This is a genomic window from Streptomyces sp. NPDC024017 (assembly GCF_040638895.1).
Lineage (GTDB): Bacteria > Actinomycetota > Actinomycetes > Streptomycetales > Streptomycetaceae > Streptomyces.
The window spans coordinates 254,513-336,520 of sequence record NZ_JBEZYZ010000010.1; the positions used below are offsets into that span (position 1 = coordinate 254,513).

68 protein-coding genes and 3 pseudogenes are annotated in these 82,008 nt (G+C 71.0%); 23 read left to right on the forward strand and 48 right to left on the reverse strand.

Annotated features, from left to right (window positions below; translation table 11 throughout):
- A pseudogene (locus tag AB0G20_RS27270) lies at positions 1-348 on the reverse strand (hypothetical protein); the annotation flags it as partial.
- Positions 349-613: 265 nt separating this feature from the next.
- Between AB0G20_RS27270 and AB0G20_RS27275 the strand changes: the two are divergent.
- The gene (locus AB0G20_RS27275; protein WP_361306768.1) at positions 614-1,816 is read left to right on the forward strand and encodes an amino acid deaminase/aldolase; all 1,203 of its coding nucleotides are present in this window, start codon (positions 614-616) and stop codon (positions 1,814-1,816) included.
- 4 nt (positions 1,817-1,820) lie between these two features.
- Here AB0G20_RS27275 and AB0G20_RS27280 read toward each other — a convergent pair whose 3' ends face one another.
- From AB0G20_RS27280 to AB0G20_RS27295, 4 genes are read right to left on the reverse strand one after another with little or no spacing between them, the layout of a single operon-like run.
- Entirely contained in the window at positions 1,821-2,720 is a 900-nt protein-coding gene (locus tag AB0G20_RS27280) for a DUF2510 domain-containing protein (RefSeq protein WP_361306882.1), read from the reverse strand.
- Between the two features lie 48 nt (positions 2,721-2,768).
- Positions 2,769-3,554 (reverse strand): 3-oxoacyl-ACP reductase, encoded by a 786-nt coding sequence (locus AB0G20_RS27285; protein ID WP_361306769.1) that lies wholly within the window; start codon positions 3,552-3,554, stop codon positions 2,769-2,771.
- Positions 3,551-4,924, reverse strand: a complete 1,374-nt coding sequence (locus AB0G20_RS27290) for an aldehyde dehydrogenase family protein (RefSeq protein ID WP_361306770.1) — start codon at positions 4,922-4,924, stop codon at positions 3,551-3,553. The genes AB0G20_RS27285 and AB0G20_RS27290 overlap by 4 nt, the downstream gene beginning before the upstream one ends.
- 8 nt (positions 4,925-4,932) lie before the next feature.
- Entirely contained in the window at positions 4,933-6,297 is a 1,365-nt protein-coding gene (locus AB0G20_RS27295) for a glutamine synthetase family protein (protein ID WP_361306771.1), read from the reverse strand.
- A gap of 98 nt (positions 6,298-6,395) precedes the next feature.
- Between AB0G20_RS27295 and AB0G20_RS27300 the strand changes: the two genes are divergently transcribed.
- The 3 genes from AB0G20_RS27300 (at position 6,396) to AB0G20_RS27310 (ending at position 9,447) form a co-directional block, all read left to right on the forward strand.
- Positions 6,396-7,136 carry an FCD domain-containing protein gene (locus tag AB0G20_RS27300; protein WP_361306772.1) on the forward strand — a complete coding sequence of 247 codons (741 nt, stop codon included), beginning with the start codon at positions 6,396-6,398 and terminating at the stop codon, positions 7,134-7,136.
- 153 nt (positions 7,137-7,289) lie between these two features.
- Positions 7,290-8,735, forward strand: a complete 1,446-nt coding sequence (eat, locus tag AB0G20_RS27305; RefSeq protein ID WP_361306773.1) for an ethanolamine permease — start codon at positions 7,290-7,292, stop codon at positions 8,733-8,735.
- Positions 8,736-8,772: 37 nt separating this feature from the next.
- A complete protein-coding gene (locus tag AB0G20_RS27310; RefSeq protein WP_361306884.1) occupies positions 8,773-9,447 on the forward strand; it encodes a gamma-glutamyl-gamma-aminobutyrate hydrolase family protein in 675 nt (224 codons plus the stop codon).
- A 64-nt stretch (positions 9,448-9,511) separates the two neighbouring features.
- On the opposite strand, the gene AB0G20_RS27315 is transcribed toward AB0G20_RS27310, so the two are convergent.
- Positions 9,512-10,441: a LysR family transcriptional regulator gene (locus AB0G20_RS27315; protein ID WP_361306774.1), complete on the reverse strand. Its 930-nt coding sequence runs from the start codon at positions 10,439-10,441 to the stop codon at positions 9,512-9,514.
- Positions 10,442-10,511: 70 nt separating this feature from the next.
- Here AB0G20_RS27315 and AB0G20_RS27320 point away from each other — a divergent pair, with 70 nt between their 5' ends.
- Entirely contained in the window at positions 10,512-11,663 is a 1,152-nt protein-coding gene (locus AB0G20_RS27320; protein ID WP_361306775.1) for a TDT family transporter, read from the forward strand.
- Here the strand turns inward: AB0G20_RS27320 and AB0G20_RS27325 are convergent.
- The 4 genes from AB0G20_RS27325 to AB0G20_RS27340 all read right to left on the reverse strand — a co-directional run bounded on the left by AB0G20_RS27325 (position 11,575) and on the right by AB0G20_RS27340 (position 16,888).
- The gene (locus tag AB0G20_RS27325; protein WP_361306776.1) at positions 11,575-12,294 is read right to left on the reverse strand and encodes a helical backbone metal receptor; all 720 of its coding nucleotides are present in this window, start codon (positions 12,292-12,294) and stop codon (positions 11,575-11,577) included. The two genes, AB0G20_RS27320 and AB0G20_RS27325, sit on opposite strands and share 89 nt — an antisense overlap.
- Positions 12,291-12,860: an XRE family transcriptional regulator gene (locus tag AB0G20_RS27330; protein ID WP_361306777.1), complete on the reverse strand. Its 570-nt coding sequence runs from the start codon at positions 12,858-12,860 to the stop codon at positions 12,291-12,293. The genes AB0G20_RS27325 and AB0G20_RS27330 overlap by 4 nt, the downstream gene beginning before the upstream one ends.
- Before the next feature lie 328 nt (positions 12,861-13,188).
- Complete coding sequence (locus AB0G20_RS27335; RefSeq protein ID WP_361306778.1) at positions 13,189-15,804, reverse strand: ABC transporter permease/substrate binding protein; 2,616 nt, start codon at positions 15,802-15,804, stop codon at positions 13,189-13,191.
- A complete protein-coding gene (locus AB0G20_RS27340) occupies positions 15,797-16,888 on the reverse strand; it encodes a glycine betaine/L-proline ABC transporter ATP-binding protein (RefSeq protein ID WP_361306779.1) in 1,092 nt (363 codons plus the stop codon). Before AB0G20_RS27340 ends, AB0G20_RS27335 begins: the two co-directional genes overlap by 8 nt.
- A gap of 197 nt (positions 16,889-17,085) precedes the next feature.
- Between AB0G20_RS27340 and AB0G20_RS27345 the strand changes: the two genes are divergently transcribed.
- Complete coding sequence (locus tag AB0G20_RS27345; RefSeq protein ID WP_361306886.1) at positions 17,086-18,015, forward strand: 5'-3' exonuclease; 930 nt, start codon at positions 17,086-17,088, stop codon at positions 18,013-18,015.
- A gap of 79 nt (positions 18,016-18,094) precedes the next feature.
- Positions 18,095-18,937, forward strand: a complete 843-nt coding sequence (locus AB0G20_RS27350) for a siderophore-interacting protein (RefSeq protein WP_361306780.1) — start codon at positions 18,095-18,097, stop codon at positions 18,935-18,937.
- Positions 18,938-18,979: 42 nt separating this feature from the next.
- On the opposite strand, the gene AB0G20_RS27355 is transcribed toward AB0G20_RS27350, so the two are convergent.
- Complete coding sequence (locus AB0G20_RS27355; RefSeq protein ID WP_361306781.1) at positions 18,980-19,561, reverse strand: GNAT family N-acetyltransferase; 582 nt, start codon at positions 19,559-19,561, stop codon at positions 18,980-18,982.
- A gap of 80 nt (positions 19,562-19,641) precedes the next feature.
- Here AB0G20_RS27355 and AB0G20_RS27360 point away from each other — a divergent pair, with 80 nt between their 5' ends.
- Positions 19,642-20,625: an RluA family pseudouridine synthase gene (locus tag AB0G20_RS27360; protein WP_361306782.1), complete on the forward strand. Its 984-nt coding sequence runs from the start codon at positions 19,642-19,644 to the stop codon at positions 20,623-20,625.
- Here AB0G20_RS27360 and AB0G20_RS27365 read toward each other — a convergent pair.
- The 17 genes from AB0G20_RS27365 to AB0G20_RS27445 all read right to left on the reverse strand — a co-directional run bounded on the left by AB0G20_RS27365 (position 20,619) and on the right by AB0G20_RS27445 (position 38,005).
- Positions 20,619-22,133, reverse strand: a complete 1,515-nt coding sequence (locus AB0G20_RS27365) for a cytochrome P450 (RefSeq protein ID WP_361306783.1) — start codon at positions 22,131-22,133, stop codon at positions 20,619-20,621. The genes AB0G20_RS27360 and AB0G20_RS27365 overlap by 7 nt on opposite strands.
- A gap of 66 nt (positions 22,134-22,199) precedes the next feature.
- Positions 22,200-22,820 (reverse strand): ATP/GTP-binding protein, encoded by a 621-nt coding sequence (locus tag AB0G20_RS27370; protein WP_361306784.1) that lies wholly within the window; start codon positions 22,818-22,820, stop codon positions 22,200-22,202.
- The gene (locus AB0G20_RS27375) at positions 22,801-23,199 is read right to left on the reverse strand and encodes a DUF742 domain-containing protein (protein ID WP_361306785.1); all 399 of its coding nucleotides are present in this window, start codon (positions 23,197-23,199) and stop codon (positions 22,801-22,803) included. The genes AB0G20_RS27370 and AB0G20_RS27375 overlap by 20 nt, the downstream gene beginning before the upstream one ends.
- Positions 23,196-23,603, reverse strand: a complete 408-nt coding sequence (locus AB0G20_RS27380; protein WP_248507409.1) for a roadblock/LC7 domain-containing protein — start codon at positions 23,601-23,603, stop codon at positions 23,196-23,198. The genes AB0G20_RS27375 and AB0G20_RS27380 overlap by 4 nt, the downstream gene beginning before the upstream one ends.
- Positions 23,600-25,240 carry an ATP-binding protein gene (locus AB0G20_RS27385; RefSeq protein ID WP_361306786.1) on the reverse strand — a complete coding sequence of 547 codons (1,641 nt, stop codon included), beginning with the start codon at positions 25,238-25,240 and terminating at the stop codon, positions 23,600-23,602. The genes AB0G20_RS27380 and AB0G20_RS27385 overlap by 4 nt, the downstream gene beginning before the upstream one ends.
- A 326-nt stretch (positions 25,241-25,566) precedes the next feature.
- Positions 25,567-28,413 (reverse strand): DEAD/DEAH box helicase, encoded by a 2,847-nt coding sequence (locus AB0G20_RS27390; RefSeq protein WP_361306787.1) that lies wholly within the window; start codon positions 28,411-28,413, stop codon positions 25,567-25,569.
- Between the two features lie 40 nt (positions 28,414-28,453).
- Positions 28,454-29,344, reverse strand: a complete 891-nt coding sequence (locus AB0G20_RS27395) for a diacylglycerol kinase (RefSeq protein WP_361306789.1) — start codon at positions 29,342-29,344, stop codon at positions 28,454-28,456.
- A gap of 31 nt (positions 29,345-29,375) precedes the next feature.
- Complete coding sequence (tatC, locus tag AB0G20_RS27400; RefSeq protein WP_361306791.1) at positions 29,376-30,335, reverse strand: twin-arginine translocase subunit TatC; 960 nt, start codon at positions 30,333-30,335, stop codon at positions 29,376-29,378.
- Positions 30,336-30,382: 47 nt separating this feature from the next.
- Positions 30,383-30,664 (reverse strand): Sec-independent protein translocase subunit TatA, encoded by a 282-nt coding sequence (gene tatA, locus AB0G20_RS27405; RefSeq protein ID WP_033311911.1) that lies wholly within the window; start codon positions 30,662-30,664, stop codon positions 30,383-30,385.
- 259 nt (positions 30,665-30,923) lie between these two features.
- Complete coding sequence (locus tag AB0G20_RS27410) at positions 30,924-31,118, reverse strand: hypothetical protein (protein ID WP_248507418.1); 195 nt, start codon at positions 31,116-31,118, stop codon at positions 30,924-30,926.
- Between the two features lie 59 nt (positions 31,119-31,177).
- The gene (locus AB0G20_RS27415) at positions 31,178-31,474 is read right to left on the reverse strand and encodes a hypothetical protein (protein ID WP_361306793.1); all 297 of its coding nucleotides are present in this window, start codon (positions 31,472-31,474) and stop codon (positions 31,178-31,180) included.
- Between the two features lie 101 nt (positions 31,475-31,575).
- Positions 31,576-32,652: a WYL domain-containing protein gene (locus AB0G20_RS27420; protein WP_361306795.1), complete on the reverse strand. Its 1,077-nt coding sequence runs from the start codon at positions 32,650-32,652 to the stop codon at positions 31,576-31,578.
- 17 nt (positions 32,653-32,669) lie between these two features.
- Positions 32,670-33,647: a WYL domain-containing protein gene (locus tag AB0G20_RS27425; protein ID WP_361306797.1), complete on the reverse strand. Its 978-nt coding sequence runs from the start codon at positions 33,645-33,647 to the stop codon at positions 32,670-32,672.
- 128 nt (positions 33,648-33,775) lie between these two features.
- Positions 33,776-34,147: an FKBP-type peptidyl-prolyl cis-trans isomerase gene (locus AB0G20_RS27430; RefSeq protein ID WP_030243994.1), complete on the reverse strand. Its 372-nt coding sequence runs from the start codon at positions 34,145-34,147 to the stop codon at positions 33,776-33,778.
- A 56-nt stretch (positions 34,148-34,203) separates the two neighbouring features.
- Positions 34,204-35,184: an FKBP-type peptidyl-prolyl cis-trans isomerase gene (locus AB0G20_RS27435; RefSeq protein ID WP_361306799.1), complete on the reverse strand. Its 981-nt coding sequence runs from the start codon at positions 35,182-35,184 to the stop codon at positions 34,204-34,206.
- A 190-nt stretch (positions 35,185-35,374) separates the two neighbouring features.
- Positions 35,375-36,736 (reverse strand): Pup--protein ligase, encoded by a 1,362-nt coding sequence (gene pafA, locus AB0G20_RS27440; protein ID WP_361306804.1) that lies wholly within the window; start codon positions 36,734-36,736, stop codon positions 35,375-35,377.
- 9 nt (positions 36,737-36,745) lie between these two features.
- Positions 36,746-38,005 carry an MFS transporter gene (locus AB0G20_RS27445; protein ID WP_361306806.1) on the reverse strand — a complete coding sequence of 420 codons (1,260 nt, stop codon included), beginning with the start codon at positions 38,003-38,005 and terminating at the stop codon, positions 36,746-36,748.
- Positions 38,006-38,051: 46 nt separating this feature from the next.
- Here AB0G20_RS27445 and AB0G20_RS27450 point away from each other — a divergent pair, with 46 nt between their 5' ends.
- On the forward strand, positions 38,052-39,104 hold the full coding sequence (locus AB0G20_RS27450; protein WP_361306808.1) for a LacI family DNA-binding transcriptional regulator: 1,053 nt from the start codon (positions 38,052-38,054) through the stop codon (positions 39,102-39,104).
- 60 nt (positions 39,105-39,164) lie between these two features.
- Here the strand turns inward: AB0G20_RS27450 and prcA are convergent, their stop codons facing one another.
- The 5 genes from prcA to arc all read right to left on the reverse strand — a co-directional run bounded on the left by prcA (position 39,165) and on the right by arc (position 45,074).
- Complete coding sequence (prcA, locus tag AB0G20_RS27455; RefSeq protein WP_361306810.1) at positions 39,165-39,917, reverse strand: proteasome subunit alpha; 753 nt, start codon at positions 39,915-39,917, stop codon at positions 39,165-39,167.
- A 67-nt stretch (positions 39,918-39,984) separates the two neighbouring features.
- Positions 39,985-40,830, reverse strand: coding sequence for a proteasome subunit beta (gene prcB, locus AB0G20_RS27460; protein ID WP_361306812.1), 846 nt, complete (start codon positions 40,828-40,830; stop codon positions 39,985-39,987).
- Positions 40,831-41,164: 334 nt separating this feature from the next.
- Positions 41,165-41,383, reverse strand: a complete 219-nt coding sequence (locus tag AB0G20_RS27465; RefSeq protein WP_248507437.1) for a ubiquitin-like protein Pup — start codon at positions 41,381-41,383, stop codon at positions 41,165-41,167.
- A gap of 178 nt (positions 41,384-41,561) precedes the next feature.
- Complete coding sequence (gene dop, locus AB0G20_RS27470) at positions 41,562-43,073, reverse strand: depupylase/deamidase Dop (protein WP_361306814.1); 1,512 nt, start codon at positions 43,071-43,073, stop codon at positions 41,562-41,564.
- A 234-nt stretch (positions 43,074-43,307) separates the two neighbouring features.
- Complete coding sequence (gene arc, locus AB0G20_RS27475) at positions 43,308-45,074, reverse strand: proteasome ATPase (RefSeq protein WP_361306816.1); 1,767 nt, start codon at positions 45,072-45,074, stop codon at positions 43,308-43,310.
- A gap of 245 nt (positions 45,075-45,319) precedes the next feature.
- Here arc and AB0G20_RS27480 point away from each other — a divergent pair, with 245 nt between their 5' ends.
- Complete coding sequence (locus tag AB0G20_RS27480; protein WP_248507439.1) at positions 45,320-45,625, forward strand: ferredoxin; 306 nt, start codon at positions 45,320-45,322, stop codon at positions 45,623-45,625.
- 59 nt (positions 45,626-45,684) lie between these two features.
- Here the strand turns inward: AB0G20_RS27480 and AB0G20_RS27485 are convergent, their stop codons facing one another.
- The 3 genes from AB0G20_RS27485 to AB0G20_RS27495 all read right to left on the reverse strand — a co-directional run bounded on the left by AB0G20_RS27485 (position 45,685) and on the right by AB0G20_RS27495 (position 49,310).
- Positions 45,685-46,263 (reverse strand): hypothetical protein, encoded by a 579-nt coding sequence (locus tag AB0G20_RS27485; RefSeq protein WP_361306818.1) that lies wholly within the window; start codon positions 46,261-46,263, stop codon positions 45,685-45,687.
- A gap of 318 nt (positions 46,264-46,581) precedes the next feature.
- The gene (locus tag AB0G20_RS27490) at positions 46,582-47,484 is read right to left on the reverse strand and encodes a tRNA (adenine-N1)-methyltransferase (RefSeq protein ID WP_142164913.1); all 903 of its coding nucleotides are present in this window, start codon (positions 47,482-47,484) and stop codon (positions 46,582-46,584) included.
- 53 nt (positions 47,485-47,537) lie between these two features.
- Complete coding sequence (locus AB0G20_RS27495; protein WP_361306820.1) at positions 47,538-49,310, reverse strand: site-2 protease family protein; 1,773 nt, start codon at positions 49,308-49,310, stop codon at positions 47,538-47,540.
- Between the two features lie 198 nt (positions 49,311-49,508).
- Between AB0G20_RS27495 and AB0G20_RS27500 the strand changes: the two are divergent.
- Together AB0G20_RS27500 and AB0G20_RS27505 are read left to right on the forward strand one after the other, a co-directional pair.
- Positions 49,509-50,532 (forward strand): annotated as a pseudogene (locus tag AB0G20_RS27500) (RecB family exonuclease).
- Between the two features lie 14 nt (positions 50,533-50,546).
- The gene (locus tag AB0G20_RS27505; RefSeq protein ID WP_016434400.1) at positions 50,547-51,218 is read left to right on the forward strand and encodes a response regulator transcription factor; all 672 of its coding nucleotides are present in this window, start codon (positions 50,547-50,549) and stop codon (positions 51,216-51,218) included.
- A 70-nt stretch (positions 51,219-51,288) separates the two neighbouring features.
- Here AB0G20_RS27505 and AB0G20_RS27510 read toward each other — a convergent pair whose 3' ends face one another.
- The 4 genes from AB0G20_RS27510 to metH form a co-directional block, all read right to left on the reverse strand.
- Complete coding sequence (locus AB0G20_RS27510) at positions 51,289-52,872, reverse strand: ABC transporter substrate-binding protein (protein ID WP_361306822.1); 1,584 nt, start codon at positions 52,870-52,872, stop codon at positions 51,289-51,291.
- A gap of 108 nt (positions 52,873-52,980) precedes the next feature.
- Positions 52,981-54,585 (reverse strand): ABC transporter substrate-binding protein, encoded by a 1,605-nt coding sequence (locus tag AB0G20_RS27515; protein WP_361306824.1) that lies wholly within the window; start codon positions 54,583-54,585, stop codon positions 52,981-52,983.
- A 409-nt stretch (positions 54,586-54,994) separates the two neighbouring features.
- Positions 54,995-55,696, reverse strand: a complete 702-nt coding sequence (locus tag AB0G20_RS27520; RefSeq protein WP_361306826.1) for an HAD family phosphatase — start codon at positions 55,694-55,696, stop codon at positions 54,995-54,997.
- 125 nt (positions 55,697-55,821) lie between these two features.
- Positions 55,822-59,337 carry a methionine synthase gene (gene metH / locus AB0G20_RS27525; RefSeq protein WP_361306828.1) on the reverse strand — a complete coding sequence of 1,172 codons (3,516 nt, stop codon included), beginning with the start codon at positions 59,335-59,337 and terminating at the stop codon, positions 55,822-55,824.
- A 305-nt stretch (positions 59,338-59,642) separates the two neighbouring features.
- Between metH and AB0G20_RS27530 the strand changes: the two genes are divergently transcribed.
- The 6 genes from AB0G20_RS27530 (at position 59,643) to AB0G20_RS27555 (ending at position 66,665) form a co-directional block, all read left to right on the forward strand.
- Positions 59,643-60,416 (forward strand): IclR family transcriptional regulator, encoded by a 774-nt coding sequence (locus AB0G20_RS27530; RefSeq protein WP_361306830.1) that lies wholly within the window; start codon positions 59,643-59,645, stop codon positions 60,414-60,416.
- Between the two features lie 262 nt (positions 60,417-60,678).
- Complete coding sequence (locus tag AB0G20_RS27535; RefSeq protein WP_361306832.1) at positions 60,679-61,473, forward strand: MIP/aquaporin family protein; 795 nt, start codon at positions 60,679-60,681, stop codon at positions 61,471-61,473.
- 83 nt (positions 61,474-61,556) lie between these two features.
- Positions 61,557-63,095, forward strand: coding sequence for a glycerol kinase GlpK (gene glpK / locus AB0G20_RS27540; RefSeq protein ID WP_361306834.1), 1,539 nt, complete (start codon positions 61,557-61,559; stop codon positions 63,093-63,095).
- A gap of 8 nt (positions 63,096-63,103) precedes the next feature.
- On the forward strand, positions 63,104-64,720 hold the full coding sequence (locus AB0G20_RS27545; RefSeq protein WP_361306836.1) for a glycerol-3-phosphate dehydrogenase/oxidase: 1,617 nt from the start codon (positions 63,104-63,106) through the stop codon (positions 64,718-64,720).
- A 131-nt stretch (positions 64,721-64,851) separates the two neighbouring features.
- On the forward strand, positions 64,852-65,523 hold the full coding sequence (locus AB0G20_RS27550; RefSeq protein ID WP_361306838.1) for a FadR/GntR family transcriptional regulator: 672 nt from the start codon (positions 64,852-64,854) through the stop codon (positions 65,521-65,523).
- Positions 65,524-65,681: 158 nt separating this feature from the next.
- Positions 65,682-66,665: a PAC2 family protein gene (locus AB0G20_RS27555; RefSeq protein WP_361306840.1), complete on the forward strand. Its 984-nt coding sequence runs from the start codon at positions 65,682-65,684 to the stop codon at positions 66,663-66,665.
- 64 nt (positions 66,666-66,729) lie between these two features.
- Here the strand turns inward: AB0G20_RS27555 and mshC are convergent, their stop codons facing one another.
- From mshC to AB0G20_RS27570, 3 genes are all read right to left on the reverse strand, one after another.
- Positions 66,730-67,959, reverse strand: a complete 1,230-nt coding sequence (mshC, locus tag AB0G20_RS27560; protein ID WP_361306842.1) for a cysteine--1-D-myo-inosityl 2-amino-2-deoxy-alpha-D-glucopyranoside ligase — start codon at positions 67,957-67,959, stop codon at positions 66,730-66,732.
- Positions 67,960-68,169: 210 nt separating this feature from the next.
- Positions 68,170-69,423, reverse strand: coding sequence for an SLC13 family permease (locus AB0G20_RS27565; protein ID WP_361306844.1), 1,254 nt, complete (start codon positions 69,421-69,423; stop codon positions 68,170-68,172).
- Positions 69,424-69,530: 107 nt separating this feature from the next.
- The gene (locus AB0G20_RS27570; protein ID WP_361306846.1) at positions 69,531-70,652 is read right to left on the reverse strand and encodes a PrpF domain-containing protein; all 1,122 of its coding nucleotides are present in this window, start codon (positions 70,650-70,652) and stop codon (positions 69,531-69,533) included.
- Between the two features lie 173 nt (positions 70,653-70,825).
- On the opposite strand from AB0G20_RS27570, the gene AB0G20_RS27575 reads away from it, so the two are divergent.
- Positions 70,826-71,779 carry a LysR family transcriptional regulator gene (locus AB0G20_RS27575; protein WP_361306848.1) on the forward strand — a complete coding sequence of 318 codons (954 nt, stop codon included), beginning with the start codon at positions 70,826-70,828 and terminating at the stop codon, positions 71,777-71,779.
- 28 nt (positions 71,780-71,807) lie between these two features.
- On the opposite strand, the gene AB0G20_RS27580 is transcribed toward AB0G20_RS27575, so the two are convergent.
- From AB0G20_RS27580 to AB0G20_RS27590, 3 genes are all read right to left on the reverse strand, one after another.
- The gene (locus tag AB0G20_RS27580; protein ID WP_361306850.1) at positions 71,808-72,638 is read right to left on the reverse strand and encodes an SCO1664 family protein; all 831 of its coding nucleotides are present in this window, start codon (positions 72,636-72,638) and stop codon (positions 71,808-71,810) included.
- A complete protein-coding gene (locus AB0G20_RS27585) occupies positions 72,602-73,189 on the reverse strand; it encodes a DUF3090 domain-containing protein (RefSeq protein WP_033311881.1) in 588 nt (195 codons plus the stop codon). Before AB0G20_RS27585 ends, AB0G20_RS27580 begins: the two co-directional genes overlap by 37 nt.
- Before the next feature lie 78 nt (positions 73,190-73,267).
- Positions 73,268-73,954, reverse strand: coding sequence for a histidine phosphatase family protein (locus AB0G20_RS27590; RefSeq protein ID WP_361306852.1), 687 nt, complete (start codon positions 73,952-73,954; stop codon positions 73,268-73,270).
- Between the two features lie 61 nt (positions 73,955-74,015).
- On the opposite strand from AB0G20_RS27590, the gene corA reads away from it, so the two are divergent.
- A complete protein-coding gene (gene corA, locus AB0G20_RS27595) occupies positions 74,016-75,011 on the forward strand; it encodes a magnesium/cobalt transporter CorA (RefSeq protein WP_361306854.1) in 996 nt (331 codons plus the stop codon).
- A gap of 10 nt (positions 75,012-75,021) precedes the next feature.
- On the opposite strand, the gene AB0G20_RS27600 is transcribed toward corA, so the two are convergent.
- Both AB0G20_RS27600 and AB0G20_RS27605 read right to left on the reverse strand, forming a co-directional pair.
- On the reverse strand, positions 75,022-75,810 hold the full coding sequence (locus AB0G20_RS27600; RefSeq protein ID WP_361306856.1) for a ferritin-like domain-containing protein: 789 nt from the start codon (positions 75,808-75,810) through the stop codon (positions 75,022-75,024).
- Between the two features lie 261 nt (positions 75,811-76,071).
- Positions 76,072-77,127, reverse strand: coding sequence for an LLM class F420-dependent oxidoreductase (locus AB0G20_RS27605; protein ID WP_361306858.1), 1,056 nt, complete (start codon positions 77,125-77,127; stop codon positions 76,072-76,074).
- Positions 77,128-77,336: 209 nt separating this feature from the next.
- Between AB0G20_RS27605 and AB0G20_RS27610 the strand changes: the two are divergent.
- From AB0G20_RS27610 to AB0G20_RS27620, 3 genes and pseudogenes are all read left to right on the forward strand, one after another.
- A pseudogene (locus AB0G20_RS27610) lies at positions 77,337-78,437 on the forward strand (pectate lyase); the annotation flags it as partial.
- A 112-nt stretch (positions 78,438-78,549) separates the two neighbouring features.
- The gene (locus tag AB0G20_RS27615; protein ID WP_361306860.1) at positions 78,550-79,536 is read left to right on the forward strand and encodes an aldo/keto reductase; all 987 of its coding nucleotides are present in this window, start codon (positions 78,550-78,552) and stop codon (positions 79,534-79,536) included.
- Positions 79,533-81,917, forward strand: a complete 2,385-nt coding sequence (locus AB0G20_RS27620; RefSeq protein ID WP_361306862.1) for a helix-hairpin-helix domain-containing protein — start codon at positions 79,533-79,535, stop codon at positions 81,915-81,917. The genes AB0G20_RS27615 and AB0G20_RS27620 overlap by 4 nt, the downstream gene beginning before the upstream one ends.
- Positions 81,918-82,008: the final 91 nt, after the last annotated feature.

The window sequence follows — 82,008 nt, forward strand, 5'->3', positions numbered from 1 at the left end:
GGAGCCGGTCTCGCGCCCGGCGCTGGGCGGCATGTCGGGGAAGCGGGTGGAGGCGCGGGGCGGGGGCGGTGCGGCGGACTCGGTGCGCCGGGGCGCGGCGGCACCGACGTTCGCGGCCCCGAGGCTCGGGAAGCGGGGGTGGCTGTGCGCGTTCGGCCTGTGGGAGGACTTCGCGCCGTCCGTACCCGCGGCGGTCCCGGCAGTGGTCGCAGGGCCGGAGGCGGTGGTGCCCGGGGTGTCACGCTCGTCCGTCGCCGCCGGGTCCTCCGGCGCTGCCGGGGGGTGTGACGGACGCGGTGGGGTGGTGGGGCGTGGGGGGAAGGAGGCGCGCTGCGCTTCCGTGCTCATGCACCCCCCGTTTCCTCATGCCCGGGCCGCTCGTCTCGCGCGGGCCGGTGTGCTGCCCGAGGCCCGGCACGGATTCGTCCCGGGCACACATACCCGTACGGACGGAGCGTCATCCCGGCACGGATCTCCGGCCGGCGTCGCCCGCCGTACGTGCGCGTCACTCTACGGCTTGTTCCTGGGCGAACGGGAACCAGTCCACGAGCCCGGGGCATCTGCCCGGAACGTCCCCCTACCCTGCGGTAATCCAGTCTGGCAGGCTGCGTTCATGACTGCGCGCGCCGCCGACCGGGCCCGTTACGACCGGGCCACCGCCCATCTCGACGCCCCTCTCGCGATCGTGGACCTGGAGGCTTTCGACGCCAATGCCGCCGACCTGGTGCGCCGCGCCGGGGGCAAGCCCGTCCGGGTCGCCAGCAAGTCCGTGCGCTGCCGGGCGCTGCTGGAGCGAGTCCTGGCCCGGGACGGTTTCGCGGGGATCATGTCGTTCACCCTCGCCGAGTCGCTGTGGCTGGCCCGGTCGGGGTTCGACGACGTGCTGCTCGCCTACCCGTCCGCCGACCGTGCGGCCTACGCCGAACTCGCCGGTGATCCCAAGCTCGCGGCCGCCGTCACCGTCATGGTCGACGACGTCGCCCAGCTGGATCTGATCGACGCGTCGAGGGGTGGCGGACGCGAAGTCGTGCGCGTGTGCCTGGAGTTGGACACGTCCCTGAAGCTGCTCGGCGGACGCGTGCGGATCGGGGCCCTGCGTTCACCGCTGCACTCCCCCGCCCAAGTCGCCGACGTGGCACGGGCGGTGGCGCGGCGGCCCGGCTTCGAGGTCGTGGGGATCATGGCGTACGAGGGGCATGTCGCCGGTGTCGGGGACGCGCTGGCGGGGCGGCCGCTGCGGTCCCGTGCCATCCGGCTGATGCAGTCCGCCGCCAAGCGTGAACTCGCCGAGCGGCGTGCGGAGGTGGTGCGCGCGGTGCGGGCCGTGGTGCCGGGTCTGGAGTTCGTCAACGGCGGCGGCACCGGTTCGGTGCAGCACACGGCGGCCGAGGACGCGGTGACGGAGATCGCCGCCGGGTCGGGGCTGTACGTGCCGCGCCTGTTCGACAACTACACGTCGTTCAGCGGCCGTCCGGCGGCCCTCTTCGCCCAGCCCGTGGTGCGGCGGCCGGGGGTCGGGGTCGTGACGGTCCTCGGTGGCGGATATCCCGCCTCGGGTGCGGCCGGGGCCGACCGTTCGCCCGTGCCGTATCTGCCCGAGGGGCTGCGCTACGACCCGCAGGAGGGTGCCGGTGAGGTGCAGACGCCGCTGCTCGGCTCGCCCGCCGACGATCTGCTGATCGGGGACAAGGTGTGGTTCCGGCACGCGAAGGCCGGTGAGCTGTGCGAGCGGTTCGACGTGCTGCACCTGGTCGAGGGCGACGCGGTGACGGGGACCGTGCCCACCTACCGCGGCGAGGGGCACACGTTCCTGTAGGCGGTCAGTCCGTCGGGCCGATGCTGCTGCCGACGCCGCCGCCCGTGTCCGCGTCGCCGAACGGGCGGATGCCCTTGGTGATGCGGTCCATGTCGGCGAGCGGCGGGCCGTCCTCGCCGGCGTCGAAGACGTACCGGACGAGGACGGGCGACTCGGTGCCGACGCTGGAGGGGAAGACGAGCGACTGGACGTAGCCGCCCGGCCCCTTGGCGGTCTTGACGCGCCAGCGCACGAGGTACCCGGCGCGGCCCGCCACCGCGACCGGCCCGGACTTGACGACCTGGTGCGACTCCGTGCCCCCGTAGGGCTTGCGGCCGAGCTGGTCGCGGTCGTAGGCCTCGTCGGCCGCCTCGGAGATGTCCGCCTTGGCGAGGGCCTCGGGGGACTTCTCGTCGTTCTCGGTCACCGTGCGGGAGAAGATCATGCCGTGGCGGCACAGGCCCACGCCGCCGGGGCAGTCGTAGGTGCCGTCGGTCGTCATGACGACGTCGTCCTGGGCGACGTACTGGGGGCGGACCCAGCCGTCGAGCAACGGGAACGTGATGCCGTTGAGCTGGTCCTCGACGACCGCGGGGTCGTCGGCGGACGGCTCGGACGTGGACGCCTCGGGAGTCGGCTCCGGCGAGTCCGAGGTGGGCTCGACGGTGGAGGTGGGGGCCGTCCTGGTCTCCGTGCCGCCGCCGTCGCCGCCGCCGAGGGCGACGGCTCCGGTGACGATCGCCGCGACCAGGACGACGCCCGTGGCGGTCAGGGCGACCACCTTCGTGCGGCCGGTGCCGCCACCCGGCGGCGGGGTGGCGGGGGCCTCGTGCGCTCGGCGGTGCTCGGTCCAGGCCGTGCCGTCCCACCAGCGCTGAAGGTGCGGGGCGTGCGGGTCGGGATACCAGCCGGGCGGCGGCGTCATGCTCATCCCGGCACTGTAGGGCGCGAACCCGACCCGCCGGACACCGGCTTACAGGGGTGTGACGTACGCCCCGGCGATCCCGCCGTCGACCAGGAAGTCGGTGGCGTTGATGAAGGAGGAGTCGTCGCTGGCGAGGAAGGCCACGGCGGCGGCGATCTCCTCGGCCTCGGCGAACCGGCCCAGCGGGATGTGCACCAGGCGGCGCGCGGCCCGCTCCGGGTCCTTGGCGAACAGCTCCTGGAGCAGCGGGGTGTTGACCGGACCGGGGCACAGGGCGTTCACGCGGATGCCCTCGCGGGCGAACTGCACTCCCAGTTCGCGGGACATGGCGAGGACTCCGCCCTTGGAGGCCGTGTACGAGATCTGCGAGGTGGCCGCGCCCATCCTGGCGACGAACGAGGCCGTGTTGATGATGGAGCCCCGGCCCTGGCGCCGCATGTAGGGGATGGCGGCCTTGCAGCACAGGTAGACGGAGGTGAGGTTGACCTCCTGGACGCGCTTCCAGGCCTCCAGGCCGGTCTCCAGGATGGAGTCGTCGTCGGGCGGGGAGATGCCGGCGTTGTTGAAGGCGATGTCGACGCTGCCGTAGGTGTCGTAGGCGGTCTGGAAGAGGGCCTCGACCTGCTCGGGGTCGGTGACGTCGACGTTCACGAAGGTGCCGCCGACCTCCTCGGCGGCCGCCTTGCCGCGGGCCTCGTCGACGTCGCCGCAGACGACGTGCGCGCCCTCGGAGGCGAGGCGGCGGACGGCGGCGAGGCCGATGCCGCTGCCGGCTCCGGTGACGACGGCGGTGCGGCCGACCAGGCGGCGGCAGATGTTTTCCTGGGCAGTCACTGTGCGGGGCCCTCCGTGCTGATGAAGACGTTCTTGGTTTCGGTGAAGGCGGCCAGGGCGTCGGGGCCGAGTTCGCGGCCGACGCCGGACTGCTTGTAGCCGCCGAACGGGGTCCAGTAGCGGACGCTGGCATGGGAGTTGACGGACAGGTTGCCGGCGCGGACGGCCTGGGAGACGCGCAGGGCACGGCCGACGTCCCGGGTCCAGATGGAGCCGGAGAGGCCGTAGGGGGTGTCGTTGGCCAGGCGGATCGCGTCCTGCTCGTCGGTGAACGGCAGCAGGACGGCGACGGGCCCGAAGATCTCCTCGCGGGCCGCGGCCGAGTCGGGGCTCTCCCCGGTGAGGACGGTCGGCGGGAACCAGAAGCCGGGGCCCTCGGGCGCGCTGCCGCGCAGGGCCGGGGCGTCGTCGGGCACGAAGCCGCGGACGCGGTCGAGCTGCTGCCGCGAGATCAGCGGGCCCATCTGGGTCTTCTCGTCGGCCGGGTCGCCCACCACCACGGCGGCCAGCGTCTCGGCGAGCAGCTCGCGGACCTCGTCGTAGACGGACTCCTGGACCAGGACGCGGGTGCGGGCGCAGCAGTCCTGGCCGGAGTTGTCGAGGAAGGAGAAGGGGTCGACGGCGCTCTTGAGGTCGGCGTCGGCGAAGACGATGTTGGGGCTCTTGCCGCCGAGTTCGAGGGTGACGGGCTTGACCTGTTCGGCGCCGAGGGCCGCGACGCGCGTGCCGGTCCGGGTGGAGCCGGTGAAGACGATCTTGGCGACTCCGGGGTGCCGGACCAGGGCGTCGCCCGTGATGTCACCGCGTCCCGGCAGGACCTGGAAGAGGTGCTCGGGGAGCCCGGCCTCCAGGGCCAGTTCCGCGAGGCGCAGGGCGGTGAGGGGGGTCGTCTCGGCGGGCTTGAGGATGACGGCGTTGCCGGCCGCGAGGGCAGGGGCGGTGCCCCAGGCGGCGATCGGCATGGGGAAGTTCCAGGGGGCGATCACGCCGACGACGCCGAGCGGTTCGAGGATCGTGACGTTCAGGCCGCCGGGCACCGGGATCTGCCGGCCGGTGAGCCGCTCCACTCCCCCGGCCGCGTAGTCCAGCAGGTCGCGGACGTTGCCGGCCTCCCAGCGGGCGTTGCCGATGAGGTGCCCGGCCTCGCGGACCTCCAGGCGGGCCAGTTCCTCCAGGTGCTCGTCGACGGTGGCCGCGAAGCGGCGCAGCAGCCGGGCGCGGTCGCCGGGGGCGAGGGCGGCCCAGATCCGCTGTGCCCTGGCGGCGTGGGTGACGGCCGCGTCGACGTCGGCCGGGCTCGCCCCGGCGACGGCGGCGACGACCTCCTCGGTCGCGGGGTTCAGTACTTCAAGAAGGTGCTCGGAGGACAAGAGGGGCCTCACAGACGTTCGAAGGAGCGGCGCAGCTCCCAGTCGGTCACCGCGGCGTCGAAGGCGTCCAGTTCGACGCGCGCCATGTTGCGGTAGTGCGCGACGACCTCGTCGCCGAAGGCGGCCCGGGCGATGGGGCTGTTCTCCCAGAGCTCGGCGGCCTCGCGCAGGGTGGTGGGGACGTGGTCCAGGTCGGCGGCGTAGGCGTTGCCGGGGCAGGGCTCGGGGAGCTCCAGCTTCTGCTCGATGCCGTGCAGTCCGGCCGCGACCAGTCCGGCGACGGCGAGGTAGGGGTTGACGTCGCCGCCGGGCAGGCGGTTCTCGAAGCGCAGGGAGCGGCCGTGGCCGACCACGCGCAGCGCGCAGGTGCGGTTGTCCTGGCCCCAGGCGACGGCGGTCGGGGCGAAGGAGCCGGGCTGGAACCGCTTGTAGGAGTTGATGTTGGGGGCATAGAGGAGGGAGAAGTCGCGCAGGGCGGCGAGCTGTCCGGCGAGGAAGTGCCGCATGACCTCGGACATGCCGCCTTCGAGGTCGCCGGCCATGGCGTTGGTGCCGTCGGCGTCGGCGAGCGAGAGGTGGATGTGGCAGGAGTTGCCCTCGCGCTCGTTGTACTTGGCCATGAAGGTGATCGACATGCCCTCCTGGGCGGCGATCTCCTTGGCTCCGGTCTTGTAGACGGAGTGCTGGTCGCAGGTGACCAGGGCGTCGTCGTAGCGGAAGGCGATCTCGTGCTGGCCGGGGTTGCACTCGCCCTTGGCGGACTCGACGGTCAGGCCCGCGCCGGCCATCTCGTTGCGGATGCGGCGCAGCAGGGGCTCGATGCGGCCGGTGCCGAGGACGGAGTAGTCGATGTTGTACTGGTTGGCCGGGGTGAGGCCCTTGTAGCCCGCGTCCCAGGCCTGTTCGTAGGTGTCCTTGAAGACGATGAACTCCAGCTCGGTGCCGACCTGGGCGGTGTAGCCGAGTTCGGCGAGGCGCTCCAGCTGGCGGCGCAGGATCTGGCGGGGGGCGGCGAGGACCGGGGTGCCGTCGTTCCAGGCGAGGTCGGCGTGGAGCATGGCCGTGCCCTCGTTCCAGGGGACGCGGCGCAGGGTGGTGAGGTCGGGGTGCATGGCGAAGTCGCCGTAGCCGGTGTCCCAGGAGGACATCGCGTAGCCGTCGACGGTGTTCATCTCGGTGTCGACGGCGAGGAGGTAGTTGCAGCCCTCGGTGCCGTGCCGCAGGACCTCGTCGAGGAAGAAGCGTGCGGCGAACCGCTTGCCCTGGAGTCGCCCTTGCATGTCGGGGAAGGCCAGGACGACAGTGTCGATCTCACCGCCCGCGACGAGGGTGTGCAGTTCCTCGACGCTCAGCGGGGGTGTGCGGTCTGCCACGGGATGGCCTCCTAGGCTCCTTGGATCCGCTGCCTTGGATCCACCGGGAGCCATAAGGTATTGCCGAGAACCATTGCTTGGGAAGGGGGTACGGCCACATGCCGGAGGAAGCTGACGGCGGCGAGGTGGAGCGCGACGGGCTGACGCCGGTGCTGCGTCCGGTGCGCGCGGGCAACGGCTTCGAGGAGGCGTTGGAGCAGATCCTGCAGGTCGTGCGGCTGGGGCTGGTGCCGGGGGGCGAGCGGCTGCCGGCCGAGCGGGAGCTGGCCGAGCGGCTGGGGATCAGCCGGGTGACGCTGCGCGAGGTGCTGAAGGTGCTCCAGGACCAGGGCCTCGTCGAGTCGCGGCGCGGCCGGTACGGCGGCACGTTCGTGCTGCCGCGCGCCGACACCGTCGGCGAGGACGAGCTGCGGCGCAGGGTCGCCGAGGTCGACATAGAGGACGTGCTGCGCTTCCGGGAGGTGCTGGAGGTGGGTGCGGCCGGGCTGTGCGCGGCGCACGGGCTGGACGAGAAGCAGGCGGACCGGCTCCGCGAGGCCCTGGCGCGCACGCACGACGCGCCGCTCGCCGAGTACCGCCGCCTGGACACGCTGCTGCACCTCACGCTCGCCGAACTGTCCGGCTCCCCCACGCTCACCGCCCAGTACGCGGCAGTCCGCGCGACGGTCAACGACCTGCTCGACGGCATTCCGCTGCTGGTGCGCAACCTGGAGCACTCCCAGCGGCAGCACACCGCCCTGGTGGAGGCCGTGATCGAGGGCGACGCCGACCAGGCACGGGAGATCATGCGCGAGCACTGCGGGGGCACGGCGGCGCTGCTGCGGGGGTTCCTCGGCTGAGCCGGGCGCCGTCGTGGCGCGGTGAGGATTTACGGGCGATTAACGCACGGGTCTTGCCTTCCCCCGTTCGGCACCGCAAAGGTATGGCTCCATTCCATTGGATCGAAGCCCGCTCGTCCCCGTGACCGCCGCCGCCCCGTCGGGAGTCTGCCCATGTCCCAGGAACCCACCGTCACACCCGCCGCCCCGGAGGGCGACGACTATCTGGAACGCAGAACGCTGCGCCGCGGCAGCGCCGGCTGGGTGCTGCTGACCGGCCTCGGCGTCGCCTACGTCGTCTCCGGCGACTACTCGGGCTGGAACTTCGGCCTGGCCGAAGGCGGCTTCGGGGGCCTGGCGATCGCCATGGTGCTCATGGGCGCGATGTACGCGTGCATGGTCTTCGCCCTCGCCGAGCTGTCCTCGATCCTGCCCACGGCGGGCGGCGGCTACGGTTTCGCCCGGCGGGCGCTCGGCCCGTGGGGCGGCTTCCTGACCGGCACGGCGATCCTGATCGAGTACGTCCTCGCCCCGGCCGCCATCGTCATCTTCATCGGCGACTACGTCGAGTCCCTGGGCCTGTTCGGCCTGGAGTCCGGCTGGCCGATGTACCTGGTCTGCTTCGCGATCTTCCTCGGCATCCACCTGTGGGGCGTGGGCGAGGCCCTGCGCTTCAGCTTCGTCGTCACCGGCATCGCCGTGGTCGCCCTGGTCGTGTTCGCGCTGGCGGCACTGCCCGACTTCTCCTTCGCGTCGCTGGACGACATCCCGGTCGACTCGGCCGCCGCCGGGTCGAGCTCCTGGCTGCCGTTCGGCCTGCTCGGCATCTGGGCGGCGTTCCCCTTCGGCATGTGGTTCTTCCTGGGCGTGGAGGGTGTGCCGCTGGCCGCCGAGGAGACCAAGGACCCGGCCCGTACGCTGCCGAAGGCGATCCGCTGGTCGATGGGCATCCTGGTGGTGCTGGCGGTGGTCACGTTCTTCGCGGCGGCCGGGGCACGCGGTTCCGACGCGATCCAGGAGGCGGGCAACCCGCTGGTCGAGGCACTCCAGCCGAACGGCGAGGCGACGACGCTGAGCCGGATCGTGAACTACGCGGGCCTGGCCGGCCTGGTGGCGTCGTTCTTCTCCCTGATCTACGCGGGCTCGCGCCAGCTGTTCGCCCTGTCCCGCGCGGGCTATCTGCCCCGCTTCCTGTCGCTCACCAGCCGCCGCAAGGCGCCGTACCTGGGCCTGCTGGTGCCCGGCACGATCGGCTTCCTGCTGGCGGCGGTCTCCGGCAACGGCGCGCGGATGCTGAACATCGCCGTCTTCGGCGCCACCATCTCCTACGCGCTGATGTCCCTGTCGCACATCGTGCTGCGCCGCAGGGAGCCGGAGCTGGAGCGGCCGTACCGCACGCCGGGCGGCGTGGTGACCTCCTCGGTCGCCCTGGTGCTGGCCTGTGCGGCGCTGGTGGCCACGTTCCTGGTGGACGTGACGGCCGCGTTCATCGCGCTCGTGGTCTACGCCGTGGCCGTCGCGTACTTCGGCCTGTACAGCAGGAAGCGGCTGGTGGCGAAGGCGCCCGAGGAGGAGTTCGCGGCGCTGGCGGCCGCCGAGGCAGAGTTGGCGAGGGACTGAGTCGTCCGAGCGTGAGGGAGTTGTCGTGACCAGGCCGTTGATCGGTGTCAGCACCTACCTGGAGTCCGGTGCGCGCTGGGGCGTGTGGGAGCTGGAGGCCGCGCTGCTGCCGGTCGGCTACCCGCGGCTGGTGCAGCGGGCGGGCGGCCTGGCCGCGATGCTGCCACCGGACGACCCCCGGCACGCCGCGGCTGCCGTGGCCCGGCTGGACGGGCTGGTCATCGCGGGCGGGCCGGATGTGGAGCCGGTGCGGTACGGGGCGGAGCGCGAGCCGCGGACGGGGCCGCCGGCGCCGGAGCGGGACGCGTGGGAGCTGGCGCTGATCGAGGCGGCGCTCTCGGCGGGCGTGCCGCTGCTGGGGATCTGCCGGGGCATGCAGCTGCTGAACGTCGCTCTCGGGGGGACGCTCGTGCAGCACATCGACGGGCACGCGGAGGTCGTGGGCGTCTTCGGGGGGCACGCCGTCAAGCCGGTGCCGGGCAGTCTGTACGCCGGAGTCGTGCCGGAGGAGACGTTCGTGCCGACGTACCACCACCAGGCCGTCGATCGTCTGGGCGAGGGCCTCGTCCCCACGGCGTATGCGGCGGACGGGACGGTGGAGGCGGTGGAACTGCCCTCCGCCGACTGGGTGCTGGGGGTGCAGTGGCATCCGGAGATGGGGGAGGACGTGCGGGTGATGCGGGCGCTGGTGGAGGCGGCTTCCGGCGGCTGACCTCCGGAGGCCTTCGGCACAGGCCGGGGGGCCAGGGGCGGAGCCCCCTGGTCACGGCGCGCCGCTATCCTCGCGTCAGCGACAGCAAGTCCCGTGCAGGCCCGGTAGGGCGATGCCCCGTCGGCCACACCGCCCTCAAGTCCCGCGCCAGGGCCACCCCGTCCACCGGCACCCGCACCAGCCGCCGCATCGCCAGCTCCTCCCCCACCGCCAGCTCACTCAGCACCGCCGGGCCCGCACCGCTCACCGCCGCGGCCTTCACCGCCGTCGTGGAGGACAACTCGATCAGCGGCCGGGCCAGACCACCGAGCGCCGCGTCCAGCACCTGCCGCGTCCCCGAGCCCTTCTCGCGGAGGATCAACGGCGTCGACGCCAGTTCCTCCGCGGCCAGCGACCGCCGCCGCCGGGCCCACGCGTGCCCCGGCGCGGTCACCACTATCAGCCGGTCATGGGCGATGACCGCCGAGTCGAGGCCGGCCGGCACCGACAGCCCCTCCACGAACCCCAGATCCGCCTCGTCCGACAGCAGCCGCTCCGCCACCACCGTCGAGTTCCCCGCGTGCAGCGACACCGCCGTGTCGGGCCGCTGTGCGCGCAGCGCGAGCAGCCAGCCCGGCAGCAGGTACTCGGCGATGGTCATGCTCGCGGCCACCCGCAGCCGGGAGTCGCGACGGACGCGCAGCGCCTGCGCCCCCACGTCGAACGCCTCCGCCGCCTCCACGATCCGCCGCGCCCAGTCCGTCACCAGCGCCCCGGCGTCCGTGAGACGGGACCCGCGGGGCGACCGGTCGACCAGCGCCACGCCGAGCTGCCGCTCCATCGACCGGATCCGGCTGCTGGCCGCGGGCTGGGTGATGCCGAGTTCCCGCGCCGCCCCACCGAGGCTGCCGAGCCGCGCCACCGCCAGCAGCAGCTCCAGGGCGCCCAGATCCGGCACCCGGTGCGCCAGGGCGCCGGAGACCGCCGGCCCTGCCTGCTCATCCGCGTTGCTCATAAACCCAGCTTATGTCGCCATAGAGGCATGGTCCCTGGTGGTGCGCCTCCCCCGGCCCCACCGTGGAGTCATGGTCACCGCAGCCCAGCCCCTCGCGTACCCGCTCTCCGTCCGTCAGCTCGGACCCAACTGGTACGCCACCGTGATGGGCACCGCCGTCGTGGCCACCGCCGGAGCCGCCCTCGCGCCGCACGTCCCGGGGCTGCGCGGCGTGCTCGCGGGGGTGTGGGCCCTCTCGCTCGTCCTGCTCCTGGCGCTGCTCGCGGGACGGGCCGTGCACTGGACCCGGCACCGGGACCAGGCCCGCGCCCACCTCCTCGACCCGGCGACGGCCCCCTTCTACGGCTGCCTCGCCATGGCCCTGCTGGCCGTGGGCGGCGGTGCCCTCACCGTCGGCCGGGACCTGATCGGCCTGCGGGCGGCCGTGGCGCTCGACGCCGCGCTGTTCACCGCCGGTACGGCGACCGGTCTGGCCGCGGCCGTCGCCGTGCCGTATCTGATGTCCGTACGGCATCGCGTGGAGCCGGGGCAGGCCACGCCCGTCTGGCTGCTGCCGCTCGTCGCGCCCATGGTGTCCGCCGCCGTCGGGCCACTGCTGGTGCCGCATCTGCCGCCCGGCCAGGCCCGGGAGACGCTGCTGCTCGTCTGCTTCGCACTGTTCGGGCTCAGCCTGCTCGCGACGCTGGTCATGCTGCCGCTGGTCTTCGCCCGGTCGCTCACCGGCGGGCCGCTGCCCCTCGCCCTCACCCCGACGCTGTTCCTGGTGCTGGGCCCGCTCGGGCAGTCCACCACCGCCGTCGGCGCCTTCGCGGACGTCGCGCCCGGGGTCGTACCGGAGCCGTACAGCGAGGGTTTCGGCGCCCTCGCCGTGCTCTACGGCGTGCCCGTGATGGGGTTCGCGCTGCTGTGGTTCTGCCTGGCCACCGCCCATGTGCTGCGCGCCCTGCGGCGCGGGATGCGGTTCTCGATGACCTGGTGGTCGTTCACCTTCCCGGTCGGCACCTGTGTCACGGGCGCCGAGGCGCTGGGCCGGCACACCGGGCTCATCGCCTACGCGGGTCCGGCGGTCGTGCTGTACGCGGTACTGGTCGTGGCGTGGGGCACCGCCGTCGTGGGCACCGTGCGCGGGCTGCTCAGGGGCGAGCTGCTCGCAGCGCCCGGCCCAGCACCCGCGGCGCCTTGGCCAGTGACGGCCCGTACCACGTCAGGTGCCGTCCGCTGACGAGCGCGCAGGGCAGGCCGGGGAAGGCCTCGGGTCCGTCGTCCGCGGTGAAGCGGTACGGCTCGTCCGGGAGGACCACCACGTCGGGTGCCGAGGCGCGGAGCTCCTCCGGCGCGACGCGCGGGTAGCGGTCGGGGTGCGTCGCGTACAGGTGGTCGACGCCGAGGCGGGCGAGGACATCACCGGCGAAGGTGTCGCGGCCCAGGACCATCCACGGCCGGCGCCAGATCGGCACGACCGCCGTTCGCCGTGCCCCGGGCTCCGGCAGGGACGACCAGGTCCGCTCCGCCTCGTCCAGCCAGCGCGGGCGGGCCGTCACCCCGCAGGCGTCCAGCACCCGGGCCAGTTCCCGGAAGGCCTGCGGCACGTCGCGGATCTCCGTCACCAGGACCTCGACGCCCGCCGCGCGCAGGGCCGCGAGGTCGGGCGCGCGGTTCTCCTCCTCGTTGGCGATCACCAGATCGGGCGCGAGGGAGACGATCCGGTCGGTCTTCGGGTTCTTCGTGCCGCCGACGCGTACGACGTCCAGGCCGGGGGGATGCGTGCACCAGTCGGTCGCGCCGGCCAGGGTTGCGGGCGCCGACCGGGCCACGGCCTCGGTCAGCGACGGGACCAGCGAGACGACCCTCACCGGCGTGGCCGGTCCCGGACCGCCTCGATGTGCTCCGCCACGGCGACGACGATCACGCGGGTGTCCGACTCGGCGGCCCGCCAGCGATGCCGTACGCCGCCGGTCAGGTACAGGGTGTCGCCACGGCCGAGGCGGTAGGCGCGGCCCTCCGCCTCGATCTCCACCGCGCCGTCGGCGACGTACATCAACTGGTCGTTGCGGTACTGGAATTCACGGCCCGCGTCATGGTCGCCGATGAACTCGGAGGCGTGCATCTGATGGTGGCCGCGGACCAGCGAGCGGGTCCGGGGCTGGGGCTGCGGCTCAGTGTCGTCGGCGCGGACGACGTCCACGCTGCACGCCGGGTCGGCCGCGGCGAGGAGTTCCACGGCGGTGGTGCGCAGGGCGTCGGCCACCTTCTCCAGGGAACTGGTGCTGGGCCGGGCCCGGTCGTTCTCGATCTGGCTCAGGAACGGGACCGACAGACCGCTGCGCGCGGCCACGACGGCGAGGGTGAGCTCCAGCGCGCGGCGCCGCCGGCGCACGGCCGCGCCCACCCGAAGGGGTTGCTCTTTGTGGTCGCCCATCGCTCCGGCTCCCTCCTTCGCCCGTCGGTCCGCGCCCCGTGCGGCGGTGTCCCGGCGCACTGCTTCTGTTGAGTTGTCTGCACCCTACGCATGTTCGGCAAACCGTTTCATGCGCCCGTCACATCGACGTCATACGGGACGGTGCACGACCTCACACTTCGCGCCAGGGGATCCCCCGCCGAAGGGGGCGGGGCAGGCCGTCCTCCTGCGGAGGAACAGGCGGGGAGATGGGGTTCAGGGGGTGGCGTAGCGCTCTGTGGTTGTCCGGATCCGGTTCGTGGGACCGGGCGGGGTGGGACGCGGCGTGTCGCGCGTCCCACCCGGAACCCTACTGCGGTGTCATGCGCTGCACCATGTCCGGGTGCTGCTGGAGCCACTCGGCCACGGCCTCTTCCTCATGCCCCTGGCCGCGGTCCTTGATCTCACTCTCCAGGCTGCCGAGCTCGCCCTCGCTCATCTTGAAGTTCTTGATCCACTTCGTGAGCTGCGGGTACTGCTCGGGGAACTTCTCGTGGGAGATGGTGCGGATCGTGTTGCCCTCGCCGAAGGCCTTCTTGGGGTCCTTCAGCTTGGTCAGCTCGTAGTCGCTGTAGGCCCAGTGCGGCGACCAGAGGGTGACGGCGATCGGCTCCTTCTTGGCGTACGCGCGCTTCAGCTCGGCCAGCATCGCGGGCGTGGAGCCGTCGACGACCTCGTACTCCTCGTCCAGGCCGTAGCCGGGCAGGACCTTGTTCTTCAGCAGATCCATCTCGCCGGTGCCCGGCTCGATGCCGATGATCTTCCCCTTGAAGGTGCCGGACTTGCCCTTGAGGTCCTCCAAGGAGTCGACGCCCTTCACATAGGACGGTACGGCGATCTCCAGGGAGGTCGGTTCGTACCAGGTGCCGAGGTCCTTGAGCCGGTCCTTGTTCTTGTCCCAGTAGTTCTTCTGGGCGTAGGGCAGCCAGGCGTCGAAGTTGAGGTCCAGATCGCCCGAGGCCAGACCCGTGTAGACCGGGCCGACGTCCATCTGCTTCAGGTTCAGCTCGTAACCGCGCCGCTCCAGGACGTTCTTCCACAGGTAGGTGACGGCGATGTCCTCGTCCCAGGGGAACCAGGCGACGTCCAGGGGCTGCTTGGCCTCGGCGGGCGTGCTGCCGCCGGAGTTCTGCACCGGGGCGAGCTTGTCCACGACGCCGGGGTTCTGCTTCAGCCAGGCGCGGACGGCGTCCTGCTGGTTGCCCTTGCCCGCCTTGTTGATCTCGGCCTCGAGGCTGGTGAGCTGCTTCTCGGTCATCGTGAAGTTCTTCAGCCACTTCGCGACCGTCGGGTCGTCGTCGGCGAAGCCCTTGCGGGACAGGGTGTGCACGCCGTCGCCCTCGCCCCAGGCGCCCTTCGGGTCCTTGAGCTTCTTGAGGTCGTAGTCGTTGTACGCCCAGTGCGGCGACCAGAGGGTGGTGACGATCGGCTTCTTCTGGGCGTAGGCGCGCTTCAGCTCGGCCAGCATCGCGGGCGTGGAGCTGTCGACGACCTCGTACTCCTTGTCGAGGCCGTACTCCTTGAGGACCTTGCTCTTCAGCAGGGCCATCTCGCCGGCGCTGGACTCGATGCCGGTGATCTTGCCGTCGAACTCGGAGGCCTTGCCCTTGAGGTCCTCCAGGGAGTCGATGCCCTTCATGTAGGAGGGCACGGTGAGCTCCAGGGACGTCTTGTCGTACCAGGCGCCGAGGTCGTCGAGCTGCTTGCCGTACCTCTTCCAGTACTGGGCGTGGGTCGTGGGCAGCCAGGCGTCCGTCTGGAAGTCGATGTCGCCCTGGGCGAGGGAGGTGTACAGCGGGCCGGCGTCGAACTGCTTGGCCTCGACCTCGTAGCCGCGCTGCTCCAGGATCTCCTTCCACAGGAAGGTGGAGGCGACGCCCTCGTCCCAGGGGATGTAGCCGATGCTGATCTTCTTGCCCTGGCCGACGTTCTTGCCGTCCGCCACGGCCTCGGTGCCGGTGTTGCCACCGAAGACGCCCATGCCGCCCGCGGTGAGCGCGAGGACGACGACGCCGATCACGGCGACCGCCGGACGCGGCCGGTACGACCAGATCTTCAGCCCCTGGGCGGCGCGCAGCTTGGCGGCGGCACGGCGGCCGAGCGGGGAGACCTGGGTGCCCAGGGCGCTGGTCATGCGGTCCAGGTAGATCGCGAGGATCACGATCGCCACACCGGCCTCGGAGCCGAGGCCCACGTTGAGCTGGCCGATGGCCTCGTTGACGTCGCCGCCGAGGCCGCCGGTGCCGACCATGCCGGCGATCGCGGCCATGGACAGGCCGAGCATGATGACCTGGTTGACGCCGGCCATCACGGTGGGCAGGGCGAGCGGCAGCTGGACGCGCAGCAGGGTGTTGCGCGGCGAGGTGCCGAACGCCTCGGCCGCCTCGACCAGTTCCTTGTCGACCTGCCGGATGCCCAGCTCGGTCATCCGCACGCCCGGGGCGAGCGCGAAGATCAGGGTGGCGACGATGCCCGCCGGGGCGCCGGTGCCGAAGAAGAGGATCGCCGGGATGAGGTAGATCATCGCGGGCAGCGTCTGCATGAAGTCCAGGACGGGCCGGACCAGACCGCTGACGCGGTCCGAGCGGGCCGCCCAGATGCCCACGGGTATGGAGATCACCAGCGCGATGACGGTCGCCACGAGGACGAGCGCCAGGGTGATCATCGCGTTCTCCCACAGTTCGAGGGAGTCGATGAACGCGAACCCGGCGAAGGTGAGGACACCGGCGAGGGTGCCGCGCAGCCAGAAGGCGATCACGGCGAAGATGCCGGCCAGGAGCAGCGGTTCGGGGGCCTGGAGGACGGCGTTGATGCCGTCGTAGAGGCCGAGGAAGACGGTCTTGCAGAAGTCGAACAGCCACGCCATGTGGGTGGTGAGCCAGTCGACCGCGTCGTTGACCCAGCTGCCGAGCTGAATCCTAGGCACGGGCGGTCACCTTCTCTCCGCCCTTGTCCCGCGGGGAGTCGCAGGGCTTTGGGGTGGCGTCCTGCTCGTCGCCGAGGAAGCCGACCAGGCGCTGCCTGGGCACGACGCCGACCTGCTTGTTGTCCTTGTCCACGACCGAGACCGGGTGGGAGAGCCGGGCGCTGATCGCGCACAGCTCCGTGAAGGGGGTGTCGGTCGTGGCGGTCTCGCAGTGGCAGCCGGGGTCGTCACCGGTGACCGAGGCGTCCATGATCTCGCCCGCGGTCAGGACGCGGGAACGGTCGACGTCCTGGGTGAAGGAGGCGACGTAGTCGTTCTCCGGCCGCAGCAGGATGTCCTGGGCGGTGCCGATCTGGACGATGCGGCCGTCGCGCATGACGGCGATGCGGTCGCCCAGGCGCATGGCCTCGTTCAGGTCGTGGGTGATGAAGACGATGGTCTTCTTGAGCTTCTGCTGGAGTTCCAGCAGCTGGTCCTGCATGTCGCGGCGGATCAGCGGGTCCAGGGCGCTGAAGGACTCGTCCATCAGCAGCAGGTCGGCGTCGGTGGCGAGCGCGCGGGCCAGGCCGACGCGCTGCTGCATGCCGCCGGACAGCTCGTCGGGCCAGGACTTCTCCCAGCCGGCCAGGCCGCACAGGGCGAGCGCCTCGTCGGCGCGGCGTGCGCGCTCGGCGCGGGGCACGCCCTGCACTTCCAGACCGTAGGCGGCGTTCTCGCGCACGCTGCGGTGCGGGAAGAGCGCGAAGTGCTGGAACACCATGCTGATCTTCTTGGAGCGGACCTCGCGCAGTTCACGGCCGCCGAGCGTGGTCAGGTCCTGGCCGTCGAAGCGCACGTGCCCGGCGGTGGGTTCGAGCAGGCCGTTCAGCATGCGCAGCAGGGTGGACTTGCCGGAGCCGGACAGGCCCATGACGACGAAGATCTGGCCGGGCTCCACGGTGAAGGACGCGTCGATCACGGCAGCGGTCGTGCCCTCGGCCCGCAGTTCCTCGCGGTCGGCGCCGTCGCGCAGCCGCTCGACGGCCCGGTCCGGTCTCCTGCCGAACACCTTGTACAGACTCTCTGCCTCAAGCGTCGCTGACACGTGCACCTCTATTTCGACGGCAACAGAACAGAGCGAGGACAGGGCGCAAACAGTTGAAATGCGCAACCAGCCTCGCTGCGGGGCGGCGCCTCCCCCCGATCCCCGGGAGCAAACTCGAAAGTGAGGCGCTTCACACCAACCGTGCGCAGCGCAACGCGTTGCGCTGCGGCGAGTGACTGTCGGCGAGGTACGGCATGATGCGTGGCGTGACCGGACGACTGATGCTCCTCGACACCGCTTCCCTGTATTTCCGCGCCTACTTCGGCGTCCCGGACTCGGTCAGGGCCCCGGACGGCACGCCGGTGAACGCCGTGCGCGGACTGCTCGACTTCATCGACCGCCTGGTCAAGGACCACCGGCCGGACCTTCTGGTGGCCTGCATGGACGCCGACTGGCGGCCGCAGTGGCGGGTGGACCTGATCCCGTCCTACAAGGCGCACCGCGTCGCCGAGGAGCACGCGGTGGGCCCGGACGAGGAGGAGGTGCCCGACACGCTGTCGCCGCAGGTCCCGGTCATCGAGGCGGTGCTGGACGCGGTGGGCATCGCGCGCGTGGGCGTCGCCGGGTACGAGGCGGACGACGTGATCGGCACGTTCACCGCACAGGCGAAGGGCCCGGTCGACATCGTCACGGGCGACCGCGACCTGTACCAGCTCGTGGACGACGCGCGCGGGGTGCGCGTGCTGTATCCGCTGAAGGGTGTGGGCACGCTGCAGCACACCGATGAGGCGGTGCTGCATGAGAAGTATGGGGTCGACGGCAAGGGGTACGCGGATCTGGCCCTGCTGCGCGGCGACCCCAGCGACGGCCTGCCGGGTGTGCCGGGCATCGGAGAGAAAACGGCCGCCAAGCTGCTGGCCGAGTTCGGGGACCTGGCCGGGATCATGGCGGCGATCGAGGACCGGGGGTCGAAGCTGACGCCGACCCAGCGCAGGCGGCTGGACGAGTCGCGTCCCTATCTCGCGGTCGCACCGACGGTGGTCCGGGTCGCGGACGACGTGCCCCTGCCGGACGTTTCCACCGCGCTGCCGCGGGCGCCGCGCGACCCGGCGGCACTGGAGACGCTGGCGGCCCGCTGGGGACTGGGCGGGTCGCTGGAGCGCCTGCTGGCGACGCTCGCGAGGTGATCTCTCACCTAAAGAGGTGTGAAGTGGGGGCGAGGTGCTAACTTAGGTAACCCTAACTATGCGAGACAGGGAGGTCCTCATGGCAGAGCGACCGGGACGCCAGCCGCGCAGGCTCCACTCCGCGCAGGTCGTGCGCACCGAGCGGCTGACCCCGCACATGCAGCGTGTGGTGCTCGGCGGCGAGGGCCTCGCCGATTTCGCGGCGGGCGCGTGCACCGACCACTATGTGAAGCTGCTGTTCCCGCCCGTTGGCGTCACCTATCCGGAACCGTTCGACCTGCAGCGCGTCCGTGACGAGCTGCCGCGCGAACAGTGGCCGGTGACCCGGACCTACACGGTCCGCCAGTGGGACGCCGAGCACCTCGAACTGACGCTGGACTTCGTCATCCACGGTGACGAGGGCCTGGCCGGCCCGTGGGCCATGCGCGTCCGCCCGGGCGAGACCGTGCGCTTCATGGGACCCGGCGGGGCGTACGCGCCGGACCCGGGCGCCGACTGGCATCTGCTCGTCGGTGACGAGAGCGCGTTGCCCGCGATCGCCTGTGCCCTGGAGGCGCTGCCGCGCGGGGCCAGGGCGTACGCCTTCGTGGAGATCTCCGGCCCCGAGGAGGAGCAGAAGATCGACTCGGACGTGGAGGTCGTCTGGCTGCACCGCGGTGCCCGGCCGCGCGGTGAGGCGCTGGTCGAGGCCGTGCGGAACCTGGAGTTCCCCGAGGGCCGCGTGCACGCCTTCGTCCACGGCGAAGCGCACTTCGTCAAGCAGCTGCGCCATCTGCTCCGCGTGGAGCGCCACGTCCCGCGCGAGGACCTCTCGATCTCCGGCTACTGGCGCCGCGGCCACAACGAGGACGGCTGGCAGGCCTCCAAGCGCGAGTGGAACGCCCGGATCGAGGCGGAGCAGGAAGCCGTGTCCGCGGCCTGAGGGCGGTCTGCTCACCTCGGCGGAGCGGTGTGCGGGCCCGGCTCAGTCCCCGTGTACCCGCGCGTGCAGATGCATGTCGTGCCATCCGTCGGGCTGCGGGATCGCGCTGCGCTTGGTGCCCTCCAGCTCGAAGCCGGTCCTGGTGGCGACGCGGCACGAGGCCTCGTTGCGCACCGCGTGCAGGAGTTCCAGGCGGTGGAAGCCCGTCTCGTCGAAGGCCCAGCGGGTGAGCGCGGTCGTGGCGCGGACGGCGACACCCCGCCCCCGGGCTGCCGGAGCGGTCCAGTACGCCACCTCCGCCGTGCCGTCGTCGAGCCGTATCTCGCGCAACGCCACCCGGCCCAGCAGCACGCCGGACTCCGCGTCGGCCACGGCCCAGTGCGCCTCCCGCTCCTCCTCCCACGCCTGACGCCACGCGCGGATCCAGTCCCCGACCTCCTCCACGGAGTCGGCGGCCCGGGCGTGCCACTGGTGCATCAATGGGTCCTGGAAGACCTCGTACACCGCGGGCGCGTCCCCGGCCCGCCAGGGGCGCAGCACGAGTCCGCCGTCGGCGGGGAGAGTCGGTTGCGGGCGGTCTGCGAGGGCCCCGGCGATCAGGACCGGGCTGATGAGGAACGGCATGCCCGCATCCTGGCAAGGGCCGGCCGGGCGGTCCCAGTGGTTTTCCTCCCCCGCACACCGGCCTCGTACGCTGGGCCGCGATGAGACGCAAGACCGCCACCCCGCCCTCTCCCCTGCCGCAGCGCCACGGCGTGGACCCGGTGCGGGTGCGGCTGCCCGCCGCGGGAACGTGGGGCACGGTGCGCGAGCACCTGGTGGAGCGCCTCTCCGGCGCGGGCGCCGGAGTCGTCGACGGCATGTTCGACGCGGGCCGGATCGTCGGGGCGGACGGACGGCCCGTCGCGGCGGACGCCCCCTTCGTGCCCGGGATGTTCGTGTGGTTCCACCGGGACCTGCCCGACGAGGTGCCGGTGCCCTTCCCGGTGGAGGTCGTGCACCGGGACGAGCACATCGTCGTCGCCGACAAGCCGCACTTCCTCGCCACCACCCCGCGCGGCAGCCATGTCGCCGAGACCGCGCTGGCCCGGCTCCGCCGCGAGCTGGACCTCCCGGCGCTCACCGCCGCCCACCGGCTGGACCGGCTCACCGCGGGACTCGTGCTGTTCACCGTGCGCCCCGAGGAGCGCGGCGCGTACCAGACGCTGTTCCGCGACCGCCGGGTCCGCAAGGAGTACGAGGCCGTCGCACCGTACGACCCCGCCCTCGCCCTGCCCCGGACGGTCCGCAGCCGGATCGTGAAGGAGCGCGGGGTGCTCACCGCCCGGGAGGTGCCGGGCGAGCCCAACGCCGTGAGCCGTGTCGAGCTCGTCGAGCACCGCGACCGCCCCGGCCGGCTCGCCCGGTACCGGCTCTCGCCCGCCACCGGGCAGACGCACCAGCTGCGCGTCCACATGTCCGCGCTGGGCGTGCCGATCCTCGGCGACCCGCTCTACCCGGAGGTGACCGCCGCCGTGCCGGCCGGTGACTTCCGCCGCCCGCTCCAACTGCAGGCGCGGTGCCTGGAGTTCACCGACCCGGTCACGGGCGAGGAGCACCGGTTCCGCAGCGGCCGGGTGCTCGCGGCCTGGGCGTCGTACGACCGGTGGGCCGCCGGGACGTACGACCGCCCGCCGGACGGTCAGTAGCCGCGCCACCAGCTCAGGAACCGCTGCCAGACGCCCTTGCGGCGGGGCGGTTCCGCGACGGCCGGCTGCGGCTGCACCGAGACCGGCTGCGGCTGCACCTGAGCGGGTTGGGGCTGCGCGGCGACCGGCTGGGGCTGCGCCGCGGCCGGTGCCGCTTGCGGCTGCGCGATGCCGATCTGCCAGTCCGAGCGCTGCGCGGCGACCGGCTTGTGGTGCGGCACCTCCTGCACGTCCTGCGGCGGCTTGGGCGCGAACTGCACCGGCAGTTCCACCAGGTGCCGGGAGGCGATGGACGCCGTCCAGCGCAACTCCTCCTCGTCGCAGTCGAGTTCGACGTCCGGCAACCGCATCAGCAGCGCGTCGACGCCCACGTCGGCGATGGAGCGGCCGATGTCCTGCCCGGGGCACTCGTGCGGGCCGCCGCCGAAGGCGAGGTGGGAGCGGTTGCCCTGCATGCTGGCCTTCAGGTCCGGCCGCACCCGCGGGTCGACGTTGGCCGGGAGCGGCGCGAAGAGCAGCCCGTCGCCCCGGCGGATGCGCTGCCCGCCCAGCTCGGTCTCCTGCTTGGCGAAGTAGGCGAAGACCGTGCTGAACGGCGGCTCGTTCCACAGCGACTGCTCCACCGCCTCCGGCACCGTCATCTGGCCGCCGTTGAGCTGGGCCCGGAAGCGCGGGTCGATCAGCACCGTGAGCAGCACGTTCGACAGCAGGTTGGTGGTGGCCTCGTAGGCGGCGAAGAGGACCAGGCGCAGGTGCTCCCTGACCTCGTCGTCGCTCAGCCGGGCCGGGTGCGTGATCAGGTAGCTGGCGAGGTCCTCCTCCGGCTGGGCGCGGCGGATGGCCGTGAGCCGGCCCAGGGCCTCCATGACGTAGGAGTGGCTGGCGATCGCGGTCTCGGTGCCCTTGAGCGCGTCGCGGGCGGCCTCGACGAGCCGGTCGTCGTACTCGTCGGGCATGCCGAGGATCTCGCACATCACCGCCATCGGCAGATGCTCGGTGAACTGGCTGACGAGGTCCGCCTCGCCCGCCTCGCAGAACCGGTTGACGATCACCTGCGTGCTGCGGTTGATGTAGCGGCGCAGGCTGCGGAAGTCGATGGTGGAGATGGCACCCATGACCGCGCCGCGCAGCCGCTTGTGCTCGTCGCCCTCGGCGTGCGAGGCGATGGGCTGCCAGGCGATGTGCGGCATCAGCGGGTGGTCGGGCTTGACGAGGCCCTCCCTGAGCGGGGTCCAGATACGGCTGTCCCGGCAGTACTGCGAGGGCGAGCGCACCATGTGCAGGTTCTCGGCGTGGCCGAGGACGATCCACATCGGCACGTCGTCGTGGAGCAGCACGGGCGCCACGGGACCGTGCTGGTCCCGCAGTTGCTCGTACAGCGCTCCCAGGTCCTCCGCCTCGTGCAGCCGGTGCAGCCCCCCGGGCCCGAGGCCGTGCGCGGGGCAGCCGGGGGGCGGGCCGGGCCGGAGGTCGTCCGTACTGGTCGGGGCGTGGGATTCAGGCGTCACAGGAATCGCTCCGAAACTGAGGTGGTTCCAGGTGTATGGGGGGAGGTGTGGGGCGGGCGGTGCGGATCAGGTGAGTGAGCCGGTCATGGCGAGGGAGTGCAGGAAGCGCATGAGGGTCATCAGGACGTCGCGGCTGGAGGCCCGCCGCCGCGCGTCGCACTCGATGATCGGGATGTCCGGCGTGAGGTCGAGGGCCGTGCGCAGCTCCTCGACGGCGTAACGAGGGGCGTCGGGGAAGGAGTTGATGGCCACCACGAACGGCACGCCGCGCTCCTCCAGGCGCCCCATGACGTCGAAGCTGACCTCCAGCCGCCGGGTGTCGACCAGCACCACCGCGCCGAGCGCGCCCTCGAACAGGCCGTTCCACAGGAACCAGAAGCGCTGCTGGCCGGGCGTGCCGAAGAGGTAGAGCACGAGCTGGTCGGTGATGCTGATCCGGCCGAAGTCCATGGCGACGGTGGTGGCCGTCTTGGACGCGGAGCCGAAGTTGTCGTCGACACCGATGCCGGCCTGCGTCATGGTCTCCTCGGTGGTCAGCGGTGTGATCTCGCTGACCGACCCGACCATGGTCGTCTTGCCGACGCCGAAGCCACCCACGATCACGATCTTGGCCGCGGCCTGTGCCGTGTGGGGCAGCTGGTCCTCGGCCCGGGGGCCCGGGATGGTGTCAGAGCCGTTGAAGTCCATTCATCACCGCTTCGAGGAGGGAACGGTCGGAGCGCGCCTTGCGGACGATCGGGGCGCGCGCCTGCACCAGTTGCGCCGTCAGCAACTCGGTGAGCAGCACGCCCATCGCGCTGAACGGCAGGTGGAGGTAGGCCGACAGCTCGGCCACGGACAGGGGGGCGGCGCAGAGTCGGAGCAGCGCCGCCTGCTCGGGAGAGGCGGAGGGCGGCGGGTCCGTGGCACGCGCCACGATTAACGTCACCAGGTCGAGCTCGGCGCGTTCACCGTCCGGGCCGGCCACCACGTACATCCGCTCCGGGTTGCCGGGCTTGCCCTCACCCTCCTTGGGCGTGGGCGGTTCCGAAGCGAGGTCGCGCCTCTGGCGTTGGGGAGGGGTCATACGATCTGCCCGTTCCGCCGGGGCGGACTGGTGAGATGACCGCCGATCCGGACGACCAGGTCGCGCATCATCGCGCTCATCCGGCCGGGTTCGCACCGCACGTCGGAGAGCACCGCGAGGAAGGCGTTGGCTCCGGCCTTCATCAGATAGAAGTAACCGCGGTCGATCTCGATCATGACGAGCTTCATCTCGCCGTCGCCGACGGTGAGTTCCTGGCAGATGCTGCCCGCGAGGGACTGCAGGCCGGCGCAGGCCGCGGCGACCCGGTCGGCCGCGTCGGGCTCCCCGCCGTAGCGGGCGATGCGCAGACCGTCGGCCGAGAGCACCACGATCATCTCGATGCCCGGCACGCCGTCGGCGAGCTGCTTGAGCATCCAGTCGAAGTTGCCCCGTTGCTGGATCACTTGAGGTCCCCCTCGTCGTCGGCCTCGATGGGGGCCGGGTCGTTGATCAGGTGCAGGTACTTGGTCGGGTTCTGAATGAAGTCGGTCGGGTGCGTGCCCGGTTCGATGCCCTGCTTGAGCCCCTCCCAGAAGGCCTCGAGACCCTTGCCGGGTGCGTCGGGGGCGTTCATGTCGAGCAGGGGCGCCGGCTCGGGCTCCGCGGTCGCCCAGGGGTTGTACTCGCCCCGCTCGGCGGCCTCCCGGTCGGCCTTCTCGTTGGCGGCCTGCTGGGCGAGGCGCTCGGCGAGCGGCATCTTCACCCTGCTGCGGCGCTGCGGCAGGCCGTTCGCGGTCCACTCGGTGACCTCGGGGACGTCGTCGTCCTCCAGGGAGACCGTGGCGGGGATCTTCGGGCTGGTGGGGCGTCGCCTCTTGGGCGCGCGCTTCGGGCCCTCGGGGATGCCGACCGTCATGGGGATGCCGGTGGCGCCGATGCCGTGGGCGAGTCCGACACCGGGCTCGTGGGTGATCATCTCGCTCGGCACGATGAGGATGGCCCGGACGCCGCCGTACGCGGAGGCGCGCAGCGAGACCTGCATGTTGTACGCCGTGCAGAGGCGGCCCACCACGGCCAGTCCCAGGCGCGGGTGCTCGCCGATGTCCTGCAGGTCGACTCCGGCCTTGGCGGCCTCCAGCATGCCCTCGATCCGGGCGCGTGCCTCCTCGTTGAGGTTGACACCGCCGTCCTCGATCTCGATGCAGACGCCGGTCTGCACCTCGGTGGCGGTGACGTGCACCTTGGTCTGGGGCGGCGAGTAGCGCGTGGCGTTGTCGAGGAGCTCGGCGGCGGCGTGGATGACCGGTTCGACGTAGATGCCCTTGACGCTGACCTTGGCGATGGAGGACAGCTGGATGCGCCGGTACTCCAGGATGCGGGACATGGCGCCGCGCAGGGTGCTGTACAGGGACACCGGCTCGGGCCACTGCCGTCCGGGGCGGCCGCCGCCGAGGACGGAGACGGAGTCGGCCAGGCGGCCGATCAGGGCGTTGCCGTGGTCGATGCGCAGCAGGTCGTCGAAGACCTCCGGGTTGCGGCCGTGGTCCTCCTCCATCTCCCGGAGTTCCTCGGCCTGCTGGTGGATGATCGCCTGGACGCGCCGGGCGACACTGACGAAGGAGCGCGCGGCGGCGTCGCGCATGGTCACTTCGCGGTCGACGATCTTGAGGACCGTCAGCAGCGTCTCGGCCTGCGGGGCGGGGAGGTTGCGGAACGCGGGGTCGACGAGGCCGAGCTTGCGGATCACCTCCCGGGGGGATTCTCCGGTGCGCAGCAGATCGAGTGCGGCGGGGACGATCTCCCTCGAAAAGCCGACCAGTTCGTTCTCGTGGGCGGCGATCCGCTGTTCCAGATGCGCACTGTGCTGGGCGTGCTCGGCACGCTGGTTGCGCAGCGCGCGGCCGCGGCGCACCGCCTCGGCCGCCGTCGCGAGGACCAGTGCCGTGGCGATGCCGCCGCACCAGCCGACGGCGCCCCGGGCCGGCTCCGTCACCAGGGCGACGGCGGCTCCGGTCGCCGCGGCCATGACTATGGCCGGCAGCAAGAGCACGCGCGCGTAGGGAAGTTCACGGCGACCTGGAGGGGATTGAACACTCACCATGTGGGCCTTCTGACAGGAGTCGACTGAGGTTCGGGGGGACTTGCAGGGGGGTATGTCATGAAACTGTCGGGATCTTCCGCACATTGGGGAACAAGCGCACGAATTCATCTCAAGCCGGTGCGCTGCGGGCGAGCTTAGTCCGACCGGATCATCGCCGTGTCATATTCAGCAACTGCCGGAAACCGGACGCGAAGGGATAGTACGCTCAGTCGTTTACACGCTGCGACACCGTTCGAATACTGTACGTAGCGTCGTACGGGCATACGAAAGCCCATTCACCGTGACGAGTGAATGGGCTTCAGTACAACGCTGTTCCGGGGGGTGCCTCACCCCACCGACGAGTAGGCGACCACTCCTCGCAGCAACAGGTCGACGGCCTTGCGCGCGTTCTTCACCACGGAAGACCCCTGCGGCGCGGCCGCGGCGATCTGCCCCAGCACGTCGATGACCTGCTTGCACCACCGCACGAAGTCCCCCGCCGGCATCTCCGCCTCGCGCAGCACCTCGTCGAGCCCCTTCCCGGAGGCCCACTCGTACGCGGCCCAGGCGAAGCCGAGATCGGGCTCGCGCTGCCCGACGCCCTCGGTCTGGGTGATCCGGAACTCCTCCTCCAGCGCGTCCAGCCGCCCCCAGATCCGCACCATCTCGCCCAGTGCGGCCTTGGCCTTCCCGGACGGCACCTTCGGGGCCATCGCGTCGTCCGCGACCCGCGACTCGAACACCAACGCCGAGACGCACCCGGCCAGTTCGGCCGGGCCGAGGCCCTCCCAGACGCCCTCGCGCAGACACTCGCTGGCGAGCAGGTCCAGCTCGCCGTAGAGCCGCGCGAGCCGCTTGCCGTGCTCGGTGACCTCGTCGGCGCGCAGGTAGTCCAGCTCGGTCAGCAGCGCCACGATGCGGTCGAACGTCCGGGCGATCGTGTTCGTACGGCCCTCGATCCGCCGCTCCAGCTGCGAGGTGTCGCGCAGCAGCCGGTGGTACCGCTCGGCCCAACGGGCGTGGTCCTCACGGTCGTTGCAGCCGTGGCAGGGGTGCGCGCGGAGCGCGGTTCGCAGCCGGGCGATCTCACGGTCGTCGGCCGCCTGGGAGCGCCGCTTGCGGTGCCGCTCGGCCGGGATGTGCCCGGCCTTGGTGCGCAGCGCCGACGCGAGATCCCGACGGGACTGCGGGGAGCGGGGGTTGAAGGACTTCGGGATCCGCATCCGCTCCAGCGGCTCGACCGGTACCGGGAAGTCCATGGACGCCAGCCGCTTCACCTGCCGCTCGGCGGTCAGCACCAGCGGGCGCGGCCCGTCGTGGTGCTCGAAGCCGCGGTGGCCGTTCGAACGGCCCGCCGGCAGGCCCGGGTCCAGGACCAGCGCCAGGCCCGCGTACTTGCCGGTGGGCACGTGGATGACGTCACCGGGCTTGAGCTTCTCCAGCGCGACGGCGGCCTCCGCGCGCCGCTCTGCCGCGCCCTGCCGGGCGATCTCGTTCTCCCGGTCCTTCAGTTCGCGGCGCAGTCGCGCGTACTCCTCGAAGTCGCCGAGGTGGCAGGTCATGGAGGCCTTGTAGCCCTCCAGCCCTTCCTCGTTGCGCTGCACCTGCCGCGAGATGCCGACGACCGACTTGTCCGCCTGGAACTGCGCGAAAGACGTCTCCAGCAGCTCGCGCGAGCGGTGCCGCCCGAACTGCTCGACCAGGTTGACCGCCATGTTGTACGACGGCTTGAAGCTGGAGCGCAGCGGGTACGTGCGCGTGCCGGCCAGGCCCGCGAGGTGCTCGGGGCTCATACCGCGCTGCCAGAGCACCACGGCGTGGCCCTCGACGTCGATGCCGCGCCGCCCGGCACGGCCCGTCAGCTGGGTGAACTCGCCCGGGGTGATGTCCGCGTGCTGCTCGCCGTTCCACTTGACGAGCTTCTCCAGCACCACCGAGCGGGCGGGCATGTTGATGCCGAGGGCGAGGGTCTCGGTCGCGAACACGGCCTTGACCAGGCCGCGCACGAACAGTTCCTCGACGACCTCCTTGAAGGTCGGGAGCATGCCCGCGTGGTGGGCGGCGATGCCGCGCTCCAGGCCCTCGAGCCACTCGTAGTAGCCGAGGACGTGCAGATCCTCCCGCGGGATGGACGCCGTGCGCTCCTGGACCAGGGTGCGGACCCGCTCGCGCGCCTCCTCGTCGTTGAGCCTGAGACCGGCGTACAGGCACTGCTGGACGGCGGCCTCGCAGGCGGCGCGGCTGAAGATGAAGGTGATGGCGGGCAGCAGCCCCTCGGCGTCGAGCCGCTCGATGACCTCGGGCCGGCTCGGCGTCCACACCCGGGACCGCTGCCTGCGGTCGCGCTCGCGGTCGGCCTCGCGCATCCGACCGCGCCGGCGGTCCTGGTACGACGGCCGGCTCGCCTCCATGCGCGCCATGCGCGTGAGGTCGGGGTTGACGGCCTTCTTGTGGCCCTCGCCCTCCTCGAACAGGTCGTACATCCGCCGCCCCGCCAGCACGTGCTGGAACAGCGGCACGGGCCGGTGCTCGGAGACGATCACCTCGGTGTCGCCGCGGACCGTGTCCAGCCAGTCGCCGAACTCCTCGGCGTTCGACACCGTCGCCGAGAGCGAGACGAGCGTGACCGACTCGGGAAGGTGAATGATCACTTCTTCCCACACGGCGCCCCGGAACCGGTCGGAGAGGTAGTGCACCTCGTCCATGACCACGTAGCCGAGGCCCAGCAGGGTCTGCGACCCGGCGTACAGCATGTTCCGCAGCACCTCGGTGGTCATCACGACCACCGGGGCGTCGGAGTTGACGCTGTTGTCGCCGGTGAGCAGGCCCACCTTGTCCGTGCCGTAACGGCGGCACAGATCGGCGTACTTCTGGTTCGACAGCGCCTTGATGGGGGTCGTGTAGAAGCACTTCTTGCCCTGCTGGAGAGCGAGGTGGACGGCGAACTCGCCGACGATCGTCTTGCCCGAACCGGTGGGTGCGGCGACCAGGACACCCTTGCCCGCCTCGAGCGCCTGGCAGGCCTCGATCTGGAAGGGGTCGAGGCCGAAGTCGTACATCTCGCGGAAGGGGGCGAGCGCGGTGGCCTGCTCGACAGCACGCTTGCGGGCTGCCGCGTACCGCTCGGCCGGTGAGAGGTCCTCTGTCATCGTGCTTTCGAGCGTACCGGGCCGCACTGACAACAGGACGATCATTATCCGGATCCGTTGCTGTGAAACCTGGGATCGGCGCAGCTCAGGGGCCGACGACCCGCACTCCCCCGCGTACGCAGCGCACGCTCAGCGGCAACGGGCCGAACGGCTCCCCGTCGGCGTAGCCGGTGATGCCCTCGGCGGCGATCTCGACCCGGGCCGCCCGCAGCACGGTCACCTTCGGATGGTCGACGTGCGTCCCCCGGTACACCCTCGGGAACACCCGCAGCAGTGTCGTCCGGCTGCAGTCCCCGACCACCGTGACGTCGAACAGCCCGTCGGTCAGGTCGGCGCCGGGGCAGATCCGCATGCCGCCGCCGTACGAGGAGCCGTTGCCGACGGCCACCAGGGTCGCCTCGACCTCCCGGACCTCGCCGTCGTCGAGCCGGATCCGGTACGGGACGGGCCGGAACTCGGCGAGTTCGGCGATCATCGCGAGGTCGTACTTGAGGCGGCCGGTGGGCCACCGCATGCGGTTGCCGCGGTCGTTGACGCGGGAGTCGAAGCCGGAGGCGAGGACGGTGCCGAACCAGCGGTCGCCGACCTGCCCGAGGTCGATGTCGCGGAGCCGGCCGCATTTGAGGGCGTCGGCGATCATGCGGCCCGCGGCGGCGGGCTCCCGCACGGGCAGGCCGAGGGCGCGGGCGAAGTCGTTGCCGGTGCCGACGGCGACCAGGCCCAGCGGGGTGGGCGTGCCCGCGACCGCCCGCAGCGCGAGGCCCGCCATCCCGTCACCGCCGACGGCTATCAGCGCTCCGGTACCGCCCTCGACGGCCGCACGCGCGCGTACGAGGGCGTCCGCGGCGTCCTCCCCGAGGACCGTCCGCACCGAGAAGCCTGCCGCCCGCAACGCGGAAGCGGCCGGCTGCGCCGCGCGGGCGCCCCGGCCGCGGCCCGCGGTGGGGTTGACGAAGAGGGTGATCTCGCTGGTCACGCGACCGACCCTACGAGGTGCCTGCCGATCTTCAGGTCACGTCGTCATAACCGTTGACCCGGTCCGAGCGATCCGAACTCGCCTGCTCGGGCAGCGCCGCGCGGCTGGTGGTCACGGGCTCGATCGCGCCGATGTCGTCGGGGGTGAGATCCAGCTCGGAGGCCTCGTCGTCGGCGGGGCCCAGGGCCTCGCGACGGCTGCGCCGGCGGTCGTTGAGCAGGGAGAAGGCGACGGCGGCGAAGTACAGGACCCAGATCGGCCCGGCGAGCATCAGCATGGTCAGCGGGTCGGTGCTGGGCGTGGCGATGGCCGCGAAGACCGTGATGCCCATGATCATGCCGCGCCACCAGCCGAGCATCCGCTTGCCGGTGATCGCCCCGGTGAGATTGAGCATGACCAGCAGCAGGGGCAGCTCGAACGAGAGGCCGAAGACGATCACCATCCGCATGACCAGGTCGAGCAGGTCGTCCAGCGGGAGGAGGTTGGACGTGCCCCCCGGCGTGAACTCCAGGAGCACCCTCGCCGTGGTGGGAAGCACCGTGTAGGCGAAGTACGCGCCGGTGATGAACAGCGGGGCGCCCGTGCCGACGAAGGCGTAGGCGTACTTCCGCTCGTGCCGGTGCAGGCCCGGCGCGACGAAGGCCCACAGCTGGTAGAGCCAGACCGGCGAGGCCAGCACGACGCCGGCCATCAGCGACACCTTCAGCGCCAGCGTGAAGGGGGTGATCAGACCGTTGATGGTGATCTGCGCACACGGCTTCGAGGACTGCGACCTGGCCAGTTCCTGGAAGGTCTTGTCACAGCCGACCGAGTCGAGGATCGGCTTGGTGATCAAGTTGATGATGTCGTTGTAGAAGAAGGCGGCGACGACCGTGACGATGACGATCGCCAGCATCGCCTTGGCGAGCCGGTTGCGGAGCTCGCGAAGGTGCTCCGCGAGGGGCATCCGCCCCTCGGGATCCTTCTCCTGCTTGCGGGCAGACTTCAGCAACCCACGTTCCCATCTCGTGCGGCGGGCCGGAGGTCACCGGCCCTGCGTCAGCGCTTGGTCGTGTCCGTGGGCTCGTTGACCGGGCGCGAGCTGGTCACGTCACCGGGCGCTGCCTGGATGGTGCGCTGCGAGGGCTCGTCGTTGTTGGGCGGGCCGGCCGGGGTCGTGGACGACTTGTTCTCGTCCTTCATCGCCTTGGCCTCGCTCTTGAGGATGCGGGCGGACTTGCCGAGCGACCGAGCCATGTCCGGAAGCTTCTTCGCGCCGAACAGCAGGATGATGACGACGAGGATGAGAATGATCTCGGGGGCTCCGAGCCTTCCGAACATAAGTCTTTACCTTCTCACCGAGGCGGCTGTGGTGGGGTGCTGTCCGACCGGTCGGACACATGTCCGAACGATCGTGCTGGCAGCGATCGTAACGCTCGGGGGTAAACGTGAGGCAATCCCTCTGCATCCCCCGTGCGTACTCCCGTCCGCGACCAGTGCCTCGTTAACCGGGTCGCGACCAGCAGCGTACCTGTCCGAACCACCGACGTGACAGGGCGAACTGTCCCAAAGCGCGACTCACAGCCGCCCGCAGGACCGCTCACAGAGCGTCGACTGAACGGGCCGCGCTCTCCGCCGCCCGCTCCAGATCCTCGGCGGCCCGGTTGATACGACGCGCCGAGTCCGTGACCTGCCTGCCCAGGCGCTGTGCCGCCACGAAGACCCGCACGGCGAGCACCCCGAGTACGACGAGACTCACGAACCCCACAGCAACCGCGAACATCGGCCAGAACATGACGTCGAGCCTAGACCGTCCCGAGCGGGCGAACGCCCCGACCCACTAGTGCCGGGGCACTAGACGGTGGAGTGCAGCCGCAGGGTCCGCACACCGCCGTCGGTGAGCAGCTCCACGATCCGCTCCCCCGCGGGCTTGCGGACGGACGCGCCGCACGCCGGGCAGGTGAAGGAGTAGAAGGTGGTGCGGCTCGTGGCGCCGATGGCCAGGCGCAGGGCGCCCGCGGCGAGTTCGAAGCGCTCCCGGCAGTCGGGGCAGCCCGCCCTGAACACGACCGGGGTCACGCTTCTCATCCCGGCGAACGCGGACTCCACCGTCATGCCCCCGACACCACCGGACGTCGCCGACTCGTTCAAGCCCTCGCTCCTCTTTCTGGGGTCGCTCGCCTCCGGGCCGCCGCGGCCGGTGTCGTGGTCCGGCCGCGCCCGGCCGTGGACCCCGGGGGAGCGACGGTGGCTCACTCGGGTCCGTCGCCCGGCCCGTCCGGAACCGCGTGCACCGCGTGCGGCGCGCGCACGTCGGCCTCCACGACGGGAGCCGTCCGTCCCGCCTCGATCCCGTCGTACGCCGCCAGTGCCTCGCGGGCCGCCTGCCGGGCACTGTCGGCGAGCTCCGGCGGCGAGACGATCCGGCCGTCCCGCCCGAGCCGCAGTGCCAGGCGCCGGAGCGACGCCGGGTCGGGGGTCCGCAGAGTGATACGCAGCCCGCCCTCCGGGAGCTCATCCGCACTGTCGTGCGGGTAGTACTCCGCGACCCAGCGGCCGCCGGGGCCGACCTCGACCACGACCTCCGGGTCCTCGGCCGCGGGCTGCACCAGCGCCTCCGAGAGGTCCCGCAGCTCGATCTCGGGCGGCGCCGACGGCTCGTCCAGGATCTTGATCTCGGCGACCCGGTCGAGCCGGAAGGTGCGGCGCGCCTCGGAGCGACGGCACCAGGCCTCGACATAGGTGTGCCCGACGCTGACCAGGCGGATGGGGTCGATCTCCCGCTCGGTGACCTCGTCGCGCGCGGGCGAGTAGTAGCGGATCCACAGCCGGCGGCGCTCGGCGATCGCGCGGTCGACGTCCGCGAAGACACCGCCCTCGGACTCGAAGGTCACCGACAGGCGCGAGCTGGCGCCCGCCGCCTCGCCGGCCGCGGTCTCCACCTTGGCCGTCGCCCGCAGCAACGCCTGCCGGTCGCTCTCGCGCAGTCCGGGCAGCGTGGACACCGCCCGGGCGGCGACGAGCAGCGCGGTGGCCTCGTCGGCGGCGAGCCGGAGCGGCTCGGCGGCTTCCGCCGCGAGGGCGGCCGGGTTGTGCCACCAGATGCGCTCGCCGTCGGTGTCGATGTCGAGCAGGTCGCCGCCGCGGAAGCTGGTGCCGCACATGGGCAGCACGTCGAGGTCGGAGACCAGCTCGTCCTCGCTGATGCCGAAGGCGCGCGCGACGTCCTCGACCCGGGCTCCGGGGCGCTCCTTCAGATACGTCACCAGCGAGAGCATCCGCCGGGTCTGGTCGATGGCGTTCACGGGCCTGACCGGTTTGCCTGCCACTGTTCTTCCGCTCCCCCTCAGCCCTTGGCCACGGCCCGCAGCCGGTCCACCACGTCGGCCCGCAGCTCGGCGGGCTCCAGGACGACCACGTCCGGCCCGAACTCCACCAGCCAGGCGTCCAGCCCGTGGCCGTACGGAATCTCCAACTCGTCCCAGCCGTCGCCGAGTTCCCGAACCGAGGTGGCCTTCGCCCGAAGGGGGTAGCCCGCGCCCGTGCGCAGCCGGATCCGCGCCGAACGGTCGGCGATCTCCCCGGCCCAGCTCGCGACGGTCTCCCGGACGGTGACGACGTCCGGCACGTCAGCGGTGTACCGGCCGCTGCGCGAGCGGACCTTGCCGGTGATCCGGGACAGCCGGAAGACCCGCTCGGCGCCCCGGTCGCGGTCCCAGCCCGCCAGGTACCAGTGGCCCCGCCAGCACTCCAGCGCCCACGGCTCCACGTGCCGCTGCTCGGGGCGGGCGGCCGTGGCCTTGCGGTAGTCGAAGGCGACGGGCCTGCGGTCCCGGCACGCCAGCATCAGCGGCTCGAACGCGGCCTCGTGCACGGGGATGCGCGGCTCCAGCGCGCCGTGCGACCCGTAGGGGTCGACGTCCTCGGGGAGTCCGGCGGCGCGCAGCTTCTGCAGGGCGCCGCTGGCCGCTCCGGCGAGCCGGGCCTGCTGCCACACCTTGGCGGCGAGCCCCAGGGCGGCGGCCTCCTCGGCGTCCAGGGTGATGGGCGGGAGGCGGTTGCTGTCGCGGCGGGCCAGGTAGCCGACCTCGCCGTCGAGGTTCTCGACGGTCTCGATGACCAGCCCGAGCTCGCGCAGGTCGTCCTTGTCGCGCTCGAACATGCGGTTGAAGGAATCATCGGAGCCGGTCGCGCCGTTGCCCGGCCCGAAGGCCTCGACGTAGGCCTCGATGGAGTCGCGCAGCTCACGCTTGCTGAGCGGCCGCCGCGTCCCGAGCAGACACAGCGCCAGGTTCATCAGCCGCTCTGCCTTGGCAATGGCCATCGACGCGCTTCGCCTCCCTATGGTGCTTACGAGCGATGACCGTACCGCCACACGGTGGCACGGCAAAAGCCGAGGGCCCATGCCCGAACAGGCATGGGCCCCGCATGATCGAGTCTGTCGGAGCTTGCTCAGACTCCGAGCAGGTCGACCACGAAGATCAGCGTCTCGCCGGGCTTGATCGCCGGGGTCGGGCTCTGGTTGCCGTAGGCGAGGTGCGCGGGGATGGTCAGCTGGCGGCGGCCGCCGACCTTCATGCCCTGTACGCCCTGGTCCCAGCCCTTGATGACCCGGCCGCCGCCCAGCGGGAAGCGGAAGGGGGTGCCACGGTTCCAGCTGGCGTCGAACTCCTCGCCCGTGCTGAAGGAGACACCCACGTAGTGCACGGTGACGGTCTGGCCGGCCTGCGCGACCGGGCCGTCGCCCTCCCAGATGTCCTTGATCTCGAGGTCCGCCGGGGGCTCGCCGCCCGGGAAGTCGATCTCGGGCTTGTCGATGCTCACTTCATCTCTCCTTGTTACGTGACCTGCGTCGGGAACAGTCTCACAGACCGGCCGGGTCAGACCGTGCCGAGGATGTCCACCGTGAAGACCAGTGTGTTCTTGGCCAGCTCGCTCTGAGGGCTCGCGCCGTAGCCGAGCGAGGGCGGGATCACCAGCAGCACCCGGTCGCCCACGTGCTTGCCGACGAGGCCCTTGTCCCAGCCTGCCACCACGGAGCCGTTGCCGATCTGGAAGGCGGTGGCGCCGCCGTGGTCCCAGGAGGAGTCGAACTTCTTGCCGTCCTCCCACTTGACCCCGGTGTACTGGGCGATGAGGCCCTGGCCGGCCTCGACCTTCTTGCCGTCGCCCTTGATCAGCACCTGCTCCTTGAGATCCTTGGGAGCCTTTTCGCCCTTGGGGACGGTGATGACCGCGGCCTTCTGCGACGGGGACTTCACCTCGGGCATGCCCGGCTCGGAGGGCGCCTGCTCGCCCTTGGCCTCGGCCTTGGTGTCGACGCTCGCGGCACCGACCGGGTCGACCACCCAGATCAGCACGTCCTTGGCGGAGATCCCGGAGGAGGTGTTCAGGCTCTGGCCGATCAGGTCGCCCGCGGTGCCCTGCACCAGGACGCGGCTGCCGGGCTTCTTGCCCTTCACGGCGTCGAGGACCTTCTCGGGCAGCTGCTGGCTCGGCTTGCCGATCTGCTCGATGGACTGCCGGCGGGGAGCCTTGTCACCCGTCGCTCCCGCGGCCCAGGTGCCGCCGAGCTCCTGGCCCCCGCCCCACTTCTCGACGGTCCAGTCCAGGCGGACGAAGTCCGAGCCCTTGATCGGCGTTCCGCTGCCCGCCGAGACCGTCTTGACCACGGTCTTGTCGGACGGCTTGCCGTCCTTGGGCACGGAGATCTCGGGCTTCGCCCCGACCTTGCCCTTGACCTCGGCGACGCCTCCCGCCGCGTCGCCGTTGTTCCCGTCGTCCGATCCGCACGCGGCGGTGAACAACAGGGCGGGAACGGCCAGCAGCGCGGCCACGCGTCGTTTCGTGTTGTAGTTCATCAGTCCAACTGGGATCGGGGGTGGGGGGCAATGGCCGCCACTCTACGGCGTACCCGCTCCTCGCTCCTCTCACCGCGCGACATGACGTCGCCACGGGCCGCTCCCGGACGGGCGGAACAGGGCGGAAATGCCGGTGCCCGGAGGCATGAAAACCTCCGGGCACCGGCATTTCGGACGGGCCGGAACAGGCTCACATTCCGGCGATCAGCTTCTCCACCCGGTCGTCCACCGAACGGAACGGGTCCTTGCACAGCACGGTCCGCTGAGCCTGGTCGTTGAGCTTGAGGTGAACCCAGTCGACCGTGAAGTCACGGCGCTGTTCCTGGGCCCGCCGGATGAAGTCGCCGCGCAGCCGGGCCCGAGTGGTCTGCGGCGGAACGGACTTGCCCTCGAAGATCTTCAAGTCGTTGCAGATGCGGGCCGCCTGGCCCTTCTTCTCGAGCAGGTAGTACAGGCCACGACGGCGGTGGATGTCGTGGTAGGCGAGGTCTATCTGCGCGACCCGCGGGTGAGACATGGTCATGTTGTGCTTGGCGCGGTACCGCTCGATGAGCTTGTACTTCATGACCCAGTCGATCTCGGTGCCGATGCGGTCGAGGTCCTCGGACTCGATCGCGTCCAGCGTGCGGCCCCACAGCTCCAGGACCTGGTCTACGGTGCCGGTGCGGATGCCCCGGCGCTCGCAGAAGTCCAGGGCCTTCTCGTAGTACTCGCGCTGCACCTCCAGGGCGGAGGCCTCGCGTCCGCTGGCCAGGCGCACCTTGCGGCGGCCGGTGATGTCGTGACTGACCTCGCGGATCGCCCGGATCGGGTTCTCCAGGGTGAGGTCCCGCATCACCGTGCCCGCCTCGATCATGCGCAGTACCAGGTCGGTGGCACCGACCTTGAGCAGCATGGTCGTCTCGGACATGTTGGAGTCGCCCACGATGACGTGCAGGCGGCGGTAGCGCTCGGCGTCCGCGTGCGGCTCGTCACGCGTGTTGATGATGGGCCGGGAGCGGGTCGTCGCCGAGGAGACGCCCTCCCAGATGTGCTCGGCCCGCTGGCTGACGCAGTACACGGCCCCGCGCGGCGTCTGCAGCACCTTGCCGGCGCCGCACAGCAACTGCCGTGTGACCAGGAACGGAATGAGAATGTCCGCGAGTCGGGAGAACTCCCCGTGCCGGGCGACCAGATAGTTCTCGTGGCAGCCGTAGGAGTTGCCCGCCGAGTCGGTGTTGTTCTTGAAGAGGTAGACGTCGCCCGCGATTCCCTCCTCGTGCAGGCGTCGTTCGGCGTCCACCAGGAGTCCTTCGAGAATGCGCTCGCCTGCTTTGTCGTGGGTGACCAGTTCGGTCACGTTGTCGCATTCCGGTGTCGCGTATTCCGGATGCGATCCCACGTCGAGATAGAGGCGGGCGCCGTTTCGCAGAAAGACATTGCTGCTGCGGCCCCATGACACGACACGGCGGAAGAGGTACCGCGCCACCTCGTCAGGAGACAGGCGGCGCTGTCCCCTGAACGTGCACGTGACGCCGTACTCGTTCTCCAGCCCGAAAATGCGGCGGTCCATGAGGGAACATTACGCCCGATCCCCTGAACTGAAACGGGGTTCGACGGCACGGTTTGGATCATTTTCCGAACCGGCCGCAACAACCGCTCCCTGGCCGGGAGCTGCGACTACCCGTCCTGTGGCGGTCAAACCCAGCAGAGACACGCCACCGGCGACACCCGGTACGGCGAAGCCCCACAGGGCCCCGCCCGCCTCCACGACGGGCCCCGCGACGCCCGCCCCGACCGAGTGGCCCACGGTGAACGTCGTCACCAGCCAGGAGAACGCCTCGGTGACCGTGCCGCGCGGGGCATGACGGTCGACCAGGACGAACGCGCAGGCGATGGCGGGCGCGAGGAAGACACCGGCGAGCGCGGTCAGCGCCACCATGGGCACCGCGTCCGGCATGAGAAGCAGCGGCAGGTAACACACCACCAGAAGAGCGACCAGCACCTGGAGTCGCCGCGCGGGCTCACCGGCCCACTGCCGGGCCCCGTAGACGGTACCGCCGACCAGCGCCCCGAAGCCCAGGGCGGCCATCAGCCAGCCGTACACGGCGTCCCCGCCGTGGTCGTCCGCGTAGGGCACCGAGGCGACCGTGATGGATCCGAGCGCCATCCCGATGAACAGGAACGCCGCCAGCAGCGCGAGCAGCCCCGGCGAGCGCAGGGCGCCGAGCCAGTGCGCCTCGCGCGGCGCCGAACGCCACGCACGCGAGGGCTGGGACACCACCACGGACAGCGCCCCCAGCACTCCGACCACGTTCAGCACCAGCAGCGCGACCTGGGCCGACCACAGGGACACGCACAGCGTCACGAGCAGCGGCCCGACGGTGAACATCACCTCCTGCGCCACGGCGTCCATGGCGTACGCCGTGTGCACCTGGTCCTCCCTGCGCAGCACGGAGGGCCACAGCGCCCGCAGGCCGCCCTCCAGGGGCGGCGTGAAGAGTCCGGCGCCGGCGACGGCGGCGTAGGCGAGCGGCAGCGACCCGATCCCCCCGAAGGCGAAGACGGCCATCGCGAGCCCGGAGAGGACGGCCGCCGGCAGCTGCACGCGCGGCTGCCCGCGCAGGTCCACGAGCCTGCCCAGCACCGGCTGCCCCACCGCGTTGGCGACGCCGTACACGCCCGCCAGCGCCCCCGCCAGGCTGTACGAACCGCCCTCCGCCCGCACGAACAGCAGGATCGCGATCGCGCCGGTGGCGTTGGGCAGCCGGCCCACGAGCGTGCCGACGAGCAACCGGGCGGCGTGTCGCGCCCGAAGGATCTCCAGGTATCCCGTGGCCATGTCCCCGCCCTAGGTTTTACGTATAACGTGGACTTCCATACGTACCATGTCCGCTGTTCACGAGTCCAGACGAAAGAGCAGGCCGACGGTGGCACGAGGCAGCACCCGCCCCACGAGCCGGGACGTCGCCCAGGCCGCCGGCGTCTCCCAGGCGGCGGTGTCCCTGGTCCTGGGCGACAAGTGGCGCGGTCGCGTCGCGGAAGCGACGGCGGAGCGGGTCCGCGCGGCCGCCCGCGACCTGGGCTACCGCCCGAACCTGGCCGCCCGCAACCTGCGCCTGGGCCGCACCCGCACGGTCCTCCTGGTCGTCCCGGCCCTCACCACGGAGTTCTTCGCCGGCGTCTACACGGGCGCCGCCCGCGTCGCCGCCGAGCACGGCTTCGGCGTGGTCCTCTACCCCTCCCCCGAGGGCATCGGCCCCGCCCGCGACCCCTTCGCCTCCGCGCAGGCCGCGCTGGACGGCGTCATCGCCTCCTCCATGGCCGCGGACGCGCTGACCGCGATCCGCGGCGAGGCACTGCCGCTGGTGATGCTGGACAGCGACCCGGAGGGCAGCCTGGGGGCGGCGACGGTGAACCTGGACATCGCCGACGGCATCCGCCAGGCCGCGGAGCACCTGCTGTCCTTGGGCCACCGCCGCTTCCTCCATCTGGCGGCGGACGTCCCCTCCTGGACCTTCGAGATCCGCGCCCGGGAACTGGCGGCCCGGCTGGACGAGGTGCCGGGCACATCGGTACGCACGGCCCGCTCCCCCATCTCCATCGAGGGGGCGGTGGCGGCCGCCGAAGCGGCGCTCTCGGCTCCCGGCGCTCGCCCCACCGCCGTGATCTGCGACGACGATCAGCTCGCGGCCGGCACGTACAAGGCGGCCCGCCGCCTGGGGCTGCGCATCCCGGACGACCTGTCGGTCACCGGCGTCGACGACCTGGCCCTGGCCACGGCCATGGACCCGGAACTGACGACGGTCCACCTGAACGCCGAACTCTTCGGGGAGCGCGGCATGCGGGCCCTGCTGGCCGTCCTGGAGGACCGGGCACCCGAGAGCGGGGACATCCCGGTGCGACTGGTGCTACGAGGTTCGACGGCCAGGCCCAGGTAGCGGTGCTCGGCGGTGCGCCCCGGCCGCACACCGGCCGCGGCGCACCGCACCTCCTCAGGGCTACTCGGCGTCGTCGTCGGACGCCGTGTCCTCGGCGCCAGCGTCGCCCTCTCCGTCCGCGCCCAGCAGCCGGGACAACTGCCGCCCGCTGATCCGCCTGAACTTGCGCTTCTGCGGGCGGGTGCGGTCCAGTACCGCCACCTCGAGCCGCTCGGCGGGAATCTCCCGCTCGCTGCCGTTGGTGTCGCGGGACAGCGCCTGCACGGCCAGCTTCAGCGCCTTCGCGAGGGTCATGCCCTCCTCGTGGCGCTGGTCCAGATAGCTGCTGATCTGCTCGGCGTTGCCGCCCACCGCGACCGAGCCGTGCTCGTCCACGATGGAGCCGTCGTGCGGGAGCCGGTAGATCTGGTCGCCCTCGGGCGTCTCACCGACCTCGGCGACGACCAGCTCCACCTCGTACGGCTTCTCGGCGGCGCTGGAGAAGATCGTGCCCAGCGTCTGCGCGTACACGTTCGCCAGGCCCCGGGCCGTCACATCGTCCCGGTCGTAGGTGTAACCCCGCAGGTCGGCGTAGCGCACGCCGCCGATCCGCAGGTTCTCGTACTCGTTGTACTTGCCGGCGGCGGCGAAGCCGATCCGGTCGTAGATCTCGCTGAACTTGTGCAGCGCACGGGACGGGTTCTCGCCGACGAACACGATGCCGTCGGCAAACTGCAGCACGACCAGGCTGCGACCACGGGCGATGCCCTTCCGGGCGTACTCCGCCCGGTCGGCCATGGCCTGCTGGGGTGAGACATAGAACGGCGTCGACACCGGTTATCCGTCCCTCTCTTGAAGATTCCGTCGGTTCACTGGACCACCCTCACGAAGACGATCGCCGCTACAGCAGCGCGGCCCGCGGCCCGTCGGGCTGCTCGAGACGCCGCTCCAGGATCGAGCGTGCGATCTCGGACGCCTCGGTCTCGGTGAGCCGGCGGAAGCCGTCGTCGGTGATCACGGTGACGATGGGATAGATCCGGCGGGCGACATCGGGACCGCCGGTCGCCGAGTCGTCGTCTGCCGCGTCGTAGAGCGCCTGGACCACGAGCGTCGTGGCCTCGGACTCGCTGAGGTCCTCCCGGAAGAGCTTCTTCATGGCGCCGCGGGCGAAGATCGACCCGGAGCCGGTGGCCGCGTAGTTGTGCTCCTCGGAGCGGCCGCCGGTGACGTCGTAGGAGAAGATGCGGCCCTTGCCGCGGTCCACGTCGTACCCGGCGAACAGCGGCACCACGGCCAGGCCCTGCATGGCCATGCCGAGGTTGGACCGGATCATCGTCGACAGCCGGTTCGCCTTGCCCTCCAGCGACAGCTGGGCGCCCTCGACCTTCTCGAAGTGCTCCAGCTCCAGCTGGAACAGCTTCACCATCTCCACGGCCAGGCCCGCCGTGCCGGCGATGCCCACCGCCGAGTACTCGTCGGCCGGGAAGACCTTCTCGATGTCCCGCTGGGCGATGACGTTGCCCATGGTGGCCCGCCGGTCACCGGCCAGGACCACACCGCCGGGGAACGTCACGGCGACGATCGTGGTCCCGTGCGGTGCCTCGATCACACCCTGGGTGGGAGGCAGTTGCCGGTTGCCGGGCAGGATCTCCGGCTGGTGCTCGGACAGGAAGTCCATGAAGGAGGAAGACCCTGGCGTCAGGAAGGCAGCTGGTAGACGCCCGGTGCTACGAGTGTTGGCTTCCACGCGATTCCTTCCACGTATGCGACAGCCCGCCCTGTGACGTCGGGCCGATCCTTGGAACAACCCCGGTCCGGTTGCCACCGGGGGCTCGGTATGCCTCGGACCCTACCCGTCCTTCGGCGGTGATCCACATGCCCGGCGGGACCAACTCCGCCTGAGCGACGCCGCGCTTGCCCGCCGCGCTCGGCGGGGGGTCACCGGGCTCAGGGCCCACCGACGCCCGGAGCGCCGCACACGAGGGCATCACGTCCTGCGGTGCCCCGCGTGCAGCGCTCCGCGCTCGGCTCGTCCGTCACCCAAGCACCCCGTTCACCTTCGGAGTGAAGGCTCAGGCGCCTTACTGGCCACCCTTTTGAACGAAGGAGCGCACGAAGTCCTCGGCATTCTCCTCGAGTACGTCGTCGATCTCGTCCAGAACCGAGTCGACGTCGTCGCTCAGCTTCTCCTGACGCTCCTTGAGGTCCTCGGAAGCCTGCGTCTCCGCCGACTGCTCCTCGACCTCCTCGGTGGACCGGGTGGCCTTCTGCTGTCCGCCGCCGGTGTCCTTGGTCGCCATATCCCTCACCCCGCTCGGTTCGCCCGACACAGTTGCTCGGTCAAGATCAGACCCTACTCGCCGGGTCTGACAATGGCCCCGCAGTTGCTCCAACGTACGGTGACCACCTCGATGATTCCCGGACCAGGGACTTTCCACCCTGTCCGGCCGGTTCCCGACGAGTACCCGCTCAACGCGGTCACCCGCCCGACAGGACCCTGACCAGGTCTTCCGCGGTGCGGCAGCGGTCCAGGAGCTCCTTGACGTGATTACGCGTTCCGCGAAGCGGTTCCAGGGTTGGGACCCGCTGCAGCGAGTCCCGGCCCGGCAGATCGAAGATCACCGAGTCCCAGGAGGCCGCCGCGACGTCGTCCGCGTACTGCTCCAGGCAGCGGCCGCGGAAGTACGCCCGGGTGTCCTCCGGCGGCACCGTACGGGCCCGCTCCACGTCCGCGTCGGTCAGCAGCCGCTTCATGCGCCCGCGGGCCACCAGACGGTTGTACAGGCCCTTCTCGGGCCGTACGTCGGCGTACTGGAGGTCGACCAGGTGCAGCCGCGCCGCGTCCCAGTCGAGGTTGTCCCGGCGCCGGTAGCCCTCCATGAGCTCCCGCTTGGCGACCCAGTCCAGCTCTCCGGCCAGGCTCATCGGATCGTGCTCCAGACGGGTGAGGGTGTCCTCCCAGCGGGACAGGACGTCCTTGGTCTGGTCGTCGGCGTCGGCCCCGAACCGCTCCTCCACGTACTTGCGCGCCAGCTCGTAGTACTCCATCTGCAACTGGACCGCCGTGAGCGTACGGCCGCTGCGGAGCGTGACCAGGCGTTTCAGGGACGGGTCGTGCGAGACCTGGTGGAGCGTGCGGACGGGCTGGTCGACGGCCAGGTCGACGGCGATGAAACCGTCCTCGATCATCGACAGCACCAGCGAGGTCGTGCCCAGCTTGAGGTAGGTCGAGATCTCCGACAGGTTCGCGTCACCGATGATCACGTGCAGGCGCCGGTACTTCTCGGCGTCCGCGTGCGGCTCGTCGCGGGTGTTGATGATCGGGCGCTTGAGCGTCGTCTCGAGGCCGACCTCGACCTCGAAGTAGTCGGCTCGCTGGCTGAGCTGGAAGCCGTGCTCGTGCCCGTCCTGGCCGATGCCGACGCGGCCCGCTCCGGTGAAGACCTGGCGGGAGACGAAGAACGGCGTCAGGTGGCGCACGATGTCCGAGAAGGGGGTCTCCCGCTTCATCAGGTAGTTCTCGTGCGTGCCGTAGGACGCGCCCTTGTTGTCGGTGTTGTTCTTGTACAGGTGGATCGGCTGGGCACCGGGCAGCTGGGCGGCCCGTTCCGCGGCCTCGGCCATGATCCGCTCGCCGGCCTTGTCCCAGAGGACTGCGTCCCGGGGATTGGTCACCTCGGGGGAGCTGTACTCGGGGTGTGCGTGGTCGACGTAGAGCCGTGCACCGTTGGTGAGGATCACGTTGGCCAGGCCGATGTCCTCGTCGGTGAGCTGGCTGGAGTCGGCGGCCTCGCGGGCGAGGTCGAAGCCTCGCGCGTCCCGCAGCGGGTTCTCCTCCTCGAAGTCCCATCGGGCCCGGCGGGCCCGGTGCATCGCCGCCGCGTAGGCGTTCACGATCTGGGACGAGGTGAGCATGGCATTGGCGTTGGGGTGGCCGGGGACGGAGATTCCGTACTCCGTCTCGATGCCCATTACTCGCCGTACGGTCATGCGGCCCTCCTTGCCCGGCGGCACCCTCGGTCGTGGGCGCCACTCAGATACCGCTGGCGCTCGGTTGCGTGTGCGGTGCCCGTCCCCGCACTGCGCGACTCGGCGGTACGCAAGAGCCTAGAACGCCTTTGCGCTGGTGGGGAGATCATTTGCGTCATTGCGTTGCTCCAGCCGTGGCCTGAAAAACAGTCGGCTGCGGGTACCCGCCGAGGGCACCCGCAGCCGCCCTGCCTTTTACAGGTACTGACCGGTGTTCGCCACCGTGTCGATGGAGCGTCCGGTGTCCGCGCCCTGCTTTCCGGTGATGAGGGTGCGGATGTACACGATCCGCTCGCCCTTCTTTCCGGAGATCCGGGCCCAGTCGTCCGGGTTGGTGGTGTTCGGCAGGTCCTCGTTCTCCTTGAACTCGTCCACGCAGGCCTGGAGGAGGTGGGAGACGCGGAGGCCCTTCTGGTTCTTCTCGAGGAAGTCCTTGATCGCCATCTTCTTGGCGCGGCCGACGATGTTCTCGATCATGGCGCCGGAGTTGAAGTCCTTGAAGTAGAGGACTTCCTTGTCACCGTTGGCGTAGGTGACCTCCAGGAAGCGGTTCTCCTCGGACTCGGTGTACATGTGTTCCACCGCCGTCTGGATCATGCTCTGGACGGTGGTGGCCTTGCTGCCGCCGTGCTCACCGAGGTCGTCGGAGTGCAGCGGGAGGCGCTCGGTCAGGTACTTGCCGAAGATGTCCTTCGCCGCCTCGGCGTCGGGACGCTCGATCTTGATCTTCACGTCCAGACGGCCGGGCCGCAGGATGGCGGGGTCGATCATGTCCTCACGGTTGGAGGCGCCGATCACGACCACGTTCTGCAGGCCCTCCACACCGTCGATCTCGGCGAGCAGCTGCGGGACGATCGTGTTCTCGACGTCCGAGCTGACACCCGAGCCACGGGTGCGGAAGAGGGACTCCATCTCGTCGAAGAAGACGATGACGGGGGTGCCCTCGCTGGCCTTCTCACGGGCACGCTGGAAGACGAGGCGGATCTGCCGCTCGGTCTCGCCGACGTACTTGTTCAGGAGCTCGGGGCCCTTGATGTTGAGGAAGAAGCTCTTGCCGGCGGCCTGGCCGGTGACCTCGGCGACCTTCTTGGCCAGCGAGTTGGCGACGGCCTTGGCGATGAGTGTCTTACCGCATCCGGGAGGCCCGTAGAGCAGGACGCCCTTGGGCGGGCGCAGCTCGTGCTCCTTGAACAGGTCCGGGTAGAGGTACGGCAGCTCGACCGCGTCGCGGATGGCCTCGATCTGGCCGCCGAGACCGCCGATCTGCTCGTAACCGATGTCGGGGACCTCTTCGAGGACGAGTTCCTCGACCTCGCTCTTGGGGACGACCTCGTAGACGTATCCGGAGCGGGGCTCCATGAGCAGGGCGTCGCCGGGGCGGATGGTGACGTCCAGCAGCGGCTCGGCGAGCCGCACCACCCGCTCCTCGTCGGTGTGCCCGAGCACCAGGGCCCGCTCGCCGTCCTCGAGGATCTCCTTGAGGGTGACGATGTCACCGACGCGCTCGAACTCCATGGCCTCGACCACGTTGAGCGCTTCGTTGAGCATCAGTTCCTGGCCGCGTCGGAGCTCCTCGAGCTCCACGCTGGGGCTGACGTTCACCCTGAGCTTGCGGCCGCCGGTGAAGATGTCGGCGGTGCCGTCCTCGTTCGCCGTCAGGAAGACACCGAAGCCGGCCGGCGGCTGCGCGAGCCGGTCGACCTCCTCCTTGAGGGCCACGATCTGGTCACGGGCCTCACGGAGCGTGTTGGCGAGTCGCTCGTTCTGCGCGGACACGCCGGCCAGATTGGTCTGCAGCTCGACGATCCGCTCTTCGAGAATCCTCGTGTGTCGCGGAGAGTCGGCGAGCTTGCGTCGCAGGACGGCGATCTCCTGCTCAAGATAGGCGATCTGCCCGGCCGGGTCGTCGGACCCGCGTCCCGGGCGGATGCCGCGGTTCATGTCGTCGTCGTGGGCTGCCACGGTCCTCACCTCCTCCAAGGGGAGCTGGACGCTTCCAGACCCTACCTGGGCGGGTGTCGATTGAAACCCCTAGATCACAAAGACGGTCGGGGTGTGTCCGATCTTCACCCTTGCGCTCTCCCTCACGCCAGGGGAATACCCAGCGAACATGATTGGAACCCAGCCGGAGGTAGGGTCGAACTGTTCAACACCCGCCAGAGCTGGCCGGATTCCCGATACGGCTCGGCGGAGAAACGGCAGGAGAGATGAGCGTGCAGCAGGTGGCCGGGGCCGACGGCGAGGAGCTGGAGGTCTGGATCGACCAGGACCTGTGTACCGGCGACGGCATCTGCGCGCAGTACGCGCCCGAGGTGTTCGAGCTGGACATCGACGGTCTGGCCTATGTGAAGAGCACCGACGACGAGTTGCTCCAGGACAAGGGAGCGACAACGCCCGTTCCGCTGCCGCTTCTCACGGACGTGATCGACTCCGCGAAGGAATGTCCGGGCGAGTGCATCCACGTACGTCGGGTTTCGGACAGGGCCGAGGTCTACGGACCGGACGCAGAGTGACTACTTCTCTACGTTCCGTTACGACTGTCTGATATCTCACACGCGCCGTCGCACGCGTCTCACACGCTGCGAGCTTCGGCCGGTGTCGAGCGGATGAAAGAGCCGTCGCGCCAACGCCATTTCGCGTCGCTCTTCTCGTCGGGGCAGCAACGCGGCACGTCGGCCGACGAGTAGCCGAGGAGCGTGGCGGTGACGGCCCCGTCGCGCACGGCGAAGTCGGTGACGGTGGTGCCGTCCTCGGGGTCGAGCAGGGTGGCCACGACGCGCGGTTTGCCGCCCTCGGCGTCGCGCGTGAGGACGTACACGCCGTCCGGCGGAGTGCCCATCGGGGAGTCGCAGTGGACCACGGCCACCGTCTCGGGCCTGCCGTCGCCGTCGAGGTCTCCGGAAGCCCGCTTCTTCACCACGGCCTTCACGGGGCCGCACTCGATCGGGAACGTCACCGCGGCCGGGTCGGGCGGAGTCATGGGCGCCGGAGCGCTCTTGGTCTCGGGGGCGGCCGGCTGGGCCGCCGTCGCCGCGCCGGGCTGCAGGACCGAGGAGAAGGCCACGACGCCCGCGACGGCTGTCGCGGTGGCGAGCCAGTGGATGGGGCGGGTGTGGGTGTGGGCGAGCTCCGGGACGGCGGAAGACTGCACTAGGAGTGTCTCCTGAGGCTGTGCCGGTGGTGTGGCCAGCATGGTGCCACACGTCACACCGCGAGGGAACGGCGGGGTGTGCACGTCCTGTGCCGGGGAAGTCAGAAGGGTTACGGTTCCTGCCGCTGTGTCAGCGGGCCTGTGCGGGACCGGCTCCTGCCGCACGACGACGTGGGCCTTCACGGCCTGTGCGGCAGGTCAACGGCGTTGGACGGGGTTCACCCGGGGCGGCAACGGAAAGGCGCCGTGGCGGAGTTCCGGTACGGATCCGGGAACTCCGCCACGGCGCCTGTGCGTTGGACGCGGTGACGGGCTGTCTCAGCGGGCGGCGCCGCCGTCGGCGTTGGGACCTGCGTAGTCCTCGCCGTAGGCGCCCTTGGCGGGGCGGCGGCGGCGCATGGGCGGCTCGACGCCGTCGGCGAGGCGGCGGGCGGTGAGCAGGAAGCCGGTGTGGCCGATCATCCGGTGGTCCGGGCGGACGGCCAGGCCCTCGATGTGCCAGTTGCGGATCATCGACTCCCAGGCGCTCGGCTCGTTGAAGCAGCCGATCTCGCGGATGGACTCGACGGTCCGGGCGAGCTGGGTGGTGGTGGCCACGTAGCAGCACAGGATGCCGCCGGGGACGAGCGCCTTGGAGACGGCCTCCAGGCACTCCCAGGGGGCGAGCATGTCGAGGATGACGCGGTCGACGTCGGCGTCGGACAGGTTGTCCTGGAGGTCGCCCACGGTGAGCTGCCAGGCGGGGTGCGGGCCGCCGAAGTAGCGCTCCACGTTCGCCTGGGCGATCTCGGCGAAGTCCGCCCGGCGCTCGTAGCTGTGCAGCATGCCCTGGTCGCCGATGGCGCGCAGCAGGAAGCTGCTGAGCGAGCCGGAGCCGACCCCCGCTTCCACGACGCGCGCGCCGGGGAAGATGTCGGCGAAGGCGAGGATCTGCCCCGCGTCCTTGGGGTAGACCACGGCGGCGCCGCGGGGCATGGACAGGACGTAGTCGGGGAGCAGGGGGCGCAGCGCGAGGTAGGCGACGTTCCCCGTGGTACGGACAACGCTGCCCTCGGGAGCACCGATCAGTTCGTCGTGGGGGAAGGAACCCTTGTGGGTGTGGAAGTTCTTCCCGGCCTCGAGCGTGAACGTGTAGTGGCGGCCCTTGGGGTCGGTCAGCTGAACCTGGTCCCCGACCTTGAAGGGCCCGCGCCTGCGGGCGGCACCGGTCGGTTCGGACATGTGACCAGCCTACCGGCCCCGGAGAGGGCCACCGACCACTCGGGCGGCCGACCCTAGGACGGCCTCGCCATCGCCTTCACGAAGGCGCGCTCCACGTCGGCCGCCGACAGGACGCCGTAGATCTCGCCGGTCTCCTCCACCACCAGGTACTCGGTGGCCGGGGTCGCGCGCAGGGCGTCCAGCAGCTCCTCGCCCGACAGCTCCGCCGAGACGCGCATGCCGTCGGTGAGGTCCTGGGCGAGGCCGCTGACGGCGACCCAGGGGCGGCGGTGCTCGGGTACGCCGACGATGGCGGCCTCGCGGACGAGGGAGAGGGGCTGGCCGTCGGTGTCGACGACGACCAGGGCGCGGGCTCCGGCGGCGTTGGCGCGGCGCAGGGCTTCCGAGAGCGGGGTGCCGGTCTCGACGGGGACCGCGCGGCGGGTGAGTGTCCGGGCGCGCAGGTCGGGGAGGTGCTCGCGCAGGCGGGCCATGCGCAGGCTGTTGCCGGCGCCGGTCCAGATGATCGCGGCGAGGATGGCGGCGAGCAGGGCGTCGAGGACGGTGTCCATGCCGACGTTGTCGGCGGCGTCGGTGCCGAGGGCGCCGGACTGGGTCAGCAGGGGCAGGCCGATGAGTACGGAGACGGCGAGGGCGCGGCCGACCCAGGCGGCGGCGATGGTGCCCTTCATCGGCTTGCCGGTGATCTTCCAGACGACGGCGCGGAGCATGCGGCCGCCGTCGAGGGGCAGGCCGGGCAGGAGGTTGAACGCGGCCACGATGAGGTTGGAGATCATCAGGCCCGCGAGCAGGACGCCCGGGACGGTGCCGGGTTCCACGGTCTGTACGGCGGCGTAGAAGACGCCGGCGAGGACGAGGGAGAGCAGGGGCCCGACGAAGGCGAGCACGAACTCCCGGCCGGGGGTCTCGGCCTCCTTCTCGATCTCGGAGACGCCGCCGAAGAACTGGAGCCGGATGCGGCGGACCGGGAGTTTGAAGCGGAGGGCGGCGACCGTGTGGGCCAGTTCGTGGACGAGCACGGAGGCGTAGAAGGCGACCGCGAAGAAGAGGGAGACCAGGTAGCGGGCGGCACCGAGCTCGGGCAGCACGCGCTCCAGCTGGCCGCCGAACACCCAGGTGATCAGCGCGGCGACGAGGAACCAGCTCGGCGCGACGTACACGGGCACCCCGAAGGGCCGCCCCATGAGCAGCCCGCCGCGCGGCTCCGGTCGCTGGGGGGCGGGGCCCTTGCCGTCGGCGGAGTGGGCGAGGGGGCGGTCGCCGTGGTCGGGCACGGAAGGGCCGGGGTGGTGGTTCGAGTGGCCGGGGTCCGGGGCGGGAGCCGAGGGTGGGCCGCTGGCGTAGGCGCGGTCGGGGTGTGCGTCGCTCTCCGGTGAACCGCCGCCGTCTGAACCGCCGCCGCCGCGCTCGTCGGGGGCGGGTGCGGCCTGCGGTCCTTCGGCGTCCGCGTCGGCGGGGGCCGGTGCCGTGTGCGGGCCGTCGGCGTGGGCGCGGTCGGGGTGCGTGTCGCTCTCCGGTGGGCGGCTCGCGTCGCGCTCGCCGGGGGCGGTGGCCGCGCCATCCGGAGTCCGCGGGTCCGGCGAGACGCCGACGGACTCCCCGTCCGCCGTCGGGGCGTCCGGAGGGGGCGCGGGGGTCCCGGCGGGCGCGGCCGGGCCGGTCGGCTCCGGTCCGGGGGTGGGCTGCTCAGGGGTGAAACCGTGCTCGTCCGTGGGCTGTTCGTCGGCGGGGGTCGGGTCGGTGGCGCGGGCCGGAGGCCTCGCGTGGCGCTCGGCCGACTCGCCGTTGCCGGACTGCGGCCGCCCGCGCCCGCCGCTCTCGTCCACCGGTTTCCCCTCGATCGAAGCGTCTCCCGTGCCTGCCGGACGGGAGGGTCTCGAGTCGATGGTATGCGTCCGTCGCGGTGCGTTCCGCCCCGGCACCCCTGTGTTTCCCGTACCTCCTCTCCCCTCACGGCTTCTGACGTCGCACGCGGCGCGACCGCGGCTGGGTCACTGTCAGTGGCGGGCCGTATGGTCTGGGACATGGAGACGAGCACCGAGGGCGAAGCACAGCCCGAGAGCAGCCCTGCCGCGGCGGTGGATCCGCCGGTCCCGGCAGAGCCCGCGGCGGCAGCAGTGGAGACGGACACCCCGAGCGGAACCGTGACCGAGCCCACCGCCATAGCGCCCGCCTCGCTGTCCCCCTCGCGTGCCAGTGACTTCATGCAGTGCCCGCTGCTCTACCGCTTCCGGGTCATCGACCGGCTGCCGGAGAAGCCGAGCGAGGCGGCGACCAGGGGCACGCTGGTGCACGCGGTCCTGGAGCGGCTCTTCGACGCCCCGGCCGCCGAGCGCACGGCGCCCCGGGCGAAGTCGCTGATCCCGGGCCAATGGGACCGGCTGCGTGAGACGCGGCCGGAGGTCGTGGAGCTGTTCGCCGACGATCCGCAGGGCGAGCGGCTGGCGCGCTGGCTGGGTGAGGCGGAGCAGCTCGTCGAGCGCTGGTTCACCCTGGAGGACCCCAGCCGTCTGGAGCCGGCCGAGCGGGAGCTGTTCGTCGAGGCCGAGCTGGAGTCCGGGCTGCGGCTGCGCGGCATCATCGACCGGGTCGACGTGGCTCCCACGGGCGAGGTCCGGATCGTCGACTACAAGACGGGGAAGGCGCCCAGGCCCGAGTACTCCGAGGGCGCGCTGTTCCAGATGAAGTTCTACGCCCTGGTCGTGTGGCGGCTGAAGAACGTGGTCCCCCGGCGGCTCCAGCTGGTCTACCTCGGCAGCGGCCAGGTACTGACGTACGACCCGGTCCTCGCCGACCTGGAGCGGGTCGAGCGCAAGCTGCTGGCGCTGTGGGAGGCGATCCGGCTGGCCACCGAGACGGGCGACTGGCGGCCGCGCCCCACGAAGCTGTGCGGCTGGTGCGACCACCAGGCCCACTGCCCGGAGTTCGGCGGCACTCCCCCGCCCTATCCCCTGCCGGTGGGCGCGGCGGAGCTGCCGGTGCAACCCGTCACCGGTGAGGGCGGCTGAGTCCGGCGGGCCCGCGCAGGGCAGAATGAGGCCGGACTAGCGAAGGAGACTTACGTGGCCATCCGCGTCCTACTGGTCGACGACCAGCCGCTGCTGCGTACCGGCTTCCGGATGATCCTGGAGGCCGAGCAGGACATCGCGGTCGTCGGGGAGGCCGGTGACGGACTGCAGGCACTCGACCAGGTGCGTGCGCTACAGCCCGATGTGGTTCTGATGGACATCCGCATGCCGCGGATGGACGGTGTGGAGGCGACCCGGCAGATCACCGGGCCCGGGCGGGACGGCCCGGCGAAGGTCCTGGTACTGACCACCTTCGACCTCGACGAGTACGTGGTGGAGGCGCTGCGCGCCGGTGCCAGCGGGTTCCTGCTCAAGGACGCGCCGGCCAACGAGCTGGTGCAGGCCATCCGGGTCGTCGCCGGGGGCGAGGCCATGCTCGCGCCGAGCATCACCCGTCGGCTGCTCGACAAGTACGCCACGCATCTGCCGTCGGGGGACGAGCCGGTGCCGGACACGCTGCACACGCTCACCGACCGCGAGGTCGAGGTGCTGAAGCTGGTGGCGCGCGGGCTGTCCAACGCGGAGATCGCCGCCGATCTGTTCGTCAGCGAGACGACCGTCAAGACGCACGTCGGGCATGTGCTGACCAAGCTGGGCCTGCGTGACCGTGTGCAGGCGGCGGTGTACGCGTACGAGAGCGGACTGGTGCGCCCCGGCGCGCAGTAGCGACCGCGAGCCGATACGCGAGAGGGCGCCCCCTGCCGAGCAGGGGGCGCCCTTCTTCACATCCGGTGCGTCAGGCGTCCTTGCTGAGCTCCCAGAAGCGGAACACCGTCGACGCGTCGAGGCAGTACTCCAGGCCGTAGACGCCGTCGCGGACGACCGCGTACTGCTTGGCCTGCCACACCGGCAGGACGGGCAGTTCGTCGGCGACGATGTCCTGCAGCTCCCCGAACTCCTTGTCCGTGGCGGCCCGGTTGGTCAGGGCGGCGGTGCGCGGGATGAGCGAGCCGGTGATCGTGCCGTTGTCGTAGTTGTTGCTCAGCACGTTGCCCTTGCCGAAGAAGGGGGCCGTGAAGTTGTCGGCGTCCGGGTAGTCCGGCACCCAGCCCTTCACGTAGACGCCGTACTTGCCGGCGGCGATGTCCTTCTCGTACTGGCCGAAGGGGACGGACTTGACGTCGGCGTCGAACAGGCCGCTGGCGTTGAGCTGGCCGGCGATGGCGTTCAGCTCCTGGTCGGTCGCGGGGCCGTAGCGTGACGGGGTCGACCAGAGGGTCAGCTTCACCTTGCCGGTGATGCCGTCCTTGCGCAGCGCGGCCTGGGCCTTGGACTTGGAGGGGCGGGCGCCGTAGGTGTCGAAGAAGGCCGTGTTGTGGCCCGCGATACCGGCCGGGATGATCGAGTACAGCGGGGTCGCGGTGCCCTGGTAGACGTCCTTGATGAGGGCTTCGCGGTCGAGCAGGTGGGCGATGGCCTTGCGGACGCCGAGCTTTCCGGCGACCGGGTCGTCCATGTTGAACACCAGGTGCTGGACCTCGGCGCTGCTGCCCTCGACGACCTCGACGCCGGTGCCGTCGTCGGCCTTCTCCGTGTCCGCGATGTCGCCCGCGGTGAGACCGCGGTAGGCGATGTCGACGTCCCCGTCCTGGATGGCCTGCTTCAGGGCTGTCTGGTCGCCGTCGAAGAACTTGAGCGTCACGCCGGTGTTGCTCACCTTGGCGGTGCCCTTGTAGTTCTCGTTGACGGAGAAGACCGCCTGCCCGTCGTCGAACGAGTCGAGCTGGTAGGGGCCGGAGCCGACCGCCTTGCCGTCCTTGCGGAGCCCGTCCGCGTCGTACTGGCTGTGGTCGACGATGGAGCCTGCGCCGGAGGCGATCTTGCTCGGGAAGGTGGCGTCGGCCGTGTTGAGGCGGAAGACGACCGTCTTCTCGTCGGGCGTCTCGACCTTCTCCAGCGTGGGGAACATGATCGCGGGCCCGTCGGGGTCGTTGATCTTCAGCATGCGGTCGAAGGAGAACTTGACGTCCTCGGAGGTGAGCTCGTCACCGTTGCTGAACTTGAGGCCGTCCTTCAGCGTGCACTTGTAGACCGTGGTCTGGGTGTCGGTGAACACGCAGCTCTCGGCGGCCTCCGGCTGCGGCTCCGTGGCGCCCTTGGGGAAGCTGAGCAGGGACTGGAAGACGTTGTTGAACAACAGCCAGGAGCCGGGGTCGTAGCCGGAGGCCGGGTCCGTGGCCAGGACGTCGTCGGACATCCCCACCACCACGTTGGAGCCGTCCCCCGCGGAGTCCCCGCTCTCCGTGCCACAGCCGGTCAGCAGTCCGGAGGCGAGACCCACCACGATGGGCAGGGCCGGCCACTGGTTGCGTATGTTCACGTGTGTGCCTTGTCGTCGGTTCTCGAGAACGCCCCGGAGCATGTCCCTGGCTCCGGGGCACGGTTCCCCGGGGCCGCGGTCAGGGGCTCCGGGGTTCCAGCGGGTCCGTCAGCCACTCACACCGCGGCCGAGCTCCCACAGTTGGAGCGTCGAGGCGGAGTTGAGCGCGTAGGCGGTACCCGTGATGTCGTCGCGCGCGGCGACGTACTGCTTGCCCTGCCACAGCGGCAGCACCGGTACGTCGCCGGCGACGATGTCCTGAATGTCCGTCAGGCTGGAGGAGGCGGACAGCCGGTCCGCCTCGCGGCGGGATTCCGGGATCAGGGTGTTGCGGATCTGGCTGTTGTCGTACGGCGAGCCGAGGGTGTTGTCCGCGTCGAGGAACGGCGCGAGGAAGTTGTCGGCGTCCGGGAAGTCCGGGAACCAGCCCATGCCGTAGACGTCGTAGTCGCCCTTCTTCTCGGCCGGGCGGAACGTGTCCCAGGGGGTGCCCTTGATGCCGACCTCGAACAGGCCGCTGGAGTTCAGCTGGTCGCGCAGGACCTCGAACTCCTTCTTGGTGGCCGGGCCGTAGTGGTCGGTGGTGTAGTGCAGCGTCAGCTTCACCGGGGTGGTGATGTTCGCCTGGTTGAGCAGGGAACGGGCCTTGGTGACGCTCGGCTCGCCGTACTTGTTGAAGAACGAGTTGGAGTGGCCGGTGACGCTGGCCGGGACCAGCGAGTACAGCGGCTCGGCCTGGGAGCCGTAGACCTTGGCGACCAGCGCGCTGCGGTTGACGACCTGGGCCATCGCCTGGCGCACGGCCTTGGACTTCACCGTCGGGGCGTCGGTGTTGAAGCCCAGGTAGCGGATTTCCAGGCCGGGCATCTCGACGAGGTCGATGTCGGTGTCCGCGTCGCCCGAGAGCTCGCGGATCTGATCCGGCGACATGGCGCGGGTCATCAGGTCGATGTCGCCCTTGTCCAGCGCCTCGCCCATGGCGTCGGCGTCCTTGAAGGAGACCATGTCGACCTTGTCGTTGTTCACCTCGATGGTCCCCTGGTAGTCGGGGTTCTTGGTGAACTCGGCCTTGACCAGCTCGCCGTTCTCGACGTCGGCCTTGAGGGTGTACGGGCCGGAGCCCTCCAGGTCGAAGCCGTCGCGCAGCTTGTTCTTCGGGTAGTCGTCGGGGTCGACGATGCCGGCGACCGGGGTCGACAGCTTGTACGGGAACGTCGCGTCGGCGGTCTTGAGGTGGAAGATGACCTCGCGGTCGCCCTGCGTCTCGACGGTGTCGATGGTGGACAGCAGCGCGAACACCCCGCTGTCGGCCTTGAGCGAGCGGGCGCGGTCGATGGAGTACTTCACGTCGGCCGCCGTGACAGCGTTGCCGTCTGCGAACTTCAGGCCGTCGCGCAGGGTGCAGGCGTAGCGCTCGTTGCCGGTGTCGGTGAAGCCGCAGCGCTCGGCGGCCTCCGGTACCGGCTCGCCCTCGCCGCGCGGCTGGATCATCAGGGTCTGCACGGTCTGGCGCAGGATGTTCCAGGTGCCGACGTCGTAGGCGTACGCCGGGTCGAGGGGCGCGGGGGCGTCCTTCGAGGCGGTGAACCGGTCCGTGGTGCCGACGACGATCGCGCCGCTGTCGCCGCTCCCGCTGTCGGACCCGCCGCAGGCGGCGAGCACCGGCGCGAGCAGGCCGATCACGGCCGCCAGCACCAAAGTCTTGCGGTTCATGCTCGAGTTTCTCCAGAGCTGTCGACTCCGTGTACCCGGCATGCAGGGGTGGCGCAGCGGATCACGGGGGTGGGGCGATGTTCTCGCAACGAGATTAGTCCGGACCGGCAGGAGGGTTCGCAGCCACCGGAGTTGAGCGCCCATCACGCTGCGGAACCGGGCGTGGACAGACCGAAAACCCGACAGTGGAAGCTTTGGTGCAGCGTTCCATCAATCGGGACACAAGGGCACGCCTGCGGCCCCCTGAAGGGGGTGCGCAGCACATGCCGGATCGGCTGTCGACCCCGGACCGCGTGGGGAACGTCACAGGCGTAAACGGGTTCGGAGGTACGGGAATTCGATCGCCCGGAGGGGTTCGAATTCGACTTCGGAATTGCCGCCCTAACCCCGCTGCACGCTGGGTGAACGCCTAGCGCATTTCCGTCATCAGGCCGTGCAGAAATGTCAGGTCGACCTCTTCGAGGGAGGTGACGACCGTGCGGCGCAGGGCCGGTGCGATGGGCGCCACGGAGGGCACGGCCACGACGTGGCAGCCCGCGGCCTCGGCGGCGGCGACCCCGGTCGCGGTGTCCTCGATGACGGCGCACCGGACCGGGTCCGCGCCGAGCCCGGCGGCGGCGGCGAGGTACGGGTCCGGGTGGGGCTTGGTGCGCGGCACCTCGTCACCGGCCACCGTCAGGCTGAAGTGGTGGGCGCCGAGCGTGGTCAGCACCCGGTCGATGATGCGCCGGTGCGAGGCGGAGACCAGGGCCGTGGGGATCTCGTACTCGTACAGCTCGGCCAGCAGCCGGCCGGCGCCCGGCATCAGCGGCAGGGCGCGGTCGATGCGGTCCTCGAAACCGTCGTTCAGGAGCACCGTGAGCTCGTCGAGGGCGATGTCGGCGCCGGTGGCCTCGATGAGGAACCCCGCACTGCGGGTCATGGGGCCGCCGACCACGACATGCCGCCAGGACTCGTCGAGCGTGTGACCGAGGGAGGCGAAGACCTCGACCTCGACGTCCCACCAGAAGCCCTCGGTGTCCACCAGAGTGCCGTCCATGTCGAGGAGCACGGCTTGGAGGGCCGATCCTTCGGCTGTGCGGGTTCCGAGCGCGGGGACCGTACTGGTCATCCACGTACCTCCTTGAGGGACGTTCAGGCCGGCTCCCACGAGGGGAACCGGCCTGCGGTGGACCGACCAGTCTACGTCGTGCGCGGACGATGCGCTTCTTTTGGCCCGTGTGCCCGGGTGAGGGCTCAGCGGGCGTTGAAGTACTTGGCCTCCGGGTGGTGGATCACGATGGCGTCCGTGGACTGCTCGGGGTGCAGCTGGAACTCCTCGGACAGCTGGACGCCGATGCGCTCCGGCTGGAGCAGGTCGGCGATCTTGGCGCGGTCCTCCAGGTTGGGGCAGGCGCCGTAGCCGAGGGAGAAGCGGGCGCCCCGGTACTTCAGCTCGAACATGCCCTGCATCTCGTCCGGGTCCTCGCCGGCGAAGCCGAGTTCGGAGCGCACGCGCGCGTGCCAGTACTCGGCGAGCGCCTCCGCCAACTGCACGGACAGCCCGTGCAGTTCGAGGTAGTCGCGGTAGGCGTTGGCCTCGAAGAGCCGCGCGGTCTCCTCGCCGATGCGCGAGCCGACGGTGACGACCTGGAGGCCGACGACGTCGGTCTCGCCGGACTCCTCCGGGCGGAAGAAGTCGGCCAGGCACAGGCGGCGGCCCCGGCGCTGGCGCGGGAAGGTGAAGCGGGTGCGCTCGTTGCCCTGCTCGTCGAGGATGATCAGGTCGTCGTCCTTGGAGACGCACGGGAAGTAGCCGTAGACCACGGCCGCCTCCAGCATGTTCTCCGTCTGGAGCCGGTCCAGCAGGCCGCGCAGCCGGGGCCGGCCCTCGCTCTCGACGAGTTCCTCGTACGAGGGGCCCTCGCCGGTGCGGGCCTGCTTCAGGCCCCACTGGCCCTTGAACAGGGCGCCCTCGTCGAGCCAGCTCGCGTACTCCTTGAGCTGGATGCCCTTGATCACGCGGGTGCCGCGGAAGGGCGGCTCGGGGACGGGGTTGTCGGTGGCGACGTCGGAGCGGACGTGCCCCTCCTCGGGGCTCTCTTCCGCGGCGGCCGGGGCCACGGCCCTGACCCGGCGCTGCTTGAGCTCGGGCAGCTTCGCTCCGGGCACGCCCCGCTTGACGCCGATGAGGGCGTCCATGAGGCGCAGCCCCTCGAAGGCGTCGCGGGCGTAGCGGACCTCGCCCTGGTAGATCTCGTGCAGGTCCTGCTCGACGTAGGCGCGGGTGAGGGCGGCGCCGCCGAGGATGACCGGGTAGCCGGAGGCCAGGCCGCGCTGGTTCAGCTCCTCCAGGTTCTCCTTCATGATCACCGTGGACTTCACCAGCAGTCCGGACATGCCGATGACGTCGGCCCTGTGCTCCTCGGCGGCTTCCAGGATCGCGGAGACCGGCTGCTTGATGCCGAGGTTGACGACGTTGTAGCCGTTGTTGGACAGGATGATGTCGACGAGGTTCTTGCCGATGTCGTGCACGTCGCCGCGCACGGTGGCGAGCACGATGGTGCCCTTGCCGGCCTCGTCGGTCTTCTCCATGTGCGGTTCGAGGTGGGCGACGGCCGTCTTCATGACCTCGGCGGACTGCAGCACGAACGGCAGCTGCATCTGACCGGAGCCGAACAGTTCGCCGACGACCTTCATGCCGTCCAGCAGGGTCTCGTTGACGATGTCGAGCGCGGGCCGCTCCTGGAGGGCCTCGTCGAGGTCCGCTTCGAGGCCGTTGCGCTCGCCGTCGATGATGCGCCGCTTCAGACGCTCGTCCAGGGGCAGGGCGGCCAGTTCCTCGGCCTTGCCGGCCTTGAGGGACTTGGCGGTGGCGCCCTCGAACAGCTGCATGAGCTTCTGCAGCGGGTCGTAGCCCTCGGCGCGGCGGTCGTGGATGAGGTCCAGGGCCGTCTGGACCTCCTCCTCGCTGAAGCGGGCGATCGGCAGGATCTTCGACGCGTGCACGATCGCCGAGTCCAGGCCCGCCTTGACGCACTCGTCGAGGAAGACGGAGTTCAGCAGGATGCGGGCGGCCGGGTTGAGGCCGAAGGAGATGTTGGACAGGCCGAGCGTGGTCTGCACCTTCGGGTGGCGCCGCTTCAGCTCGCGGATGCCCTCGATGGTGGCGATGCCGTCCTTGCGGGACTCTTCCTGGCCGGTACAGATGGTGAAGGTCAGGCAGTCGACGAGGATGTCCTCCTCGTGGATGCCCCAGTTGCCGGTCAGGTCGTCGATGAGCCGTTCGGCGATCTCGACCTTCTTCTCGGCGGTGCGGGCCTGGCCCTCCTCGTCGATGGTGAGCGCGATGAGGGCGGCGCCGTGCTCCTGCGCGAGGGCGGTGACCTTGGCGAAGCGGGACTCGGGGCCGTCGCCGTCCTCGTAGTTCACCGAGTTGATCACCGCGCGGCCGCCGAGCTTCTCCAGGCCGGCCCGGATGACGTCGACCTCGGTGGAGTCCAGCACGATCGGCAGGGTGGAGGCGGTGGCGAAGCGGCCGGCCAGTTCCTGCATGTCGGCCACGCCGTCGCGGCCGACGTAGTCCACGCACAGGTCGAGCATGTGCGCGCCCTCGCGGATCTGGTCGCGGACCATCTCCACGCAGTCGTCCCAGCGGCCTTCCAGCATGGCCTCGCGGAACTTCTTCGAGCCGTTGGCGTTGGTGCGCTCGCCGATGGCCAGGTAGGAGGTGTCCTGCCGGAACGGCACGGACTGGTACAGGGAGGCCGCGCCCGGCTCGGGCTGCGGGCTGCGCCCGGTCGGGGCGGCGTCCCGGACGCGCTCGACGAGCTGACGCAGGTGCTCGGGGGTGGTGCCGCAGCAGCCGCCGACGAGGGAGAGGCCGTAGTCCCGGACGAAGGTGTCCTGGGCGTCGGCCAGCTCGGGCGCGGTCAGCGGGTAGTGCGCGCCGTCCTTGGTCAGCACCGGCAGGCCCGCGTTGGGCATGCAGGACAGCGGGATGCGCGAGTGCCGGGACAGGAAGCGCAGGTGCTCGCTCATCTCGGCCGGGCCCGTGGCGCAGTTCAGGCCGATCATGTCGATGCCGAGCGGCTCCAGCGCGGTCAGGGCGGCGCCGATCTCGGAGCCGAGCAGCATGGTGCCGGTCGTCTCGACGGTCACCGAGACGATCAGCGGCACGGAGTGGCCGGTGGCCTCCATGGCCCGGCGGGCGGCGATGACGGAGGCCTTGGTCTGGAGCAGGTCCTGCGTGGTCTCCACGAGCAGCGCGTCGGCGCCGCCGGCGAGCAGGCCCTCGGCGTTCTGCTGGTAGGCGTCCCGGATGGCGCCGAAGGTGGTGTGGCCGAGGGTGGGCAGCTTGGTGCCGGGTCCCATCGAGCCGAGCACCCAGCGCTGCTGCCCGGTGCTGCGGGTGAACTCGTCGGCCACCTCACGGGCGATCCGGGCACCGGCCTCGGACAGCTCGGTGACGCGTTCGGGGATGTCGTACTCGCCGAGGGCGGTGAGGTTGGCGCCGAAGGTGTTGGTCTCCACGCAGTCCACACCGACGTCGAAGTACGCGGAGTGGACCGAACGGACGATGTCCGGGCGCGTCAGGTTGAGGATCTCGTTGCAGCCCTCGAGATTCTCGAAGTCCTCGAGCGTGGGGTCCTGCGCCTGGAGCATGGTGCCCATGGCTCCGTCGGCCACGACCACCCGGGTGGCCAGGGCGTCTCGGAGCGCGGACACACGGGTCCGGCTGTCAGTGGAAGGGGTCGGCGGCAACGAGGCCATGAAAAGGGCTCCCTCAAATGCGACGGCTGTCGGCTTTGCGGCTTCCCGGACAGCCGGAAGGCATCCGGGGAAGGGCGCACCGCGCCAGCGTAACCGGGAGTGGGCTTGGATGGACACCGCGTCCACGGGGCGGACTGCGAGGGCACCGGAACGGCCGCCCGGGCGGCGTATCGGTCCCCGGCGGAGTAACAAATGGCCACCGGCCATTAGCGAGAGGTCGGCATCGACCGGTAGTGTTCGACATTGCCGAACGAGGGCTGTGGAGCCGCTTGTCGGCGGTCGAAGGGGACGGAGGCAGTACGGCGATGGCACGGAACATCCAGTCGCTCGAACGGGCGGCCGCGATGCTGCGGCTGCTCGCGGGCGGCGAGCGGCGGCTCGGCCTGTCGGACATCGCCTCGTCGCTGGGCCTGGCCAAAGGCACCGCCCACGGCATACTGCGCACCCTCCAGCAGGAGGGCTTCGTGGAGCAGGACGACACCTCCGGGCGCTACCAGCTGGGCGCGGAGCTGCTGCGCCTGGGCACCACCTACCTCGACGTGCACGAGCTGCGGGCGCGCGCCCTGGTGTGGACCGACGACCTGGCCCGCTCCAGCGGCGAGAGCGTCTACCTGGGCGTCCTGCACCAGCAGGGCGTGCTGATCGTGCACCACGTCTTCCGGCCCGACGACAGCCGGCAGGTCCTGGAGATCGGGGCCATGCAGCCCCTGCACTCCACGGCCATGGGCAAGGTGCTGTCCGCCTACGACCCGGTGGCGCACAGCGAGGCCCTGGAGGCCGACCGCAAGGCGTTCACGGACCGGACGGTGTGCGATCCGGAGGGCTTCGAGCACATCCTCGACGTCACGCGCGCGCGGGGGTACGCGGCGGACGTGGAGGAGACCTGGGAGGGCGTGGCCTCCCTCGCCGCCCCCATCCACGACCGGCGGCGCATGCCGGTCGGCTCGGTCGGCATCACCGGCGCCGTGGAGCGGCTGTGCCGGCCCGACGAGGAGGGAACGCTGCGGCCCGAGCTGATCGCGGCGGTGCGGGACTGCGCCCGCGCGGTCTCGCGGGACCTGGGCGCCGGGCGGTTCTGACGGCACACACGCGGACCGGGGCGTCGGACGGCGTTCCGGTCCTCGGCATGTCCGCGCTCACCTGCGGCAAAGATCCTTCAGCCCGCGGCGATCAGTAACGATCGTATTTTCGACTACACAGCCCTTGACGTGCTCGTAACCCCGAAGCAAGACTCCCGTCCATCGGTCGACATTGTCGAACAGCTACCGGCAATACGCGCTAGAGTGTGACAACGCCAGGCCGGTATCGAACTTCCCTGGACGTAGGACAAAGGAGTCGCGGGTGTCCAGCTCCGACATCTTCATCGGCGAGACCATCGGTACCGCCATACTCATCCTCCTCGGCGGCGGCGTCTGTGCCGCCGTCACGCTGAAGGCTTCCAAGGCACGTAACGCCGGCTGGCTGGCCATCACCTTCGGGTGGGGCTTCGCGGTGCTCACTGCCGTCTACACCACGGCGCCGCTGTCCGGTGCCCATCTGAACCCGGCCGTCACCCTCGCTCTGGCGATCAAGGACGGCGACTGGAAGAACGTCCCGGTCTACTGGGCCGGACAGGTCCTCGGCGCCATGATCGGCGCGGCCCTGGTCTGGGTCGCCTACTACGGTCAGTTCCACGCCCACCTCACGGACCGCGAGATCGTCGGCGGTCCGGGTGCGCAGGACACCGCGGCCAAGGCCGTCGAGGCCCAGGAGAAGGGCGCCGGCCCCGTGCTGGGCGTCTTCTCCACCGGCCCCGAGGTCCGGGTCGCCTGGCAGAACATCGCGACGGAGGTCATCGGCACCGTCGTGCTGGTGCTCGCCGTGCTCACGCAGGGCCTGAACGACAAGGGCAACGGCCTGGGCACCCTGGGCGCCCTGATCACCGCGCTCGTCGTGGTCTCCATCGGCCTGTCCCTCGGCGGCCCGACGGGGTACGCGATCAACCCGGCCCGTGACCTCGGTCCGCGCATCGTGCACGCCCTGCTGCCGCTGCCCAACAAGGGCGGCTCCGACTGGGGCTACGCCTGGGTCCCCGTGGTGGGTCCGCTGATCGGCGGCGCCATCGCGGCAGGCATCTACAACGTCGCATTCGCCTAGGAGCGATTCCCCGCCCTGTCGGGAAACTTCCAGCACGCGCCGTACGTAAAGCCCCATAAACCCGGAATTACCAGGAGCACACAGTGACCGACGCGCACACCGCCGGCCCCTTCATCGCCGCCATCGACCAAGGCACCACCTCCAGCCGCTGCATCGTCTTCGACCGGGACGGCCGGATCGTCTCCGTCGACCAGAAGGAGCACGAGCAGATCTTCCCGAAGCCGGGCTGGGTCGAGCACAACGCCACGGAGATCTGGACCAACGTCCAGGAGGTCGTCGCCGGGGCCATCGCCAAGGCGGGCATCACCCGTGACGACATCAAGGCCATCGGCATCACCAACCAGCGCGAGACGACCGTGCTGTGGGACAAGAACACCGGTGAGCCCGTCCACAACGCCATCGTCTGGCAGGACACCCGCACCGACGCCCTCTGCCGCGAGCTCGGCCGCAACGTCGGCCAGGACCGCTTCCGCCGCGAGACGGGCCTGCCGCTGGCCTCCTACTTCGCCGGCCCGAAGGCCCGCTGGCTGCTCGACAACGTCGACGGTCTGAAGGAGCGCGCCGCGGCGGGCGACATCCTCTTCGGCACCATGGACAGCTGGGTCATCTGGAACCTGACCGGCGGTGTCGACGGCGGCAAGCACGTCACGGACGTCACCAACGCCTCGCGCACGATGCTCATGAACCTCCACACCATGGAGTGGGACGACAAGATCTGCGAGTCGATCGGCGTCCCGAAGCAGATCCTGCCCGAGATCCGCTCCTCCGCCGAGGTCTACGGCGAGATCACCGGCGGCAAGCTGGGCGACCTGCTCGGCGGCATCCCGGTCGCCTCCGCACTCGGCGACCAGCAGGCGGCCCTGTTCGGCCAGACCTGTTTCGCCGAGGGCGAGACCAAGTCGACCTACGGCACCGGCACCTTCATGGTGATGAACACCGGCGACAAGATCATCAACTCGTACAGCGGGCTGCTGACCACCGTCGGCTACAAGATCGGCGACCAGGACACGGTCTACGCCCTGGAGGGCTCGATCGCCGTCACCGGCTCGCTGGTGCAGTGGATGCGCGACCAGATGGGCCTGATCTCCACCGCAGCGGAGATCGAGACCCTCGCCCTGTCGGTCGAGGACAACGGCGGCGCCTACTTCGTGCCGGCCTTCTCCGGCCTGTTCGCCCCGTACTGGCGTTCCGACGCCCGCGGTGTGATCGCCGGCCTGACCCGGTACGTCACCAAGGCGCACCTCGCGCGTGCCGTCCTGGAGGCCACCGCCTGGCAGACGCGGGAGATCGCCGACGCCATGACGAAGGACTCCGGCGTGGAGCTGGCCGCCCTGAAGGTCGACGGCGGCATGACCTCCAACAACCTGCTGATGCAGACCCTCGCCGACTTCGTGGACGCCCCCGTGGTGCGCCCGATGGTCGCCGAGACCACCTGCCTCGGCGCCGCCTACGCCGCCGGTCTCGCCGTCGGCTTCTGGAACAGCACCGACGACCTGCGCGCCAACTGGCGCCGGGCCGCCGAGTGGACCCCCCGCATGGACGCGGAGACCCGCGCCCGTGAGTACAAGAACTGGCTCAAGGCCGTCGAGCGGACCATGGGCTGGCTCGAGGACGAGGAGTAAGAAACAGCATGACCACCAAGTCCACCCTGCAGTCCGTGCCTGCCCTGGGGACGCACCCGGCCTCCGGCTCGAACCCGAGCCGAGCCGAGACCAGGGAGCAGCTCTCCAAGGCGTCGTACGACCTTCTCGTGATCGGCGGCGGCATCCTGGGCATCTCCACCGCCTGGCACGCCGCGCAGTCCGGCCTCAGGGTGGCTCTGGTGGACGCCGGCGACTTCGCCGGTGCCACGTCCTCCGCCTCCTCCAAGCTGCTCCACGGCGGTCTGCGCTACCTGCAGACCGGCGCGGTGAAGCTGGTGGCGGAGAACCACTTCGAGCGCCGTGCGGTCTCCCGCCAGGTGGCTCCCCACCTGGCGAACCCGCTCACGTTCTACCTCCCCGTGTACAAGGGCGGGCCGCACGGCGCGGCGAAGCTCGGCGCGGGCGTCTTCGCCTACTCCGCGCTCTCCGCGTTCGGTGACGGCGTCGGGCACCTGCTCTCGCCGGCCAAGGCCGCGCAGGACGTGCCCGAGCTGCGCACCGAGAACCTCAAGGCCGTGGCCGTCTACGGCGACGACCAGATGAACGACGCCCGCATGGCGCTGATGACGGTCCGCGGGGCCGTCGAGGCGGGCGCCGTGGTCCTCAACCACGCCGAGGTGACGGGCCTGCGCTTCACCCAGGGCCGTGTCACCGGCGCGGAGCTGAAGGACCGCCTGTCCGGCGACGAGTTCGGCGTCAGCGCCCGGCTCGTGCTGAACGCGACCGGCCCGTGGGTCGACCACCTGCGGAAGATGGAGGACCCGAAGGCGGCGCCGTCCATCCGCCTGTCGAAGGGCGCGCACCTGGTCCTCAAGCGCACCTCCCCCTGGAAGGCCGCGCTCGCGACCCCGATCGACAAGTACCGCATCACCTTCGCCCTCCCGTGGGAGGACATGCTGCTGCTCGGCACCACCGACGAGGTGTTCGAGGGTGACCCGGCGGACGTCTCGGTCACCGAACAGGACATAACCCAGATCCTCGACGAGGCCGCATTCTCGGTCCGAGACCAGCAGCTCAGCCGCGACCTCATCACGTACTCCTTCGCCGGCCTGCGCGTGCTGCCGGGCGGCCCCGGCGACACCGCCAAGGCCAAGCGCGAGACGGTGGTGACCGAGGGCCGGGGCGGCATGCTGTCCGTCGCGGGCGGCAAGTGGACCACCTTCCGGCACATCGGCCGTACGATCATGAAGAAGCTGGAGGCGCTGCCGGGCCACCCGCTGGGCGACGACTTCGAGCCGATCAGCGCACTGCCGAAGAAGCTGCCGCTGCCCGGCATCGCCAACCCGCGTGCGGTCGCCCACCGGCTGCTCACCGACCGGCCGGCGCCCGGCCCGCGCATGGCGGCCGACACGGCCAGGCACCTGGCCACCCACTACGGCTCGCTGGCCTTCGACATCGCCCGCCTGGCCAACGAGAGCCCCGAGCTCGCCGAGCGCGTCCACCCCGACGCCCCGGAGATCTGGGCGCAGGTCGTCTGGGCCCGGGACCACGAGTGGGCCGAGACGCAGGACGACGTGCTGCGCCGCCGCACGACGCTGACGATCCGCGGCCTCGCCACGGACGACGTCCGGGCCAAGGTGCAGGACCTGCTCGACAAGAAGTAGGCACGGGTACGGGGGACCCCGTTCTCGGGAGGGGCGGCTCCACGCCGACGGAGCCGCCCCTCCCGCGTTCCCGCGGCGCCCCCATAATGACCTGATACGTCGGAGGTTTTGAGCACACTGGGAGGCCCGCCATGGCTGTCACCGACGAGGCGATCGAGAAGATCAAGGGAATGATCGTCTCCGGCGCGCTGCGCCCGGGCGACCGGCTGCCCAAGGAGAGCGAACTCGCCGCCGACCTCGGACTGTCCCGCAACTCCCTGAGGGAGGCCGTGCGAGCCCTGTCGCTGATCCGGATCCTGGACGTACGGCAGGGCGACGGCACGTACGTCACCAGCCTCGACCCGCAACTCCTGCTGGAGGCGATGAGTTTCGTCGTCGACTTCCACCGCGACGACACGGTCCTGGAGTTCCTGGCCGTACGCCGCATCCTGGAGCCGGCCGCGACCGCGATGGCGGCCACGCGGATCAGCGAGCAGCAACTGGACGCGCTGTCGGCCCAGCTGGACAAGCTCGGCGAGGCCCCGTCGGTGGAGGATCTCGTCGCCTGCGACCTGGAGTTCCACCGGGGCATCGTGCACAGCTCCGGCAACTCCGTACTGTGCTCGCTGCTCGACGGTCTTTCGGGTCCCACCACCCGGGCCCGGATCTGGCGCGGCCTCACCCAGGAGGACGCCGTGGCCCGCACCCTGCGCGAGCACCGCGCGATCCTCGCCGCCCTGCGCGACCGGGACGCCGAGGCGGCACGCTCGTGGGCGACCGTGCACATCGCGAGTGTCGAACAGTGGCTGCGCTCCACGCTGTGACCAGGGCGTCACGGGCCGCTCGGACGGGTCCGGGGTGTTCAGGGGCGGATCGCGGGGCAGTGATGGGGTCACTCCCCCTGCAAGGGGGCTGCGGGCGCCCCCGCGGCACGCCGTAAGGTTGGGTGGTCAAGCGAGGGCACGTCGGAAGGAGGCGCTGGGTGATCGAGCTCGAGGGGGTTCCCGAGCTGATCGACCCGGTCATGGTGGCCGCGTTCGAGGGCTGGAACGATGCCGGCGACGCCGCCTCCACCGCGGTCGCGCATCTGGACAGGGAATGGAAGGGCGAGGTGTTCGCGGCGCTGGACGCCGAGGACTACTACGACTTCCAGGTGAACCGCCCCACGGTCTTCATGGAAGCGGGCGTCCGCAAGATCACCTGGCCCACGACCAGGCTGTCGGTGGTCCGGGTCGGCGGCGACAAACCGCGCGATCTCGTCCTCGTCCGGGGCATCGAACCGTCCATGCGGTGGCGGTCGTTCTGCAACGAACTGCTCGGCTTCGCGCACGAACTGGGCGTGGAGCTGGTGGTGGTCCTGGGCGCCCTGCTGGGCGACACCCCGCACACCCGTCCGGTACCGATCAGCGGGACGACGTCCGACCCGGACCTGGCCCGCCGCATGGACCTGGAGGAGACCAAGTACGAGGGCCCCACGGGCATCGTCGGCGTTCTCCAGGAGGCGTGCACGCACGCGGGCGTGCCGGCCGTCTCGCTGTGGGCGGCGGTGCCGCACTACGTGTCGCAGCCGCCGAACCCGAAGGCCACGCTGGCCCTGCTGAACCGTCTCGAGGACCTGATCGACGTGCGGATCCCGCTGGGCGAGCTGCCCGAGGACGCGCGCGCCTGGCAGGTCGGCGTGGACCAGCTGGCAGCCGAGGACAGCGAGGTCGCCGAGTACGTCCAGTCGCTGGAGGAGGCCCGGGACACCGCCGAGCTGCCGGAGGCGTCCGGCGAGGCGATCGCCCGGGAGTTCGAGCGCTATCTGCGGCGCCACGACGGCGGCGGGCCGCCCGCGCCCGGCGGTCACGCCACGGCGGACGGCAGCGACAGCACGTCGTACCTGCGCGACAACCCCAGCGGCCGCACCCGCCCGCCGAAGCCGCCCAAGCCGAGCACGGACGACGACGAGTCGTCGGAGGACTGAGGCACCGCACGAACGCCAGAGGGGCGTCTCCCGGCCGGGAGACGCCCCTCTGTCCGCTTCTCGGCTACAGCGCCACGCCCAGCAGCGCGTCCACCGCCCGGGAGACCACACCGGGCGCGCCGATGTCCGTGCCGCCGCTCCGCTCCTGGAGCGCTGCCCAGCGGTCGACGGCGCCGAGCGCGGCCGGGGCGTTCAGGTCGTCGGCGAGGGCCTCGCGGATCTCGTCGACGAGCGCCTCCGCCGGCGGACCGTCGGGCCGGGACACGGCGGCCCGCCAGCGGCCGAGCCGCTCGACGGCGTCCTGGAGGACCTGGTCGGTGTACTCCCAGTCGGCGCGGTAGTGGTGGGCGAGCAGCGCCAGCCGGATGGCGGCCGGGTCGACGCCGTCGTGCCGGAGCTTGGAGACGAAGACCAGGTTGCCCTTGGACTTGGACATCTTCTCGCCGTTCAGCGCCACCATGCCGGCGTGCACATACGCCTTGGCCATGGGGAACTCGCCGGTGAGCGCCTGGGCGTGCGAAGCGCCCATCTCGTGGTGCGGGAAGGCGAGGTCGGAGCCGCCGCCCTGGATGTCGAAGCCCATGCCGAGGTGGTCCAGGGCGATGGCCACGCACTCGATGTGCCAGCCGGGCCGTCCGCGCCCGAGCGATCCGCCGTCCCAGCTGGGCTCGCCCTCACGGGCCGCCATCCACAGCATCGGGTCGAGCGGGTTCTTCTTGCCCGGGCGGTCCGGATCTCCGCCGCGCTCGGCGGACAGCAGCCGCATCGCCGCGGCGTCGAGGTTCGAGACCTTGCCGAAGTGCGGGTCGGACTCGACCGAGAAGTAGACGTCCCCGTCCAGTTCATAGGCCGCACCGGCGTCCCGGAGCCGCTCGACGAGCGGGACGATCCCGGGTATGGCCTCGACGGCGCCTATGTACTGCCGCGGCGGCAGCATCCGCAGGGCCGTCATGTCCTCGCGGAAGAGGGCCGTCTCCTTCTCGGCGAGGGCGGCCCAGTCGACGCCGTCGCGCTGGGCCCGCTCCAGGAGGGGATCGTCGACGTCGGTGACGTTCTGGACGTAGTGAACCTGCCGCTTGGTGTCGAGCCACACGCGCTGCACGAGGTCGAACGCGTTGTAGGTCGCCGCGTGTCCCAGGTGGGTGGCGTCGTACGGGGTGATGCCGCAGACGTAGATACGGGCGACGGGACCGGGGTCGAGGGTGACGAGGCCGCCGGTCGCGGTGTCGTGGATCCTCAGGTCGCGGCCCTGACCAGGCAGGGCGGGGACCTCGGAAGCGGGCCAGGCATGCATGCCATGAGCCTAACCGGACTGAAGTTCCATATACGAATGGGAGCGGGCCGGACGGCCGAGAAGGCGCTCTTGCGGTCGTCCGGCGGCTGTGCTGCCAGGCCCGTCGCCGGCTGTGTCCGTGTCCCCTTGGTCCTGCACACGGAATCAGCGCGGAGGACGCCGTGCGTGGTCCGGCACGGCGCCCTCCGCTGTCCGTCGTCGGTCTTCGCCCTAGGACCAGGGCAGGACGAGGGCGCCCCAGGCGACGATGGGGCCGAGGGCGACGATTCCGCCGGTGTAGCCGATGACCTGGCGGTAGAAGCGACGGGCGTCCACCCCGCGAGCGTTGCTGAGGACGAGTGCTCCGTTGGTCGAGAAGGGGGAGGTGTCGACGATCGTCGTGGAGACGGCGAGCGCGGCGATCAGCCCGGCGGCGCTGAGGTGGCTGGCGAGCAGCAGCGGTACGGCGATGGGGATGATCGCTGTGAGAATCGCGGTGGAGGAGGCGAAGGCGGAGGTGATGGCCACGGTGAAGCACAACAGCAGGGCCACGACGAGCGGGGCGCCCAGGTTGGCGGCGTGTTCGGAGATCTCCTCGATGATGCCGGCCTTCTCCAGCATCGCGATGTACGTCATCATGCCCGCGACCAGAAGCAGGGTGGACCAACTGACACCGTCCACGGCCTTCTCCTGCCGCTTCATGTCCACCAGGGCCAGCAGGGCGCCGGCAGCCAGCGCGAGGAAGCCGATCTCCAAGTGGAAGCCGAGCGCGCCGACAACGAGGGCCACCAGAGAGGCGAGGGTGAGCCACTGCCGCCAATCGGGCCTGCCGGAGACGGCGAGGTCCTCGTCGTCGGCCGCCTCCGCGGCGCCCTCGACCAGCGGGGCGGGACGCCTGGCGAGCAGGGCGTAGGTGAGGATCGAGAGCACCAGGTTGATCACGAAGCTGGCGCTGAACAGCGCCACGGCGGAGACCTGCAGATCGGTCTTGTCGACGAGGCCGAGCACCAGCGCACCGGAGACAGCCAGGGGGGAGAACGCGCCCGCGTGCCCGCCGCTGATCACCATCATGCCGACGACCAGCGGGTTGAGCTTGTAGCGGTAGGCGAAGTTCATGCCGATCGGTGCGAGGATCGCGACCGCGGCCGGGGTGAACGTACCGAACGCCGTCAGCAGGGCGGCCACCAGGAACAGCACCCAGGGGATGAGCTCAACCTTGCCGCGTACCAGCCGCACCCCGGCCGCGACGAGCCAGTCGATGGTGCCGTTGCGGCGGGCGACGGAGAACAGGTAGGTGACTCCGACGATGGTGACGAAGAGCTTCGCCGGGAACCCCTCGAAGATCTCGTCCTCGGTGAGGCCGAGCGAGGCGGTACCGACCGCGAAGGTGGCGACGAAGGCGAGGATGCCCAGGTTGATCGGCAGCACGGTGCCGACCACGAACATCACCAGCAGGGCGCCTATGGAGATCACTTCAGCAGACATCTTTGTCCTTGGTGCGGTGGGGACGGGGTGGCGCGCCCCGAGGGCGCGAAGGTATCCCGGTGTGGACGGCGGGGAGCCGGCCCGACCGAGGTGATGTTCGTCTCGGCTCAGGCGGCTTGCGGACTGCCTGCTTCCGGTACGTAGATTCGGGCGTCGGCGAGCAGACGGGCCGCGCGCTGCACGGTGACCCGGTGCGGCAGGCCGTCCCTCACATCGGTGCAGCGGACCGCGACGACGCCGGCGGGCGTGCCGAGGCGCAACCACTCGTCGGTCGGGCCGCCCGTGGCCCGCGAGACCACGGACCCCTCCAGCAGCCCGGCCGCCGCGACGGCGACGGCAGAGGTCAGGCCGATCGCGGGATGCGGGGCGTTCATGCTGAGCATGCGCACCGACACGTCGTAGTCCTCGGCACCGATCGGTTCACCGAGGGTGGTGGTGTACGGCACCGGCGGCCCGACCAGGCCCACCTTGGGCACCGCGTCGCCCGGCTCCTCACCCGGCCGGCGCAGCCCCATCAGGGGTGCGGCGGTATGACGGACGGTGCGCAGCCAGGGGACGTCCGCGCTCATCCGCTCCAGTGACTCGGCACCGGTACGCCCGGCGCCGGCGGCGTCGACAAGGACGACCGGAGCTCCTGCGGTCACCATGCTCACGCGTACCGGCTCGGCGGCGCCGACTCGCAGGTCCTGGGCGGCCTGGCCGGTGGGGAGCAGCGAGCCGGTGGTGCCACCGGCCGGGTCGCGGAAGGTGAGGCCGACCGCGACCCCGCCGGCACGGGTGCCGGGTACCGTCTGGCGGCCGAAGTGGTGCACCACGCCTCCAGGGGTGTCGACGATCCCTTCGAGGACCGCGCCGGTATTGGTGTTGCGCATCACCACGCGCGTCCGGTCGCAGGTAACCGGAACCATGCCTTTGCTCACCGCGTACAGGGCGACACCGGTGGCGCAGTTGCCGCAGTTGCTCGTCCACTCCACCGAGCCCGTCCCGATGCCGACTTGAGCGAACAGGTAGTCGACGTCGACGCCAGGCCGGGGTGAGGCGCTGACCACGGCCGCTTTCGAGGTGGTGGGGGTAGCCCCGCCCACCCCGTCCAGTTCCACGGGATCGGTGGCGCCGTACGCGGCGACCAGCAGCCTTTCGAGATCGCCACGGTCGGCAGGGACATCGACCTGGTTGAACAGCCAGCACTTGCTTGTGCCGCCACGCACCAGGGTCGCAGGAATGTGCACGTCTGAGGCTCTTCCTGGATCAACGGAGGTAGGGAGAAAGGGCCGAGGCGGCGGTTGCGGGCGCATTGCGGGCCGGTGAACCGCTCGGCGATTGCGGAGACGTTCGCAGAGGCATGACTTCGGAACAATCGCAGTTCGCTTCACCTGGGTTTAGCTCAGCTAAAGTCGACGGCATGCTCAACGTGCGCCGTCTGTTGCTGCTCACCGAGGCCACCGAACGCGGTTCACTCACCGCCGCGGCGGAAGCCCTCGGCATGACCACCTCCGCCGCCTCCCAGCAGATGTCCCTGCTGGAGCAGGAGGCGGGGCAGCCCCTCATCGAACGGCTGCCGCGCGGTATCCGCCCCACCCCGGCGGGTGCCGCGCTGGCCGAACGCGGTCAGACCATCCGCCGGGAACTCCGTGCCGCCCAGGCCGACCTGGACTCCTTCACCGCCCTCGACCAAGGCACCTTGCGGCTCGGTTCCTTCCCCACGGCGAGCGCGTCCCTGCTGCCGCTGGCGCTGACGCGTTTCCGACGGCGTCACGCCGGCATCCGCATCGAGGTACGCGCCGGAGTCCTCGCGGAGCTCAGGGAGATGCTGCACACCGGCGAGGTGGAGCAGGGGCTGCTCTGGGACTACGAATGGAACCGCCTCGACGATTCGGCGCTCGCCCTCACTCACCTGCTGGACGACCCCACGGTGCTGGTCGTCCCTGCCGACTCGCCCCTGCGCACACGTCCCTCCGTGCGTCTCGGGGACCTCGCCGACCAGGAGTGGATCATCCGCGCCGACAACCACCCCGTCGCCGACGTCCTGCGCCGAAGCTGTCGGCAGGCGGGGTTCGAGCCGCGCATCGCCTACTCATCGCACGACTACCAGGAGGCACAGGCCATGGTCGCCGCGGGTCTCGGCATCGCGCTCGCACCCCGTCTGGCTCTCACCAGCCGACGCAGCGACGTACGCCTCCTGCCGTTCGCCTCCGACGTCCCGGCTCCCACCCGCCGCATCCTCCTGGCACGCGCGGCGGCACGCCCCGCCACCCCACCCGCCCAGGCGATGGCCCGCGTCCTGCGCACGGTGGCGCAGCGATTCACCGCCCCGGACCTGCACCGGGCCCAGCTCGGGGCGGTCCGGCGGGGCTGACGCCGCCGGCACGAGCGTGCGAAACGGCCTAGACGGGCGGCCAGGGAATCGCCGGCCACTCCCCGCTCGGCTCCGGGTGGGTCCGCGAGGCGAGCAGCGCGCCGACTCGCGCGCGGGTGGCGTCGATCTCGGCGCCGGTGATCAGCGGTTCGAGCCGCGCGGCCAGCGTCCCGCCCCCGGCCAGGCCCTTCCTGAGGCCTTCGAGGACGTCGACGGCCTCCTGAGGCAGGGGCTCCCCGGCCCAGCCCCACAGCAGGGTCCGCAGTTTGTTCTCGGCGTTGAACGTGACGCCGTGGTCGATGCCGTACAGCCGCCCTTCGCCGGTGGGCAGCAGGTGCCCGCCCTTGCGGTCGGCGTTGTTGATGACCGCGTCGAGGACCGCCAGCCTCCGCAGCCGCTCGTCGTCGGCGTGCACGAGCAGCGCGGTGCGCCCCTCGCCGACCTCGGCGAAGCCGACCGCCTTCCAGCCCGGCTCGGGTTCCTCGCCGTCGACCAGGGCGAGCAGTTCCGCCTCCGGCGTCACCTCGACCCACAGCTGGCACATGCCCTCGCCGTAGGGGCCGTCGCGCAGCACGGTGGGCGGCACCAGGCCCCAGCCGGTCGCCTCGGAGACCTCGTACGCGGCCACCTCGCGCTGGGCCAGCGTCCCGTCGGGGAAGTCCCACAGGGGCCGCTCCCCCGCGACCGGCTTGTAGATGCAGGCCGCGTCCTCGCCGTCGTACGACACCGTGCAGTACAGGGCCGCGTTGGAGGCCTCACGGATGCGTCCGCGTACGGTCAGTTCGCCCCGGGCGAGCAGCTCGGCGGCGTCCGTGGGAGGCGTCACGCTCCGCGGCGGTATCCGTTCTGGCGCGGACATACGTGTCCTTCCGGGTCGAGTGGGAGGCTGCACAGCGGACACGGCGGCCGCCCGGCGTTGACGACGTCGAGGGCGCGCTTGGCGAAGGCCCTGGCCTGCGCGCCGGTGAGCCGGACCCGCAGCATCGGGGGCCCGTTCTCCTCGTCCTGGAGCAGCCGCTCCTCGGCCTCGGCGAGGTCCTCCTCGGATTCCGCGTCGAGCTCCACGAGCGCCTGCGCCTCGACGATCATGAGCTGCTCGTCGCCGTCCCAGGCGAGCGCCATGGTGCCGACCCGGAACTCCTCCTCGATGGGGGTGTCCAGCGGGGCGGTGTCGGTGTCCGACGGCGCGACGGCCGGGACGTGGGCGCTGCCGCCGCTACGGCGTACGACCTCGTCGAGCAGTTCGTCCATGCGTTCGGCGAGCGCGGCGACCTGGGTCTTCTCCAGGGCCACGCTGGTCACCCGGGAGCCTGCGGAGGCCTGGAGGAAGAACGAACGGCGCCCGGGCAGTCCGACCGTACCGGCCACGAAACGCTCCGGATGGTCGTAGAGGAACACCTGACGGGACACGTCCTGTCTCCATTGGAATCGTGGGAACCGTGTGACCACGGCACTGCTGCGACCGCTTCACCCTACTGCGGCGAACGATCACGGTGCGCCCGCACCACCCCCGACTTCGGCCTCGCCGCCCGGCGGTTCCTCGCGCGGCGCCAGGGACGTGAAGTCGCCGGTGTCGCCGAGCCGTACGAGAAACGGCCGCAGTCGTGTGTAGCGGATCGCGGTGATGGAACACGGTTCAACGGAAATCCGCTGGAAGAGGTCCAAGTGAAGTCCGAGTGCGTCCGCGACGAGCGACTTGATGATGTCGCCGTGCGAGCACATGAGGTAGACGGCGTCGGCGCCGTGGTCGCGCTCCACGCGCGCGTTCCACTCGCGTACGGCCTCGGCCGCGCGCGTCTGCATGGCCCGCATGGACTCCCCGCCGGGGAACGCCGCCGCGGAGGGGTGCGCCTGCACCACCTCCATCAGGGGCTCGTCCATGAGCTCGGCGAGCTTGCGTCCGGACCAGTCGCCGTAGTGGCACTCGCCGATGCGCTCGTCGGTGTGCGGGCTCAGGTCCGGCCTTGCCTCCAGCAGGGGCCGGATCGTTTCCTGACAGCGCTGGAGGGGGCTGGTGACGATCTCGGCGAGGGGCAGTTCGGCGAGCCGTCCAGGCAGTGCGGCGGCCTGCGCGGCGCCGCGCTCGTCGAGGGCGACACCGGGCGTCCAGCCGGCGAGCAGCCCTTCTGTGTTGGCGGTGGAGCGTCCGTGCCTGACCAGGATCAACGTGGGCATGCGGTCCAGCGTAGGCGCACGCGCGCGTGCGGTGTCGTTCGAGTGACGGGAGACTCGCTTCGTGATCGTCGACTGTGCCATCTACCGCGAAGGACAGCGGACGGAAGGGCCCGAGGACCTCTCCGACGCCCTGGGTGAGGCCCGCACGGCGGGCGGATTCGTGTGGATCGGGCTGCACGAGCCGACCGAAGACGAATTCGACCATGTGACCCGGGAGTTCGGGCTGCACCCGCTGGCCGTCGAGGACGCCCTCAAGGCCCATCAGCGGCCCAAGCTGGAGGTGTACGACGACTCGCTCTTCGTGGTGCTCAAGCCGGTGGCGTACGAGCCGCAGAGCGACACCGTCTCCTCCGGCGAGATCATGATCTTCCTCGGCGACTCGTTCGTGGTGACCGTCCGGCACGGCGAGGGCGCCCCGCTCAAGGCCGTGCGCCACCGGCTGGAGCACGAGCCGGAGCTGCTGGGCAAAGGTCCCACGTCCGTGCTGTACGCGGTCGCCGACGCCACCGTCGACCACTACCTGGACGTGGCGACCGAGTTGCAGACCGACCTGGAGGGTCTGGAGGCGGAAGTCTTCTCGCCGGACGGCGGGGGCTCGCGGAACACGGCGTCCCGGATCTACGACTTCAAGCGGCAGGTCCTGGAGTTCCGCCGGGCGACCGGGCCACTGGCCCCGCCGATGAGCCGGCTGGCGGGGACGGCGTCGACCGGGGTGGCCGTGCCGTTCGTGGACGACCGGGCCCGGCCGTTCTTCCGTGACGTCAACGACCACCTGACGCGCGTGAACGAGTCCGTGGAGAACCTGGACCGACTGGTGTCGGACATCCTCTCGGCGCACCTGGCGCAGATGAGCGTCCGGCAGAACGACGACATGCGGAAGATCTCCGCGTGGGCGGCCATGGCCGCGATCCCCACGATGCTGGCGGGGGTCTACGGCATGAACTTCGAGCACATGCCCGAGCTGCGCTGGGTCTGGTCCTATCCGGCACTGCTGGTTCTGATGGCCGTCCTGGAGATCATGGTCTTCCGGCTGTTCAAGCGCCGCGGGTGGTTGTAGCCGGGCCGGCTCAGGCGAACTCGGGTTCCGGGGTCGCGGGGCCGCCGAGGGCGTTGCGGCGCTCGGGCGTCGTCAGCGACACCATCCGGCGCCAGCCGCCCATGCGTTCGTAGGCGTACATCGCGTGGATGCCCGCGGCGAGCACCGCCGACTTGGCCTTGGACCAGCCGAGGATGCGGCCCATGTGCGCCATGACGGCGAGGCTGACGTCCCGGTAGATCCGGATCTCGGCGAGCGCGCACTCGCGCAGGGTGCGTTGGATGGCCCGGCCGTGGCCCGCGTAGGCGAAGCGCAGCAGTTCCTCGTGGCAGTAGGCGAGGTGGTTGTCCTCGTCGCCCGAGATCTGCTTGACCGCGCGACCGAGGTCGGGGTGGTCGGCGAAGTGCTTGCGGAGCAGGTCCATCTGCTCGGAGGCGCGCTGCTCGGTGACTCTGCTGTGCGAGAGGTAGGTGACGATGTCCGGGACGGTGAGCCGCTCGTCGCGTCCCAGCTGCTCGTGCGCGAGGCCGATGCCGTTCTTCTCCAGGAGCATGGTGTAGTCGGTCTCCGGCGGGACCGGGACGGGTTCGAGGCCGCGCTTCTTCATCAGGGCGTTGAAGATCCGGCCGTGCTTGTCCTCGTCGGCGCCGTGCCGGCTGATCTTGGGGGCGAGTTCGCGCTCGGACTCGGGCACTAGCGCGGCGATCCGGGCGTTCTCCCAGCCGCCCTGGGACTCGCCGCTCGCGGCGATGGAGCAGAACAGGGCGAAGGACTCGTCGTTGTCGAGGATCTCCTGGAACAGACTCTTGGCCGAAAGCATCGTGGGCACCTCTCCCGCGCGCGTGGGCGTACTGCGGCATTCCGCAGGTCTCCGCGAAGAACGAGTCAAATGCGGGGTGGAGGGTGCTGCAACAGGTGTGAGGGACGACTCCGCCGAATGGAGGACGTTGAGGGGGCGTGCCGGGCCGGGCGAGGGCGCCGTGCCGTAACCGCCGGCGGCCCCGCGCGTTGTTCTGCGTGACGGCCGTGGCGGGGAAGACCCCCGAGCCCCCACCACGGCCGCTGAAAACTCCCGGTCGGTTCAGGCGAGCCCGGCGCGCTCCAGGGCCTGCGTGCCGGCCCTCAGGGACGCGAGCCGCTCGTCGAGCGTGAAGCCCGCCGGGGCGAGGGACAGGGTGGTGACTCCGGCCGCGGCATAGGCCTTCATCCGGTCCGCGATCCGGTCCACGGAACCCAGCAGGGTCGTCTTGTCGATCAGGTCGTGCGGTACGGCGGCCGCGGCGCCCTGCTTGTCGCCGGAGAGGTACTTGCTCTGGATCTCGGCGGCTTCCTGCTCGTAGCCCATGCGCTGGGCGAGCTGGTTGTAGAAGTTCTGCTTGGGGCTGCCCATGCCGCCGACGTAGAGCGCGGTGTAGGGGCGGAACGTGTCGGCCAGCGTGGTCACGTCCTTGTCGTCGCCGACGGCGAGCGGCAGGGTCGGGCAGACGTCGAACCCGTCGAGGGTCTTGCCGGCCTTCTCGCGCCCGGCGCGCAGGTACTTGATCGTGGTGTCCTCGAGGTGCTCGGCGGACGGGAAGATCAGCAGGGCGCCGTCGGCGATCTCGCCGGTCTGTTCCAGGTTCTTCGGGCCGATCGCGGCGATGTACAGCGGGATGTGCTCGCGCTGCGGATGCACGGTCAGCTTGATCGGCTTGCCGGGGCCGCCGGGCAGGGGCAGCGTCCAGTGCTGGCCCTCGTAGGACAGGCGCTCGCGGGTCATGGCCTTGCGGACGATCTCGACGTACTCGCGGGTGCGGGCGAGCGGCTTGTCGAACTTGACCCCGTACCAGCCCTCGGAGACCTGCGGGCCGGAGACGCCGAGGCCGAGGCGGAAGCGGCCGCCGGAGAGGGAGTCGAGGGTGGCGGCGGTCATGGCCGTCATCGCGGGCTGGCGGGCCGGGATCTGGAAGATGGCGGAGCCGACGTCGATGCGCTCGGTCTGGGCGGCGACCCAGCTCAGTACGGTGGCGGCGTCGGAGCCGTAGGCCTCGGCGGCCCAGCAGACGGCGTATCCGAGCCGGTCGGCCTCCTGGGCGACGGCCAGATTGTCCGCGTCCATTCCGGCACCCCAGTAGCCGAGGTTGATACCGAGCTGCATGCCGCATCCCCTTACTGATCAGTAACGTGCCTTGTGCGGAGACCTTAGCGCGGGGACCCGTGCGAGGTACACGGCCACAGCCGCCCAATGGTTTAGATGAGTGAACAGAAATCATGGACGCGACCATTGACGCGTCCACAGCAAGTTCGTACCTTTCGCTGGAAAGCGCTTTCCATCACCACCTTCCGCAGACGAACGGAGAGGCAAGGATGAAGCGAGCACTTCCCCTGAGACTCCACGCGGCACTGGCCACGATGGCCCTCGCCGCCGCGACCGGCACGCTCGTGTCGATGCCCGAGGCCTCGGCGGCGACCGGCAGCGCCACCGGCTACGCGACCCAGAACGGCGGCACCACCGGCGGCGCCGGAGGCCAGACGGTCCGGGCGACGACGGGAACGGCGATCCATCAGGCCCTGTGCGGCCGGGCGAGCACGAGCACCCCGATCACCATCGAGGTCACCGGGACCATCAACCACGGCAACACCAAGAAGGTGTCGGGAGACAGCTGCGACACCGCCGACGGCGTGATCGAGCTCAAGAAGGTCAGCAACGTGACCATCATCGGAGTCGGCAGCGGCGCCCTCTTCGATCAACTGGGCATCCACATCCGCGAATCGAAGAACATCATCATCCAGAACGTGACCGTCCGGAACGTCAAGAAGTCGGGTTCCCCCACGTCCAACGGCGGGGACGCCATCGGCATCGAGCGCAACGTCCGCAACGTCTGGATCGATCACACCACCCTGGAGGCGTCCGGCGGCGAGTCGGAGGGCTTCGACGGCCTGTTCGACCTCAAGGACAACACCCAGTACGTGACCCTGTCCTACAGCGTGCTGCGCAACTCCGGCCGGGGCGGCCTGGTCGGCAACAGCGAGAGCGACCGGACGAACGGCTACATCACGTACCACCACAACCGGTACGAGAACATCGACTCCCGGGCCCCGCTGCTGCGCGGCGGCATCGCGCACCTCTACAACAACCACTACGTGCGCCTCAACGAGTCCGGCATCAACTCCCGGGCCGGCGCCCGCGCCAAGGTGGACAACAACTACTTCGAGGACTCCAAGGACGTCCTCGGCACCTTCTACACCGACGAGGCCGGCTACTGGCAGGTCGGCGGCAACATCTTCGACAACGTGACCTGGTCCAGCCCCGGCAGCGAGAACCATCCGGCGGGCCCCGACCCGAAGTCGAACACCACCGTCGGCATCCCGTACGCGTTCAGTCCGGACGCCGCCGCCTGCGTGCCCGCCATCGTGAACCGAACGGCGGGCGCCGGCAAGGGCCTTCAGGTGTCCGACGGCAGGTGCTAGCCGAGGGCTCCGGGCACCATCGGATCGGGGCACCCCACGGTCCCGCCCCCGGAAATCCGTGGTCCACAGCCACCCACACCGTAGGTTCTGGCCAGTAATCTCGGCGTTCATGGAGCAGAGGCATCTCGGCCGCACCGGCCTTCGTGTGTCCCGGATCGGTCTCGGCACCCTGACCTGGGGTCGGGACACCGACGAGCACGACGCCGCGGACCTCATGAAGACGTTCTGGGAAGCGGGCGGGACCCTCGTCGACACCGCGGACGTGTACGGCGACGGTGAGGCCGAGTACCTGCTGGGCAGGCTCATGGACGGCCTGGTGCCCCGCCGTGACCTGGTCATCTCGACCAAGGCGGGCAGCGTGCCGGACCCCGACCGCCGCTTCGACGGCTCCCGCGGCCATCTGCTCTCCGCGCTGGACGGCTCGCTGTCCCGGCTCGGCACCGACCACGTCGACCTGTGGCATGTGCACGCGTTCGACCCGGACACCCCGCTGGAGGAGACCCTCCAGGCCCTCGACCTGGCGGTCTCCAGCGGGCGTGCCCGCTATGCCGCCGTCTCCAACTTCTGCGGCTGGCAGCTGGCCAAGGCCGCGACCTGGCAGCTGGCGGCCCCCGGCGCCCGGACCCGGCTGGCCGGTACGCAGCTGGAGTACTCCCTGCTCCAGCGTGGTGTCGAGCGCGAGGTGCTGCCGGCCGCGCTGGACCTGGGCATAGGCCTGCTGCCGTCCTCGCCGCTCGGGCGCGGGGTGCTGACGGGCAAGTACCGGGGCGACACGATGCCGCCGGACTCACGCGGTGCCTCGGAGCACCTCGCGCCCTTCGTCGCGCCGTACCTCGACGACACGGCGAGCCGCATCGTAGACGCCGTGGCGACCGCGGCCGACGGGCTCGCGGTGACGCCGCTCCAGGTGGCCCTGGCGTGGGTCCGCGACCGGCCCGGCGTGTCCGCCCCGATCGTCGGCGCGCGCAACGCGCAGCAGCTCACGGCGGCATTGTCAGTGGAGACCCTTAGTCTTCCTGACGAGATCTGCCGGGCGCTCGACGATGTGTCGGCGCCCGTGCACCGCTATCCCGATCACGACTGGAGCACGCTGTGAGCACGGAGCCCGAGACCACGGAGGACACCGAGCCGGGGACGCCGGGCGCCGAGAGCACACCGGCCGGCGTGGCCGGGACCGGCAGCGGTGAGGCCGGGCCTGGGGAGGCCGACACCGAGCAGGTACCCGACGGCGCCGAGGGCGGTGACGCGGGAGCCGGGCAGGCGTCCGAGGCGGAGGCCGCTGAAGCCGGTAACGGGCAGGCGTCCGAGGCGGAGAGCACCGAAGCCGGTGCCGGGCAGGCGCCCGAGGCGGAGAGTGCCGAAGCCGGTGCCGGGCAGGTGTCCGAGGCCGAGGGTGCTGAGGCGGCCGCCGGGCAGGTGTCCGAGGCCGAGGCCGAGCTGCGGGCCCAGCAGGCCGAGCGGGAGCGCATCGAACAGCGCAAGGCCGAGAAGAAGACGCCCGTCGAGGCCGGCACCAAGTTGAGCGGCAAGGCCGCCGACCTGCTCGCGGCCGTACGGGCCGTGGAGAGCGGCGAGAAGCCCGTGGCCACGGTGTTCGAAGAGCCCCGGCCCGCCCCCCGGCGCTCCGCCCCCGAGCCGGAGCGACGGCCGCAGCCGGTGGCGCCCACGCCCCTCGCGGCATCGGCGGCCCCCGCGCCGGAGGCGGTTCAGGCCGTACGGCAGGTGCTCGGCGAGGGCGGTGCCCCGGAGGTGCTCGCACCGCAGGTCGCCGCGACCCTCGGCGAGGGCGCCCAGGAGCAGTTGCGCGCCGACCCCTGGCAGTTGCTGCGGATCCCCGGCGTGCGTCCCGAGCAGGCCGACGGTTTCGCGCGGGCCCTGCTCGGCGCCGAGTGCGGCCCGGACGACGAGCGGCGGGGCCGGGCCGTCACCGGCTGGCTCCTGGAGCAGGCGGCGCTGGCCGGGCACACCGCCCTGGAGATGCCGGCGCTCCTCGCGGCCCTGGCCCAGCGGGGCGTTCCTGAGCCCGACAGTGCCGTGCAGGACGCGATCGCGGAGGGTGAGGCGCTGGTCTTCCAGGACGCCCTGGAAGAGGAGGCCGGTGCCCCGGCCCGGACCGACGAGGAAGACACGGAGGGGGACGAGGAGCGTCCGGTCCGTGTCCTGGTCGGGCTGGAGCGCTACGCGCTGGCGGAGGAGAGCCTGGCCGACGGCCTGGCCCGGCTGGTCAACTCGGTGCCCAAGCAGGACGGTTCGGCCGAGGACTGGGAGCGGGCCGCCGCCGCGGTCCAGGGGTCGACGGCGGAGCTGATCCGCGCGGTCGCCGGTCAGGGACTGGTGCTGCACACCGGCGGGGAGGCCTCCCTCGCCGAGCCCGCGGCCCTGCTGAACGCCGCGGGGTCCCTCGGGCTGCGGGCCTGGGCGGCCGCGCACGGCCCGATCGGCCGCAACCGTTTCGCGGCTCTGCTACGGCGGTCCGGCCCGGCGGCGGACGTCCCCGAGCGAGCCGACGAGACACCCGCCGACTCCCCCGTCGCCACTGTGGCCGGGCTGCTCGCCGGCCTCGAAGGTCCCGGCCGGGACGCGGACGGGGCCCTCGCTCTCGATCTGCTCGTCGTGCTCGACGCGCCCCAGCTGGATGTCGAGACGGCGGCGCTGCTGACCGAGTCGCTGCCCGACGGGGCGCGGCTGGTGCTGGCGGGGGATCCGGCGGTGCTGTGGTCCGTGGGGCCGGGGCGGGTGTTCGCGGATCTGCTCGCGGCGCGGATCTGCCCCCAAGTGGCCTCGCGGCGGCCGGATCCGGGGCCGCTGGGCGAGCTGGTCTCCGGTATCGGCATCGGCGAGCTGAACCAGGTCGAGGCCCCCGGCAAGGAGGTCGTGATCGTGCCGGTGCGGGACGCGGGCGAGGCCGTGCACCGGACGGTGCAGCTCGTCGTGGACTCGGTGCCGCGGGCGATCGGTGTACCGGCCGAGGAGACCCAGGTGATCACCCCCGGGCACGGCGGGGCCGTCGGGACGCGAGCGCTCAACGCGGCGCTGAAGGATCGGCTCAATCCGGGCCCGGGCCGCTTCGGCGGCTTCGACCCCGGTGACCGGATCGTCTACTCCCCCGTCCCGGGGCGTGCGCTGCCGGGCCGCGTGGTGACGGCGGATGCCGAGGGGCTGCACCTGTCGTGCGAGGGCCAGGCCGTCGTCGTACCGAAGGAGCGGGTGGAGCAGTCCGTGCGGCACGGGTGGGCGCTGACCGCGCACCAGGCCGTGGGGAGCCGGTGGCCCGCGGTGGTCGTGGTGCTGCCCGGCGACGCGGCGCAGGCGCTCAGCCGGCCGTGGGTGTACACGGCGTTCGGGCGGGCCGACCGGCATCTGTCGGTGGTGCACGGGGTGGAGCAGGCGCTCCCCCGAGCCGTGGCCGAGGTTCCGGCGAAGCCGCGGACGACCCGGCTTCCGGTGCTGCTCGCGCCGCAGATCAGCGGCACGTGACGGGGTGGTGGTCACAGGCCCGGGCCGTCCGTCTCGGCCCCCGCTCCCTGACCGCCCTGGCCCTGGTCAGCGCGGTGGGCGTCGCCGGCTT

Bases quoted from the DNA above. Each gene is read 5' to 3' on its own strand.
- AB0G20_RS27275 (WP_361306768.1), top strand. From the start codon at position 614: ATGACTGCGCGCGCCGCCGACCGGGCCCGTTACGACCGGGCCACCGCC.
- AB0G20_RS27280 (WP_361306882.1), bottom strand. From the start codon at position 2,720: ATGACGCCGCCGCCCGGCTGGTATCCCGACCCGCACGCCCCGCACCTT.
- AB0G20_RS27300 (WP_361306772.1), top strand. From the start codon at position 6,396: ATGCCGGAGGAAGCTGACGGCGGCGAGGTGGAGCGCGACGGGCTGACG.
- eat (WP_361306773.1), top strand. From the start codon at position 7,290: ATGTCCCAGGAACCCACCGTCACACCCGCCGCCCCGGAGGGCGACGAC.
- AB0G20_RS27315 (WP_361306774.1), bottom strand. From the start codon at position 10,441: ATGAGCAACGCGGATGAGCAGGCAGGGCCGGCGGTCTCCGGCGCCCTG.
- AB0G20_RS27320 (WP_361306775.1), top strand. From the start codon at position 10,512: ATGGTCACCGCAGCCCAGCCCCTCGCGTACCCGCTCTCCGTCCGTCAG.
- AB0G20_RS27330 (WP_361306777.1), bottom strand. From the start codon at position 12,860: ATGGGCGACCACAAAGAGCAACCCCTTCGGGTGGGCGCGGCCGTGCGC.
- AB0G20_RS27345 (WP_361306886.1), top strand. From the start codon at position 17,086: ATGCGTGGCGTGACCGGACGACTGATGCTCCTCGACACCGCTTCCCTG.
- AB0G20_RS27350 (WP_361306780.1), top strand. From the start codon at position 18,095: ATGGCAGAGCGACCGGGACGCCAGCCGCGCAGGCTCCACTCCGCGCAG.
- AB0G20_RS27355 (WP_361306781.1), bottom strand. From the start codon at position 19,561: ATGCCGTTCCTCATCAGCCCGGTCCTGATCGCCGGGGCCCTCGCAGAC.
- AB0G20_RS27360 (WP_361306782.1), top strand. From the start codon at position 19,642: ATGAGACGCAAGACCGCCACCCCGCCCTCTCCCCTGCCGCAGCGCCAC.
- AB0G20_RS27370 (WP_361306784.1), bottom strand. From the start codon at position 22,820: ATGGACTTCAACGGCTCTGACACCATCCCGGGCCCCCGGGCCGAGGAC.
- AB0G20_RS27375 (WP_361306785.1), bottom strand. From the start codon at position 23,199: ATGACCCCTCCCCAACGCCAGAGGCGCGACCTCGCTTCGGAACCGCCC.
- AB0G20_RS27385 (WP_361306786.1), bottom strand. From the start codon at position 25,240: ATGGTGAGTGTTCAATCCCCTCCAGGTCGCCGTGAACTTCCCTACGCG.
- AB0G20_RS27390 (WP_361306787.1), bottom strand. From the start codon at position 28,413: ATGATCGTCCTGTTGTCAGTGCGGCCCGGTACGCTCGAAAGCACGATG.
- tatA (WP_033311911.1), bottom strand. From the start codon at position 30,664: ATGTTCGGAAGGCTCGGAGCCCCCGAGATCATTCTCATCCTCGTCGTC.
- AB0G20_RS27410 (WP_248507418.1), bottom strand. From the start codon at position 31,118: ATGTTCTGGCCGATGTTCGCGGTTGCTGTGGGGTTCGTGAGTCTCGTC.
- AB0G20_RS27425 (WP_361306797.1), bottom strand. From the start codon at position 33,647: ATGGCCATTGCCAAGGCAGAGCGGCTGATGAACCTGGCGCTGTGTCTG.
- AB0G20_RS27435 (WP_361306799.1), bottom strand. From the start codon at position 35,184: ATGAACTACAACACGAAACGACGCGTGGCCGCGCTGCTGGCCGTTCCC.
- pafA (WP_361306804.1), bottom strand. From the start codon at position 36,736: ATGGACCGCCGCATTTTCGGGCTGGAGAACGAGTACGGCGTCACGTGC.
- AB0G20_RS27445 (WP_361306806.1), bottom strand. From the start codon at position 38,005: ATGGCCACGGGATACCTGGAGATCCTTCGGGCGCGACACGCCGCCCGG.
- AB0G20_RS27450 (WP_361306808.1), top strand. From the start codon at position 38,052: ATGTCCGCTGTTCACGAGTCCAGACGAAAGAGCAGGCCGACGGTGGCA.
- AB0G20_RS27465 (WP_248507437.1), bottom strand. From the start codon at position 41,383: ATGGCGACCAAGGACACCGGCGGCGGACAGCAGAAGGCCACCCGGTCC.
- dop (WP_361306814.1), bottom strand. From the start codon at position 43,073: ATGACCGTACGGCGAGTAATGGGCATCGAGACGGAGTACGGAATCTCC.
- AB0G20_RS27480 (WP_248507439.1), top strand. From the start codon at position 45,320: ATGAGCGTGCAGCAGGTGGCCGGGGCCGACGGCGAGGAGCTGGAGGTC.
- AB0G20_RS27490 (WP_142164913.1), bottom strand. From the start codon at position 47,484: ATGTCCGAACCGACCGGTGCCGCCCGCAGGCGCGGGCCCTTCAAGGTC.
- AB0G20_RS27515 (WP_361306824.1), bottom strand. From the start codon at position 54,585: ATGAACCGCAAGACTTTGGTGCTGGCGGCCGTGATCGGCCTGCTCGCG.
- AB0G20_RS27520 (WP_361306826.1), bottom strand. From the start codon at position 55,696: ATGACCAGTACGGTCCCCGCGCTCGGAACCCGCACAGCCGAAGGATCG.
- metH (WP_361306828.1), bottom strand. From the start codon at position 59,337: ATGGCCTCGTTGCCGCCGACCCCTTCCACTGACAGCCGGACCCGTGTG.
- AB0G20_RS27530 (WP_361306830.1), top strand. From the start codon at position 59,643: ATGGCACGGAACATCCAGTCGCTCGAACGGGCGGCCGCGATGCTGCGG.
- AB0G20_RS27545 (WP_361306836.1), top strand. From the start codon at position 63,104: ATGACCACCAAGTCCACCCTGCAGTCCGTGCCTGCCCTGGGGACGCAC.
- AB0G20_RS27550 (WP_361306838.1), top strand. From the start codon at position 64,852: ATGGCTGTCACCGACGAGGCGATCGAGAAGATCAAGGGAATGATCGTC.
- mshC (WP_361306842.1), bottom strand. From the start codon at position 67,959: ATGCATGCCTGGCCCGCTTCCGAGGTCCCCGCCCTGCCTGGTCAGGGC.
- AB0G20_RS27565 (WP_361306844.1), bottom strand. From the start codon at position 69,423: ATGTCTGCTGAAGTGATCTCCATAGGCGCCCTGCTGGTGATGTTCGTG.
- AB0G20_RS27575 (WP_361306848.1), top strand. From the start codon at position 70,826: ATGCTCAACGTGCGCCGTCTGTTGCTGCTCACCGAGGCCACCGAACGC.
- AB0G20_RS27580 (WP_361306850.1), bottom strand. From the start codon at position 72,638: ATGTCCGCGCCAGAACGGATACCGCCGCGGAGCGTGACGCCTCCCACG.
- AB0G20_RS27590 (WP_361306852.1), bottom strand. From the start codon at position 73,954: ATGCCCACGTTGATCCTGGTCAGGCACGGACGCTCCACCGCCAACACA.
- AB0G20_RS27600 (WP_361306856.1), bottom strand. From the start codon at position 75,810: ATGCTTTCGGCCAAGAGTCTGTTCCAGGAGATCCTCGACAACGACGAG.
- AB0G20_RS27605 (WP_361306858.1), bottom strand. From the start codon at position 77,127: ATGCAGCTCGGTATCAACCTCGGCTACTGGGGTGCCGGAATGGACGCG.
- AB0G20_RS27615 (WP_361306860.1), top strand. From the start codon at position 78,550: ATGGAGCAGAGGCATCTCGGCCGCACCGGCCTTCGTGTGTCCCGGATC.